At 70.6% G+C, this 81,004-nt stretch carries 66 protein-coding genes and 1 CRISPR repeat array (1 of these 67 only partly in view); of the genes, 25 read left to right on the top strand and 41 right to left on the bottom strand.

What is annotated here, in order from left to right; translation table 11 throughout:
• Positions 1-368: 368 nt before the first annotated feature.
• The 8 genes from BM430_RS03530 to BM430_RS03495 form a co-directional block, all read right to left on the bottom strand.
• Positions 369-1,739, bottom strand: a complete 1,371-nt coding sequence (locus tag BM430_RS03530; RefSeq protein ID WP_093565363.1) for an aminotransferase class I/II-fold pyridoxal phosphate-dependent enzyme — start codon at positions 1,737-1,739, stop codon at positions 369-371.
• Positions 1,736-9,187, bottom strand: a complete 7,452-nt coding sequence (locus tag BM430_RS03525; RefSeq protein WP_093565484.1) for a type I polyketide synthase — start codon at positions 9,185-9,187, stop codon at positions 1,736-1,738. Before BM430_RS03525 ends, BM430_RS03530 begins: the two co-directional genes overlap by 4 nt.
• A 361-nt stretch (positions 9,188-9,548) precedes the next feature.
• The gene (locus BM430_RS03520) at positions 9,549-9,785 is read right to left on the bottom strand and encodes an Lrp/AsnC ligand binding domain-containing protein (protein ID WP_048426071.1); all 237 of its coding nucleotides are present in this window, start codon (positions 9,783-9,785) and stop codon (positions 9,549-9,551) included.
• 113 nt (positions 9,786-9,898) lie between these two features.
• Entirely contained in the window at positions 9,899-11,203 is a 1,305-nt protein-coding gene (locus tag BM430_RS03515; RefSeq protein WP_093565360.1) for a UDP-glucose dehydrogenase family protein, read from the bottom strand.
• A gap of 85 nt (positions 11,204-11,288) precedes the next feature.
• Positions 11,289-13,412 carry a glycosyltransferase family 2 protein gene (locus BM430_RS03510; protein WP_244539300.1) on the bottom strand — a complete coding sequence of 708 codons (2,124 nt, stop codon included), beginning with the start codon at positions 13,410-13,412 and terminating at the stop codon, positions 11,289-11,291.
• Between the two features lie 229 nt (positions 13,413-13,641).
• Positions 13,642-14,768: direct repeats of the CRISPR family, unit length 29 nt; unit sequence CGGTTCATCCCCGCGCCTGCGGGGAACAC.
• A gap of 116 nt (positions 14,769-14,884) precedes the next feature.
• Entirely contained in the window at positions 14,885-15,340 is a 456-nt protein-coding gene (locus BM430_RS03505; RefSeq protein WP_093565357.1) for a DUF1036 domain-containing protein, read from the bottom strand.
• On the bottom strand, positions 15,312-16,631 hold the full coding sequence (locus BM430_RS03500) for a glycerate kinase type-2 family protein (RefSeq protein ID WP_093565352.1): 1,320 nt from the start codon (positions 16,629-16,631) through the stop codon (positions 15,312-15,314). Before BM430_RS03500 ends, BM430_RS03505 begins: the two co-directional genes overlap by 29 nt.
• A gap of 69 nt (positions 16,632-16,700) precedes the next feature.
• A complete protein-coding gene (locus tag BM430_RS03495) occupies positions 16,701-17,666 on the bottom strand; it encodes a DMT family transporter (RefSeq protein WP_093565349.1) in 966 nt (321 codons plus the stop codon).
• Positions 17,667-17,818: 152 nt separating this feature from the next.
• Here BM430_RS03495 and BM430_RS03490 point away from each other — a divergent pair, with 152 nt between their 5' ends.
• From BM430_RS03490 to BM430_RS03470, 5 genes are all read left to right on the top strand, one after another.
• Positions 17,819-18,580 carry an N-formylglutamate amidohydrolase gene (locus tag BM430_RS03490; RefSeq protein WP_093565346.1) on the top strand — a complete coding sequence of 254 codons (762 nt, stop codon included), beginning with the start codon at positions 17,819-17,821 and terminating at the stop codon, positions 18,578-18,580.
• Between the two features lie 54 nt (positions 18,581-18,634).
• Positions 18,635-18,940 carry a DUF1244 domain-containing protein gene (locus BM430_RS03485; protein ID WP_093565343.1) on the top strand — a complete coding sequence of 102 codons (306 nt, stop codon included), beginning with the start codon at positions 18,635-18,637 and terminating at the stop codon, positions 18,938-18,940.
• A gap of 312 nt (positions 18,941-19,252) precedes the next feature.
• Positions 19,253-19,510, top strand: a complete 258-nt coding sequence (locus BM430_RS03480) for a DUF2312 domain-containing protein (RefSeq protein ID WP_236012505.1) — start codon at positions 19,253-19,255, stop codon at positions 19,508-19,510.
• A 526-nt stretch (positions 19,511-20,036) separates the two neighbouring features.
• A complete protein-coding gene (locus BM430_RS03475; RefSeq protein ID WP_093565341.1) occupies positions 20,037-21,275 on the top strand; it encodes a DUF3095 domain-containing protein in 1,239 nt (412 codons plus the stop codon).
• 137 nt (positions 21,276-21,412) lie between these two features.
• Positions 21,413-22,492, top strand: coding sequence for a GcrA family cell cycle regulator (locus tag BM430_RS03470; RefSeq protein WP_093565338.1), 1,080 nt, complete (start codon positions 21,413-21,415; stop codon positions 22,490-22,492).
• Between the two features lie 161 nt (positions 22,493-22,653).
• Here BM430_RS03470 and BM430_RS03465 read toward each other — a convergent pair whose 3' ends face one another.
• On the bottom strand, positions 22,654-23,676 hold the full coding sequence (locus BM430_RS03465; protein WP_093565336.1) for a YncE family protein: 1,023 nt from the start codon (positions 23,674-23,676) through the stop codon (positions 22,654-22,656).
• A gap of 176 nt (positions 23,677-23,852) precedes the next feature.
• Here BM430_RS03465 and BM430_RS03460 point away from each other — a divergent pair, with 176 nt between their 5' ends.
• Complete coding sequence (locus BM430_RS03460; protein ID WP_093565333.1) at positions 23,853-25,154, top strand: OprO/OprP family phosphate-selective porin; 1,302 nt, start codon at positions 23,853-23,855, stop codon at positions 25,152-25,154.
• A 144-nt stretch (positions 25,155-25,298) separates the two neighbouring features.
• On the opposite strand, the gene BM430_RS34515 is transcribed toward BM430_RS03460, so the two are convergent.
• On the bottom strand, positions 25,299-26,627 hold the full coding sequence (locus BM430_RS34515; RefSeq protein ID WP_244539293.1) for a L,D-transpeptidase family protein: 1,329 nt from the start codon (positions 26,625-26,627) through the stop codon (positions 25,299-25,301).
• Positions 26,628-26,874: 247 nt separating this feature from the next.
• Here BM430_RS34515 and BM430_RS03450 point away from each other — a divergent pair, with 247 nt between their 5' ends.
• The 3 genes from BM430_RS03450 to BM430_RS03440 all read left to right on the top strand — a co-directional run bounded on the left by BM430_RS03450 (position 26,875) and on the right by BM430_RS03440 (position 28,124).
• Positions 26,875-27,189 carry a hypothetical protein gene (locus tag BM430_RS03450; protein WP_093565330.1) on the top strand — a complete coding sequence of 105 codons (315 nt, stop codon included), beginning with the start codon at positions 26,875-26,877 and terminating at the stop codon, positions 27,187-27,189.
• Positions 27,190-27,225: 36 nt separating this feature from the next.
• A complete protein-coding gene (speG, locus tag BM430_RS03445; RefSeq protein WP_093565327.1) occupies positions 27,226-27,780 on the top strand; it encodes a spermidine N1-acetyltransferase in 555 nt (184 codons plus the stop codon).
• 98 nt (positions 27,781-27,878) lie between these two features.
• A complete protein-coding gene (locus BM430_RS03440; RefSeq protein WP_093565478.1) occupies positions 27,879-28,124 on the top strand; it encodes a hypothetical protein in 246 nt (81 codons plus the stop codon).
• 9 nt (positions 28,125-28,133) lie between these two features.
• On the opposite strand, the gene BM430_RS03435 is transcribed toward BM430_RS03440, so the two are convergent.
• From BM430_RS03435 to BM430_RS03425, 3 genes are all read right to left on the bottom strand, one after another.
• Positions 28,134-30,506 (bottom strand): PAS domain-containing hybrid sensor histidine kinase/response regulator, encoded by a 2,373-nt coding sequence (locus BM430_RS03435; RefSeq protein WP_093565323.1) that lies wholly within the window; start codon positions 30,504-30,506, stop codon positions 28,134-28,136.
• Between the two features lie 193 nt (positions 30,507-30,699).
• Positions 30,700-31,470, bottom strand: a complete 771-nt coding sequence (locus tag BM430_RS03430; RefSeq protein ID WP_093565320.1) for an NAD kinase — start codon at positions 31,468-31,470, stop codon at positions 30,700-30,702.
• Positions 31,471-31,607: 137 nt separating this feature from the next.
• Positions 31,608-32,576, bottom strand: coding sequence for an MBL fold metallo-hydrolase (locus BM430_RS03425; protein WP_093565318.1), 969 nt, complete (start codon positions 32,574-32,576; stop codon positions 31,608-31,610).
• A 148-nt stretch (positions 32,577-32,724) separates the two neighbouring features.
• On the opposite strand from BM430_RS03425, the gene ggt reads away from it, so the two are divergent.
• Positions 32,725-34,497, top strand: a complete 1,773-nt coding sequence (ggt, locus tag BM430_RS03420) for a gamma-glutamyltransferase (protein ID WP_093565315.1) — start codon at positions 32,725-32,727, stop codon at positions 34,495-34,497.
• A 108-nt stretch (positions 34,498-34,605) separates the two neighbouring features.
• On the opposite strand, the gene BM430_RS03415 is transcribed toward ggt, so the two are convergent.
• From BM430_RS03415 to BM430_RS03390, 6 genes are all read right to left on the bottom strand, one after another.
• The gene (locus tag BM430_RS03415; protein WP_093565312.1) at positions 34,606-35,622 is read right to left on the bottom strand and encodes a 5-oxoprolinase subunit C family protein; all 1,017 of its coding nucleotides are present in this window, start codon (positions 35,620-35,622) and stop codon (positions 34,606-34,608) included.
• The gene (locus BM430_RS03410; RefSeq protein WP_093565474.1) at positions 35,619-36,392 is read right to left on the bottom strand and encodes a 5-oxoprolinase subunit B family protein; all 774 of its coding nucleotides are present in this window, start codon (positions 36,390-36,392) and stop codon (positions 35,619-35,621) included. Before BM430_RS03410 ends, BM430_RS03415 begins: the two co-directional genes overlap by 4 nt.
• Before the next feature lie 17 nt (positions 36,393-36,409).
• A complete protein-coding gene (locus BM430_RS03405; RefSeq protein ID WP_093565307.1) occupies positions 36,410-37,225 on the bottom strand; it encodes a putative hydro-lyase in 816 nt (271 codons plus the stop codon).
• A gap of 69 nt (positions 37,226-37,294) precedes the next feature.
• Positions 37,295-38,221, bottom strand: a complete 927-nt coding sequence (locus tag BM430_RS03400) for a LysR family transcriptional regulator (RefSeq protein WP_093565304.1) — start codon at positions 38,219-38,221, stop codon at positions 37,295-37,297.
• Between the two features lie 143 nt (positions 38,222-38,364).
• The gene (locus tag BM430_RS03395) at positions 38,365-39,603 is read right to left on the bottom strand and encodes a Zn-dependent hydrolase (protein ID WP_093565302.1); all 1,239 of its coding nucleotides are present in this window, start codon (positions 39,601-39,603) and stop codon (positions 38,365-38,367) included.
• A gap of 111 nt (positions 39,604-39,714) precedes the next feature.
• Positions 39,715-40,665: an NAD(P)H-dependent flavin oxidoreductase gene (locus tag BM430_RS03390; protein ID WP_093565300.1), complete on the bottom strand. Its 951-nt coding sequence runs from the start codon at positions 40,663-40,665 to the stop codon at positions 39,715-39,717.
• Positions 40,666-40,813: 148 nt separating this feature from the next.
• Here BM430_RS03390 and BM430_RS03385 point away from each other — a divergent pair, with 148 nt between their 5' ends.
• Positions 40,814-42,034 (top strand): serine hydrolase domain-containing protein, encoded by a 1,221-nt coding sequence (locus BM430_RS03385; RefSeq protein WP_177302915.1) that lies wholly within the window; start codon positions 40,814-40,816, stop codon positions 42,032-42,034.
• 23 nt (positions 42,035-42,057) lie between these two features.
• Here the strand turns inward: BM430_RS03385 and BM430_RS03380 are convergent, their stop codons facing one another.
• Positions 42,058-42,846 carry a DUF2189 domain-containing protein gene (locus BM430_RS03380; protein WP_093565297.1) on the bottom strand — a complete coding sequence of 263 codons (789 nt, stop codon included), beginning with the start codon at positions 42,844-42,846 and terminating at the stop codon, positions 42,058-42,060.
• A 267-nt stretch (positions 42,847-43,113) separates the two neighbouring features.
• Positions 43,114-43,872 (bottom strand): SDR family NAD(P)-dependent oxidoreductase, encoded by a 759-nt coding sequence (locus BM430_RS03375; protein WP_093565294.1) that lies wholly within the window; start codon positions 43,870-43,872, stop codon positions 43,114-43,116.
• A gap of 260 nt (positions 43,873-44,132) precedes the next feature.
• Here BM430_RS03375 and BM430_RS03370 point away from each other — a divergent pair, with 260 nt between their 5' ends.
• From BM430_RS03370 to BM430_RS03350, 5 genes are all read left to right on the top strand, one after another.
• On the top strand, positions 44,133-44,774 hold the full coding sequence (locus BM430_RS03370; RefSeq protein WP_093565292.1) for an MBL fold metallo-hydrolase: 642 nt from the start codon (positions 44,133-44,135) through the stop codon (positions 44,772-44,774).
• 11 nt (positions 44,775-44,785) lie between these two features.
• Positions 44,786-45,748 carry an aldo/keto reductase gene (locus tag BM430_RS03365; protein WP_093565288.1) on the top strand — a complete coding sequence of 321 codons (963 nt, stop codon included), beginning with the start codon at positions 44,786-44,788 and terminating at the stop codon, positions 45,746-45,748.
• A gap of 324 nt (positions 45,749-46,072) precedes the next feature.
• The gene (gyrB, locus tag BM430_RS03360) at positions 46,073-48,508 is read left to right on the top strand and encodes a DNA topoisomerase (ATP-hydrolyzing) subunit B (protein WP_093565286.1); all 2,436 of its coding nucleotides are present in this window, start codon (positions 46,073-46,075) and stop codon (positions 48,506-48,508) included.
• Positions 48,509-48,908: 400 nt separating this feature from the next.
• Entirely contained in the window at positions 48,909-49,886 is a 978-nt protein-coding gene (locus tag BM430_RS03355) for a phosphoribosylaminoimidazolesuccinocarboxamide synthase (protein WP_093565284.1), read from the top strand.
• A gap of 429 nt (positions 49,887-50,315) precedes the next feature.
• Positions 50,316-51,170: a dienelactone hydrolase family protein gene (locus tag BM430_RS03350; RefSeq protein WP_093565283.1), complete on the top strand. Its 855-nt coding sequence runs from the start codon at positions 50,316-50,318 to the stop codon at positions 51,168-51,170.
• Between the two features lies 1 nt (position 51,171).
• Here BM430_RS03350 and BM430_RS03345 read toward each other — a convergent pair whose 3' ends face one another.
• The 3 genes from BM430_RS03345 to BM430_RS03335 form a co-directional block, all read right to left on the bottom strand.
• Positions 51,172-51,480, bottom strand: a complete 309-nt coding sequence (locus BM430_RS03345; protein ID WP_244539292.1) for a phage holin family protein — start codon at positions 51,478-51,480, stop codon at positions 51,172-51,174.
• A 126-nt stretch (positions 51,481-51,606) separates the two neighbouring features.
• Complete coding sequence (locus BM430_RS03340; protein WP_093565281.1) at positions 51,607-52,086, bottom strand: nuclear transport factor 2 family protein; 480 nt, start codon at positions 52,084-52,086, stop codon at positions 51,607-51,609.
• A 145-nt stretch (positions 52,087-52,231) separates the two neighbouring features.
• Positions 52,232-52,510 carry a hypothetical protein gene (locus tag BM430_RS03335; RefSeq protein WP_093565278.1) on the bottom strand — a complete coding sequence of 93 codons (279 nt, stop codon included), beginning with the start codon at positions 52,508-52,510 and terminating at the stop codon, positions 52,232-52,234.
• Positions 52,511-52,722: 212 nt separating this feature from the next.
• Here BM430_RS03335 and BM430_RS03330 point away from each other — a divergent pair, with 212 nt between their 5' ends.
• Complete coding sequence (locus BM430_RS03330; RefSeq protein WP_093565274.1) at positions 52,723-53,346, top strand: acyl-homoserine-lactone synthase; 624 nt, start codon at positions 52,723-52,725, stop codon at positions 53,344-53,346.
• Positions 53,347-53,415: 69 nt separating this feature from the next.
• A complete protein-coding gene (locus BM430_RS03325) occupies positions 53,416-53,721 on the top strand; it encodes a hypothetical protein (protein ID WP_093565271.1) in 306 nt (101 codons plus the stop codon).
• Positions 53,722-53,725: 4 nt separating this feature from the next.
• On the opposite strand, the gene BM430_RS03320 is transcribed toward BM430_RS03325, so the two are convergent.
• Entirely contained in the window at positions 53,726-54,451 is a 726-nt protein-coding gene (locus tag BM430_RS03320) for an ArsR/SmtB family transcription factor (RefSeq protein WP_093565267.1), read from the bottom strand.
• A 742-nt stretch (positions 54,452-55,193) separates the two neighbouring features.
• On the opposite strand from BM430_RS03320, the gene BM430_RS03315 reads away from it, so the two are divergent.
• Positions 55,194-55,910: a cell wall hydrolase gene (locus tag BM430_RS03315; RefSeq protein WP_093565266.1), complete on the top strand. Its 717-nt coding sequence runs from the start codon at positions 55,194-55,196 to the stop codon at positions 55,908-55,910.
• 33 nt (positions 55,911-55,943) lie between these two features.
• Here the strand turns inward: BM430_RS03315 and BM430_RS03310 are convergent, their stop codons facing one another.
• Positions 55,944-56,729: an ABC transporter permease gene (locus BM430_RS03310; protein ID WP_093565265.1), complete on the bottom strand. Its 786-nt coding sequence runs from the start codon at positions 56,727-56,729 to the stop codon at positions 55,944-55,946.
• A gap of 10 nt (positions 56,730-56,739) precedes the next feature.
• A complete protein-coding gene (locus tag BM430_RS03305; protein WP_093565263.1) occupies positions 56,740-57,330 on the bottom strand; it encodes an ABC transporter ATP-binding protein in 591 nt (196 codons plus the stop codon).
• A gap of 174 nt (positions 57,331-57,504) precedes the next feature.
• Here BM430_RS03305 and BM430_RS03300 point away from each other — a divergent pair, with 174 nt between their 5' ends.
• Complete coding sequence (locus tag BM430_RS03300; RefSeq protein ID WP_093565464.1) at positions 57,505-58,896, top strand: MFS transporter; 1,392 nt, start codon at positions 57,505-57,507, stop codon at positions 58,894-58,896.
• Positions 58,897-58,933: 37 nt separating this feature from the next.
• On the opposite strand, the gene BM430_RS34510 is transcribed toward BM430_RS03300, so the two are convergent.
• Positions 58,934-59,419: a hypothetical protein gene (locus tag BM430_RS34510; protein WP_177302914.1), complete on the bottom strand. Its 486-nt coding sequence runs from the start codon at positions 59,417-59,419 to the stop codon at positions 58,934-58,936.
• A gap of 242 nt (positions 59,420-59,661) precedes the next feature.
• Between BM430_RS34510 and BM430_RS03290 the strand changes: the two genes are divergently transcribed.
• Positions 59,662-60,576 (top strand): manganese catalase family protein, encoded by a 915-nt coding sequence (locus BM430_RS03290; protein WP_093565260.1) that lies wholly within the window; start codon positions 59,662-59,664, stop codon positions 60,574-60,576.
• An 18-nt stretch (positions 60,577-60,594) separates the two neighbouring features.
• Here the strand turns inward: BM430_RS03290 and BM430_RS03285 are convergent, their stop codons facing one another.
• The 11 genes from BM430_RS03285 to BM430_RS03235 all read right to left on the bottom strand — a co-directional run bounded on the left by BM430_RS03285 (position 60,595) and on the right by BM430_RS03235 (position 72,356).
• On the bottom strand, positions 60,595-61,944 hold the full coding sequence (locus BM430_RS03285; protein ID WP_093565258.1) for a leucine-rich repeat-containing protein kinase family protein: 1,350 nt from the start codon (positions 61,942-61,944) through the stop codon (positions 60,595-60,597).
• Between the two features lie 136 nt (positions 61,945-62,080).
• The gene (locus BM430_RS03280; RefSeq protein WP_177302913.1) at positions 62,081-62,359 is read right to left on the bottom strand and encodes a hypothetical protein; all 279 of its coding nucleotides are present in this window, start codon (positions 62,357-62,359) and stop codon (positions 62,081-62,083) included.
• Between the two features lie 138 nt (positions 62,360-62,497).
• Positions 62,498-63,391, bottom strand: coding sequence for a methyltransferase domain-containing protein (locus tag BM430_RS34505; RefSeq protein ID WP_093565256.1), 894 nt, complete (start codon positions 63,389-63,391; stop codon positions 62,498-62,500).
• A 139-nt stretch (positions 63,392-63,530) separates the two neighbouring features.
• Positions 63,531-64,934, bottom strand: coding sequence for an amidase (locus BM430_RS03270; protein ID WP_093565252.1), 1,404 nt, complete (start codon positions 64,932-64,934; stop codon positions 63,531-63,533).
• A gap of 133 nt (positions 64,935-65,067) precedes the next feature.
• Complete coding sequence (locus tag BM430_RS03265) at positions 65,068-65,778, bottom strand: ABC transporter ATP-binding protein (RefSeq protein ID WP_177302912.1); 711 nt, start codon at positions 65,776-65,778, stop codon at positions 65,068-65,070.
• Positions 65,768-66,502: an ABC transporter ATP-binding protein gene (locus BM430_RS03260; protein WP_093565249.1), complete on the bottom strand. Its 735-nt coding sequence runs from the start codon at positions 66,500-66,502 to the stop codon at positions 65,768-65,770. Before BM430_RS03260 ends, BM430_RS03265 begins: the two co-directional genes overlap by 11 nt.
• A gap of 3 nt (positions 66,503-66,505) precedes the next feature.
• Entirely contained in the window at positions 66,506-67,573 is a 1,068-nt protein-coding gene (locus tag BM430_RS03255) for a branched-chain amino acid ABC transporter permease (protein WP_093565247.1), read from the bottom strand.
• Between the two features lie 115 nt (positions 67,574-67,688).
• Positions 67,689-68,555, bottom strand: a complete 867-nt coding sequence (locus tag BM430_RS03250) for an ABC transporter permease subunit (protein WP_093565245.1) — start codon at positions 68,553-68,555, stop codon at positions 67,689-67,691.
• A 45-nt stretch (positions 68,556-68,600) separates the two neighbouring features.
• Positions 68,601-69,824, bottom strand: a complete 1,224-nt coding sequence (locus BM430_RS03245; RefSeq protein WP_093565242.1) for an urea ABC transporter substrate-binding protein — start codon at positions 69,822-69,824, stop codon at positions 68,601-68,603.
• 121 nt (positions 69,825-69,945) lie between these two features.
• Complete coding sequence (locus tag BM430_RS03240; RefSeq protein ID WP_093565239.1) at positions 69,946-70,944, bottom strand: acetamidase/formamidase family protein; 999 nt, start codon at positions 70,942-70,944, stop codon at positions 69,946-69,948.
• Positions 70,941-72,356 (bottom strand): amidase, encoded by a 1,416-nt coding sequence (locus tag BM430_RS03235; protein WP_093565233.1) that lies wholly within the window; start codon positions 72,354-72,356, stop codon positions 70,941-70,943. The genes BM430_RS03240 and BM430_RS03235 overlap by 4 nt, the downstream gene beginning before the upstream one ends.
• A gap of 402 nt (positions 72,357-72,758) precedes the next feature.
• Between BM430_RS03235 and BM430_RS03230 the strand changes: the two genes are divergently transcribed.
• From BM430_RS03230 to BM430_RS03210, 4 genes are all read left to right on the top strand, one after another.
• Positions 72,759-73,955, top strand: coding sequence for a transporter substrate-binding domain-containing protein (locus BM430_RS03230; RefSeq protein ID WP_093565229.1), 1,197 nt, complete (start codon positions 72,759-72,761; stop codon positions 73,953-73,955).
• On the top strand, positions 73,952-74,548 hold the full coding sequence (locus tag BM430_RS03225; RefSeq protein ID WP_093565226.1) for an ANTAR domain-containing response regulator: 597 nt from the start codon (positions 73,952-73,954) through the stop codon (positions 74,546-74,548). Before BM430_RS03230 ends, BM430_RS03225 begins: the two co-directional genes overlap by 4 nt.
• Positions 74,549-74,844: 296 nt before the next feature.
• Positions 74,845-75,153 (top strand): hypothetical protein, encoded by a 309-nt coding sequence (locus tag BM430_RS33755; protein ID WP_143131946.1) that lies wholly within the window; start codon positions 74,845-74,847, stop codon positions 75,151-75,153.
• Between the two features lie 1,269 nt (positions 75,154-76,422).
• A complete protein-coding gene (locus tag BM430_RS03210) occupies positions 76,423-77,259 on the top strand; it encodes a site-specific integrase (RefSeq protein WP_244539291.1) in 837 nt (278 codons plus the stop codon).
• A gap of 565 nt (positions 77,260-77,824) precedes the next feature.
• Here BM430_RS03210 and BM430_RS33750 read toward each other — a convergent pair.
• Together BM430_RS33750 and BM430_RS03205 are read right to left on the bottom strand one after the other, a co-directional pair.
• Entirely contained in the window at positions 77,825-80,113 is a 2,289-nt protein-coding gene (locus BM430_RS33750) for a CHAT domain-containing protein (protein WP_143131945.1), read from the bottom strand.
• 167 nt (positions 80,114-80,280) lie between these two features.
• Positions 80,281-81,004, bottom strand: the 3' portion of a protein-coding gene (locus BM430_RS03205) for a GIY-YIG nuclease family protein (RefSeq protein ID WP_093565216.1). Its footprint extends 26 nt past the window's final position; only the last 724 of its 750 coding nucleotides appear in the window; its start codon lies beyond the right edge, outside the window; its stop codon occupies positions 80,281-80,283.

Raw genomic sequence — 81,004 nt, 5'->3', positions numbered from 1 at the left:
GGTCGCGTCCCGCCGCCGCTTGAGGAGCGGCGGGACGCGACCTTCGGTGAGCAAGGAGCTGTAAGCACGGCCAAGGCCAGAGCAGGATGAGGGACCTGGGACCAGGACACTCCGCCACGTCATCGCGCGTCACAGCGCGTCGGGATGTTGGGAGCCTGGTTCTTCGCAAGGAACGCTTGTGCGCACCCCTTGGTGGCCCGCCGTCGTCCTCGTCGCATCAACCGCGGCGGCACGACGGCATCAGAGGCCGGATACATGACTGCTCCTGAACCGACTGGCTCAAACCGATGCTCACAAACCCTTGCGAAACGGGGGCCGTCCATACATGACGATGGAGGGTTGCAACAGCGTCGGAGAGCCGGCTGGCCTCACGCCCGCCGCGACATCAGCCGCTCGACCAGCGAGCCGCCCTGGTTCAGCTCGTCGAGTTCGTCGGCGAGCACCGTCACGGTCTCGCGGATCTGCTCCGGCGTGTGCTCGGAGGTGATGAAGAAGCGCAGGCGCGACGAGCGCTCCGGCACCGCCGGGTGGATGATCGGCTGCACGTTGATGCCGCGCTTGAACAGCCGGTCGGACAGGGTCACGGCCTTGAGCGAGTCGCCGAGGATCACCGGTACCACCGCGAGGCCGAGGCTGAAGCCGGTATCGAGGCCGCGCTCGCGGGCGCAGGCGAGGAACAGCGCGCCGTTGCGGCGAAGCCGCGCCACCCGCTCCGGCTCGCGCCGCATCAGCGCCAGAGAGGCGGTGGCGGCGGCGGCGAGCGGCGGCGACAGGCCGACCGAGTAGACGAATCCGCCCGCGGTGCACTTCAGGAGCTCGATCAGGGCCGCCGCACCGGCGATGTAGCCGCCGCAGGAGGACAGCGTCTTCGACAGCGTGCCCATCCAGATGTCGACGCTGCCGGCGGGCACGTCGCAATGCTCGTGCAGGCCGTGGCCGTCCTGGCCGAGCACGCCGAGGCCGTGGGCGTCGTCGACCATCAGCCAGGCGCCGTAGCGCTCCTTGAGGGCGACCACGCCAGCGAGGTCGGGGGCGTCCCCGTCCATGCTGTACAGGCCCTCGATCACGATCAGCGCCCGGCGGTGCTCGTGGCGCGTCGCGTGCAGCAGCGCTTCGAGGGCCTGGAGGTCGTTATGCGCGAAGCTGCGGCGCTGGGCGCCCGAGAGCTGAGCGCCGGTGACGACCGAGTTGTGGATCAGGGCGTCGTGGTAGATCACGTCGCCGGGTTCCAGCAGGGCCGCGATGGTCGCCACGTTGGTGGCGTGCCCGCTCACCATCACCACGCAGGCCTCGGTGCCGTAATGGGCGGCCAGCGCCTTCTCGAGGGTCAGGTGGCCCGGGCGCTCGCCGGCGACGATCCGGCTCGCCGAGGACGAGGTGCCGTATTCCGCCAGCGCACCTTGCGCCGCCACGTTCACCTCCGGATGGCCGTTGAGCCCGAGGTAATCGTAGGACGAGAAGTTGGTGAAGCTCCGCCCGTCGATCCGCGTCGTCGCGCCCGCCTTGGCGTCGTGGACGCGGAAGAACGGGTTACCGAGGCCGATCAGGTCGGCCGCGGAACGCTGGAGCTTCAGCTCCTTGTAGGCCGGCAGGCTGTCGAAGCTCTGGGCCTGGGCGAGGGCGGGCTTAGGCGTCGGACGGGCCGGCGCCGGACGGACGGGAGCCTTGCCGAGGCGGGCGGCGACGAAGCCCGCCAGGGCCTCGCGCCCGCCCGCACCGTGGGAGGATCCGCTGCTCATGAGGTGATGACCTTGATGTCCTGACTGTTCTGCTCGACCAGCACCTGAAGGGACTGGAGCGTCGCGGCGTCGGCCGCTTCGGCCCCGCCATGGCGCTGCGACAGGCTGAGCACCGCCGCCGCACTGTCGTCGACCGGGGCCGCCACCGACTGGATCAGGGTGTCGGCGAGTTCGGTCACGGTCTGGCCGCTCGACACGCCCGACGGCGGCGCGTCGAGGCCGAAGCGCTCCTGCAGGCTGGCACCGAGCTCGACGCCCATCAGCGAATCGAGGCCGATCTCCGAGAGCTGGCGCACCCGGCTGATGTCGTCCTTCGGCAGGCGCAGGATGCGGGCGATGTCCTCGACGATGGCGTCCGCCACGGTCTTGCGGACGTCGTCGAGGTCGTGGGCACGCAGCAGGCCCGCGATGCTGATCGCCACCTGCCCGCCGGCCTCCGCCTGCTGCTCCGAACCGAGACTGGCGTAGCTCGGCGAGCGCAGGGTGGCGAGGCGCTCGCGCGCCTTGCCCCAGTGCATCGCCGCGATGGCGATCACCGCGTCGTCGGGCGCCGCGCCCTGCACGCCCAGGGCCTCGGCCATCAGGTCCAGGGACTTGCGGGCATCGACCGGGGTCACGCCGACGCGGCCGGCCAGCGTCTCCATCACCGCCTTGTTGCGGGCGAGCACGCCGACGTCGCCGATGGCGCCCCAGGCCACCGCCAGGGCCGGCAGGCCGAGGCGGCGGCGCTGGCGGGCGAGGCCCTCCATGAAGCCGTTGGCGGCGACGTAGGAGCCCTGGCCCGGATTGCCGATGAAGGTCGTGGCCGAGGAGAACAGCACGAAGTAGTCGAGCGCCCGGTCGCGGGTGAGGGCGTCGAGATGGCCGGCGCCGATCACCTTGGGGGCGATCACCGCTTCGAGGGCGGCGGGATCGAGGTTCGCGATCAGGCCGTCCTGCAGCACCATCGCGCCGTGGATGACGCCGGCGAGCTTGGGACCCTTGGCTTCCACGCGGGTGATCAGGCGCTGCACCGCGGCGCGGTCGGTGATGTCGCAGGACTCGACTTGCACCGCGACGCCGCGGGCCTTGAGATCGGCGATCGCCGACAAGGCCGCTTCGCCGGTCGGCGACTTGCGGCCGACCAGCGCGATGTGGCGCGCCCCCCGGTCGGCGAGCCAGCGCGCCGCCTCGATGCCGAAGCCCCCGAGGCCCCCGGTGACGAGGTGGACGCGGTTGGGTGCGACCACGAAGGGCTTCGTCGTCTCGGCCGGGATCGTGCCGGCCTTCGGCGGCGCGATCACGATCTTACCGATGTGACCCGATTGCTGCATCAGCCGGAAGGCGTCCGAGACCTCTTCGGCCGCGAAGGGTTGGTAGGGCAGCGCCTTCAGGCTGCCGTCGGTGAAGAGCGCCATCACCTCGCGGAACAGCCGCTTGCCCTCGTCCGGCTGGAACTGGAGCAGCTGGTCGAGATCGACGCCGAAATACGACAGGTTCCGGCGGAACGGCCGCAGGCCGATATGGGTGTTGGCGACGTAGTCGCGCTTGCCCAGCTCGACGAAGCGCCCGAAGGGCTTGAGCGCGTTGAGGCTGCGCTCCATCGCCTCGCCGAACAGGCTGTTGAGCACCACGTCGACGCCGTCGCCGGTGATGCGGCGGATGTCGTCGACGAAGGCCAGCGAGCGCGAATCGAGCACGTGCTCGGCGCCGAGCGCCTTGACCAGCGCCCGCTTCTCGTTCGAGCCGGCGGTGGCGATGACCCGGGCGCCGCGCATCCGGGCGATCTGGAGCGCGGCGAGGCCGACGCCGCCTGCCCCGCCATGGACCAGCACCCACTCGCCGGCCTTGAGGCGGGCGAGCGTCACGAGGCCGTAATAGGCGGTGAGGAAGGCCACCGGCGTGGTGGCCGCGGCCTCCGGCGAAAGCCCCTGGGGGGCGGCCGCCACGACCATCTCGGGCACCACGATGTGGGTCGAGAAGCCCGACTGGGCGAAGGCCACCACCCGGTCGCCGGGCTTGAACGTGGTCACGCCCGCACCCACCGCCGCGACGCGGCCGGCGCATTCGAGGCCGAGCCGCGGGCCGGCGAAGCCGTCCTCGAGGATCTCTTCCGGCAGCATCGAGAGGGCCCAGAGCACGTCGCGGAAGTTGAGGCCGGTGGCCTCGACCGCGATCTCGATCTGGCCCGCACCGGGGGCGACGCGCTCGGCCGGGCCCCAATGCATCTCGTTGAGGCCGCCCGTGGTGCTGCGCTCGAGCCGCGCGGCCGGGGCCGCGGGACCGGTGCGGCGGGCCGGCCGCGCCCCTTGCGAGAAGCGCACGACCCGGGTGGCGTTGTCATCGACCACGATCTCGGTCTCAGGCGTGCCGGACAGGATCAGGTCGCGCAGGCGCTCGGCGGCGCGCTTCGACGGGATCGCCGTCGAGAGGTCGATGCGGCGCACGTCGAGCGACGCCACCTCGTTGGCGAGCGTCCGGGTGAAGGCCCAGATTCCGGCCTCGACGCCGCAGGCGAGCCCGCCGCGGTCGCGGGTGGCGCCGGGGCAGACGACCCAGAGCCGGGTCGGGCGGCTGCCGAGATGCTCGACGCAGCGCTTGAGCCCGAGGCAGCGCTCGCGCAGCCGCTCGGCCGGCTCGCCGCCGCGGTTGAAGGCCCCGGCGAGGTAGACGACCGTGTCGGGCGTCTCGCGCTCCAGTTCGCGCAGGGACGCCTCGGAATCGAGGATGATCGAGACGTGGACCCCGCTCGCGACCAGAAGGGTCGCCAGCGACGAGGCGGTCTCGGCCGCGAACTCGTCCTCCGAGCCGATCACGAAGGCGAAGGTCTGGCCGGCGGCCGCCTTCGGCCGCGGCGGGGCTTCCGCCAGTAGCAGGAGGTCGTTGCCGTTGCGGGTGACCGCGCGGTCCGCCGCGACCTTGACGAGGCCGACCGCGCTCAGCGAGCGCTGCCAGCCCGCGACGTCGTCGAGGCGCCCGACCGGGACCTCGCCCGCAGTCTCGAACCAGCCGGGGTTGAGGCCGAACACCATGTCGCGGAACAGCGAGGCGCCGGGCTCGACCGCCGCGAACAGCCCGCCGGCGGCGAGCGAGGCCGCGAGCGGGGTGAGCAGGTCGCGGGAGGCGCGATGGAGCACGTCGCTCGCCAGCACCGCGTCGAAGGCGGCGAGGCCAAGGGTCGCCGGATCCTCGACGATCGTGACGCCGGCGGGCAGGGCGAGGCGGGCGCGCTCGGCGAGGCGCCGGTCGGCCTCGAACACCGCCAGGTGCGCCTCGTGCAGGCCGGCGAAGGTCGCGACCTGGGCCGAGAGCGGCCCGAACCCGACCTGGAGCAGGCGCAGGGCCCGGTCGCGCGGGAGCGACGCGGCGCTGTCGGAGAGGAGCCGCATCACCGCGTCGGCGGAGGCCCGCACGGTGGCGCCGCGGAGCGAGAACGCGTCGAGGGCCGCCTGCGGCAGGGACGGGGCGTCCGAGAGCGTGCCGGCGAGGATGCGCGAGACCACGGCACCGAGATCGGCGCAGAGCAGCAGCTCCGCCGACAGCTCGGGATGGTCGGCCGCGATCCAGCGCATGATCTCGTCGGGCGCAGGCAGCGTAACGTCGGCGCGCAGGCGCCAGCGTCCGTCACCCGCCCCCTCCGCCAGGCCGCTGACCTCCAGGGCCAGGAGCTGGTTGACGAGCCAGGGGCGAAGCGCCGCCGGCAGCCGGCGCGAGGCCGCGACGTCGACGACGCCGCCGACCGCGAGGCCGCGGGCGAGCTGGTCGGCGAGCGAGGTCGCCCAGCCTTCGAGCAGCATGTGGCCGGCGCCGAGCGCTGCTTCGCCGGTGGCGGTGACACTGCCAGCCTGCCGGCGCACCAGGGCCGCGATCGCCGGCTGCGGCTCGAGGGCGATCGCCGTGGGCTCGGTGGCGAGCTCGGTGAACTGCCGGATCGCGAAGGCGTCGAGGTCGTTACCCGCCTTCATGCGCAGGGCCTGGAACCGGCCCTCGCGCAAGGTCGCGATCACCTCGCCGGCCTCGTCCACCAGGGTGAAGTCGGCCAGGATGCTGCGCTCGTTGCAGCGCCGGGTGCGGATCACCGCCCGGGCGATCGCCGCGCCGGGGCGCACGAGCCGGATCTCGCCGAAGCGGATCGGCACGTAGGCTCGGCTCGCCGCCTCGCCGAGGAGGTCGGCGAAGAGCAGGATCAGGCCGTGGAAGCAGGAATCGAGGCGCGCCGGCACGAGGCCGTAGCGGGTGCTCGCCTCGGCGGGCGCCAAATCGGAGACGATGGTGGCGTCGTCGAGCCGGACCGAGCGGGCGACCTGGCGGAAGGAGGGACCGAAGCCGAGGCCGGAGGCCCGGGCGCGGGCGTAGAGCGCCTCGCCCTCGACCGTGGTCTCGGAGGGCAGGGCCGCCATGTCGCGACCGGTGAGGCGCGCCGGCGGCGGCGTCTCGCCCTCGACCAGCTTGGCGACGGCGTGGAGCTGCCAGGGCGCCTGGCTCAGGCGCGGCCGGGAGAGGATCTGCACCAGGTTGGCGCCGGGCGAGTACCGGCACAGCACCTCGCGCACCGCGTCCTCGGCGAAGACCATCGGCTGCTGGATCTCGAGGTCGGCGAGCGTCACGCTCTCCGAGCGCACGATCTCGCGGCCGACCGCCAGCGCCATCTCGGCGAAGCCGGCACCGGGGAGGATCGCCTGGCCGTCGATGCGGTGGTCGTCGAGCTCGGGCACGGTCGCGACGTCGAGATGGGCCAGCCATTCCAGCCCGTCCGGACCCTGGCGGGCGCCGATGAGCGGGTGGTAGGGCCGGGCGCTCGCCGGGTTCGTCGCCTCGGTGGTCTCCGGCAGGCGGAAGACCTTGCGCTGCCAGGGGTAGTGCGGCAGCGCCACGCTGCCGGCGGGATCGGTGCCGAAGGCCAGGGCCTCGTCGACCGCGGCACCCGCGGCGAGCGAGGCCGCCAGCGCGCGCCGAAACGGATCGGCGGCGAGCGTCTTCTTCGGCAGCACGCCGACGGTGGCGGCATCGAGGCCGAGGGGCTCGAGGCAGTCGCCGATATGGGGCAGCAGGGTCGGGCGCGGGCCGACCTCGACGAAGATCCGGGCGCCTCCTTGCGCCGCGGCCTGGACCGCCGCGCTGAAGCGCACCGGCTCGCGGATGTTGCGCCACCAGTAGCCGGCGTCGAAGGCGGTGCCGTCGAGCACCTCGCCGGTCACGGTCGAGGCGAGCGGCACGGTGCCGGCGGAGGGCTTGAGCCCGGCGAGGTCGCGCCGCAGCGGCGCCTCGATCGGGTTCATCAGCCGGCCGTGGAAGGCGTAGTCGAGGTCGAGCTTGCGGCCGCGGCGGCGCTTGCGCGCGAGCGCCTTCATGGCGGCGTCGATCGCCGCCACGGGCCCCGCCACCGTCACGGCCTTCGGGCTGTTATAGGCGGCGATGTCGAGCTCGGGATAATCGACGAGGAAGGCCTGCACCTCCTCGACGGGGGCGAGCAGCACCGCCATGGTGCCGAGGCCGCGGGTCGCCTCCTGGTGCTTCGAGCGGTAGAAGATGACCTTCACCGCCTGTTCCAGCGTCAGGATGCCGGCGGCCTCCGCCGCGCCGATCTCGCCGACCGAGTGGCCGACGATCGCCGTGGGCGCGAGGCCCACGGCCTTCAGCGCCGCGGTGGAGGCGGCCTCGATGGCGAAGATCAGCGGCTGCGACACGCTGGTGAGGGCGAGACGCTCCTCCAGGTCGTCGGCGAACAGCGCGTCCTTCAGCGACCAGCCGGCGAGCGGCCGGAACAGGGCGTCGGCCTCGTCGAAGCGGGCGCGGAAGACCGGGTTGAGGGCGTAGGCGTCGCGGCCCATCCCGGCCCACTGGCTGCCGTTGCCCGAATACACGAAGGCGACGCCGCCGGCGCGCTCGACCGCGGTGGCGACGACCGCCGCGGGCGTCTCCTCGCCCTCGGCGACCGCCCGCAGCACCTCGGCGACGTCCGCGGTGCCGAGGTCGCGCAGCGGGATCGCGGCGCGGACCGGCAGGCGCTCGCGGCGATGCGCGGCGGCCGCGGCGACGCGGGCCACTTCCGCCGCATCAGCCCCCTCGAGGCGGGCGGCGTAGTCCTGGGCGAGGTCGGCGAGCGCCGCCTTGGTCTGGGCCGAGACCAGCAGCACCTCCGGCGCCGCAGCCTGTGCGGGGGGCGCGGCCGAGGCGGCGACGGGCGCCGGGTCGGTCAGGATCACGTGCGCGTTGGTGCCGCCGAAGCCGAACGAGTTGACGCCGGCGAAGCGCTCCTTGGCGGTGCGGGGCAGGGGCCGCACCTCGCGGTTGACCGCGAGGTTCAGCTCGTCGAACGGGATCGCCGGGTTGAGCTCGGCGCTGTGAAGCGAGGGCGGCAGCAGGTCGTGCTCGAGCGCGAGGCTCGCCTTGAGCAGGCCGGCGAGGCCGGAGACCGGCTCGGTATGGCCGATATTGGTCTTGATCGAGCCGATCGGCAGGGGCGTCGCGCGGCCGCGGCCGAGCTTGTTGCCGATGGCGCCGGCCTCGATCGGGTCGCCGACCGGGGTGCCGGTGCCGTGGGCCTCCATGAAGGCGATCGCGTCGAGGGCGACGCCGGCCTCGCGGTAGATCTCCTCCAGCAGCGCGCCCTGCGCGTAGCCGGACGGAAGCGAGATGCCGGTGGTGCGCCCGTCGGAATTCACCTTCGAGGCGGCGATCACGCCGCGGACGGTCGCGCCGTTGCGGGCGGCCGCCGCCGCAGATTGCAGCACCAGGACGACGCCGCCCTCGGCGCGCACGTAGCCGTCGGCGCTAGCCGAGAAGGCCTGGCACAGGCCGGTGCGCGACAGCATCGAGGCGTTGGAGAACGACACGAAGTTGAACGGGCTCACCAGCAGGTTGACGCCCGCCACCACCGCCGTGTCGATCCGCCCCGAGGCGATCGCCGCGACCGCGGCGTCGAGGGCGACGAGGGACGACGAGCAGGCGGTGTCGAGGGTGAAGCTCGGCCCCTTCAGGTCGAAGATGTAGGAGATGCGGTTCGAGAGGATCGACAGCGTGTTGCCGGTCGCCGCGTAGGCGTCGCCGGAAGCCGCGTCGAGCACCCGCAGGTTGCCGTAATCGAGCGAGGAGGCGCCCACGAACACGCCGATCGGGCTGCCGGCCACCGCCGACGGGCGCAGGCCCGCGCTCTCCAGCGCCTCCCAGGTCAGTTCCAGCAGCAGGCGCTGCTGCGGGTCCATCTGCTCCGCCTCGCGGGGCGAGATGCCGAACACGGACGGATCGAAGGACCAGGGATCGTCGATGACGCCGGCGGCCCAGGTGTAGCTCTTGCCGCGCTCCTGCGCCCGGGGGTGGCCCATGCGCTCGAGGGACCAGCGGTCCTCCGGGATGCGCGAGACGGCGCACCGTCCCTCGATGAGCATCTGCCAGAGGCTGTCGACGCCGGAGGCGCCCGGAAGCCGGCAGGCCCGACCGATGATCGCGATGTCAGGACGCTGTGTCACGTTCGATTCGCACACGCTCTTTTACGGAGGACCGGAGGCGACGGCGCCGCACCCGGGCATTCAACCCAACCCATAGTATGACGCCCGCGTCGCGCCAACCCCGGAACGGCACGACCCGCCCCGAAGAAGCAAGACTTGGCCCAAGTGTGACATCCCTTCATCAGTCGAAGTCATGTCCCAAGACAAGGCACAATGCCTGCGCAAGCGACACAACACTGTCATCTGAAAGAAATGCCGAGCCTCATGAAGCGTCCGGTTGAGCTTGGCGCGGTCCGGGAGGGGCCGGGACGCGCCCGAACCGTTAGACCCGATGAATCGGGTCGCAATGCGGCAGACCGGCCCGGGACCCGTCCGGGCGCGATCAGAAGGCCTTGAAGGTGATGATGGTGCGGGTATCCTGGATATCCGCGATGGTCTGCACGTGTTCGGCCACGAAGTGCCCGATATCCACCCCGTCATCGACGTGGAACTTCGCCAGCACGTCGTAATGACCGGCGGTGGAATAGATCTCGGACGCGATCTCACGGTCGGCCAGGGCGCTCGCCACGGTATAGGTCTTGCCGAGGCGGCACTTGATCTCGACGAAGAAGGTCTGCATCGGCTGGCTCCCGGCGGGCAGTGGTATCGGAGTAGTCTTGGTCTTGGAAAAATTCTGAGGAGCGCCTCGTCTCCGCGACGGCGGCGGGGCGCCGTCGCAGACATCGCGACCGGTCAGGGCCGTCCGATGCTGGCATAGGCGAAGCCGTGCCGGCGGGCATCCTCGGGCCGGTAGACGTTGCGCAGGTCGACCAGGACGGGCTCGGCCATGGCGGCGTGCAGGCGCTTGAGGTCGAGCGCCCGGAACGCGTCCCACTCGGTCACGATCACGAGAGCGTGCGCCCCCGTCGCGCAGGCATACGGGTCGGCGGCGTAGTCCACGTGGTTCAGCAGGGCCTGCGCCTGCTCCACCCCCTCCGGGTCGTAGGCCGCCACCGTCGCCCCCGCATCCTGCAGGCCCGCGATGATCGCCAGCGACGGCGCGTCGCGCATGTCGTCGGTGTTCGGCTTGAACGTCAGGCCCAGCACCGCGATCCGCTTGCCCCGCACGGATCCGCCGCAGGCCGCCACCACCTTGCGGGCCATGGCGCGCTTCCTCTGGTCGTTGACCGCCACCACCGTCTCGACCAGCCGCACCGGCGAGCCGGCGTCCTGCGCCGTCTTGACCAGCGCCAGCGTGTCCTTCGGGAAGCACGAGCCGCCGTAGCCAGGACCCGCATGCAGGAACTTGCGCCCGATGCGGTTGTCGAGCCCGATGCCGCGGGCGACCTCCTGCACGTCGGCGCCGACCTGCTCGCACAGGTCCGCGATCTCGTTGATGAAGGTGATCTTGGTCGCCAGGAAGGCGTTGGCCGCGTACTTGGTCAGCTCGGCGGTGCGCCGGGACGTCACCAGGATCGGCGCGTGGTTGAGGTAGAGCGGGCGGTAGAGCTCGCCGACCACGGACGCGGCCTGCGGATCGTCGGCGCCGATGACGATGCGGTCGGGGCGCTTGAAGTCGGCGATCGCCGCGCCCTCGCGCAGGAATTCGGGGTTGGAGGCGACCGCGATGGCGATGTCGGGCCTCGCCTCGCGGACGATGCGCTCGACCTCGTCGCCGGTGCCGACCGGTACGGTGGACTTGGTGACGACGACGGTCGGCCCGGTGACGGCGCCGGCGATGTCGCGGGCGGCCTGGTAGACGTAACTGAGGTCGGCAAAGCCGTCGCCGCGGCGCGACGGGGTGCCGACGGCGATGAAGACGGCGTCGGCGCCGGCGACCGCCTGGCCGAGGTCGGTGGTGAAGGAGAGACGGCTCTGGCGCACGTTCTCGGCGACCAGCGCGTCGAGGCCGGGCTCGTAGATCGGGATGCGGCCGTCGTTCAGCGCGGCGATCTTCTCGGGCGCGGTGTCGACGCACACGACGGTGTGGCCGAAATCGGCGAAGCACGCCCCCGACACCAGGCCGACATACCCCGCCCCCACCATCGCAACGCGCATCTCACGTCCTCCCGGCAGCGGCGTGGCCCGGTGCCCGCGGGCATCGCTGTAGCGTTGCAGTGCGAAACGGGCAACGGGCGCGCCCTCACCAAAGGCGGAACAGCGCCTTCGCCCGGGCGAGGTTGGGGTTATAATAGGGATCGTTGCGGAGTTCCGGGCCCCAGCGCTCGGTCATGGTCGCGACCTCGGCCTCGAAGCGGGCGCGCTTCTCCGGCGTGTCCTCCTTGCCACGGCTTTTCGATTCGTGGTGGGTCAGGGCAGCGTGCGGCGTCCAGATCACGCTGTAGCCGGCCTTGCGCACCCGCAGGCACAAATCGATGTCGTTGAAGGCCACCGCGAGGCGCTCGGCATCGAAGCGGCCGACCGCCTCGAACACCTCGCGCCGGATCATCAGGCAGGCGCCGGTCACCGCCGAGACCTCCTGGGCGATCACCATCCGGCCGAAATACCCCGGGTCGTCGGGCCCGATATCCGGGTGGCTGTGGCCGGCCACGCCGCCGACGCCGAGCACCACGCCGCCGTGCTGGAGCGTGCCGTCCGGGTAGGACAGCTTGGCGCCGACCGCCCCCACCGCCGGCTCGACCGCGATCGAGGCCATCTCGGCGAGCCAGCCCGGTTCGCGCACCTCGATGTCGTTGTTGAGGAACAGGAGCAGGGGGCCGCTCGCCGTGGCCGCGCCGTCGTTCGACAGCCCCGAGAAGTTGAAGGGCCCCGGCCGCGACAGCACCCGGACCCGCGGATCGGCGCCCGCTTCCGCGAGCAGCGATAGGGCTGCGGGCTCGGTGCTGCCGTTGTCGACCACCACGACCTCGATGTCGGGATAGTCGGTGCGGGCGAGGAGACCGTCGAGGACGACGCGCAGGAGCTCGGCCCGGTCCTTGGTCGGGATGACGACCGAGACGCGGGGCGCCGGATCGGGCAGGGCGCGCACCAGCCGGTTGAAGCCGAGAGGGCCCCGCTCGACCCGGTGCGGCCAGCCGCGCCGCGCCACCAGCTCCTCGAGCGCCCGCAGCCGCGCCGCCTCGGCCCGCGCCAGGAACGCGTCCGAGAAGGTGCCGGAGCCGATCGCGGTGCGCCAGTGGTAGAGGATCACCGGCAGGTGGCGGACGCGGGCGGGATCGAGCCGGTCGCTCAGGCGCAGGAGCAGGTCGTGGTCCTGGCTGCCCTCGAAGCCGGTCCGCAGGCCTCCCACCGCCTCGACGAGGCTGCGGCGCACCACGGTCAGGTGGTTGAGGTAGTTCTGGCCGTAGAGGAGCTCCGGGTTCCAGTCGCCCTTGAAGTGCGGCTCGAAGCGCCGCCCGTCGGCGTCGATCTTGTCCTCGTCGCTGTAGATCAGGTCGAGGTCCGGCTCGCGCCGGATGGCTTTGGCTACCTCGTAGAGGGCGTGGGCCGGCAGGACGTCGTCGTGGTCCATGAAGGCGATGTAGGCCCCGCGCGCGAGGCCGAGCGCGGTGTTGGTGGCGGCCGCGATGTGGCCGTTCTCGGGCCGGCGCACGACGCGGATGCGGGGCTCCTCGGCGCTCGCCCGGGCAAGCAGGCGCGGCACCGCCGGATCTGTCGAGGCGTCGTCGGCGATGCAGAGTTCCCAGTGCGGGTAGAGCTGCGCGCGAACCGAGCGCAGGGCTTCCTCCAGCACCGTCACACCGGGGTTGTAGACCGGCATCACCACCGAGATCGGCGGCGGATCGCGCCACTCGGCCACCTCGGCGGCGATGCGGGCGCGGTCGGCCTCGCTCAACGTGTCGAAGTGGCGGACCCAGGTGTCGTACCCCGTCAGCCCCGGCGGCACGAGGGCGCGGGCGAGGCGGTGCTGCGAGCGCACCCTCTTGCCGACCGCGCGCCACAACAGGGCCTGGGCGGTCAGGACCGGCCGGCGCAGGGCCGCCCGGCCGACGAGGGCGAGGCGGCTTCGCACCGTGACGGTGAACTCGGCGATGCTCAAGGCCGCCTCGCCGAGCATCGGCGTGAGCGTCAGGGCCGTGGTGCCGGCGGGCAGCCGCCCGAGCCAGGTGAAGCGCCCGTGGCCGAAGGCCCGCTCGGACAGGCCGGTGCCCTGCGGCCCCTCCGGCCCGTCGACGATCGCCGTCAGCTCGACCCGGCTGAAGGCACCGTGATTCTCGTCCTTGAAGGCGATGCTCACCCAGCGCCCGCCGAGCCCGAGATCCGCCACGTCGAGGCGCAGGCCCTGCGCCCCGAAGTCGAGCCGCAGGCGGGAAAAGTCCCGCGCGACCTTGCGCCCGCGTCCGAGGCGGAGCGCGGCCCGCAAGGGGGAGGGGGAAGGGACCTGGGATGGGAAGGGCGTCTGAGCTGTCACCTGTCCTCGTACCTCTGGGGCTGCGCGGACGACGGATCGCATCGACTCGGTCGGGCGCACCGAACATCGCGCATCCGCCGGCCGAACCGATGGCTCAGGTCGAGCGTGCGTCGATCGACCGGCAGGGTCCATCCCCGCGCCTGCGGGGAACACAGCACGGTGGCGAGCTATCACGTTCGCGCCGCGGGTTCATCCCCGCGCCTGCAAGGAACACCTGGCCGTCTCCCTGATGGTCCCGGTCACCGTCGGTTCATCCCCGCGCCTGCGGGGAACACCCCGGATCCACCGACGACGCCCTCCGCAAGGCCGGTTCATCCCCGCGCCTGCGGGGAACACGCCAGGACCGAGCGGTAGAGGCCGAGGGCGATCGGTTCATCCCCGCGCCTGCGGGGAACACCCCGGATCCACCGACGACGCCCTCCGCAAGGCCGGTTCATCCCCGCGCCTGCGGGGAACACGCCAGGACCGAGCGGTAGAGGCCGAGGGCGATCGGTTCATCCCCGCGCCTGCGGGGAACACGCCTGCTGAAGGGGGGCATCTCCCGGGCCCGCCGGTTCATCCCCGCGCCTGCGGGGAACACACGGTGCCGGTACCGGTGCCCAGCGTCAGGGTCGGTTCATCCCCGCGCCTGCGGGGAACACCAAAGAAGGGCGATCATCGTGCGGGTTGCAGCCGGTTCATCCCCGCGCCTGCGGGGAACACAGCGCCAGCGTACCTCGAGCGCCGGACGTCCGCGGTTCATCCCCGCGCCTGCGGGGAACACTGCAACACGTTGCGTGCGAGACTGTCGACAGCCGGTTCATCCCCGCGCCTGCGGGGAACACAGCTCCAGTCACCGCCGCGCCCGCAAGGGCAACGGTTCATCCCCGCGCCTGCGGGGAACACATCGCCACCGTGCTCAACACCGCCTCCAGATCCGGCTCATCCCCGCGCCTGCGGGGAACACCCTGCTACGACGCCGACCGCGCGGGACAGGTTCGGTTCATCCCCGCGCCTGCGGGGAACACATGGTGTGGCGGCCGACGGTGGTGTTGCCGGCCGGTTCATCCCCGCGCCTGCGGGGAACACGAGGAAATCGAAACCGAAAAACCGAAATGAGCCGGTTCATCCCCGCGCCTGCGGGGAACACGTGGCCGCCGACTGAGCCGACGGTAGGTTGGGCGGTTCATCCCCGCGCCTGCGGGGAACACTACCCGGGCTTGGACGAGCTGACCTGATAGCGCGGTTCATCCCCGCGCCTGCGGGGAACACTCCTTCTGGAAGTGATTGATGCGCTTGGCATTTCACGATGTCAAACAGCGCACCGGCGTTCCGCACCCGTTCCAGGGCGTCTCAGCCGGCTCCGAAGCCGCCCGCTCCGCCCCGCGTCACGGCCCCGCGCGGCCCGGATCCGTCAGCTGGATCGTCCAGCTCTTCTGCTCCCCCGTATCGACCTCGAAGAAGCCGTTGCGGTCGTAGCCGCGGGCGAGGCAGTCCTCGACGCCCCGGATGGTGAACTCGCGGTCGCGGGTGCACATCAGGGAGCGGCCGCTCCACTCGCCGCCCCGGTCGTAATCGACCGCGAAGACGTAGTAGTAGCGGGCGGCCAGGGCTCCCTTGAGCAGGGTCTCGCAGCCCTTGGCCGAGAGGTTCCACCAGCCCTCCGTCACCCAGCCGCCGGAATCCCGGTAGCCCAGGGCGATGCCGATGCGGCTGCCGGTCATGTTGCACATCCGCAGGTCAGCCCGCGCCGGCCCGGCGCCCAGGAGGGCGAGGACCAGGGCGGGAAGGACGGCGCGGCGGGGGGAGAGGAAGTCAGCCAACCAGGATGATGCGGAGGTCATTGACGTTGGTGCGGGTGGGCCCGGGCCGGACGAGGTCGCCGAGCCGGTCGAAGAACGGAGTCGAGTCGTTCTCTCCCAAGCTCGCCCGCGCGTCGAGCCCCGCCGCCGCCGCACGGGCGAGCGTCGTCGGGTCGATCATCGCGCCGGCGGGGTCGGTGGCCTCGCCGCGGCCGCCGTCGGTGCCGTCGGTATCGGCCGAGAGGGCGCAGATGCCGGGGGCGCCGTCGAGGGCGAGCGCCAGCGCGAGGGCGTATTCCTGGTTCGGACCGCCCTGGCCCTCGCCGCGGATGGTCACGGTCAATTCGCCGCCGGAGATCAGCGCGGCTCTCCGCCCGGCGGCGGCCATCTCGCGGGCGAGGCCGGCCTGCTGCTGTGCCACCTCCCGGGCCTCGCCCTCGAGATCGGCGCCGAGCAGCACCGGCTCGTAGCCGGCTCCTTGCGCGGCCGCGGCCGCCGCGTTCAGGGCGTCGACCGGGCGGGCGATGATGCGGAACTCGCTGCGGGCGAAGGCGGGGTCGCCGGGCTTCGGGCTCTCGTTGGCGGGGTCGTTCAGCAGCGCCTCGGCGGAGGGCGGCAGCGGGATGCCGCGGCGCAGGCAGATCGCCCTCGCGTCGGCGAGCGTCGTCGGGTCCGGCACCGTCGGGCCGGAGGCGATCACCGCCGGATCGTCCCGCGGCACGTCGGAGATCGCGAGCGTCAGGATCCGGCCGGCGTTGCGGGCGGCCTGCGCGAGGCGCCCGCCCTTGATGCGCGAGAGGTGCTTGCGCACGCAGTTGATCTCGTCGATCGCCGCGCCCGAGCGCAGCAGCGCCCGGGTGATGCCCTGCTTCTCGGAGAGCGTCAGGGCGCCGGCCGGCGCGATCCAGTTGGCCGAGCCGCCGCCGGAGAGGAGCACCAGCACGAGGTCGTCCGGGCCGGCCGCGGCCGCGAGATCCAGCGCCCGTTGCGTCGCCGCGATGCCGGCTTCGTCCGGCACCGGGTGGCCGGCCTCCACCACTTCGATCACCCCCGCCGGCTCGCCGTAGCCGTGGCGGGCCACCGCGAGGCCTTCGATGCGGGCCGGATCGACCCCTTGCGACCGGTAATGCCGCTCGGCGAGCGCCGCCATGCTGGCCCCGGCCTTGCCGGCGCCGAGGATCACCAGCCGCCCGGCCGGCACCGGGGGCAGGTGCGGCACCAGGCAGCCGCGCGGATGGGCGGCCGTCACGCCCGCATCGAGCAGGCGCAGCAGCAGGGCGCGGGTCTCCGGAGAGGGGGTACCTTGAGAACCTGGAGAGGGGACATCGGTCACGGGGCGGTTCCTCGCGTCTCGGTGTGATCACGGTTAGGGCCGGCTTCGTGCCGGCCTCGTTCTCAACTGTCAGAGCTCGGCCGTTCGGGAGGAACGCCGGGGCCGCGCGACCGCGATGCCGGCGAGGATCAGGCCGCCGCCGAGCACCTGGAGCGGGCCGAGGGCCTCGCCGAGGAGGATCCAGGCCAGGATCGCGGCGGCCACCGCCTCCAGAAAAATCACCAGGGAGGAGAAGCCGGCCGGCAGGCGCCCAAGCGCCACCGCGAGCAGGCCCTGGCCGCCGGCATGGCTGACGAGGGCCAGCGCCAGGAGCCCGAAGGCGGCGCTGCCCGAGTGCGGCAGCATCGGCCGGGTCTCGAGCACCGCGACCGCGCCGAGCAGCACCAGGGCGGTGATGCAGGAGGCCACGAAGGTGACGCGGGCGGCGCCCATGCCCAGGGCCCGGGCGCGCTCCACGGTGAGGAAGTAGAGGGCAAAGAAGATCGCGGTGATGACCCCGTCCCGGTCGCCGGCGAGCCGCGCGGGATCGACCTGAACCGATTGCCCGACCAGGCTGGCGCCGCCGATAAGGCAGACGAGGAGGCCGACGAGCGTGCGCCCGGCCGGCCGGCGGCGCAGGCCGATCCAGGCGAACAGAACCACGAAGACCGGCGCGGTGGTGGCGAAGAAGGTGGCGTTGGCGACCGTGGTGCCCAGGATGGCGAGGTGCCAGAACAGGAGGTCGCCCGAGAAGACGAGACCGGCCAGCAGCACCGAGGGCGTGAGGGCGCGGCGCAGGTGCGGCGCCCGCGCCTCCTCCCACCGCATCCAGCCGTAGAGCGCCGGCAGCGCCAGGGCGACGCGCCAGAACGCGCTGGCGAAGGGCCCGACCTCGGGGCTGACGAACCGCACCAGGACCGGCGACAGCCCCATCGCCAGCGCACCCGCGACGAGGGCGGCGCAAGCGGGACCGAGACTGGCCGGGCCGAGATCGGCCGCGGGGCCGGCGGAGGCGGCGAGGCCGGCAGCGAGGTCGGGCCTGGGGGTGCGGGACATCGAGGGGGCCTTCTCGGGCGGCGCGCTTCCGGTGCGGGGGAGTTCCGATCCCCCACTATGGCAAGTCGCGCCCGGCGTCACCGTGCGGAGCGGATGGAGCCTGCCCCGCCATTTGGGTATGGGGGAGGGACCCGACGCGACCGCGATCCCAGATGACAACCCCTGCCACGCCCCCTCCGCCCCAGCCCGTCGAGACGATCCCCGGCGATCCGGCCTGCGGCCTCCTCCTTCTCTGCGACCACGCCTCGAACGCGGTGCCGCCGGACCTCGCCGATCTCGGCGTCGCGCGGCCGCATTTCGAGCGGCACATCGCCTACGACATCGGCGCGGCGGCGGTGACGCGCTCGCTCGCCCGCCGCCTCGGGGCGCCGGCTTTGCTGACCACCTTTTCGCGGCTCATCATCGATCCCAATCGCGGCCGCGGCGACCCGACCCTGGTGATGCGCCTCTCCGACGGGGCGATCGTGCCGGGCAACGCGCGGATCGGGCCTTCGGGCGTCGCCGAGCGGCTCAGGCGCTTCTACGACCCTTACGACCGGGCGATCGACGCGGCGGTGGACGCCGCTCTTGCCGCGGGCGCGCCGCCCGCCATCGTCACCGTGCACAGCTTCACCCCGGCCTGGCGCGGGGTGGCGCGGCCCTGGCACGTCGGCATCCTGTGGGACCGGGACGACCGTCTCGCCGGCCCGCTGATCGCGGGGTTGCGGGCGGATCCGGCCGGGTTCACCGTCGGCGACAACGAGCCCTATGGCGGCGGCCTGCCGGGCGACACGATCGACCGCCACGCCCTGGCGCGGGGCCTACCCAACGCCCTGATCGAGATCCGCCAGGACCTGATCGGCGACGAGGCCGGGGCGGAGGACTGGGCCGCGCGCTTTTCCGCCCTGCTGGGGCCGTTGGTCGCCCGCGCTTGACCGGGCGGGCGCCGGCCCCGACTTCCTGCTTGGACAGGACGTGAGGAATTTCCGATGGACGGCATCGACGAGACCACCCGCACCGAGCTCGAGGCCGCGGTCTTCCGCCGCCTGGTGTCGCACCTCCAGGGGCGCACCGACGTGCAGAACATCGACCTGATGAACCTGGCGGGGTTCTGCCGCAACTGCCTGTCGAACTGGCTCAAGGACGCCGCCGACGCCCGCGGCCTCGCCCTCACCAAGGACCAGAGCCGCGAGCACGTCTACGGCATGCCCTACGACGAGTGGAAGGCGCGCCACCAGAACGAGGCGAGCCCGGAGCAGGCGGCGGCCTTCGCGGCGCGGGCGGAGAAACACTGAGGATCCGCCCGCGCGGGTGCGAGCGGAGAAACACTGAGGATCCGCCCGCGCGGGTGCGAGCGGAGAAACACTGAGGATCCGCCCGCGCGGGTGCGGGCGGAGAAACACTGAAGGCGACGACGCACCGGCGGGATCGGTCCGCCCGGAATCCGGACGCGCAAGAACTCGGTAAGGTTGCGCATCTATCAAGATCCGGGAGGGCGCGCCGCGAAGGCCGCCATCCGTCAGTGGGTTGGGGTGCCTGATGGCCGCGTCCGCCCGCGGCGGCACGACCACCCATCGGACAGGAGACCGTGAATGAACGCGCACAGCATGCCGGACGCCGACGTCGCCTCGTCGGGCGTCGCCGCCGAGGAGCTCAAGCAGTTCATCGAGCGCATCGAGCGCCTGGAGGAGGAGAAGGCCGGCCTCCAGGGCGACATCAAGGACGTGATGCTGGAGCTCAAGGGCCGCGGCTTCGACGTCAAGGCGGTGCGCACCATCCTGCGCCTGCGCAAGAAGGACCATTCGGAGCGCCAGGAGGAAGAGGCGATCCTGGAGCTGTACATGCAGGCGCTGGGGATGGCGTAGGGCCATCCAGCCTTCCTGGGACGAGCGGCGCAGAACTCTTTCTCTGCTGAATCAATCATCTTGATTTTTCACTGACGAATAAGGCGCGGGACTTCTTCTCTCCCCACGGGCGCAGGGCTGTCCGGGGAAAAGAAACGGCGCGGGTTTCCCCTCTCCCCGCGGGCGGGGAGAGGCTTTCGTCCCCCTTGCCGGGGACGAAAGAAGCAGAGGCGCAGCCGGAGCGAGGGTGAGGGGGTATTCCCGGATGAGGCTCCTCCGGCACCACCCCCTCACCCTCGGCTGCGCCTCGCTGCGTCCCCTGAACGGGGACACAGCCCTCTCCCCGCCCGCGGAGAGAGGAGGATTCCCGCGCCATTCTTTTCCCTGGACAGCCCTGCGCCCGCGGGGAGAGGAGAAGACCGCGTCATTCTCTCTCCGCACTGCACTGCGCGACCGGAGAGCGGAAATACGCGCGTCCCCACACGCCTAACCCCGCCACGCCCGCTCTCCGAGGAACTGCCGCCGCATCGCCGGACGTTTGGCACGGATGGAACCGCTCACCCCCTCGGAGCCCGACGGCTTCCGCTACGCCGACCTCATCCCGGCGACCGACTTCCTCAGCATCCTCGACGACGCGCATTACCGGCCCGTCCCGGAGGGCTGGTGGGTCGCGGTCACCGACGTGGTCGATTCGACTGGCGCCATCGCGGCGGGGCGCTACCGGGCGGTGAACTTCGTCGGCGCCGCGGTGATCGCGGCTTTGCGCAATGCGCTCGGGCGGCGCGACGTGCCGTTCGTGTTCGGGGGCGACGGGGCGAGCGTGCTGGTCGCGCCCGAGGAGGAAGAGGCGGCGCGCGGCGCGCTGGCCGCCACGGCGGCGTGGTCGCGCGACGCGATGGGGCTCGCCTTACGCGCCGCCCTGGTGCCCGTCGCGGCGATCCGCGCGGCCGGCCATTCCGTCGAGGTGGCGCGCTACGCGCCTTCGCCGGACGTCGCCTACGCGATGTTCATGGGCGGCGGCCTCGCCTTCGCCGAGCGCGCGCTCAAGCAGGGTCTCCATGCCGTCGCGCCGGCGCCCGCGGGCACGCAACCGGACCTCGCCGGGCTGACCTGCCGGTTCGAGCCGGCGAAAGCCCGCCACGGCCTGATCCTGTCGATCCTGGTGGTCGCCGCCGAGGGCGCCGACCGGACAGCCGCGCGGGCGGCGATCGCCGACGTGGTGCGCCTTGCCGCCGAGGCGCCGGCCGGCGGCCATCCCCTGCCGCCCGGCGCGCCCACCTTGCGCTGGCCGCCGGCCGGCTTCGCCCACGAGGTGCGGGCGCGCGGGCCCCTGTGGGGCTCGCCGGCCCTGCGCCGCCTCCACCTCCTCGGGGCGACGCTCGTCGCGCACCTGATCTTCCGGTTGAGCCTCAGGCTCGGGGGGTTCTCGGCCCCGCGCTACCTCGACGAACTGGTGGCGAACGCCGATTTCCGGAAATACGACGACGGCCTGCGCATGACCGTCGATTGCGGGCCCGATCTCGCGGCGCGGATCGAGGCGCGGCTGGAGGCGGCGGAAGGAGGCGGGCTGGTGCGGTTCGGCCTGCACCGCCAGGCCGCGGCGCTCACCACCTGCATCACCCCGGTGGCGGCCTTGCGCGACCACGTCCACTTCGTCGACGGCGAGGACGGGGGCTACGCCCGCGCCGCGCAGGCGCTGAAGGCCAAGGACGCGAAGGCCAACGACGCGGCACGCCGGGCGACCGGCGCGAATCCGGGCAACGAATCGGCCCGCGCGCCGGTTTGAGGCGGGAGCGTGGCCTGGAAGGGCGCGGGCAGGCGATCGGTCGCAGCCCACCCTTGCGTCAAGAGAAGGGACTTGGTGACCAGACTCACCGTATATCCCGCCTTTCCGAATCGAACTGGAACAGAGCCCCCTTGGAAATGAACGACGCGGTGTGGACGGCTGAGGCGACCGAGAAGGCGGTCGCGCTGTGGATCGATGGACGTGACCCGGCGGAGATCGCCGGCGTGATCGGCACGACGGTCGCCGATGTGATCGGCCGCGTGGCGCAGGCCGCCCTGGCGCGGCAGCAGGCCAAGGCCGCGGAGAAGGCCGCGGCGGCCAAGGCAGCGGCCGCGAAGCCGGCGGCCCCGGCCGCCCCCGCCAGGATCGAGCCGGTCGCCCGGATCGAGCCCGTGAAGGCCGAGCCGGCGCAGGCCGTCGCCAGGGCCGAGCCCGCGAAGACCGAGACGGCCGAGGCTGCCTCTCCCAAGGCTGCCCCCAGGATCCTGCCTTCCCGGATCCTGACCGCGGACGTCGCCCCGGTCGCCGCCAAGCCCGCCCCGGTCAAGGCGGCCCCGGCGAAGCCCGCCCCCGGCAAGCCGGAGGCCGCGCCGGTCGCCAAGCCCGCCGTGAAGGCCGCCGAGAAGCCGGCGCCCGAGAAGCCGACTCTCAAGCAGCCGACCCCCAAGCCGGTGGTGGCGCCGCCGGCCCCCCGCGTCGAGGCGCCGGTGATGAGCGCGCGCGCCCTCGAGGAGGCCACCCGGGCGTTCCTCGCCGCCAACATGGCGCCGTCCCGCAAGGCCGCGCCCGCCGCGAAGGCGGCCCCGGCGGCCCGGCCGGCGGCGGTGGCTCAGCCCGCCCCGCAGCCGCGCGCCGTCGAGGCGCCCGCCCGTCCGGTCGCGCCGAGCGTCCAGGCGGTGCGTGAGGCGGCGCCCGAATTCGCCCCGGCGCCGGCGATGTCCGCCCCCCTGCTGGCCGAGCCGGCCGAGGGCGGCAGCATCGTCGCCCTGCCGGTGTCCCGCCGGGTCCCGGCGGTCGCAGCCGATGGCGGCGACGGGGTGCTGTTTCTCAAGGCGGGCCTGCTCGACTGTACCTTCCCGCTCTGGTCCGACGGCGACGGCACCGCGATCGAGTCGAAGCGCGTCTGCGGCTGCCGGGTGCTCACCGGCAAGCGCTGGTGCCGCACCCACTACGCCACGGTGTTCGAGCCGCCGAAGCGCCCGATGCGGGCGGCCTGACGCGAAGTCCGGACGAGACGTCGTCCGGACTTCGCCAGATCCCCGACCGGGGGCCGGACAAGCCCCCGGGCCAAGGAGAGTTGCAAGATGCAACTCTCCTTGCTTTTCTGCTTTTGCCGCATACCTCCGACGAACCGGCATCCCCTTCGTCGGACAATGCTCTATCCGGGCAGGACCACCATCACGTCCGGCTCGCGCCCGGTGGCGAGAGTGCCCTGGACGCGCCGTCCCTCGAGGTCGACGACCGCGATCCGGTCGTCCTCCAGGGCCGCGAAGGCGAGCGGGCTCGACGGATGGCGGGCGAGCGCCACCGGCGCGGCCCCGAGCGGCACGACCGCCACCTCCTTGAGCGCGGGATCGAGGAGCGACAGGCTCTTCTCGGCGTAGTTCGCCAGGATCAGGTCGCCCTCCGGCCCGCAATCGACCCGCACCACGTCGCCCCGGGTCGGGAGCGTGCGCGTCACCGTCATCGCCTCGGTGGCGAGTGCGGTCAGCGTCGCGCTGCGGCGGTTGGCGACGTAGAGCGTGGCCTCGTCCGGGGAGAGCGCATTGCCCTCCGGCCATAGGCCGGTCGCGGCGAGGCGCGGTCCTTCCGCCGGCGCGAAGGGCCGGACCCGGCTCACGGTGTTCGACAGGATGTTGGCGATGTAGGCCGTCTCGCCGTCCCGCGACAGCGAGAACAGGTGGCCCTTGATGCCGCCGGTCGCCGCCGCCCGGTCCGGCCGCTCGGCCCGGTCCGGCGCGTCGAAGCCCAGCAGCACGTCGCGGTCCTCGCTCAGCACGAACAATCGGTCCTTCGCGTCGAGGCGCAGGCCGTGCAGGCGCCGGAACGGCGCGCACGAGATGGTGCGGGAAAGACTTCGGGCGGCGAGATCGACGACGTAGACCGCGTCGCCCCCGGGCCCCGGCGTGGTCGAGGACTTGGCGCCGTAGAGGCCGACATAAGCGCGGGCCCCGGCCCGGTCGACGGCGAATTCGTGCGGGTATTCTCCCGGCAGCTCGACCCGGCCGGTGCGCCGGCCGCTGGCGAGCTCGTAGAAGCTCAAGGCGTAGTCGCCCTTCTCCATCACCAGGAGGGTGTCGGAGCGGCCGGCCGGCCCGCTCTGGGCTCGGGCGGCGCCCGTCGTCAGCGCGAGGGCGGCGAGGCCGGACAGGCAGGTGCGGCGGTCGATGGCGGGGGGCATGCAGGGTCCTCGGTCGTCGCCGACACAACCCGGAGGTGGCGCGGCGGTTCGCTCCTTGCGTCAAGCGTAGCAGGCATGCCACACCGACCCGCTAATGCACCCGGCCCTGCCGAAGGTCGCAGCGTCGTCATGGAATAACAGGCAGCGTCCCGCGTTGTCGCCGCGAGGATCCGGACATGCCGCACCGCATTTGGCCGAACCGCACTTGCACGCCCTCGCGCCCGTCCTGGCCGCTCGCCGCCCTGCTGCTCGCTCTGCTGAGCCTGCCCGCCGCCGCCGTCGAGGGAATGCCGGGCCCGTTCGGCGAGCGCCTGACCATCGACGAGAAGGGCATCACCCTCAAATTCCCCGACGACGCCGCGACCCTGCGGATCGGCGGGCGCCTGCAGCTCGATTTCGGCACCGGGCGGGTGCAGCAGCGCGGCTTCGGCACGGTGTTCGACACCCCGATCGCCGTGCGCCGCTCCTGGATCGAGAGCTACCTGACGCTCGGCAAGGAGCTGGAGCTCGCCTTCCAGTACGATTTCGCCGAGCCGAACCGGCCGATCAACGACGCGGTCGTCGCCTACAAGGGCTTCAAGGACGTCATCGTGGCGATCGGCAACATGAAGGAGCCGTTCAGCCTCAACCAGCTGATCTCCGACAACAACACCCTGTTCACCGAGCGCTCGCTCGCCGACGCCTTCGCGCCGGCGCGCAATTTCGGCCTCGCCATCGGCACCCACGGCGACCAATGGACCGCGGTGACGAGCGTGTTCGGCGGCAACATCAACAACGCGGCGATCGGCGACCAGGGCATCGCCTCGACCACCCGCGTCACCTACGCGCCGTGGCTCAGCAAGGACGGGTACGAGGTCCTGCATGTCGGGCTGGCCGGGAGCTACCGCTCGCTGCCGAACGACGGCAGCCCGCTCACCCTGTCGAGCCGCTCCGAGGCGTTCCTGTTCGCGCGGCAATTCGTGAATACCGGCAGCATCCGCGACGCGTCGAGCATCGGCCGCGTCGGGCTCGAGGCCGCCTGGCAGACCGGGCCGTTCCGGCTCCAGGCCGAGTACATCCTGACCGAGATCGGCCGCTTCGGAGGCGCGCCGTCCTTCAGCTTCCAGGGCGGCTACATCCAGGCCGGCCTGCTCCTCAACAGCAAGGGCCGGCGCTACACGCTCGCGCCACGCTACGCCACCGAGTACGCGGTGTTCGGGGGCGTGGAGGTCGCGGAGGCGCAGCGGGTCAGCCGCGGCGGCACCGGCGTGTTCGAGCTCGGCCTGCGCTACAGCGCCATCGACCTCGAGGACCGCACCATCCGCGGCGGCATCGAGCAGGACTTCACCGCCGGCCTCAACTGGTACCCGGACCGCAACATCCGCTTCGTGTTCGACTACGTCCGTTCCCACACCTCGCCCTCGCCGGCGAGCCTGAACTTCAACCGGCGGACGGTCGACGCGGACGTGTTCATCGGGCGGGCGCAGCTGTATTGGTGAGATATTTTTCTGTTGTCATTCGACAACCTCACCTGACACCCTCCGCGTCATCCCGGGGCCGCGAAAGCGGAACCCGGGATCCATAACCGCTGAGGGTGCAGGATAAAGCGATTCGCGTCCCGCCTGATCCTGGACCGTCGGCGGTTATGGATCCCGGGTTCCCGGCTGCGCCGGGGCCCGGGATGACGCGGAGGGTGTCGTAGCGACCGGAGAAGGCCCGACAGGTCCCGACGGCAACGCCGCGAATTTCGCCGTCAGGAAGCGCGGCCGCGCCGGCTCGGGCGAGGCCGCGAGGGTGAGGCGGGAGGGCTCCTCCGCCAGCCGCAGGCGCGAGAACGGCGACGGCTCGGTCTCGACCACCGGCAGCGGCACGAAGGCGGCCGCGACCTGGATCGGGTGGAGCGGGGCGGGCGGGCGCCGGCGGGCCGGGATCACCACCACCTCGCGCCCGGCCATCGCCAGGGCCTCGGGCCGGCTGACGTCGCCGAACCCGGCCGGGACGATGAAGGCCGCGAAGGGGCTCGCCGCCGGCGCCCCTTCCGGGGCGTAGGCGGTGGCGTTCGTCACGGGAGCCGCGGCGCCGGTGACGGCGGCGGCATTGAAGGCCGAGGCGCGCTTGAGCAACGCGGTGAAGCTCGGGTGCTGGCCGCCATCGGCGTAGGTGGTGCGGACCGCCTCCACCCCGCCCTCGACCAGGGCCTGGATGCGCGCCTCCTCGTCGGTGCGCCGCGCCGCCGCCAGGGCCTCGACCGCCGGGTCGGGATAGGGGGCGAAGACGTAAGCCCCGCCCTGGACGCCGACCAGCGGCTCGCGGCCCGTCGCCTCGAACCGGTCCGAGCCCTCCTTGAGCTGGCGCCAGAAGGCGATGTGCCGGTCGGTGCGGTGGCGCGCCATGGCGCGGGCGGTCATCCGGAACGGGAAGGCCTGGAACTGGAACGCCGCCTGGCCGCCGGCGAGCGCGTCGCGCACCAGCGCGTAGATCTCGCCGACCTGCCGGTCGGTCATGGCGAAGCAGCCGGCGGACGAGCAGGTGCCGTGCACCATCAGGGCCGAGCCGGTGCCGCCATGGGCCCGGTCGTAGGCGTTGGGATAGCCGACGTCGAAGGAGAGGAAATAGGCCGAGTTCGGGTTCAGCTGCCGCGCGGCGACCGAATAGAAGCCCTCCGGCGCCTGCCGGTCGCCGGTCCGGGTCTTGGGGCCGAGCTGGCCCGACCAGCGGCAGATCGGGAAGGTCTTGAGGTGGACGAAGCGGCCGTCGGCCGCCCGCTTCCACACCTCGATCTCGGATTCCTGCTTGAAGGCCCGCAGCAGCACCGGCGCCGAGGGCGCCATGCCGCGCGAGGCCATCAGGGCGACCGTCGCGGCCGGCACCGGGGCGAGGTGCTTGGGGACCGCGTGGGCGGGCAGGGCGCCCGCGAGGAGCGTCGCCGCGAGGCCGGCCACGCACAGGATCGTCCGTCCCCGCAAGGCCATGTCCCGTCGCTCCCGCCGCCCGCCCGATGCCTGGCACGGCAATGTGGCGGTTTTCGCACTAAGAAACGGCCACCGTCGCGAGCCGGCCACGAAAGACCGTCCGGTTCGCATCGATCCTGGGAATTTTTTCGCTGTGGACGTCCTCGCCGAGCGGTATTCTCAAGGTTTCGTTAATCTCTTGTTCGCTCCTGGCGCGCAGCATCGGCCGTCACGCCCCGCGACGGGGCCCGGATGGACGGAGGCTGCCATGCCCGAGACCGGACGACGCTGGCTGCGGCTGGTGGAGGAGGACGCGCCCGGGGACGACGCGGACGGGCCGCTGCCGGGGGAGGCCGGCCGCCGGCGTCTCGCCGCCCTGCGGGGCCAGCTGCGCAACCAGCTCGCGGCCCTGCGGGAGAACCCGGTCTCCGACGAGGCGCGGGCGACCCCGGAGGGCGCCGAGGCGGCGGCCTCCCTCGACCGGCTGATCGTCGAGGTCACGCGCCTGGCGGAGGGTTGGGACCGCCTCGCGGCGGCCGTCGCCGCCCTGTCCGCGGGTGACGCAGGAGCGCCGGAGGAGTAGGATCGGGGCCTTCCGACCGGCATCTTTCGAACGACCATGGGCCCGACCATCAAGCTGCGACCGCTGGAGCGCGAGGACCTGCTCTTCGTGCACCAGTTGAACAACAACGACAGCATCATGCGCTACTGGTTCGAGGAGGCCTACGAGTCCTTCGCCGAGCTGGCGCAGCTCTACGAGCGCAACATCCACAACCAGACCGAGCGGCGCTTCATCATCGCCACGCCGGAGAACGAGCGCGCCGGCCTGGTCGAGCTGGTGGAGATCAACCACCTGCACCGCTCCTGCGAGTTCCAGATCGCGATCCACCCGTCCTTCCAGGGCCGCGGCTACGCCCTGGGGGCGACCCGGATCGCGATGGACTACGCCTTCAAGGTGCTCAACATCCACAAGCTCTACCTGCACGTCGACAAGGACAACCGCCGCGCCATCGGCATCTACGAGGCCTGCGGCTTCGAGACTGAGGGAACCTTGCGCGACGAGTTCTTCGTCAACGGCAAGTACCGCGACGCGGTGCGGATGTGCATGTTCCAGCCGGCCTACCTCGCCCGGCGCGGCGGCGGCGACGTCAACGAGCCGGTGCTGAAGACCTGAAGAATGCGGGGTCAGGCCTCCTTCGCGACGGGCGGCCTCTGGCGCTCGCCGGTCCGGCTCCCCTATTGAGGGGGCCGACCGGAGCCCCCAGACCCTTGCTGCGCGAAACCTACCACATCGAGATCATCGGCCCCGAGGACGCGCCGGTCCAGCGCGCCTCGATCCGCACCGCGGGCCTCGACGCCGCCCGCGAGCGGGCCCTGCGCCTGTTCCGCCGCGCCCGGATGCCGCAGCGCTCGGGGCCCTCCGCCGAGGCCGTGCGCATCGTCGACGGCGCCGGCACCGAGGTCTTTCGCTGGAGCGTGTGGGACGAGGGGACCGGGCCGGGGCGCTCACGCGGGTAGGCGCGACCCTCACCCCCCCTCCGGCCCCGTCCGCGCGGCCAATTCGTCGATCAGCCCCTGCAGCGAGGCCGGCACCGCGTCGTTCACCCGGTCGGCGTACATGTTGCGCAGGAGGCGGCCGATCTCGTTCAGCGAGACGCTGCCCTTGACGATCACCCGCTCGGTGTCGCGGCCGAGCCGCTCCTTCTCGGCCGGGGTGATGTCCTTGGCGGTGAGCACCACCACCGGCACGTCCGTGCCGTCGGGCCGGGCGCGCAGGCGCGTGAGGAAGGCGAAGCCGTCCATCACCGGCATCATCAGGTCGAGGAGGATCAGGGAGGGCCGGCCCTCGTCGAGGCGCTGGAGGCCGACGGCGCCGTTCTCCGCCTCGCGCACGGTCCAGCCGTCCCGGGACAGGCTGCGGCGCAGGCGCTCGCGGGCATCGGCGTCGTCGTCGACGAGCAGCACCGTGCCGGGGGAATCGGCCGGGCGGTAGCGCTCCATCAGGCCCTTGAGGTGGTCCCAGTCGATCGGCTTGACGAGGTAGTCGGTGGCGCCCAGCGCCCGGCCGAGCCCCTGCTCGGCGACCACCGAGGTCATGATCACCGGGGTCGCGGCGAGGTCCGCGTCGCTGCGGATGGCGTGCAGCACCGACCAGCCGTCCATCCGGGGCATCTCGATGTCGAGCAGGATCGCCCGCGGCTTGAGCGCCCGGGCGAGCGCCAGGCCCGCCCTGCCGTCGCTCGCCGTGCGGACGCGAAACCCCTCGCGCTCGAGGAAGCGGGAGAGCAGGTCCCGCGCCGCCGGGTCGTCGTCGACGAGGAGCACCACGTCGTGGCGCGCGGCTTCCGCCTTCGCCTCGTCGAGCGCCCGCACCTCCTCCGGCGTCGGCTCGTCGTCCTGCGCCGTCAGCAGGGCCGGCAGCCGGATGGTGAAGGTCGCGCCCTCGCCGTAGGTCGAGGTCACGGCGATGTCGCCGCCCATGCGCCGGCAGAAGGCGCGGGTGATGGCGAGGCCCAGGCCGGTGCCGCCGAACTGCCGGGTGGTCGATTCGTCGGCCTGGGCGAAGCGCTCGAACAGGCGCCCGCACTGCTCCGCGGTGAGCCCGATGCCGGTATCGGTCACCGCGAAGGTCAGCCACTCGGCGCCTTCCTCCTCGTCGCGCCGGGCCGAGAGGGTGATGGTGCCGGCCTCCGTGAACTTCGCCGCGTTGCCGAGCAGGTTGACCAGGCACTGGCGCACCTTGCCCTGGTCCTGGCGCATGGCGCCGATCCCGTCGGGCACGTCGAGAACCAGGCGGTTGCGCTTCTTCCCCACCAGCGACTCGGTCGCCGCCACCACGTCGCCGATCATGTCCTTGACGGCGAAATCCTCCGCCGCCACCGTCATCCGGCCGGCCTCGATCTTCGAGATGTCGAGGACGTCGTTGATGAGGCCGAGGAGGTGGCGCGCCGACGATTCGATCTTGCGCAGGTCCGGCAGCAATTCGGCCTGGCCCAGATCCTCCAGCTCCTCCGCCAGCATCTCCGAGTAGCCGATCACCGCCGAGAGCGGGGTGCGCAGCTCATGGCTCATGTTGGCGATGAACTGGCTCTTGGCGCGGTTGGCGGCTTCCGCGGCGTGGCGGGCGCGGTCGATCTCGGCCTCGGCCTCCTTGCGGGCGGTGATGTCGACATGCATGCCGACCCATTCGCGCAAAGCCCCGTCCTCGGCGATGACCGGGGCGGCCCGCACCTCCATGTGGCGCCAGGCGCCGTCGCGCCGGCGCATCCGGTACTCGATCTCGAACGGCGTGCGCGCCTCGACGGCGCGGGACCAGGCATCGGCGGCCTTGGCCCGGTCGTCCGGGTGCACCGCCTCGACCCAGCCCCAGCCCTGGCACTCCTCGTCGCTCTGGCCGGTATAGGCGGTCCAGCGCCACTGCCCGATCGAGAGCTCGCCGTTGGCATCCGCCGACCAGATGATCGCCGCGGCGCTGTCGACGAGGGCGCGGAAGCGGTCCTGGGCGTGGCGCAGGCGCTCCTCGGTGGCGCGCCGGCGGGTGATGTCGGTGTTGGTGCCGTACCAGCGCACGATCCGCCCGGAGGCGTCGCGCCACGGCTGGGCCCGGGACAGGAACCAGCGGAAGACCCCGTCGGCGCCTTTCAGCGGAAACGTGTCCTCCCACGGCTCGCCGGTGGCGAAGGCGCGGCGGAAGCGCGCCTCGACCCGCTCGAGATGGTCCGGGTGGTGGATGGCGCGCCAGCCCCAGCCCTGCATCGAGTCGAAGGTGGTGCCGGTGTAATCGTACCAACGCTGATTGTACCAGACGATGGCGCCGTCGGCCTCGGCGATCCAGGCGAGCTGCGGCAGCGACTCGGCGAGGTTGCGGTAATCGTCCTCCCGCAGAGCACCCTCGCTCATCGGGCGCCCGCCCGGCGGTGCGCACGGAGCGGAGCGGCAGTGGGAAACGGGGGGTGGTCGGGCATCCGGGCGCTCCGTCGGGGCAGGGCCGGCCCCGGCGACGGATCTATGCGGGGACGGGCCGGCTGCCAGTGCGCCGCCTTGCCGTAGGGTCCTGCCGCAGGGTCTCTTCGCAGGATCTCGTGGCAGGATCTCAGCCGAACTGCTCGCGCAGGATGCGCTCGTCCATGCCCTGGCCGGGATCGTGCAGCATCACGAGGTCGGTCGAGCGGTCGAGCTGGGTCTCGACCCGGGCGACGCGGCGGAACTCGGTGTGGTCGGCCACCGCCGCCACGGGGCGGTATTCCGGATCCTTGACCTCGATGCGGATGCGGACGTGGTTGGGCAGGAGCACGCTGCCCTGGCGCCGGGGCCGGAAGGCCGAGATCGGGGTGAGCGCGATGAGCTGGGACGAGATCGGCAGGATCGGCCCGCCGACCGAGAGGTTGTAGGCGGTCGACCCCACCGGGGTCGCCGCCAGCACCCCGTCGGCGATCAGCTCGGGCAGGCGGACCTGGCCGTCGATCGAGATCTTCAGCTTGGCGGTCTGGTGGGTCTGGCGCAGCATGTAGACCTCGTTGACCGCCCGCGCCGTGTGGGTGAGGCCGCCGACATCGGTGGCGATCATCAGGAGCGGATGGACGATGCTGCGCTGGGCCACCTCTAGCCGCTCGATCAGGTCGTCAAGGTGGAACTCGTTCATCAGGAAGCCGACGGTGCCGCGGTTCATGCCGTAGATCGGCTTGCCCGTGCCCATGAAGCGGTGCAGCGCCTGCAGCATCAGCCCGTCGCCGCCGAGCCCCACCACCACGTCCGCCTCCTCGGGCGGCACGTGGTCGTAGCGCTGCATCAGGAGCTCGGCCGCCTCGCGGGCGTCGGGCGTCGGGCTCGCGATGAAGGCGATCTGGTTGAAGCGCCGCGCCATGAGGGGTGTCCCGACCACCTTGAGAGACGGTCCCGCCCAACGCCTCCCGTGACGCGAACGGCCGCCGGGCCGTCGCCGGCCGCGTCGGGAGAGGCATAGCACGCGGGGCCGGCGTCCCGTCCAGCGGTCGGCCGCGCTCAGGCGACGTCCAGCCCCCATTGCAGCGGCACGAACTCGTAAGATCCGCCGGAGCGGGCGATGTGCCCCGCGGCCGGGAAAGGGGCGTGGTAGAACGCCACCGGCAGCCGCTCGTCGGCGATGAGCGCCAGCATCTTGTGGCGGGTGGCGCGGGCTTGGTCGGCATCCATGTCGAACAGGGCCGACCAGTCGGGATGGCGCACGAACAGGGCCGGGTGGTTGGTGATGTCGGAGGCGATCAGCAGCCGCTTCCCCCCGGATTCGAGCCGGAACGAGGTGTGGCCCGGGGTGTGGCCCGGCGTGCCCAGCGCCGTGAGACCCGGCAGCACCTCCTTGTCCCAGGCGTAGCGCTCGACCTTGAGGCCGCTGCCAAACGTCTTCTGCACGGCGCCGACATTCGCTTTCAGGGCCTCCGGCGGGTTCGCCACCCGGCCGTCCTCGGTCCAGAAGCGCCACTCGGGCTCCGGCACCAGGACCTGCGCGTTCGGGAAGGTGGCCGAGCCGTCCTTGCGCTTGAGGCCGAGAATGTGGTCGGGGTGGAAGTGGCTGATCACCACCACGTCGACCGCGCCGGGATCGATCCCGGCGAGCGCCAGCCCGCGCAACGTCCCGCCGGTGCCGGGAGGACCCTGATCGGCGAAGCCCGCATCGACCAGCACCCGCTTGCCCCCGAGGGTGAGGAGGAGCGGCGTGAAGGTGATCGGCAGGGTTTCGGTCGGCAGGAAGGCCTGGCGCAAGGCCGCCTGCACCTCGGGGAGGGGTGCGTTGCGCACGAAGCCCGCGTCGAGGGGGCGCTTCACCCCGCCCTCGTGCAGGGCCGTCACCGTCGCCTCGCCGATTCCGTAGCGGTAGACCCCCGGCAGGTCGCCGGCGGGGGCGGAGCCGCCGCCGGCGAGGCCGGGCGCGCTGGCGAGGATCGGGCCGGCGAGGACGCCTCCGGCCATGAGGGTGCGACGGTTCATCGACATGGAAGGCCTCCCTGAGCGTCTGCCCTCGCAGCTAGAGCGCGGGCCGCGAAAGGGGATAGGGACTCACGCGCACCAGTCACGCGCGATAGGGCGGCGCGCCGCCGTCGTGTACCGTGGCGGCGATTCACCAGCAGGGCAGGGACGCCAGATGGGCCACAGGATCACTTCGGGCCGCAGAACCGCTTCGCGCCACAGGATCGCCTCGGCCGGCATCGGACTTCTCGCCGCGTTCCTCGTCGTGGCGGTGCCGCGCGAGGCCGCGCACGCCGCCTCCCGGGCGCCGGTCGCGGCCGAGCACGGCATGGTGGTGACGGCGCAGCATTACGCGACGCAGGTCGGCGTGGATGTGCTGAAGCGGGGCGGCAACGCCATCGATGCGGCGGTCGCGGTCGGCTACGCCCTGGCGGTGGTCTATCCGGCGGCCGGCAATCTCGGCGGCGGCGGCTTCATGACGATCCAGCGCGCCGACGGCAGCCGGACCTTCCTGGATTTCCGCGAGAAGGCGCCGCTGGCCGCCTCCCGCGACATGTTCCTGGCTAAGGACGGCAACGTCGTCAAGGGTTTGAGCACCAAGAGCTTCCTGGCGGTGGGCGTGCCCGGCACCGTGGCGGGGCTCGAGGACGCGCTGGCGAAGTACGGCACGCGGCCCCGCGCCGAGCTGATCGCCCCGGCGATCCGGCTGGCGGAGGAGGGCTTCACCCTCGACCAGGGCGACGTCGACATGATGGCGACCGCCACGGAGGATTTCGGCAAGGATCCGGCCTCGGCCCGGATCTTCCTCAACCAGGGGCAGCCCTACCGCGTGGGCGACCGGCTCGTGCAGAAGGACCTCGCCGGGACGCTGCGGACGATCGCCGAGCGGGGGAAGGACGGGTTCTACAAGGGCGCGGTCGCCGATGCGCTGACGGCGTCGAGCCGCAAGCATGACGGCCTCATCGTCCAGGCCGACCTCGACCGCTACGCCACCCGCGAATTGGCGCCGATCGAGTGCGACTATCGCGGCTACCGGGTGATCTCGGCCCCGCCGCCCAGCTCCGGCGGGGTGGTGATCTGCGAGATGCTCAACATCCTCGAGGGCTACGACCTCGCCAAGCTCGGCTGGGGCTCGGCGCAGGCCGTCCACTACGAGATCGAGGCGATGCGCCACGCCTATCTCGACCGCAACGCCTATCTGGGCGACCCCGATTTCGTGAAGAACCCGGTCGCGCGGCTGACCGACAAGGCCTATGCAGAAAAAATCCGGGCGGCGATCGACCCGAAGAAGGCCGGCATCTCCGCCGAGCTGAGGCCCGGAACGCCGCCGCACGAGGGCAGCAACACCACCCACTACTCGATCATCGATTCCCAAGGCAACGCCGTCTCGGTGACCTATACCCTCAACGACTGGTTCGGCGTGCGGATCACCGCCGAGGGGACGGGCGTCCTCCTCAACAACGAGATGGACGATTTCACCGCCAAGGTCGGCGTGCCGAACATCTACGGCCTGCTCCAGGGCGAGGCCAACGCCGTCGCCCCCGGCAAGACCCCGCTCAGCTCGATGAGCCCGACCATCGTCACGAAGGACGGCAAGCCGGTCCTCGTGACCGGCACGCCCGGCGGCAGCCGGATCATCACGGTGGTGCTGCACAGCATCCTCAACGTGATCGATTACGGCATGAACATCCAGGAAGCCGCCGACGCGCCGCGCCTGCACAACCAGTGGATGCCCGACGTGACCAATGTCGAGCGCTTCGCCCTGTCGCCGGACACCCGGGCGATCCTGGAGGGGATGGGCCACAAGTTCGGGCAGGCCCAGCCGGCCAACCACCTCGCGGCGATCCTGATCGGCGCGCCGACGCTCGGCGGCCAGCCTGTGGGGGCGTTCCGGTACTACGGGGCCAACGATCCGCGGCGGAATACCGGGAGTGCGCAGGGGTACTGAACGGGTCAGCGAGATGCGCCCGCCGCGGGAGGTCGCTGCCTCCCGCGGCGGACGGGGATGCCGGACGGATCCCGGAAGCAGGTCGATGAGACGAGGACGGGCGCGCGACTACGCGAACCCGTCCACGACGCCGCCGACCAGGTTGAGGCCGAGCAGGAATTCCGCCCCGAAATCCGTGCGCACCACCGGCTCGCGCGCGACGTCGCCGCGCAGGGCGTCGGCCTCCGCGCGCCGCGCGGCGACCGCATCGGCGACCGAGACCGCACCGAAGACGATCTGCGAATTGCCCTGGAGCTGGGCGAGGCGCCCGAGATCGGGGCCGATCACCGTGGCGATCTTCGGGTAGCCGCCGGTCGATTGGCGGTCGGCCATCAGGATGATCGGCAGACCGTTGCCCGGCACCTGGATCGCCCCCTTGGCGACGCCGTCGGACACGATGTCGTGCCCCTTCGCGTGGGTGAGCGGCGTCCCGTCGAGGAAGCAGGCCATGCGGTCGCCCCGGGGCGAGACGGTCCACGAGCGGGTCAGGAAGGCGGCGATCTGGTCGGGCGAGAAGTAGTCGTCCTGCGGACCGAGGATGACGCGGATCCGCGACGCGTCCCGGGCGAGCCACGGCGCGAGCAGGCGCTCGGGCGACCTGGAGCCCGGCCGGGCTCCGGCGACGGGCAGGCGGTCGCCGGCCTGGAGCCCGCGCCCGTCGAGGCCGCCGAGGGCGGAGCGGGTATGGGTCGCCGTCGAGCCGAGGACCGGCGCCACGTCGAGGCGGCCCGCCACGGCGAGGTAGCCCCAGGCGCCCGCCTTGCCGGCCCGGACGGTGAGGGTCTGTCCCGGCTCCAGGGTCAGGGCGCAGGAGGTGGGCAGCGCCTCGCCGTCGAGGGTGGCGCGGAACCCGGCCGAGACCACGGCGACGCTCAGCGGCCCGCCGGATGCGCCGACGGTCAGGCCGCCGGTCGAGATCTCGATCGCCGTGGCGTCGAGGGGATTGCCGACCGCCCGGTTGGCGGTGGCGGCCATCAGCGGGTCCATCGCGCCCGCGGGCGTGATACCGAACCGGAGATAGCCGTGCCGGCCGCCGTCCTGCAGCGTCACCCCCGGCCCGGCGGCCTCGATCGTCAGCACGCTCATCGTGACGCCTCCTCGCGCCGGGCCACCCGCTCCCCGGCCGCCTCCCGGGCGGCGAGGCCGGCATAGGACGCGGCGTCGATCGCCTCGAAGCGGATCTCGTCGCCCGGCCGCACGAAGAAGCTCTCCACCCGCTCGGGCGCGTAGAGCTTGGACGGCGTGGCACCGAGCACGTACCAGCCGGTCGGCATCGGCACGGTCGCCACGGCCGCGAGGCCGCCGCCGACCATCACGGCGTTGGTCGGGTGGGGCGGGCGCGGGCTCGGGCGCCGCTTGACCGCCAGCGGCTCCGGCAGGCCGCCGAGATAGGCGAAGCCCGGCGCGAAGCCGTACATGTAGACCCGGTAGGTCCCCCCTTGATGCAGGGCGGCGACCTGGGCGGGCGTCCGCCCGATCAGCTCGGCGACGGCCGCCAGGTCCTCGCCGTGGGGCGCGTCGTAGCAGCAGGGCAGGACCCAGCGGGCCGGAGCGGCGGCCCGCCGGATGGCCCCGCCGGTCAGGCCGCGGACATGCCCCGCCAGGGTCTCCCGGTCGAGCATCAGCGGGTCGTAGTGGATCATCAGCGAGCGGTAGGTCGGAACCGTCTCGAGGATGCCCGGCAGGCTGTCGGCGGCCAGGGCGTCCTCCAGGGCGAGGACCCGGTCGCTGATCGCCGGATCGACGATCGTGCCGAACTCGGCGACGAGCGCGGCCTCGCCGGCATCGAGGAGACGCGGCGTGCCGTCGTGACGTCGTGTTTCGGTCTGACTCGGTGCTTCGGTCTGACTCGGCATATCGGTCTCGGTCATCGTCAGCCCGTCGCGAAGTCCGTGTTGAGACGATCCGTGACGAGCATGCAGCCGGGCGCGTGGGTGATGGCGAAGTCGGGACGCGCCGCGGCGATCACGGATTGCGGGGTGACGCCGCAGGCCCAGAAGACCGGAATCTCGTCAGGGCCGACAGGCACCGGATCGCCGTAATCGACCCGCTGCAGGTCGTCGATGCCGATCAGGTCCGGCCGCGCGAGATGCACGGGGGCGCCGTGGACCCGGGGGTAGCGTCCCGTGACCTGGACCGCCTCGATGGCCTGGGCGGGGGTCAGCGGCCGCATCGACACCACCATCGGCCCTGAGAACGGCCCGGCGGGCTCGCACGCGATGCTGGTGCGGTACATCGCGACATGCGTGCCGCGCTCGACGTGGCGCAAAGGCAAGCCGGCCTCCAGCATCGCCGCCTCGAACGAGAACGAGCAGCCGATCACGAAGGCCACGAGATCGTCGCGCCAGACGGAGGTCGCGTCCGGCAATTCGTCGACCAGCTCCCCGCCGCGCCAGACGCGGTACATCGGGATGTCGGTCGCGATGTCGAGATCGAGGCCGAGCTCCGGGATGTCGCGGCGGCCCGGCCTGGACTCGCCGATGATCGGGCAGGATTTCGGGTTGCGCTCGGCGAACAGGCGGAAATCGTCGGCGATCCGCTCGGGAAAGACCGCGAGGTTGCCCTGCACGTAGCCGTTGGCCATGCCGGCCGTGCACCCGGTGATCGTACCGCTGCGGCAGGCGAGGCGCACCTGCGTGCCGGTGGCGGATGCCCGGTCGACGGCATCTCGTGTCGGATGGGGGATCATCGCACGTTTGTCTCGCTCAAATTTTCGGCAAGCCTACCCCTTGGGCAGATGATGGCAAATCATGATTCCTCATGGCGGCCCATGATCCCGCTTCATGGCAAACCAGTCCGTTGCCACCGAGCGGGCGATCTCCGCTGCCGCCGCGCTCAACCGGTTGTCGGGGGCATTCTCGTAGGCCGCCACGAAGCCGACGGCGGGGAGGCCGACCGAGGCGTCGAGCACGCGCAGCTGGCCCCGTTCGATCTCGGGCAGGACGGCGTCCGCCGGCATGGCCCCGATCCCCGTTCCCTCGATCGCCATGCGGATGATCGCCGAGAGGGAGGCGCTGGTATAGAGGCGCGGCGGCGGCAGGTCCGCCTGGATCAGCAGGTCGCGCAGCTGCGCGTAGGGCGTCGTGTTGGGCGGGAACGTGATGATCGGATGGCGCGTGAGCTCCGCCAGCCCGATCGGGCCGGTCGCGGTCACGAGGCCGGGGGAGGCGATCCAGGCGGTGGCGAACTGGCCGAGGGACACGTTCACCAGCTTCGGGGTCGTGACCGGGCCGACCAGGAACGCGAGGTCGAGGTCCCGCCGCAGCAGCGCTTCGCGCATGGCCGGGGACACGTCGACCGCGAGATCGATGGCGACGCCCGGATAGGTCCGCCCCATGACGTCGATGAACGCCGTCAGCCAGGTATGGACGATGGTCTCGGACACGCCGAGACGCAGGCTGCCGCTGCGGCTCGCCGGCGCGGTGATGGCGCCGACCATCTCGCCGTGCAGGCGCAGGATGCGCTCGGCATAGCCCATCAGCTCGTGGCCCTTGGGCGTCAGGCTGAGGCTGCGCGGAAGGCGGTTGATGAGCGTGAGCCCGAAGGCGCGCTCCAAAGCCGCGATCCGGTGCGAGACCGCCGGCTGCGTGGTGTTGAGCCGCTTGGCGGCGGCGCTGAAGCTGCCCAAAGCCGCCGTCCAGTAGAAGATCTGGATCGTTCTCAGGTCCGGGACGACATCGGACATGGCTCGGGTTCCGTCGCATCGCATCGCCCCGGGGCGGGGCGCGGCCGCACGGCCGCGGCCGGCCCGGGTCCGGAGCCGGCCGATACAGAGTTCGATCGCCGGTCAAAGGGGCGGTCCGCGATGCGTTCCGCCCCCCGGGCGACTTACCGGTTCGCCCGCGCCAGGGCGGCGTGGAGCAGGAGGTTCACCCCCGGCAGGGTCGGCTCCAAGGCGATGTCCTCGGCCTCGTTGTGGGTGATGCCGTCGCGGCACGGCGTGAAGATCATGCAGGCCGGGGCGACCCGGGCGACGTGGTAGGCGTCGTGGCCGGCCTGGGAGCGCAGGTCCATCGTCGGGACCCCTAGCCGCTCCGCCGTCTCGCGCAGCAGGCCGATCAGCCCGTCGTCGAACGAGAACACCCCGAAGCCCCATTCCTCGGCGACCGAGATCTGGGTGAGCGAGCGGGCGGCGCAGTCGGGCAGGGCGGCGCGCAAGCTGGCCTTCATGGTCTCGAGGGTCTCGAGCTTCGGCGCCCGCATGTCGATGAACAGCTCGGCGTATTCCGACAGGGTGCCGGGGAGGTTCGGCACCAGGTCGAGGCGGGCGGCGGTGGCCTTGGCGTCGGTGTCGGCGTGCGCCCAACCGATGTCGTTGACCGCCACCGCCACCATGGCGGCGCCGACGAGCGCGTTGTGGCGCTCGGACATCGGGGTCGGGCCGGTATGGGCGGTGGCGCCCTCGACGGCGATGCGCATGCCGCAGCTCGGATAGCCGCCCGTCACGATGCCGACCGGCACGCCCGCCCGGTCGAGGGCCGGGCCCTGCTCGATGTGCAATTCGAAATACGCGTCGATGGTGCGCCCGCCGACGGGTTCGGGCCCGCGATAGCCGATGCCGTCGAGGGCGTCGCCGAAGCGGATTCCGTCGCGGTCGCGCCGGTTCTCGACCCAGTCCGGCGTCGCCTGGCCCGACCAGGCCAGCGAGCAGAGCATCGGCGGCGAGAACCGCGCCCCCTCCTCGTTGGTCCAGTTCACCACCTCGATGGCGCGGCGCGTCGCGATCCCGAGATCGTCGAGGGTGCGCAGGATCTCGAGCCCCGCGAGCACGCCGAGAATGCCGTCGAAGCGCCCGCCGGCCCATTGCGTGTCGAGGTGGCTGCCGATCACCACCGGCGGCAGGCCGGGCTCGGTGCCCTCCCGCCGCAACACCATGTTGCCCAGCCCATCGATGGTGAGGGGATAGCCGCCCTCCGCGGCCCAGGTCTTCAGCTGGTCGCGCACCAGCCGGTCGGGCTCGGTCAGGGTCAGGCGCCTCAGGCCCCCGCGCGGCCCGGTGCCGATGCCGGCCGACACCATCAGGGTGTCCCAGAGCCGGTTGCCGTTCACGGAGAGGTTGGTGGTCATCGCGGGTCCTCACGCACCACGTCGGGGGATGTGCGCCCGCCAGGATGCGAGGACCGTGCCCGGCGGACAAGCGCCGGGCGCGGGGGTGGCAGGCACGAGACTGGAGTTGAGTTATCCGATCCTGGCGCGCGCCGCCGCGTATTCCGCCTTCAGCCGGTCGATCACCAATGCGGTCGCCGGCGCGTCGTCGATGGTGCCGACGCCCTGGCCGGCGCCCCAGATGTCGCGCCAGGCCTTGGTGGTGCCCGAGCCGAAATTCATCTTGGTCTTGTCGACCTCCGGCAGCGCGTTGGGGTCGAGGCCGGCGGCGGTCACGCTGGGTTTCAGGTAGTTGCCCGGCACGCCGGTGAAGTAGGGGGTGTAGAGGACGTCGGCGGCACTCGTGCCGACGATCATCTCCTTGTAGGCAGGCGCCGCGTTCGCCTCCTGCGTGGCGATGAAGCGGGTGCCCATATAGGCGAGGTCCGCGCCCATCGCCTGGGCGGCGAGGATCGCGTCGCCGGTGGTGATCGCGCCCGAGAGGATCAGCGGCCCGTCGTAGAAGCGCCGCACCTCGCCGACGAGGGCGAAGGGCGAGAGCGTGCCGGCATGCCCCCCGGCCCCGGCGCAGACCAGGATCAGCCCGTCGACTCCGGCCTCCAGCGCCTTCTCGGCGTGGCGCACCGTCGTGACGTCGTGGAAGACGAGCCCGCCCCAGCCATGCACCGCCGAGACCACCGCGTCGGGCGCGCGCAGCGAGGTGATGATGATCGGCACCTTGTGCTGCCCGCAGACCGTCAGGTCGTGCTCGAGCCGGTCGTTCGAGGCGTGGACGATCTGGTTGACGGCATAAGGAGCGACGATGCGGTCGGGATCCGCCGCCCGGGCCTCGTCGAGCGCCGCGTCGATCCGGGTCAGCCACTCGTCCAGCGCCTCCTTGGGCCGGGCGTTGAGGGCCGGGAACGAGCCGACGATGCCGTTGACGCATTGCGCGATGACGAGCTCAGGCCCCGAGACGATGAACATCGGCGAGGCGATGACCGGCAGGGCGAGGGCGTGGCGGAGGCTGTCGGGCAGGGACATCGGCGGCGTGGCTCCCAGGCTCTCTCTTCGAGAGGTCTCGTTATCTCCCGCATCGCACCGAGGCCTGTGTGCGGTCAACGGGCGGCTTGACGGGGGGCCGCGCCGGTATTCCTGTTCGCGCCTCCCCCTCACCACCAGGAGTCGCCGCGTGCAGGTTGAGATCGGAACCCCGGAGGCGGTCGGCCTCTCGTCGGAGCGGCTGGAGCGGATCGTCCCGTGGATGCGGGGCTACGTCGCGGCCGGCAAGCTGCCGGGCCTGTCGGTGACCGTGGCCCGGCGCGGGCAGGTGGTGTTTTCCCATCAGGAGGGCCTGCGCGACCTCGCCCGCGGCCTGCCGATGGAGCACGACACCATCGTGCGCATCTACTCGATGACGAAGCCGCTGACCTCGGTGGCGATCCTGATGCTGTACGAGGAGGGCCTCTTCCAGCTCGACGACCCCATCACCCGCTTCCTGCCGGAGTTCCGCGACATGCGGGTGCTCGCCGGCGGCAGCCGCGCCAAGCCCGAGACCGTGCCGGCGGAGCGCGACATCACGTTCCGCGATCTCCTCACCCACACCTCGGGCCTCACCTACGGCTTCATGGACGCGACGCTGGTCGATCGGATGTACCGGGAGGAGGGCGTCGACTTCCAGACCGCCGAGACGACGCTCGCTGAGATCGTCGCCCGGGCCGCGCGCCAGCCGCTGCTGGCCCAGCCCGGCGCGGAGTGGAACTACAGCATCGCCACCGACGTGCTCGGCCACCTCGTGGCGATGATCTCCGGCCAGCCCTTCGACGACTTTTTGCGCGAGCGGATCATCCGGCCGCTCGGCATGATCGACACCGACTTCCACGTCCCGGCCGACAAGATCGCCCGCTTCGCCTCGAACTACGCGCTCGGCGAGGGCGGCCGGCTGACCCTGATCGACGACGCCCGCGACGGCCGCTACGCGCGCCCGCGCACCGCGCCGTCGGGCGGCGGCGGCCTCGTCTCGACGGCGGCCGACTATGCCCGGTTCTGCCGCTTCATCCTGGGCGGCGGGGCGCTCGACGGGGTGCGTCTGCTCGGCCGCAAGACCGTGGACCTGATGACCGCCAACCATCTGCGCGGCGACCTCGCCGACATGGGCCAGCCGCGCTTCTCGGAATCGAGCTACAGCGGCATCGGCTTCGGGCTCGGCTTCTCGGTGATGCTCGATCCGGCCAAGGCCCAGATCCTCGGCACCCCGGGCGAGGTCGCCTGGGGCGGGGCGGCCTCGACGGCGTTCTGGATCGACCCCGCCGAGGACCTGTTCGTGATCATGCTGACGCAGCTCATGCCGTCCTCGACCTGGCCGATCCGGCGCGAGCTGCGGGTGCTCACCTACGCGGCGATCACCGAGTGATCGCGAAGATCACCGAATAGCCGTCATCCCACCGCCCGGCGGTAGAGATGCCAGGTGGCGTGGCCGAGCACCGGCAGCACCACCGCGAGGCCGACGAACAGCGACAGCATGCCGATGACGAGCATCCCGGCCACGATGGCGCCCCAGGCGAGCATCGTGCCGGGGTTCTCGCGCATCAGCGCGAGCGAGGTCTCGATCGCGGTGCCGGCCTCCACGTCCTTGTCGATGATGAGCGGGATCGAGACCGCGCTGACCGCCAGCGCCAGGAGCGAGAAGGCGGCGCCCACGAGGTTGCCGGCGAAGATCAGGCCCCAGCCCCGCGGCGTGGTCAGCACGTCGTCGAGGAAGGCGAGCAGCGAGGGCTCGGACACGCTGCCGTAGAGCGACCAGTACAGGCCCATGGCGGCGCAGATCCAGGCGAGGAAGATCAGCGCCAGCACCACGCCGACCGCCATCACCGCCCTGGCCGAGCGGCCGTGCAGCGGCGCGAAGGCGTCGGTCCAGGCGGCGGGCAGGCCCCATTCCCGCCGCCGGCTCAGCTCGTAGAGGCCGAGCGCCGCGAAGGGCCCGATCAGCGCGAAGCCGGCGGCGAGCGGGAACAGGATCGGAATCAGGTTCTGCTCGAAGATCGCCGCCGCGATGAGCACGCCGGCGATCGGATAGATCAGCACCACGAACAGCACGTGGGTCGGCATCGCCAGGAAGTCGTCGACGCCCCGCGACAGGGCGGCCTTGAGGTCCTGGACCCCGATCCGCCGCACGGCGGGGCGGGCGGCGGCGAAGCCGTGGGCAAAGGTGGGCGAACTCGTCATCGCGTTTCCTCCGGAGGGAGGCACCCGCGACGGGTTGGCCGGGCCGCGTGTCGGGCCGTCGTGTCGGCGGTCCTCAGGCGCCCGGTCCGGCCCGCACGGGCGCCGGACAGATCGGTCGCATCGAGACTGGTCTACTCGCACCGGGCGGGAGATTCCCGCCACACGCCGCAAGGGTAACGCGGGGCCGGACCGTCCGCCAAGGGGGTGGCGCGCACGATCGCGCGACGGGATCCGGATTGCGGCGGGACGGCCCCTCGGCAAATCCGATCAGAAGGCGAGGCGGAGCGCACCGCCGTCGACCGGGATCGTCGTGCCGGTGATGTAGCCCGCCGCCTCCGAGGCGAGGAACGCGATCAGGGCGGCGGCCTCGGCGGGCTCGCCGAAGCGCCCGGCGGGAATGTTCTGCGCGATGTAGGCGCGGCGCGCCTCCTCGGTCGGATGCAGGCGATCGAGGATCTGGGGCGAGTTGATCCGGCCCGGGGCGACGCAGTTCACGGTCACGCCGCGGCCGGCGAAGGATGCGGCCGCGGCCTTCGACCAGCTCTCCAGCGCGGCCTTGGCCGGGGTCGCGGCATTGAAGCTCTTGGCGACGACGGCGCCCGAGACGTTGACGATCCGCCCGAAGCCCCGCTCCAGCATGGCCGGGGCCAGCGCTTCCGTCAGCCGGCGGGCGGCGAGGAAGTTCAGGCGAAAACCCTCGTCCCAGGCGGCCTCGTCGTCCCAAACCTCGAGGGGGCGCGAGCCGCCGGCGTTGTTGACGAGAACGTCGACGGACCGTGCAGCCCCGCGCAGGGCATCGGCCAGCCGCTGCGGACCGTCCGGCTCCGCGAGGTCTGCCGTGAGGATCAGGGACGGGGACCCGCCCGCGGCGGCGATGGCGGCGGCCAGCTCCTCGAGCGGGGGTCGCGAGCGGGCCGCCACCACGACCCGCGCCCCTTCCGCCGCGAGGGCCATCGCGGTGGCCCGGCCGATGCCGGTGCTGGCCCCGGTGACGAGGCAGGTCTTGTCGGTCAGGCGCAGGTCCATCGTCGTCTCCGGGGTTTCGGTCTGCCGGGTTCGCCAAGGTCTCCCGGGAGAGAGCCCTTCGTCCCGTCATGGGCCAGGGCGGGATGGCTGCCGTCAACGAGCGGGACAATCGCCGCTTTCACGCCGGGCGGATAGTCGGAGGCGAGGGTTCGCGCATCTGCGAGCCGCCGCGGGGCGTATCGCCATCCAGGCGCCCCGGGGTGCCGCACCGCCCGCTTCCACGCTACAAGGGGCCACCTTCTTCCACCTCAAGGCCGATCATGCCGAGCACGCCCCGCGCCGCGATCATCCCGGTCACGCCGTTCCAGCAGAACTGCACCCTCCTGTGGTGCGAGGCGACGAAGCGGGCCGCCGTGATCGATCCGGGCGGCGACCTCGACCGGATCCAGGCGGCGATCGCCAAGGCCGGCGTCACCATCGAGAAGATCCTGCTCACCCACGGCCACATCGATCACGCCGGCGGCGCGGCCGATCTGCGCGACGCGCTGAACGTGCCGGTCGAGGGGCCGCACGTCGCCGACAAGCCGCTCCTCGACAGCCTGCCGGAGACCGGGGCGGCCTACGGCATCGACGGCGCCAAGGTGATCACCCCCGACCGCTGGCTGAACGAGGGCGACACCGTCACGGTGGGCGAATTGACCTTCGACGTGCTGCACTGCCCCGGCCATTCCCCGGGTAGCGTCGTGCTGGTGAGCCGGGACGCGCGCTTCGCCCAGGTCGGCGACGTGCTGTTCCGCGGCTCGGTCGGCCGCACCGACCTGCCGGGGGGCAACCACGAGGCGCTGATCGCCTCGATCAAGACCAAGCTCCTGCCGCTCGGTGACGACGTCGCCTTCATCCCCGGCCACGGCCCGACTGGCACGATCGGCCAGGAGCGCCTGTCGAACCCGTTCCTTCAGTAGGAGTGCCATCCATGGACGTGCGTCCACTCGGCCGTTCCGGCCTCTCGGTCCCGCCCTTCTGCTTCGGCGGCAACGTCTTCGGCTGGACCGCCGACGAGGCGACCTCCTTCGCGCTCCTCGACCGGCTGCTGGAGACCGGCTTCACCTTCGTCGACACCGCCGACGTCTACTCGCGCTGGGCGCCGGGCCACCAGGGCGGCGAGTCGGAGGCCGTGATCGGGCGCTGGCTCAAGGATCGCGGCGCCCGCGACCGGATGACCATCGCCACGAAGGTCGGCATGGACATGGGAGACGGCCGCAAAGGGCTGAAGGCGTCGTACATCGAGCGGGCGGTGGAGGATTCCCTGCGCCGCCTCCAGACCGACCGGATCGACCTCTACCAGTCCCACGCCGACGATGCCGAGACGCCGCTCGCCGAGACGCTCGCGGCCTACGACCGGCTGATCCGCGCCGGCAAGGTGCGGGCGATCGGCGCCTCGAACTATTCGGCGGCCCGCCTGCGCGAGGCGCTGGCCGTCGCCGGGCGCGAGAACCTTCCCCGCTACGAGTGCCTGCAGCCCGGCTACAGCCTGGCCGACCGGGAGGATTACGAGGCCGAGCTGGAGCCGCTGTGCCGGGAGGAGGGGATCGGCGTGATCTCCTACTTCTCCCTCGCGGCGGGCTTCCTGACCGGCAAGTACCGCCAGTCCGGCGCCGCCGCGGGCCGCGCCCGGGAGGCGCGGGTCTCGGCCTACCTCAACCCGCGGGGCTTCGCCTTCCTCGACCTCCTCGATACGGTCGCGCGCGAGCACGGCGCCACCCCGGCCCAGGTCGCCATCGCCTGGCTCGTGGAGCGGCCCGGGCTGACCGCGCCGATCGCCAGCGCCACCTCGGTGGCGCAGCTCGACGAGGTGCTGGGGGGCGTGCGCCTCGCCCTCGACCCGGCGGCCTCGGCCCGGCTCGAGGAAGCGAGCCGGGGCTCGCTCAAGGGCTGATGCAGGGACTGACGCAAGGACCGACGATGGCCGTTGGCGGATCCTTAACGGGGTGCGGCGAAACGTAACCTCGTCTATCCTCCTGCGGGGTGGACAGGGCTCCCGGCCCACCCCCGGCGGACCCCGAAAAGTGCTGCTTGCGGCGCCGAAAACCGATGCAATTTCAAGGCGGAATGCTTACATCAGGCATGGACCGGACCGCGGCCGCCACGGCCCGGACCCCTTGAGACACGACGAGACAGAAGACGGTGCCGGATCGCGAGACCGGCGCCGGCGCCGGCCGCGCCATCCCGCGACGCGCGCCCGCCCGCACCAGGAACCGACATGGCCGAACCCGCCCGCGATCTGAACCCCGACACCTACGGCGCCGACTCGATCAAGGTCCTCAAGGGCCTCGACGCGGTGCGCAAGCGGCCGGGCATGTATATCGGCGACACCGACGACGGCTCGGGCCTGCACCACATGGTGTACGAGGTCGTCGACAACGCCATCGACGAGGCGCTGGCCGGCCACGCGACCCTCGTCACCGTCACCCTCAACGCGGACGGCTCCTGCACGGTCTCCGACAACGGCCGCGGCATCCCGACCGACATCCATACGGAAGAGGGCGTCTCGGCGGCCGAGGTCATCATGACCCAGCTGCATGCCGGCGGTAAGTTCGACCAGAACTCCTACAAGGTCTCGGGCGGCCTGCACGGCGTCGGCGTCTCGGTGGTGAACGCCCTCTCGACCTGGCTGCGCCTGCGCATCTGGCGCGGCGGCAAGGAGCACGCCATGGAGTTCCGCCACGGCGACGCGGTGGCACCGCTCGCCATCGTCGGCCCGGCCGGCGACCGGCGCGGCACCGAGGTGACGTTCCTGCCCTCGCCCGACACCTTCACGATGATCGAGTTCGACTACGCGACGCTGGAGAAGCGCCTGCGCGAGCTCGCCTTCCTCAATTCCGGCGTGCGCATCGTCCTGACCGACGCCCGCCATGCCGAGCACAAGCGCGACGAGCTCGTCTACGAGGGCGGCGTCGAGGCCTTCGTGCGCTACCTCGACCGGGCGAAGGAGGCGCAGATCGAGGCGCCGATCGTGCTCCGCCAGGAGCGCGACGGCATCGGCGTCGAGGTCGCCCTGTGGTGGAACGACACGTTCCACGAGAACGTGCTGTGCTTCACCAACAACATTCCGCAGCGCGACGGCGGCACCCACCTCGCCGGGTTCCGGGCCGCGCTCACCCGCCAGATCACCGGCTACGCCGAGTCGAGCGGGGTGACCAAGAAGGAGAAGGTCGCGCTCACCGGCGAGGATTGCCGCGAGGGGCTGACCGCGGTGGTCTCGGTGAAGGTGCCCGACCCCAAATTCTCCTCGCAGACCAAGGACAAGCTCGTCTCCTCGGAGGTCCGCCCGGCGGTCGAGGGCGTGATGAACGCGACGCTCGGCACCTGGCTCGAGGAGCACCCGAACGAGGCCCGCGTCATCGCCGCGAAGGTGGCGCTGGCCGCCGCCGCCCGCGAGGCGGCGCGCAAGGCGCGCGACCTCACCACCCGTAAAGGCGCGCTCGACATCGCCTCGCTTCCCGGCAAGCTCGCCGATTGCCAGGAGCGCGACCCCTCGAAATGCGAGATCCTGCTGGTCGAGGGCGATTCGGCCGGTGGCTCGGCCAAGCAGGGCCGCGACCGCACCTTCCAGGCGGTGCTGCCGTTGCGCGGAAAGATCCTCAACGTCGAGCGGGCGCGGCTCGACAAAATGCTGTCGAGCCAGGAGATCGGCACGCTGATCACCGCGCTCGGCACCGGGATCGGCCGGGACGGCACCCACGCCTTCAACCCCGACAAGCTGCGCTATCACCGCATCATCATCATGACCGATGCGGATGTCGACGGCTCGCACATCCGTACCCTGCTGCTGACGTTCTTCTTCCGCCAGATGCCGGAGCTGATCGAGCGCGGCCACCTCTACATCGCCCAGCCACCGCTCTACAAAGCCCAGAAGGGCAAGACCGCGATCTACCTCAAGGACGACCGGGCGCTGGAAGACTATTTGATCGACGGCGGCGTCGACGGGGCGGTGCTCAAGCTCGCCACCGGCACCGAGTTCGGCGGGGCCCAGCTCAAGACGCTCGTCGACGAGGCGCGCGGCGTGCGCCAGGTGCTGCACGGGATGCATTCGCGCTACGACCGCGTCGTGGTCGAGCAGGCGGCGATCGCCGGGGCGCTACGCCCCTCGGTCGCCGGCAACCCGGCCGAGGCCGAGGTGGTGGCCGACGAGATCGCCCGGCGCCTCAACACCATCGCGGACGAGATCGAGCAGGGCTGGGAGGGCGAGGCCAGGGACGGCGGCTACGTGCTGTCGCGGACGCTGCGCGGCGTGCGCCAAGTCGCGGTGCTCGACGAGGCGCTGATCTCCTCGCAGGAGGCGCGCCGCCTCGACGAGCGGGCGGAAACCTTGAGCGAGATCTACGGCGCCCCCGTCACCCTGGTGCGCCGCGGTGACCAGACCTCGCTCTACGGCCCGGTCGCGCTGTTCGAGGGCATGATGGCGCTCGGCCGCAAGGGATTGCAATTGCAGCGCTACAAGGGCCTCGGCGAGATGACCGCCCAGCAGCTCTGGGAGACCACCCTCGACCGCGACGTGCGCTCGCTCCTCCAGGTGAAGATCAAGGACACGACCGACGCCGACGACCTGTTCGTCAAGCTGATGGGCGACGTGGTCGAGCCGCGCCGAGAGTTCATCCAGGAGAACGCGCTGAACGTTGCCAATCTCGACGTGTGATCGCACCCGTGCTCAAGACTTTACATAGTGCCTGTGCGCGGCTTCTTCCTGAGAGACCGTATGGGTTGCTGCGACCAAACTGCAACCCTCCGCGTCATCCCGGGGCCGCGCAGCGGAACCCGGGATCCATAACCGCCGATGGGCCAGGATGAAGCGGAACGCTGACCGCCCTGTCCTGCATCGTCAGCGGTTATGGATCCCGGGTTCTCGCTTACAGCGAGCCCCGGGATGACACGGAGGGTGGCACGTCGGTCGGCCAGATCGAGCGGGCCCGCGAGATGAGGTCGCGGATGGAGGAGCGGTGAACCGCCCGCCCGCCGCTTGATCGCGGACCGGGACCGGCGATAGGCAGGGCCGCGAGAGCGCGCGGGTCTCCGGGGCGCGAATGCGGAGTGTGATCATGCAGGCGGCCGAGCTCGCGCCCTTTTCCGACTACGTCCTGCCGGAGGCGACCCTGCCCGAACTGCCGGGTCACTACCGCGGCAAGGTGCGGGACAATTACGACCTGCCCGACGGACGGCGGATCCTGATCACCAGCGACCGGCTGAGCGCCTTCGACCGGGAATTGGCGGCGATCCCGCTCAAGGGCCAGGTGCTGACCCAGACCGCGCGCTACTGGTTCGAGAAGACGCGGGACATCTGCGACAACCACGTGCTGGCCTATCCCGACCCGAACGTGGTGGTGGGGCGGCGGTTGACCATCCTGCCGGTCGAGATCGTGGTGCGCGGCTACCTCGCCGGCAGCACCGGCACCTCGATCCTGACCCTGTACAAGACCGGCCAGCGCGAGATGTACGGCCACCGGCTGCCGGACGGGATGCGCCCGCACGAGAAGCTGCCGCAGCCGATCATTACGCCCACCACCAAGGCCGGCCACGGCGACCACGATGCCCCGCTCTCGCAGGCCGAGATCCTGGAGCGGGGGCTGCTGACGGGCGACCAGTGGCGCACCCTGTCGGAGGCGGCGCTCGCCCTGTTCGCCCGCGGCCAGGCCCTGGCGGTGGAACGCGGCCTGATCCTCGCCGACACCAAGTACGAGTTCGGCACGGATGCCGACGGGCGGATCGTGCTCGCCGACGAGATCCACACCCCCGACAGCAGCCGCTACTGGTTCGCCAAGAGCTATCCGGAGCATCTCTCCGCCGGCACCCTGCCGGAGAGCTTCGACAAGGACGTGGTCCGCAACTGGGTCGCGGCTCGCTGCGACCCCTACCGCGATCCGGTGCCGGAGATCCCGCCCGAGGTGGTCCTGCGCACCGCCGCCACCTATGTCAGCGCCTTCGAGACCATCACCGGCGAGCCCTTCGTCCTGCCGGACACGAGCGAGCCGCCGCTCGCGCGCATCCGCCGCAACATCGCGGCGTTCCTGGCGCAATGAGCGTTCCGGCGGAGAAGAGCCCGGCCCGCGTCACGGGATGGCGCCGGCCGGGTGACGGATGCCGGCGCATTCCGACAATACAACCCCACCGGCGATACGACGCCAGAAATACAACCAAAAGAACATAGATCCCGCCTACGCAACCAGTGCATGCAGGATCGTTCCACCTCCCACCCGACATGCACGATTGTGCTTGTCGGGCGCGTCCCGGTCCGGTATGACCCCGTCCAGACAGAAAAAAGGCCGCCCTTGCGAGGCGGCCCGAAGTCTAGGGAGGAAACGCCCAAAGAGGGCTGCACCGCCGCGACGCCATCGCGGCGGTACGAAAACGTTTTCTCATGTTGCGGCGCACAAGGCAATCGGTTGCGGCGCACAACGGCCATGCTTGCGACGCATGACCGAGATTTCGTGTGTCTTATCGGAGGACGGATGGCCCGGCCTCGACGTCGCATCCGCACAGCACGCGCCGCCCTTCGGCGCACGATCCCCGCCGCCGCGGCCCTCTTCGCCACGCTGACCGTCGCGCGGGCGGAGCCCGTCGCCGTCACCCTTCCGGGCCCGGGCGGGATCGCGCTCCAGGGCCGGCTCTACCGCCCCACCGGCGCGGGCCCGTTCCCGGCCGTCGTCGCGCTGCACGGCTGCGGCGGCCTGTACGACCGGGCCGGCGCGCTCACCGGGCGACACGCGGACTGGGGCGAGCGCCTGGCCGCCCAGGGCTTCCTGGTGCTGTTTCCCGACAGCTTCGGCTCCCGCGGCCTCGGCCCGCAATGCCGGATCTCCCGGCGCGAGATCCGCCCCGGCCGCGAGCGCGTGGCGGATGCCGAGGCCGCCGGCGCCTGGCTGCGCGGCCGGCCCGACGTGCGGCCTGATGCGGTCTCGCTGCTCGGCTGGTCCAATGGCGGCTCGACGGTGCTGGCGGCGGTCCGGGCCGGCCGGCCCACGCCCTTCGCCCGCGCCGTCGCGTTCTATCCGGGCTGCCGCACCGCCCTGGAGCGGGGCTGGCGCGACCGCACGCCGCTGCTCATTCTGGTCGGCGGCGCCGACGACTGGACCGGCGCCGAGCCCTGCCGCGCCCTGGCGGAGGAGGCGAGAGTCCGGGGCGAGCCGGTCGAGATCACGGTCTATCCGGGCGCGGTCCACGATTTCGACGCGCCTGACTCAGCCGTCCGCGAGCGGCGCGGCCTCGCCTACACGGTCAACCGGGACGGCGTCGCCCATACGGGGACCGATCCGGCGGCACGGGCCGACGCGCTGGCCCGCGTCCCGGCCTATCTCGCGCGGTAGCCTACCGCCGCAGGTCCATCTTCCGCAGACCCCACCACGTGAGCAGGACGGCCGCGAGGGCGAAGGGCGCCGCCCCGATCACCGCGGCGACCGCCTCCGAGCCGATCAAGGCCGCCAGCCCCTTCACCAGGGCCATCAGCAGCAGGAACCCGCTGACGCAGGCGAAGAGCAGGATTGCGCCGCCCCACAGGGTCCAGCCGGAGACGACCCGGACGATCCGGTCGACCTCGTCGGAGAACAGCGTGATCTCCTTGACGGCCAGGGTGCTGGCGAGGCGGACAGCCTCGATCACCAGCCTGATCGTGCTCACCTGCCGGTCGGACCGCACCGCCCACGCTCCCGCTCCGCCGCGACCGGGCATCGGTGCGGCGAGCGGAAACGCCCGAGCTTGGCCGTCGTTCCGGATGTGCTTGCCAGCTCTGTTGGCCGGACCTCCTCAGGCGGGCTTGAGCGGGGTGCTCTGCCGGGCGAGCAGCCGCCACTGGCCCCCGTCCTTCAGCCAGACCTGCAGCACCGCGATGTAGGAGCGGCCGGTCTCGCCGTTGGGCAGGATGTCGGCGCCGTCCCAGACGTGGCGGACCATGGCGTTGTCGCCGACGACCTGGATCCACTGCTCGGAGAAGGTCAGCGACTTGTAGTTGGTCTTGCCGGCGAGGCTGGCGATGAACTGGGGCTTGGTCTCGATCTTGCGGCCGCTGGAATGGCCGTAGCTCATCTGCGGATGGGTGAGGGCGTCGAGCGCCTTGGCGTCGCCCTCCACGATCGCGACGCGCAGGGCCTCGAGCTGGCGGGCCACCGCCTCGCTCCCGTCGGCGGCCCGCGCCGTCCCCGTCCCGGCCGCCAGCGCCGGCAGCGCCAGACCGGCCGTCAGGCCCGCGAGCAGCACCCGCCGCGAGCAGTTCTCCGTCTCCACCATGAGCGTCCTCCCGTGCGCGCGGTCGCCGGCGGGTTGATCCCGCCGGCGCCGTCCGTCCCGAGCTTAGCCCCTGGACCAGGCCCCCGCCACCGGGACGTCGCGAACGGAGGTGCGGATGTCATCCGGGGAGAGGAGCGAGGGCCGGTCAGCGGCGGGACGGGGCCGCGCTCCCGGCGGCATCGGCGCCGCCGGCGCGGGCCGCGTCGAGCTCCCCCTGGCAGGGCGGGCTGACGCTGGCATAGTTCCGGCGCAGGCACGCCTCGATGCGCCGCGTGTTGGGCACGTCGTTGGCGCACAGCGTCATGGCGTCCGTCATGCAGGCCAGGCGCTGCCGCTCGGTCCCTTGCGCACTCGCCCGCCCCACGGGCGCCAGAAGCGCGACGGCCGCCGCCAGGGCGATGGTGCGGGTCAACGGCATCGACATTCGACCTCTCCGGCTCATTCCGGAGGGTCAACACCAAGCCTGGCCTCCGGGTTCGCGCCGCGGTGGATTGCATGGCCGGCAGGGCCGGCCCGCCGCGCCGCGCCGCGCCGCGCCGCGCGGGCTTAGCCCGGGGCGGGGTTCCTAGGGAATTCCCCAGTACGGCCGAGCCGTCAGAGCATGGACAAAGGGTCCGAGACCAGGAGCCCGTGCCCATGATCCACGTCGTCACCGCCGCCAACCAGGACCGCTACGCCGCCGAGATGGAGGAGGTCTGGCGCCTGCGCCACAAGGTCTTCGTCGAGGAGAAGGGGTGGAGCGCCCTGCGCCGCCCGGACGGGCGCGAGATCGACCAGTTCGACACCGCCCACGCCGCCCACTTCCTGGCGATCGAGAACGGCCAGGTGATCGGCTACAGCCGGCTCCTGCCGACGACCCGGCCGCACCTGCTCTCGGACGTGCTGCCGGAGCTGTGCGAGGGCGACCGGCCGGCCGGGCCGCAGATCTGGGAATGGACCCGCCAGGCGGTGGCGCCGAGCCACCGCACCCGCGGCAAGAACCACCCGGTCACCCTCGAGGTGATGACCGGCATCGTCGAGTGGGGCCTGGAGAACGGGGTGACGGGCTTCCTCGCCCAGATGCCGATCCTCTACCTGCTGCACGTCCTCCAGCTGCATTTCCGGGCGGTGCCGCTCGGCGTGCCGGCGGAGATCGACGGCGAGCGCATCATCGCGGTGGAGGCCCGCTTCGACGCCCGCACCCTGCGCAAGCTGCAGGAGATCCGGGGCACCAAGGCCTCGGTCCTGGCCCCCACCGCGCCGACCTACCTGACGGCCTGACCGGCTCCCCGAGATGCCCCCCGACATGCCGCACCGGCGACGGCGCGAGAGACACGAAAGAAAGCAATCATGACCAGCCGCACCCCGCCGACGATCGACGAGATGGCCGACATCCTGCCGCCCCTGGTCCGGGCGCTCAGCGAGATCGTCGGCATGATGGAGGGACTGGTGGACGTGGCCTGCCACGCCACCAACGTCCAGGAGAGCACCGCCGACTCCCTGGCCGATCTCGGCGACACCCTGACCGAGTACGCCCACACCCTCATGCGGGAGGCGACGGAGCGCCGCCGCACCGGCCGCGGCAACGTTCCCCTCGACGGTCCCCCGGCGCCGCGGACGATGCCCGCGGAGGACGACGCCCGGCCGGCGGCGTGACCGGTCAGCCTGCATCGCCGCAGGCGCAAGGCCGCCCGTAGCCGAAGGCCCGGCCCAGGGCGAGGCGTCCGGCGGGCGTCACCGCGACGGCCCGGCTGCCCTCGCTCCGGCGCAGCCAGTCCCGGTCGAGGCAGGTCGCCAGCAGGGCCGCGCCGAGGGCACCGGCGATGTGGGTCCGGCGCTCGCTCCAGTCGAGGCAGGGGCGGCAGAAGACCCGCCGTCCGGAGGACGACGCGGCGAGATCGACGCCGAGGCCGCGCAGGAACTCCCCGCCCGAAGGCGTGAGGGCGCCGCCATCCTCGCCGAGCTCGACCGCGCCGCGCGCCACGAGGGAATCCGCCATCGCGACGGCGAGGCGGCCGGCGAGATGGTCGTAGCAGGTCCGGGCCTCGCGCAGGGCGGCGTCCCGGGGGCCGGGAGACCGGGCGGACGGCCGGGCCGGGGCCGGCGTCGCGCCGGCCGCCACCGCCATCACGCCCTCCAGCATCCGCGCCACCGCCGGGGAGGCGAGGCGGTGGTAGCGGTGGCGCCCCTGGCGCGCGACCGTGAGGAGGCCGGCCTCCGCGAGCTGCGCGAGATGGCCGCTCGCGGTCTGCGGCGTCACGCCGGCGGCGCGGGCGAGCTCCGAGGCGGTCAGCGCCCGCCCGTCCATCAGCACGGCCAGCATGCCGGCGCGGGCCGGATCGCCCACCAGGGCGGCGGTGCGGGCGAGGGCGGAGATGGTCACCATGACGGGCTCCTCACGGAAGGGTCCTCAGGGAGGATCCTCGGGGCGGGCTCCCCGGATTCCTCACCTTCTAGAGCAGGGCGAGGCCCGACGCTTCGGCCCCGGCCGAATCGTGAGGTCGGCCGCTTCGGCCGGGGCCGAAGCACGCGGCGCGGTGGGCGGGCGAGGATCGCCCCGTCCCCACCGGAAACCGCCCGCCATGCCGCTGCTGATTCGCCGCCTCCTCGTCCTCCGCCGCTCATGCGCCCCCGGAAGCGGCCCTCCCGGGGAGGGCGGCCTCGCGCGACACCTGCGTCACCGCCGCGACCGCGCGCGGTTGGCCGGCCTCGACGACAGGTTGCTGCGTGACATGGGACTGCGCCGCGAGGTCTCGGCGGCCGGCCTCGACTTCGTCCCCCTGTCCCCGGCCGATCGGGGCGGAAGAGCAGATCTCGCGACATCGCCGCCGGACTGCCGGAACCAGCGCGGACACGGGCCCGAGGCGTCGTCGCCACACGGCCGCGCTGCCCTCGACTGGCCATGATCGGGCCGTGATCGCGCCGCCGTTCCGAGGCCTCTAGGCCGGGATCGCGATGGTGAGCCGGCGGTGTTTCCCGTTTGCATCACGTCGCTTGTATCTGACCGACGGGCGGGATGATTGGTTTACGAACCGTATCCGTGCCCCGCCTTCGCCACATTCCGCCCCAAGCTTGACCTGGAGCGCGGCCATACCGGCCGTGCCCGGCATTGCACGACAGGGGCCTGCATGACGCGGAACCGGACTTTCCCCATCACCGCCGCCCTGGCGGTTCTCGCCACGGCGCCGCATCTCGGTGCCTGCAGCCTGATGCCGGCCGGGGTCGACACGACGGGTAGCCTTCCGGACCGCAAGCAGCTCGCCGCCGTCACCAGCGCCGACCGGGACTGCCTCGCCCGCGCAATGTACTTCGAGTCCAACCGCTCGAGCGAGGAGGGCCTGCTCGCGGTCGGCACCGTGGTGATGAACCGGCTCGAGGCCCCGGCCTATCCGAACTCGATCTGCGGCGTCGTCGGCCAGAAGCGCCAGTTCGCCACCGGCGTGCTGCACAAGCCGATGCGCGACAAGGAACGCGAGAAGGCCGTGCAGGTCGCCGACGCGATCCTCGCCGGCGAGCGCCACGAGAAGGTCGGCGGCGCGATGTTCTTCCACACCGCCGGCTACACCTTCTCCTATCGCAACATGCATTACGTGGCGCTGGCGGGCGGCAACGCCTTCTACGAGAAGCGCCCGTGGTACGACCGCGAGGGCGCGACCCCGCGCCGGGTCCCGTCCGCCGCGACGCAGCTCGCCCAACTCCAGTCCGGCTCGGCCGGCAGCGCCCGCTGGACCTCGCACCCGGTCCGGGTCGCGCGCAACACCCAGCAGACCCCCCTCGCCGAGCTCGGCCCGGCCCGCAACGTCTGCCGCGTCGCCGCCGCCGAGACCGGCCGCAGCCCGGGCTGAACCCCAAGCGGAACATCACCCCAAAGGGGGGCCTCACGCCAGCCGGTCGAGCCGCAGGCGGTGGCGCGCGTCGGTGAGCCGGCGCGACGCGGCGAGGACCGCCCCCGTCACCCCGAGGCCGCTCGCGCCCGCCAGCAGGAACAGGATCAGGATCTGCGACGCGGCCGCGCCCTGCGGATCCTGCCCGGCGAGGATCTGGCCGGTCATCATCCCCGGCAGCGTGATCAATCCGGCCGCCGCCATCTGGTTGAGCACCGGGATCAGCCCGGCCTGGATCGCGCTGCGCACGAGCGGCGCCAGCGCCTCGTCCCGGGTGGCGCCGAGCGCCAGGCGCGCCTCGATTCCCGCCCGCTCGCGCCGCACGGCGCCCGTGAAGCCGTTGAGCCCGATCGCGATCCCGCTCATCACCGAGCCCAGCACGATCCCGGCGAGCGGGATCAGCGCGTGCGGATCCCACCACGGATGCGGACGCAGGGCCGCAAGGCCGATTGCGACGGCGACCACCGTCGCCCCCGCCGTGACCGCGCCGCCGAGCGCGTAGCGCCACGGCCCCCGCAGGGGCCGCTCCTGCCGGGCACCGATCTCGTAGGCGGCGGCGAGCGCCATCACGGCGACCACCCCGACCACCGGCCCCGGCGCCCCGAGGCCGAACACCGTGCGCAAGACCAGCCCGACCAGGGTGAGCTGCGCCACCAGCCGGCAGGCCGCGACCAGGATCGTGCGGGCGAGCCCGAGCCCGAGCGCCGCCGACAGGGCGGCATTGACGAGGACGAAGCCCGCCCCGAGGGCGAGGTCGAGCGGGGCGGGCGACGGAATCATGCCGGTTCGATCATAGGGGGCGCCCGCCCGCCACCGCGAGCCGGCGGGTCGTCAGGCGCGCCACCTGCGCGGGATCGTGCGAGACGAGGACGACGATCAGGCCGGCGGCGCGGCGGCCTTCGATCACCGCCTCGGCGCCCCGCACGCTCGCGGGGTCGAGGGAGGCGGTCGGCTCGTCGAGGAGCAGCACGCGGGGATGGCCTGCGAGCGCCCGCAGCAGGGCGAGGCGCTGGCGCTCGCCGGTGGAGAGCCGCGCCACCGGCCAGCCAAAGACCTCCGGCGGCAGGAGCAGGACCGCCCGCTCCGCGGCGAGGCGGGCAGGGGCATCGGCGGAGAAGTGCTCGGCCACGCCCTCGGCCCACCAGCCGGGTTCGGCGGCGAGGTAGGTCACCTGCCGGCGCCAGAGCGGGGCGGCCATCGCCTCCCGGTCGATCCCGTCGAGGCTGACCCGGCCCTCGGACGGATCGAAATCGGCGATCATGCGCAAGAGCACGCTCTTGCCCGCCCCCGACGGGCCCGTGACCGCGCAGGCCTCGCCCGCTTCCAGCACGAGGTCGAAGGGCCCGAAACGGTCGCGGCGGAGGGACTCGATGCGGAGCATGGGCGGGGCGGGCGCGGATCTCGTCCGGTGTGCGGGAGAGGCGCGCGGAACGCAACGGCTGCGCTGCGGTTTGAGTGAGCCACGGATGAATCGGGAGGATGCAACGTGGCAGCAGCAGCGGGAACGGCGCGCGACGCCGGCACGGGCGTGGTGCGCAGCGACGTGCCGGCCCGGATGGACCGGCTGCCCTGGAGCCGCTTCCACCTGCTCCTCGTCGTCGCGCTCGGCATCACCTGGGTACTCGACGGGCTCGAGGTCACCATCGTCGGGGCGATCGGCCCGGTCCTGCAGGACCAGCGGGCGCTCGGCCTGACGATCCAGCAGATCGGCGGGGCGGCCTCGTTCTACGTCGTCGGCGCGGTCGTCGGCGCCCTGGTCTTCGGCTGGCTCACCGACCGGTTCGGCCGCCGCCTCGTCTTCTACGCCACGCTGATGATCTATGTCGGCGGCGTCATCGCCAGCGCGCTCGCCTGGGATTTCTGGAGCTTCGCGTTGTTCCGCCTCGTCACCGGCCTCGGCATCGGCGGCGAGTACGCGGCGATCAACTCGGCGATCGACGAGCTGATCCCGGCCAAGTACCGCGGCCGGGTCGACCTCATCGTCAACGGCAGCTTCTGGCTCGGCGCCGCGGCCGGCGCCGGCGCGTCGCTGCTGCTGCTCGATCCCAACCTCTTCGACCCGGATTTCGGCTGGCGCCTCGGCTTCGGCATCGGCGGCGTCCTCGGCCTCGGCATCCTGTTCCTGCGCCGCCACGTGCCGGAGAGCCCGCGCTGGCTCGTCACCCACGGCCGCGAGGAGGAGGCCGAGCGCACGGTGGCGGAGATCGAGCGCACGATCGAGGCCGAGACGGGCCAGAAACTCCCGAAGGCCGAGGGCATCCTCGAGGTGCACCCCAAGAAGAGCTTCGGGTTCGGCGAGATCTTTTCCTCGATGGTGCACAAGCACCGCGGCCGCAGCATCCTGGCGCTCGTGCTGATGATCGCCCAGGCCTTCCTGTTCAACGCGGTGTTCTTCACCTACGGGCTGGTGCTGGCGAAGTTCTACGGCGTGCCGGAGAACCGCGCCGGCGTGTTCCTGGTGCCGCTGGCCATCGGCAACTTCCTGGGGCCGGTGCTGCTCGGTCACTTCTTCGACACGATCGGCCGGCGCCGGATGATCGCCGGCACCTTCGCGCTGAGCGGCCTGCTGCTCATGGCGACGGCGGTGGTCTTCGGCCTCGACCTGTTCACCGCCTGGACCCAGACCTTCGCGTGGATCGCGATCTTCTTCGTCGCCTCGGCGGCGGCCAGTTCGGCCTACCTCACGGCGAGCGAGATCTTTCCGCTGGAGACCCGGGCCCTCGCCATCGCGGTGTTCTACGCGCTGGGCACCGGCGCCGGCGGCGTGATGGCGCCGTGGCTGTTCACCCACCTGATCGAATCCGGCCAGCACTGGGCGCTCGCCGGCGGTTATGCGGGAGCGGCTTTGCTCCTCGTCATCGCCGCGGTGACGGAGTGGAAGCTGGGGGTCGATGCGGAAGGCAAGTCGCTGGAGAGCATCGCCGATCCGTTGTCGAAGGCGGGGTGAAGCGCGCCGCCGGCCCCGCCCGTCCGCGGCGCCGGACTCAGTGCAGGGCCGCCGGCCGCTCCGCTTCCTCGGGCACCGGCACCTCGTCGACGAGCGCCGCGCGGATGCGGACGAGGCGCAGCTCCGCCGCCTCGCGGCCGGCCTCGGCGGTGGCGACGGCCGCACGGGCGGCGACGGCGTCGGCCATCACCTCGGCCAGGCGCTCCTCCAGGCGGCGCAGGCGGGCCCGCTCGGCGGACAGCTTGGCCTCGGCCGCGCCGGCCTGACCCTGGGCCTCGGCGGCGGCCTTCTCGGCCGCGGCGGCGACTTTTTCAGCCTCGGCGGCGGCCTGCCGGGCCTCGGCCGTCTCGTCCGCGGCGGCTTGCAGCGCCTCCTCGACCCGTTCGAGCAGGGTGCCGACCTCGCGGCTGAGCCGATCGGCCCGGGCCTCGGCCGCGGCGGCGCGGGCGGTGGAGGCGCGCACCGTCTCGGTCGCGCGGCGCAGCAGGTTCAGGATGGTGCCGGTATCGATCGGGGTGGCCATAGGGTCCGGGTGCTCGGTGTCCGGGATGCGGGCGCGATTCCCTAGGGGCGCCCGCCGGCGCGCCGCGGTCAAGGCCCATCGCGGCGCTTCCCACACGCGCCGGCTCCCTGAGGCGCGGATGCGCCAGTCCGGACGGCCAGCCCCCTGCGACCGATGCGCCCGGGGAGTATGCGTCGGCGGAACCCATCATGGATCAAAGCGATGCTCCCGGGGACTATCCCCGAGCGAGAAGGTGCCGTGCCATGTTCATGAGGATCGACCGCCTGCAGGCCGAGCTGCCGCAGCCCAAGAGGCCCGACCCGAATGCCGCCGCCGCCCTGCAGGAGCTCCTCGGGGGCAAGTACGGCGAGATGTCGACGCTCGGCAACTACATGTTCCAGAGCTTCAACTTTCGCGACAAGTCGAAGCTGCGGCCGTTCTACAGCCTGGTCTCGAGCATCTTCATGGAGGAGCTCGGCCACGTCGAGCTGGTCTCGACCGGCGTGTCGATGCTCAACAACGGCCCCGGCGACCCGACGCCGGACGTCGACGTGTCGAAGGCCCCGTTCCACGACATGCAGGACGTGCGGCTCGCCGGCAGCTTCCTCAGCAACGGCGGCGGCGCGATGCCGATGAATTCCAATGCCGCGTCGTGGAACATGGACATGGTCACCACGACCGGGAACATCATCATCGACCTCTTGCACAACTTCCACCTCGAATGCGGCGCGCGCATCCACAAGCTGCGCGTCTACGAGACCCTGAAGGATCCGACCGGGCGCGAGGTCTGCGGCTACCTGCTGGTGCGCGGCTCGGTGCACGCCCACGCCTACGCGCTGGCGCTGAAGAAGCTCACCGGCGTCGCCATCGAGCAGATGCTGCCGACGCCCAACATCAACCTCGACCGCATCCCCGAGTGCCAGAAATACCTGCAGGAGGGCAGCCACCGCCGGCTCTACCGCTTCAACTCGCCGGATTACGCCGAGGCCGCCGGCGTGTGGTCGAACGACGAGGTGGCCCTGCCAGGCGATCCGCCGGGCAACCTCGAGGTCGTCGACGGCGCGCCCGAGGGCGGCAAGATCCCGGAGCTCGACGGCAATTACGGCGCCTTCGCGCCGAACTACAAGCCGGAGGAGATCTTCGAGATCGCGAGCAAGCTTTACAAGAAGAGCCGCTGAAGAAGTGTTCGGGGCCGTTCAGGCCGGCCCCAATTCCGCGATGAGAGCGTCGAGGGCGTCCAGCACCTCGGCCATCGCCGGCCGCGCTCCCGGATTGGGCCCGGTGCAGGCCGCGACCAGGGTATCGAAAGCCGGGGAGGCGAGGGGGCCGAGCGCCCGCAGCTCCCCGAGGAGGAGCCCGAAGGCCCGCACGTCGAGCCGCTGCAGGAACGCTCCCTCGGGGCCCGGGACCAGGGCGGAGGCCGCGCCGAGATCGCTCAGCACCGCCGCGCCGTCGCGGCCGTCCCACAGGATGTTGTGGGCGTAGAGGTCGCCGTGGCCGAAGCCGCGCGCGTGCAGGTGGGCGGCGCCGGACGCCACCCCGCGGGCGAGGCGCAAGGCCGCGGAAGCCGTCAGGCGAAGCGCGGGATCGTAGACGTCGCGGCTGCAGCTCTCCAGGCTCGGCGGCCCGGCGAGGACCCGCCACTCCTGCGGCAGCAGCGGCATCAGCAGGCCTTCCGCGCCGTCCGGATGGTCGGCGAGGCGGCCGAGGCCGCCGGTGAGGTGGGGATGCGCCCCCGCCGCCAGGCAGGCCGCCATCTCGCGCTCGGGCAGGCCGTCGCTGGTCATCGCGCCCTTGAACAGCTTCAGGGCGACCGGCCGCGCCTCGACCGCGCCGCCCGGCCGCCACGCCGCCCGCATCACCCGGCCGGAGGCGCCCTCGCCGAGGAGCGGGCCGAGCGCGAGGTCGCGCCAGGCGACCGGTTGCACGGCCGCAGGGGAGGGTGCCGCGCGGTCCTCGAACGGGTTGCCGGCCCAGGACAGCCAGGCGAGGCGCGGCAAGGCCGTCAGGCAGGCGGGCAAAGCCTCGAACCGGTTGGCGGCGATGCGCAGGAGTTCGAGGTTCCGTGCGTCGCCCAAGCTCTCCGGCAGGGTTTGCAGGCGGTTGCCCGCCAGCATCAGCTTCTGCAGACGCGGCCGGGCGCCGAGCGCCGCGGGCAGGGTCGCGATGCGGTTGTCGGTGAGGGTGAGCCAGCGCAGGTCCGGGGGAAGTGATTCCGCCGGCACTTCGGCGATGCCGGACCCGCGAAACCCCACCTGGCTCAAGGAGGCGCAATCGCCGAGGACCGGCGGCAGCCGCGCGAAGCGGTTGCCGGAGCAGAACAGCACCTTGAGCCGGTGAAGGCGGCCGAGATCGGCGGGCAGGGCGGTGAGGTCGTTCTGGCCGAGATCGAGGAATTCGAGCGTGTCGGCGAGGCCGAGGATCTCGGGCGGCATCTCGGAGAGCCGCCCCTCCGGCCCGCCGGGAAGCCGCAGCTCCCGGGCCCCGGCGAGGTCGCCGCGGCGCAGAGCCTCGAGGCGCGCGGTCGTCGCGGGCGGCAGGCTCATGAGAGCGGGCCGAGGGCGGGCAGGTGGGCGGCGCGGAGGGGTGTCGGCATCGTGGTCTCCCGGCGGCGCGTCGGGGCCGCCGGGCGGTGGTCGCCGGGAAACGCGGCCCGATCAAGGGGCCGCGCGCCAGGACGCCTCAGTACGGATAGCCGTAATAGGCGGCGGGCGGCGGCGCCGGGCGGTAGCCGTAGCCATAGCCGTAATCGGCCGGCGGACGGCCGTAGGCGCGCAGGTAGGGGTCGTAGCGCGGCTGCCGGAAATTGCCGTTGTTGACGCCGCCCGAGCGGTCGTTGCCGCGCAGGGCCGCATAGGGCGAGAGCCCGCTGCCGGTATCGTTGTTCTGGGCGAGCGCGGCGCCCGCCGTGCCGAGAACGAGGGCCGCCGCGACGGACACCCGGACCGTGAGAGAGCGCATGAGAGGCCTCCTGATGACGTTCGTGGGCGATATGAACCGAAACCGCGGGCGATCAGCCCAGGTTCCGGCACCGAGGGCGCGGCCTTTCGGCGCCGCGCGGCAGGCGTGCCGGCGGCAGGAGTGCGGGCGGCGGGAGAGTCAGCGGCCGGCCAGCAGCGTCGCGGTCCGGCGCTGCCGCGCGAGGACGCCGCCGAGATAGTCGATCGCCCCGTCCTGCAGCCGGCGCAGCGCCCCCGGCTCTTCCTCGGCGTCGCGCCGCATCGAGACGTAGAACTCGAACCCGCCGACCTCCGTGGCGCCGATCCGGTTCAGCACGAACGGGAACAGGCCGAGCCGCGTCGCCCCCGCCACCAGGTCGAGGAAGGAATCCGGGGTGAACACCCAGCAATGGCACGGCACGTAAGCCCCGGCGGCGAGCGCCGCGGCCGCCTCCGCGTAGGCGTGGGCCAGGGCCGCCTCGCCGGCGAGGCGCGGCGCCGCCGCCGGGTCCTCGCCGGCCCAGATCTGCTCGGGCGCCACCGCCCGCGCCTCGCTCGCATGGGCGAAGAGCTGGCGCGGGCTCGGCCGCGCGAGATCGAGGAAGTCGGCCTCGACGAGCTCCGCCAGGGTGCTCGCGGGCCGCGCGGCGTCGAACATGAAGCGCTTGTCCGGCAGCGACAGGTTGAGCACGCCGCCCGGGCGCAGCACCCCGTGGATGCCGCGCAGCCAGCCGAGGAGGTTCGGCACGTATTGCGCCACCTGCGCGGCGATGGCGACGTCGTAGGGCTCGGGGCCGACGATCGGGGCGAGGGGGCCCGCTCCGGTCCAGGCATGGTCGATCGGCGCCGCGCCGGGCAGCCCGGCGCCGGCGTCGAGGGCGTGGTCGACGGTCGCGATCCGCACGCCCGCGGGCAGGGGCGTCGGGTTGGCCCCGGGCCCGAATTCCAGCCCGCGCGCCTCCGGCAGCGGCATGTCGTGGGTCAGCCGCGCCAGCCGCCGGTCGGCGGCGCGACGGGCGAGGAAGTCGTCGAGGGAGAGGGAGCCGGGTCGCATGGCCCGGTTTGTCGCACATTCGGGCCCGCGCGGCGAGGCGGGTGGAGCGCTCCCCGACCTCGACACCGGCGGGCGAGGGGCGCCCATGCGAGGGCACCGCCCGACCACGCTGCACGCGGCAGGGACGCCTGCCTGCCGTCTACGGCAGGCCCGGCGGGCGGCTTGTGTGCCAGTCCGTCACCTGCTGGACGGCGTGCCCGGCCTGGCAGAGCAGGGCCTCGGACAGGGGGCGCCCGGCCAGCTGGACGCTGAGCGGCAATCCGGCGGCGTCGATGCCGGCCGGCAGCGTGATGGTCGGCGTCCCGGAGAAGTTGAACGGCGCCGTGAAGCGCAGGATGCGCAGCAGGACCTCCGAATCCTGTCCGTACTCGCTCATCCGGGACAGGCTCGGGATCGGCACCGGCATGGTCGGCACCAGGATCAGGTCGACCTCCTCGAAGAGGGCGGCGAGCGCGCCGGTGAAGGCCAGCCGCTCGTGGAAGATGGCGCCGAGCTCCGCGCCGGTGACGCTCCGTCCCTGATCGATGAGGGCCGCGAGGTCCGGACCGTAGGCGTCCCGGTGCAGCGGATAGCTGTCCTGGTGGGCGAGCGCCGTCTCCACCGAGCAGAACGGGATCCAGCCGCGCACCAGCCGGTCGGTCGGCGGAAAGGCGATCTCGCGGATGCGGGCGCCGCACGCGCGCAAGGCCGCCTCGACCGCGTCGAGGGCCGCGACGACCTCCGGGTCGATCCCCTCCGACACGAAGCGGCGGTCGATGCCGACCGTGATCCCGCGGATCGGCCGGCCGACGGCGTCGAGATAGGAATCCACCGGAGCCTGGAGGGCGGTCGGGTCGGCCGGGTCGGCTCCGGCGATCACGCCGAGCATCGCCGCGGCGTCGGCCGCCGAGCGGGCCATCGGGCCGACATGGTCGAGCGACGCCGCCAGCGGGAAGATGCCGTGGCGGCTCACCCGGCCCCAGGTCGGCTTGAGGCCGGTCAGCCCGCAGGTGGCGGAGGGGAACCGGATCGACCCGCCGGTATCCGAGCCGAGGGAGGCGTAGCACAGCCGTGCCGCCGTGGCGGCCCCCGACCCGGTGGACGAGGAGCCGACCCAGTGGTCGCGGCTCCACGGATTGAGCGGACCGGGATTGTCCGGATGGTGGCTGGTATAGGCCCCCTCGGTCATCGACAGCTTGCCGAGGATCACCGCCCCGCCCTGCTCGAGGCGCGCGACCACCGTCGCGTCGGCCGACGGGACGTGGTTCCGGCGCAGGGTCCCGCCGGCCGCCGTCGGCGCGAAGGTCGTGTCGCAGAGATCCTTGACGGCGACGGGCACGCCGTGGAGCGGCCCCCGGCTGATGCCTGAGGCCGTCTCGCGGTCCGCCCGCTCGGCGCGCGCGAGGGCGTGGTCGCGCGTCACCGTGGTGTAGCTGCGATAGCGGCCGTCGAGGGCGGCGATCCTGTCGAGCTGCGCCTGCGTGACCGCGAGCGACGTGACCTCGCGCCGGCGGATCTTTTCGGCGATCGAGAGAAGCGTCTCGTCGTGAAGGGGCGTTGGCATGGCGTCCTCCCGCTCGTTCTCACCGGCATCCGTCGCTTGTCCGCGCCAGTGGTCTCGGTTCTTGGTTGGGATCGCGGATGACAATCATCCGCGCGATCAGGCGCGGAGCGATGGCCCGGAGGCGATCGTCCCGTCAGATCAGCAGGTGCCGGCGCACGGTGTCGGCCGTGAGGGCGTCGCGGCCGAGATCCGCCGTCACCCGGCCCTTCTCCATGACGTAGCAGCGCTCGGCGACCGACAGGATCGTGTCGAGGTTCTGCTCCACGAAGACGATCGTGGTGCCGAGCTCGTCCCGGACCGCGCGCAGGACCCGGCCGATCATCTGGACGATCGAGGGCTGCACGCCTTCCGACGGCTCGTCGAGGAGCATCAGGGTCGGGTTCCCGACCAGGGCCCGCCCGATGGCGAGCTGCTGCTGCTCGCCGCCCGACATCGTGCCGGCGAGCTGCCCGCGGCGCTCGGCCAGCCGCGGGAAGTAGCCGTAGACGAGGTCGGTCAGCTTGCGCCCGGCCGGGCCGCCGATGAGCAGGCCCACAGTGAGGTTCTCGGCGACCGTGAGGCGCGGAAACACGTCGCGTCCCTGCGGGATGTAGCCGACCCCGAGGCGCGCCCTCGCCTCGGCCGGCAACCCGGCGAGGTCCCGCCCGTCGAGCCGGATCGTGCCCTGCGAGGCCCGGATCAGCCCGATCAGGCAGCGCATCGTCGTCGTCTTGCCGACACCGTTGCGCCCGATGATGCTGACGATCTCGCCGCGACCGACGGCGAGATCGACGCCCTGCAGGATCGGCGTGCCGCCGTAATGGGCCCAGAGTCCGGAGACCTGCAGCAGCGCCTCACCGCCCATGCGGCTCCTCCGATTCCTGATGCCCGAGATAGATCTCGGCGACCCGGGGATCCGCCACCACCTCGGCGAGCGCGCCGCGCGCGAAGGTGCGGCCGAGATGGAGGACGGTGACGCGCTGGGCCACCTGCCGGATGAACGCCATGTCGTGCTCCACCACGAGAACGGTCATGCCGCCCCGGTTGAGCGACTGGATCAGCTCGCCGGTGCGATGCGTCTCCTCGGGCGAGAGGCCCGCCGTCGGCTCGTCGAGGAGCAGCAGGGCCGGGTCGAGCGCCAGCGCCATGCCGATCTCCAGCCATTGCTGCTGGCCGTGCGCCAGCAGGCCGGCGGGCTTCGCCGCCTCGGCGGCGAGGCCGAGCAGGGTGAGGAGGCGCTCCTCCTCGCGGGCCAGCGCCGGCCCGGCATGGCGGTGCTGGAGCGCCACGTGGATGTTCTGGCGGACGGGCAGTTCCTTGAACACCCGCGGCGCCTGCATCTTGATGCTCATGCCCCGGTTGACCCGCGCGAAGGGTTTTTCGCGGGTCACGGTCGCGCCCTGGAACCGGATCTCGCCGGCGCTGGGCTGGTAGGTACCGACGATGAGCTTGAACAGGGTGCTCTTGCCCGCGCCGTTCGGGCCGATCAGGCAGTGGATCTCCCCCGCCTCGACGGCGAGGTCGACGTCGGCGACGGCGGTCAGGCCGCCGAAGCGCTTGGTGACGCCCTGCAGCTCCAGGATCGGCATCGCCTAGACCTCGTTCGGGCGGGCGGAGGGCAGCGCGCGCGAGGCCCGGCCCGTCATCGGCTTGCGGCGGAGCAGCTCGACGAGGCCGAGGATCAGGCCCTGCGGCGCCAGCATCACGGTGCCGAGCAGCAGCGCGCCCATGAGCACCAGGGCGAGCTGCTGGCTGTAGACCGTGAGGGTCTGGAAGCCGAACAGGAGCAGGAACGAGCCGACCAGCGTCGCGGTGACGTCGCTGCGTCCGGAGAACGCCACCCAGATGATCGGCATGGCGGCGGCCGGCAGGCCGATGCTCGACGGGGTGATGAACTGGCCCCAGGCGGTGTAGAGCCCGCCGCTCAGGCCGGCGAGCCCGCTGCCGAGGGCGAAGGTGGCGAGCTGGTACTTGCGGGCGTCGTAGCCGAGCAGTTCGGCGCGCTGCGCATCCTCGCGGATCGCCACCAGGGTGTGGCCGAACCGGGAATTGAGCAGCAGGCGCAGCCCGAGATAGACCGCGACGAGCAGCGCCAGGAGGCCGTAATAGAGCAGCGTGCCCTCCAGGACGAGGTCCTCGCCGCCCCAGGGCAGCGTCAGCGGGTCCATGCCCTTCATGCCGTTGAAGCCGTTGAGCCGCGCCGTCCCGATGCGCCATTCCGGCCCGGCGGTCTGGCCGAGGAAGAAGGCGAGGACCAGGGTGGCCGACAGCGTCACGATGCCGAAGAACACCCCGCCGACGCCGCCCCAGATCATGAAGTAGCCGAGCACCAGGGCCGCCAGCATCGCCAGCGCCACGGCCAGCGCGAGGGCCGCGAAGGTCGCGCCGCCCCCGCCGAGATTGATCGCGAGCACCCCGTAGCCGTAGCCGCCGATGCCGAAGAAGAAGGTCTGCCCGAAGGACAGCATCCCGCCGTAGCCCCACATCAGGCCGAGGCCCAGCGCCATGAACAGCCAGATCAGGAAGTAGGCGAAGTTGCCGACGTCGTAGGAATCGGCGAAGGCCGGGTAGACGAGGGCGGCCGCGAGCACGGCGGCGGCGGCGCCCCAGAAGGCCTTGCCGCGCCCGAAGGTCTGCGGTCCGTTGAGGAGGTGCAGCATCGCGGCTCCCGATCACCAGGGCATCTGTCGACGAATGGGCGACCGGTTCGTCGAAGGTATGCAGGACATTCAAAGACTAGAACGCTTTACAGCGGCGGCGCGATCGCGAAGCGCTCTAGCCGGCGCGCCGGACCAGGAGGCTCGACAGCCCCTCCGGCAGGACGCGGATGATGAGGATGACGGCGACCAGCATGCCGATCTGGCCGATGATCTGGCCGTAGGCGGCGTTGAGCCCCATGCGGATGGCCGCCAGGAGGACGCCGGCCGGGGCGGTACCGAGCAGGACGTTGGCCCCGCCCACCACCACGGTGACGAAGCTCTCGACCACGAAGGTCGCCCCCATGGTGGGGATCAGCGTCATCGTGGGGGCGTAGAGCGCGCCGCAGAACCCGGCGAGGGCCGCGCCGAACCCGAAGCTGATCGCGTAGACCCGGCCGACCCGCACCCCGAGCGCCCGCGCCATGTCGGCGTTCTGCATCGTTGCCCGGGCATGGACCCCGAAGCGGGTGCGCATGAACACCACGTAGATCGCGCCCAGCACCGCGAGCGCGCCGCCGAACAGGACGAGGCGATAGGTCGAGAAGGTGTAGGGGCCGACCGCGAAGCTACCCGGCGGGGTGCCGATCCCCGGCATCGACGAGCCGAGCACGAGGAGCAGCCCCTGGGTGACGATCAGGCTCAGGCCCCAGGTCGCGAGCAGCGAGTCGAGGGGGCGGCGGTAGAGCTTGCGCACGATGGCGATCTCGACCGCGACGCCGACGAGGCCCGCCACGGCGGTGGCGCAGGCCTGGGCCAGCGGCAGCGGCACGCCCGCATGGGCGAGCGCCACCGTGACGTAGGCGCCGCACATGATGAATTCGCCATGCGCCATGTTGATGACGCCCATCATGCCGAAGACGATCGCCAGACCCGCCGCCGACAGGATCAGGAACGCGAACACGTCGGCGAACTGGTAGAAGAGCGAGAACAGTTCCGCGATCACGCCGTTTCCCTCAAGTCCGGGCCTCAGGAATGGCGGCGAATGCCGTTACTTTTTCGGCAGATTGTCCGGCGTGTATTGTTCCTTGTCGTTCTTCTTGGTGAGGTCGCAGCCGATCTCGCCGAGCCAGTAGGGCTGGATCGTGCCGTAATCCTTGTCGACCGTGACCTCGTGCTTCGGCCCGACCGAGACGAGGCGCATGTGGTGCGAGGTGTGCTGGCTCTTGGGGTCGATGCAGACTTGGCCCTCGGGCGCCTCGATGCAAGCGTCGCCCGCGGCCATCACCTTGCGCAGGTCGTCGAGCTTCAGCGACTTCGCCCGCTCGGCCAGCATCCGGTACATGAAGAGGCCGGCATAGGCGTTGTAGCCCATGTCGTTGATGTAGGTCTCGTTCGGGAACTTGGCCTTCCACCGCGCCTTGAAATCGTTGGCCGCGGGCGTATCGAGCTCCTCGAACCAGTTCGCCGTGGCGTGCATGTTGTTGAGGGCCGGCGGAGCGAAGCGCTTGTGCTCGAAGCCGAGCATGATCTTGATCGAGGAGCCCATCGGCAGGTTGAGCTTGGCGGCGGCGGCCTGCTCGAAGAACGAATCCTGCGCCGCCCCGACATTGATCGTCAGCAGCCAGTCGGGCTTGGCCTTCTGGATGTTCTGGATCGTCTGGGCGAACTGCGACACGCCGAGCGGAATGAATTCCTCGCCGACGACCTCGCCGCCGAGCTTCTTCATCAGCGTGCGGTTCCACTCGGCCGAGATCTGGCCGAAATTGTAGTCCGCGGCGATGACGTAGACCTTCTTGCCGAACTTCTCGACCATCCAGGGGATCAGGGTCGAGAATTGCTGCTCGGGCACCGCCCCCATGCTGACCATGTTGGCGTCGCAGACGCCGCCCTCGTACTGGTTGGTATAGAAGTACGGGACCTTGGTGCGGTTGACGACGGGCCGCAGGGCCTCGCGCGAGGCGGAGGTGATGCCGCCGAACAAGACGTCCACCTTGTCGCGGTTGAGCAGCCTTCGCCCGAATTCCTGATAGCGGGCGTTGTCGCCCTGCGGGTCGAGGTGGATCAGCTCCAGCGGGCGGCCGAGCACGCCGCCCGCCTTGTTGATCTCCTCGACGGCGAGCTGCGCGCCGTGGAGCTTCGGCAGGCCGATCACCGCGAGGTCGCCGGAGATGTCCTCCAGGAGCCCGACCTTGATCGGGTCGGCGGCCTGGACCGGCCCGGCCAGCAGCAGCAGGGCGGCCGTGCCGGTGCGAAGGGAGCGAAGGAGCGACATGCGCGGTCGGGCCTCTCTGAGAGGGGAATGAAGGGAGGTCTCGGCTTTGATGGGCTCGGGCCTGGGCCTCTCCGGGTCGCTCCCGGGACCGGCCGCGACCGCGCCGGTCGCCGGCCTGAGGTCAGGGCGTCAGGTAGCGTTTCAGGATCGAGGCCCCCATCGTGAATTTGGGGTCGACCATGTTGCCCAGGCGCATCCGCCCGGCCTGGCTCAGGAGCATGTAGGCGTCGATCTCGTCGAAGCCGTATTCGTGGCTCATCCAGCGCACGAGCTCGCGATAGGCGATGCGGGCGGCGTCCTCCAGCGGGCGGGCGCTGCCGATGGTCATGATGAAGTCCCGCGTCTCCAGCCGCGGCCAGGGGAAGCTCCACCCCTTGATCAGGTCGATCTGGAGCGTCGCGGTCGCGCGCTGCTCGATCGCGACGCCCGACAATTCGCCGTCGCCCTGGGTGGCATGGCAATCGCCGACATAGAGGTAGCCGCCCGGGGTATGGACCGGCAGGTAGATGACGGCGCCGGGCGCGACGTCCGGCAGGTCCATGTTGCCGCCGTGATAGTCGGGCTGGAGCGAGGAGATCGCCTCGATCTCCGGCGACACCCCGATGGTGCCGATGAACGGCTCGTAGGGCAGGGTGATCGTGTCGCTCCAGCGCACGCCGTCGCGGTCGACGTGCATCTTGCGCACCCGCTCGGGCAGGGGCGGGTTGAGGAGGTTGCCGTTGCCCACCAGGCCGCCGAATTCCGGCATGATGCAGGTGGTGCCGGCGGGCTGCGCGCCCCGCGTCTCCACATCGTGGATGTAGACGGCGAGGCAGTCGCCCTTCTCGGCGCCCTCGACGACGATCGGGCCGCTCTGCGGGTTCAGGTAAGGGAAGTTCAGGAGCTGGGTCGGGCGGTCGCTCTCGCGGGTGATGACGCCGCCGAAGGCGTCCTCGGTCTCCACCGCCACCACGTCGCCGGGCGCGATGGTGAGGGTGGGCTTGGCGTAGGGGCCGTAGACGTAGTGGAAGCCGCCTTGCGCCGCCACGGTCAGGGCGTGGCGGGCTCCAGCCCGGCCCCCGCCCACGCCCCGGCGGGCCATGATCGACGTGCCGAGCCAGGCGCCGAGATCCTGCGTCATGTCGCGCTCCTTGAGAGGGCCGGGTGGCGACGGTGCCAGTCGGTGGCCGACTGGAAGGCGTGGCCGGCCCGCACCAGGGCGGCCTCGCCGAAATGCGGGCCTACGAGCTGGAAGGCCACCGGCGCACCCGCCGTGGTGAAGCCGCCCGGCAGGGTGATGGTGGGGCTGCCGGTCATGTCGAACGGGCAGGTGAAGCGCAGAAGGCCGTTCATCAGGGCGGCATCCTCGCCGAGCGTCGCCATCGTGGCGAGCGTCGGGCCGGCGAAGGCCTGGACCGGCACCGCCAGCAGGTCGACCTCCTCGAACAGCGCCCGCACGCGGCCGCGGAACGCCTCCCGCCGCAGGATGATCTTCTGGTAGTCCAGGCCGGATTGCGCCCGCCCGAGCTCGATGAGCCCGGCCAGGGCCGGACCGTACTCGTCCTTGCGCGCCGGATAGGTCGCCTCGTGCGCCACCGCGGTCTCGATCCCGCAGAGCGGGAACCAGTCGCGGATGACGTCGTCCGGATCGGGGAAGCGGACCGGAACGATTTTGGCGCCGAGCCCGGTGAGCACGTCGATCGCCGCCTGCGTCACCGCATGGGCGACCGGGTCGACGTCGCGGGCGATCCAGTCGGCGTCGACGCCGAGGCGCAGCCCCGCGACGCCGCCCTCGAGGGCGGCGGCGAAATCCGGCACCGGCAGCGGAACCGCGGTCGGATCGTCGGGGTCGGCGCCCGCGATCACGCCCAGGATCGCGCCGCAATCGGCGGCGCTGCGGGCCATCGGGCCGATATGGTCGAGGGTGGCGGCGAGCTCGAACACGCCGTAGCGGCTGACCCGGCCCCAGGTCGGCTTGAGGCCGGTGACGCCGTTGGCGGCCGAGGGAAAGCGGATCGAGCCGCCGGTATCCGAGCCGAGGGAGCCGTAGCACAGGCCGGCGGCCGTCGCGACGCCCGAGCCGCTCGACGACGCCCCGGACCAGAACTCCGCTCCCCAGGGGTTGCGCGGCGGCGTGATCGCAGGATGGTGGTCGGCATAGGCGCCCTCCGTGAGCTGGAGCTTGCCCAGGATGACGGCACCGGCGGCGCGCAGGCGCTTGACCACCGTCGCGTCCTCGCCCGGCCGGTTGTCGCGATGGATCGTCATCCCGGCGGCGGTGGGGGCGTCGGTCGTCCAGCACAGGTCCTTCACCGCGATGGGCACGCCGTGGAGCGGCCCGCGGGTACGACCCGATTCCAGTTCCGCGTCGGCGGTGCGGGCGGCCGCGAGCGCGCTCTCGGCCGTGACGCAGGCGTAAGCCCCGAGCTGCCGGTCGAGGCGCCGGATGCGGTCGAGCTGGGCTTGTGTCGCCTCGACGGACGAGACCTGCCGCGCGGCGATCCGCCGGCTGATCTCGAGAAGCTCGCAGTCATGCAGGTCTGCGTCGGACACGGCGTCTCTCCCCCTCGGTACACGGCGGTCGCGTCCCGGCCCGCGGCCCGCGCGAGGGCAGCCGCTCAGGCCAACGACGAAAGCCACCCGGGGCCGATGAGAGGCCTCGAATGGCAGCATTGCCGTTGTATCATGTCAGGCACGAGCAGGATCGAACCGGAAAGACTGTTCGACGACGCTTCCCTCAGACGATGCTGGCTGAAGAAAGACTTTCCGGTTGCGAGATCAAAGCTGGCACGAAGATCATGTCGCCAAGGCAGGCGGCCTGTCAATCGGGGTACGACGGCTTTTTTCATCGGCCGTCTTCCGCCGCATCTTGACGCCGGTCCGGGCCGGGGACGAGGCTTCCGGCAGAGCCCAGGCTCGTCCCCGCCATCTCGTCGCTGCCGTCTCGTCGCTGCCATGCCCGCACGCCGTTCCAGCCGGCCCGCCATCCCCGTCGGCGTCGTCTTCTCCCAGACCGGTCCCTACGCCATGATGGGCCGGGAGATGCTGTGCGGCGCGATGCTGGCGATCGAGGAGATCGCGCAGGATCCGGCCTTCGACTTCCGGTTCGTCCCGGTGGTGCGGGACCCGGGTGGCCGGGTCAGCGCCTATCACGACGCCTGCGACGCTCTCATCCGGCACGAGGGCGTCGATCACGTGATCGGCTGCTACACCTCGGCCTCCCGCAAGGAGGTCCTGCCGCTGTTCGAGCGGACCGAGCGCCTGCTGTGGCATCCGGCCCGGTACGAGGGCTTCGAGTGCAGCGACCAGATCATCTATGTCGGAGCCTCCCCGAACCACAACGTGGTGCCGCTCGCCCGCTACATGATCGAGTCGCTGGCCGACGAGGTGTTCTGCGTCGGCTCGAACTACGTGTGGACCTGGGAGACCAACCGGGTCATGCGCGAGATCGTCGGCGCCGCGGGCGGCCGCATCCTGGCCGAGCGGCTGCTCGATCTCGGCGGGACGGGCGTCGCCCACATGGTGGACGAGATCATGGCCCGCCGGCCGCCGGTCGTGTTCAACACCCTGGTGGGCGAGTCGAGCTACCGCTTCGTCCAGGCCCTGCACGCGGCGCTCGCCCGCGCCGGCGCCGCGATCCCGATGCTGAGCTGCAGCCTGTGCGAGCCGGAGCTCCGGCGCATCGGGCCGGAGGCGTCCGTCGGCTGCATCACCTCGTCGGCCTATTTCGAGAGCCTCGACCGCCCGGAGAACCACGCCTTCGTGGCGCGCTGGAAGGCGCGGTTCGGCGCCGGGAGCAGCCCCTCGGTGGACGGGCAGGCGACCTACGTGGCCGCGATGCTGCTCGCGCGCGCGGTGCGGCGCGCCGGGACGACCGAGGCGGCGGCCGTGCGCCAGGCGGCGGCCGGGCACGTCTTCGAGGCGCCCCAGGGGCCGGTCTGGATCGATCCCAGCAACAACCATTGCTTCGCCACCCCGCGGCTGGCACGATCCATGCCCGGGAACAGCTTCGAGATCTTCTGGGAAGCACCCGCACCGATGGCGCCCGACCCCTATCTCTCGACCCTCAACCTGGCGGGCCTCGCGGGCCGCCGGCCTCCGCGCGAGGAGATGACCATGCCGCGGCCCCGTCATCTGCGCGTGGTCAAATGAGCCGCCCGGCCGTCCCGACCGTCCGCGGATGCCGCGTCCGCCTGCTCGTCGGGGACGAGCGCGATGCCGTCCTGCTGCACCGGCAACTCCTCCGGATGGGCGCGCGGCTGGTCGAGAGCGGCGAGGCGGACGTGGCCATCGTCGACATCGACCGCGATCCGGGCCAGGTCGCCGAGGCCGGGCCGGCGGGCCTCGATCGGCGCTGCGACGCCCCGGTCGTCGCGCTGGTCGGAACGGAGACGCCGAGCCGCCTGCGCGGGATGCTCGACCGCGACCCGGCCGCCTTCCTGGTCAAGCCGCTGCGATCGACGGGCCTCTACACGGCCCTCGTCCTGGCCCTGCACACGGGACAGCGGCGGCGCCAGACCGACGAGCGGATCGCGCAGCTCGAAGACCGGATCCGCTCGCGGCGCGTCGTGGTCGGCGCCGTCATCGGCATGATGAACCGCCATGCCATGAGCGAGGCCGAAGCCTTCGCGTTCCTGCGCCGCCGCGCCATGACCCGGCGGATGACGATCGAGGAGATCAGCGCGGAGATGGCGGGCCAGGGGACCGGCGGGAATGCTGCCCGGACGGCGCGCTCCGCTCCTTGACACAGGATCGGGATCGACGGCTGCGGGACTGATACGATTTCCGGATGGTCAGTTCGGACATCGTATCGCCAGCCCGCGCGGTGGAGCCTCCGGCTCCACACACGTGAGCGAGGCCGATGTCCGCATCGCGAAAGCGATTGCGCAGCAACCGCCGAGCGATCAATCGGAAATCGCATGAGTGCACCTCACGAGATTCCCGCCGCGCTCACGGCGCCACACTGCGTGACGACGGCGATCGGGAGTCTTGTGAGAGACACTGAACCGGCCGGCCGCGGCAGCCTCATGCGCCGAGTCGAATGGGCGGCATCGATCTACTTGCGGGGAAGCCGAACGTCATCACGCAGCCGGGCCAGTTCCTGGGCCACGGCCTCGCGAGGATCAGCGGGGAGGAGCCCGGTGACAGTCAGCAGGATTCGACGCCGAGCCGCTTCGAGACATTCCGCTGCGTACCGCCTGTCTCCCCTCAGATACAAGCTGGCAACACTCTTATCCTGGAAGCTGACGACGACGAAGAACTCATCCTCGGTGATTTCCTGAAGCTCGACGCTCAGGATATTCGTGCCACCGCCCGCCATCACTGCCGATCGCCTCACCGCAAGACATGAGCATAGTCGTTGCCACTGGACGCAGGCACCCCCAAACGGGTGATACCCCGTGTTTCGACTACTGATGCACCAGCTGCGAGAGGGTGAGCGCCTTCCGCCTCGACGGCGCGGACGCGGAAGACGGCCCCGGTGCGGTGGGGGAGGCTTGATGGCGGCGGGTGGCCAGATACCCGAGCGTTCCGCAAACCGCACTCCGCGCCCCGGAAAAAAATCGAAGCTTTTCTCCAGCCCTGAGCGCCTTGCTCAATGTGGTCAATCCGATCATACGAGCCGTCAGACGGGTTTCAAGGCGTCCTCGAACCATGCCGCTCTATCGATTCAGGTTGAGCATCTTTGGTCAACTTCTCGACGAAGTCGGCTCTCTCAACCTTGCAGACGGAGACGCTGCGTTGGGAAAGGCCCATCAGCTCGCCAGGGCGCTTCTCACTCTCGCCGACAGCAGCGTGCCGTGGACGGAAGCGGAGGTGGTGGTGGAATGCGGAGACGGCCGTGACCCGATCACCGTGCCGATAGGGGCCCTCGCCGCATCCGAGGCGGGGCCCGGCACTCATTAGAGCGGTTGCCGCTCAGTGAGTAGCGGCGAGGGGCTGGTGGCCCGTACACCCGTCGCGGCGCGATGACCGGAGCGGCTCATCTGGCCTACATGCGGGACGAGTCGGCGCCGAGTTTGCGCCCAGGCGACACGCTGATCCTCGACAACGTATCGGATCACAACGACGATTGCTCGAGTGCAGGGCGTTTCCGCCGGTACAGTCCGACCCACCGCAAACAGCCCCCGGCGTCCCGAAGACCCTCTCGGAAGCTTGCCCATGAGTCCTGCCCGCATCCAGATTCAGGTCGCTCACGGTCTGTTCCAAGAGGGTTTAAGGTCTCTCCAGACTACGCGTGGATCACCCGCCCATACGCGTCGAGCACGCTCTCGTGCATCATCTCCGAGAGCGTCGGGTGCGGGAAGACCGTGTGCATCAGCTCTTCCTCGGTGGTGATTAATCATTGAAAATCATCATCTTAGGGTAGGCTGCCGCGGTTGAGCCTGAGTGACGAGAAAAGATCGCTGAGCACGCTTGGCACGAATTTGTCACAGCGAGTGCAGCAATGGCTTCGTTTCGAAAGCGTCAGGGTAGTTGGCAGGTTCAGGTCCGAAGGAAGGGAGCGCCGTTGGTTACCCGGACGTTCGCCTCCAAATCAGATGCTCAAGCGTGGGCGAGGCAGATCGAGACCGAGGCGGATCGAAGGGGACTGCCTACTGACCGCAAAGCCTTGGATCGGATGACCGTGGGCGACATCCTCGCGCGCTATAGAGACACCGTCACTCCGACTAAGAGGGGAGCAGTCCGGGAGGGGATGGCGATACGGGTGCTCCTGAAGCACGGACTGGCGAAGGTGCCTTTGAGCAGCCTGACAGTGGCCAAGGTAGCGGCTCACCGGGATCTCAGGCTGAAGACCGTGAAGCCAGCGAGCATAAATCGGGAACTGGCACTCTACAGCCACGCCTTCGAGGTAGCCCGGAAGGTGTGGGACATACCGATTTCCGAGAACCCGTTCGCACTCGTCACCAAACCCAAGGTGGCCGATGAACGCTCAAGGCGGTTGGAGACGGGGGAATGGGAGATGCTGCGCGAGGCGTGCCGTCGATCCCGTAACCCACACCTGCTGCCGATGGTCGAGTTCGGGCTTGAGACGGCTATGAGGCGAGGGGAGGTGCTGCGACTTCGGTGGAGGGACATCGATTGGACTCGGCGTACCCTGCACATCCCGAAGGCCAAAAACGGTCATCCCCGGACCATTCCACTTACGAGTCGGGCCTTGAGCCTGCTACGGGAGCTGAAACCGGCCGACATGACACCGGACGCGCTGGTGTTCCCGACAACCGAGGATGCCGTGAAGATGGCTTGGCGTAGGGCTATGGGACGCGTCTCGCTGCCGGACTTCCGGTACCACGACCTGAGACACGAGGCCGTCAGCCGGTTCTTCGAAATGGGCCTGAGCATCCCTGAGGTGGCACTCATAAGTGGACACAGAGATACTCGTATGCTGATGAGATACACGCACCTGAGACCAGAAACCATCGCCGATAAGTTACGAGACATAAGCCGCTCAACGTAAATCAAAGCGATAGAATTCGCATCTAGAACCCTCTTCACCTTCAATACCGGTATGAATGTGCCTGAGGTAGCGATGGTAAGCGGGCATCGATCCCCGGCCATGCTGTTTCGATACACGCACCCGAAGCCCGAGCACGTCGCTGCCAAGCTGGCGATGCGGGATGCACGTCACCTGAAAGGAGGTAGCAGCGCAGGTGATTCTGAAACATCGGCTGATGACGCCTAAGGCCCCGCAACCAGCGAGGTAGCCACTCCCCCGGCCCTCTGGGGTATGAACGTCAAGCTGGCGAGCTTCAACCGGAAACAGGCACTCTTGGCGCCACGCCTTCGAGGGTACGCGGAGGATGTGCGACGTGCAGCTACCTAAGAACCCCTTAGGCCCTAGCGACCAAGCCGAAGGTAGCTGATGGCCGTACAAGGCGATTGGAGCCAGGAACCCCCATCGAACGAGGTGGGCGAGACAGCAGACATGGGGCAATTATAGCCCAGATATAAACGCAAGGAGGTGAGCGAGTCGTAATGAACCAACGCTCACCCACCCACATCGCGCAAATCAACAACCTAATCTATTGATCGCTTGAATTCTGACGATCGATATTATTAATATATTTCTCAGCTTCTGTTCGATATTGTATCACAACTGTTTCCGGCCTTCCCAGATGGAGGTAACTGATTATATCTGAGTTCGCAATGGCTTTATATATTTCATTATCTAATCGATTGGGTTGAGTGGAAATGCCAATCAGATATTCCCGAATATCTGAGAAAACATCATCTCTGGGCGTGTCTACAATCCTACTCACTTGATAATGCGAATCCATATTCATTGGTATTACTTTCGTATTTTCCAGATGCCTCAAGATGTCCGTCGTGAGTTGACGGCGAAGCATTCCCGACACGATTTCCAACCAAGTAAGTGAGCGTCCGAGCATTTTGAGTGCTGCCGGAATATAATCAGTCACTCGATAAAGCAATCTTGCTGTAAAAATAGCCGCATGAGAAGCATTCAGCGGGAAAACAGAACCAAGAACCGAGCGAGATCCAAGGGCGAGAAATCCATTAGCTACGGTCGCATGGTTTCTATCGGCCGCATGAGTATCACATGCACTTAAGATAACGATAGGCGGCACGCGCTTCAAATCTCCTCGCAATCTCCAAACATCTATCGGTTCCTTGTTTAGCCAAATAACTCCAGGCTGATCTTGCCTATGAGATCCATGTCCATCAAAAACCATGATCATTCCATTAAATGCATTCAACGCATCTATAAATTCGTTTCTGGTCTTCACATTGACACGTGTTAATCTAAGTTTATTGCGCCATTGCTTGCCGAATTGCTCAAAGGCTAAGTCGAACGGCTTGCCAACGATGTCGTCATTAGCGAGACCTCCAATTACGAGCACATCCAGCAAGTCATCAGGCTCAAGAAACATAGTTTGAACTGCTGCCGCTGTCCCTACAAATGCATTGCCAGGGGTTACTGGTAACCGTGCTACATTATAACGAAGTCCTAGGGGAAATCCCTTTATATTAAGCCATTCGACATGGGCATCTGATATAATACGAACACCGTTTTTTGATCGTTGAAGCAGATCATAGAATTCTGTGGGAAATGCGTCACTCAAAGCACGCTGCACGTCACGGAATAGTTCGGATCTTTTCTGTATTTGAGACTTCTCAGCTCGATAATGTTGTGCGAATTGCCTGACTATCCCTTTTGTTCTATTAATTCTGTTTGGCAATCGAACTACTGCGCTTATTTCAGATGCCGCTAAACAAGCTACAATTTCGTTTCCAAATCGAACCTCACTAGCTCTCATTATTAATAAGGGATTAAATTGTACATTATCCTTATTTTTGGTTTCTAACAAATCTATCCCAAAGATAGCTTCTACTTGAGCCTTTGATGACGTAGAGAAATTGTAACTCGACTGTCTTTCGATCATACGAATCGCACTGAGAATTCTCTTTCGTGTTTTGATATCTAATTCTGATTTACCGCCCTTAAACGACCGGAGATCGTATGTCGCAGGGCAGTATAAATTCAAATCAATGGATTGGGGAAATGCCCTATTGATCTGTCGAGGCTTCTCTGCGTCTCTAATATCCAAAACCGTATGCGTAGTACGCACAATCTGTTCGACGTATTTCTTTTCATCGCGAGTATATCGAAATGGCTCAACACTCCAGATTGCATATCCTGCTGCTCTAAGTGTTATTACATTAGGAGCAATGGTTCCATGTCCTTGTATTTCGTATTCAAGGCTCAGTTCAGGCATTTCTACCCACGACGAGATAGCATTCCTTGCTTCCGCAGCGCCAGATACCTTGCCTCTATCCTCCAGTATTGAGCAAACATTCAACAGGCGGTCACGCAGACTCTCAAATGAAAGTTCTGAATAAGATATATGCCCTCCTTTAGAGGCTATCACAGTTAATGGTGCAGGGCACGCATCTATCCAATATCTGTAATCATCGATTGACTCCTCGGGCCCTAGCATTACGATTGTAAATGCCAAAAACTCAGGTATCATTTGCGACTTAAGTGTTCTTGGGGACTGACCAAGCCAACGTATCGGGTTAACACCGCTGATACGCTTCAACACTCTATACGGCACTTGGTCGGGTGTGAGTTCAAGTATATCTGACGGAAACTGTTGTATAAATTCAAGCAGATGCGCGTTCTCACACAAACTGGGGGCGAAACCCTGAAAGGGCGTAGCATCCTCTGGTTTCCAGTCTGGCACACTGATAAGAAATATTATTGAAGTGTCAAGTTCGGGTAGCATGGGCATGGCTCTGACTGTAAGAATCATTTGGATAAGATGCGCGTTGTGACGCTTACGCGATTCCACGCGCTTTTTCAAATCGGCGCTTGCATATTATTAATACAATGTCTCACATTAGAGTCGTTACACGTGCCCCTGAGTGACGAACGTTATCAAATCGAAATGCTAATTAGTAATATCTTTTGTAATAAAATGCCTATATGCAGGTGTTAAAATAGCAGAAAACAACAATTTCAACTTGGGATGCTAAGCTGGGCGTCTTGCCATTCCTTGAGGGTCTGCCCGGTGCTGACGAGGCGCCACGCCGTCCTTTCATTCGTGTTACGATTTGCAACAACCGCGGCTGCTGCGCTTGCACTCGTGAAGGTCACTGCTACTCGGAACCGAAGGAGCTGCGATACTGGCACGAGCACAAGGCGGCCTTCGGCGATGAGCTGGTCACGTAGCGACGAGTAACCCTTGCTAGCGAAGTCGCTTTTCGCGGTGGCTGTCGAACCTTCAAGGACGGTCACCTCTCCATCCACCTCAACTGCCATAGCCTTGTAGCCGAGCTTGTCACTCGCGAAGACCAATTCCAAAGGCGACCCAGACGCCTGCTCAGCCTCCTTGCTCGGCGTTGCAGGGGCAGTGACGCGTCCCTTGGGCCGGAGGAAATCGAAGCCCACCACCGGCAGAATCACCTCCACCTGAGCAATGAAGAACTCCATATCCGAGATATCGCTCTCGGGGAGGGCCTTGCGTCCGGGCTCGTTGCCGATGGCGAGGTTGGCTCGGTCGGCACCCTTCGTCAGTTCCACGAATCGGTGCTCGAGGTAGCGGACGTGGGACTTGGTTAGGTTGGCATCCTTGGACGTGACGACGCAGACCCGGCTCCAAAAATCCTTAGAAGCGTCCTTGGCATGGGACTTGATGCGGTCGATGAAGCTGTCACTCTCTCCGACGTAAACCCGAACCCTG

It is taken from the genome of Methylobacterium sp. 174MFSha1.1 (assembly GCF_900116815.1).
In the GTDB taxonomy this organism is placed as follows: Bacteria; Pseudomonadota; Alphaproteobacteria; order Rhizobiales; family Beijerinckiaceae; genus Methylobacterium.
The sequence above is the reverse complement of the archived record's forward strand: the minus strand, read 5'-3'. Positions and strand labels throughout refer to the sequence as shown.

What these genes read in the sequence shown, in the direction of transcription:
- BM430_RS03530 (WP_093565363.1), bottom strand. Translation starts at nt 1,739, where the DNA reads ATGAGCAGCGGATCCTCCCACGGTGCGGGCGGGCGCGAGGCCCTGGCG.
- BM430_RS03520 (WP_048426071.1), bottom strand. Translation starts at nt 9,785, where the DNA reads ATGCAGACCTTCTTCGTCGAGATCAAGTGCCGCCTCGGCAAGACCTAT.
- BM430_RS03515 (WP_093565360.1), bottom strand. Translation starts at nt 11,203, where the DNA reads ATGCGCGTTGCGATGGTGGGGGCGGGGTATGTCGGCCTGGTGTCGGGG.
- BM430_RS03505 (WP_093565357.1), bottom strand. Translation starts at nt 15,340, where the DNA reads ATGACCTCCGCATCATCCTGGTTGGCTGACTTCCTCTCCCCCCGCCGC.
- BM430_RS03495 (WP_093565349.1), bottom strand. Translation starts at nt 17,666, where the DNA reads ATGTCCCGCACCCCCAGGCCCGACCTCGCTGCCGGCCTCGCCGCCTCC.
- BM430_RS03490 (WP_093565346.1), top strand. Translation starts at nt 17,819, where the DNA reads ATGACAACCCCTGCCACGCCCCCTCCGCCCCAGCCCGTCGAGACGATC.
- BM430_RS03485 (WP_093565343.1), top strand. Translation starts at nt 18,635, where the DNA reads ATGGACGGCATCGACGAGACCACCCGCACCGAGCTCGAGGCCGCGGTC.
- BM430_RS03480 (WP_236012505.1), top strand. Translation starts at nt 19,253, where the DNA reads ATGCCGGACGCCGACGTCGCCTCGTCGGGCGTCGCCGCCGAGGAGCTC.
- BM430_RS03475 (WP_093565341.1), top strand. Translation starts at nt 20,037, where the DNA reads ATGGAACCGCTCACCCCCTCGGAGCCCGACGGCTTCCGCTACGCCGAC.
- BM430_RS03470 (WP_093565338.1), top strand. Translation starts at nt 21,413, where the DNA reads ATGAACGACGCGGTGTGGACGGCTGAGGCGACCGAGAAGGCGGTCGCG.
- BM430_RS03465 (WP_093565336.1), bottom strand. Translation starts at nt 23,676, where the DNA reads ATGCCCCCCGCCATCGACCGCCGCACCTGCCTGTCCGGCCTCGCCGCC.
- BM430_RS03460 (WP_093565333.1), top strand. Translation starts at nt 23,853, where the DNA reads ATGCCGCACCGCATTTGGCCGAACCGCACTTGCACGCCCTCGCGCCCG.
- BM430_RS34515 (WP_244539293.1), bottom strand. Translation starts at nt 26,627, where the DNA reads ATGGCCTTGCGGGGACGGACGATCCTGTGCGTGGCCGGCCTCGCGGCG.
- BM430_RS03450 (WP_093565330.1), top strand. Translation starts at nt 26,875, where the DNA reads ATGCCCGAGACCGGACGACGCTGGCTGCGGCTGGTGGAGGAGGACGCG.
- speG (WP_093565327.1), top strand. Translation starts at nt 27,226, where the DNA reads ATGGGCCCGACCATCAAGCTGCGACCGCTGGAGCGCGAGGACCTGCTC.
- BM430_RS03435 (WP_093565323.1), bottom strand. Translation starts at nt 30,506, where the DNA reads ATGAGCGAGGGTGCTCTGCGGGAGGACGATTACCGCAACCTCGCCGAG.
- BM430_RS03430 (WP_093565320.1), bottom strand. Translation starts at nt 31,470, where the DNA reads ATGGCGCGGCGCTTCAACCAGATCGCCTTCATCGCGAGCCCGACGCCC.
- BM430_RS03425 (WP_093565318.1), bottom strand. Translation starts at nt 32,576, where the DNA reads ATGTCGATGAACCGTCGCACCCTCATGGCCGGAGGCGTCCTCGCCGGC.
- ggt (WP_093565315.1), top strand. Translation starts at nt 32,725, where the DNA reads ATGGGCCACAGGATCACTTCGGGCCGCAGAACCGCTTCGCGCCACAGG.
- BM430_RS03415 (WP_093565312.1), bottom strand. Translation starts at nt 35,622, where the DNA reads ATGAGCGTGCTGACGATCGAGGCCGCCGGGCCGGGGGTGACGCTGCAG.
- BM430_RS03410 (WP_093565474.1), bottom strand. Translation starts at nt 36,392, where the DNA reads ATGCCGAGTCAGACCGAAGCACCGAGTCAGACCGAAACACGACGTCAC.
- BM430_RS03405 (WP_093565307.1), bottom strand. Translation starts at nt 37,225, where the DNA reads ATGATCCCCCATCCGACACGAGATGCCGTCGACCGGGCATCCGCCACC.
- BM430_RS03400 (WP_093565304.1), bottom strand. Translation starts at nt 38,221, where the DNA reads ATGTCCGATGTCGTCCCGGACCTGAGAACGATCCAGATCTTCTACTGG.
- BM430_RS03395 (WP_093565302.1), bottom strand. Translation starts at nt 39,603, where the DNA reads ATGACCACCAACCTCTCCGTGAACGGCAACCGGCTCTGGGACACCCTG.
- BM430_RS03390 (WP_093565300.1), bottom strand. Translation starts at nt 40,665, where the DNA reads ATGTCCCTGCCCGACAGCCTCCGCCACGCCCTCGCCCTGCCGGTCATC.
- BM430_RS03380 (WP_093565297.1), bottom strand. Translation starts at nt 42,846, where the DNA reads ATGACGAGTTCGCCCACCTTTGCCCACGGCTTCGCCGCCGCCCGCCCC.
- BM430_RS03375 (WP_093565294.1), bottom strand. Translation starts at nt 43,872, where the DNA reads ATGGACCTGCGCCTGACCGACAAGACCTGCCTCGTCACCGGGGCCAGC.
- BM430_RS03370 (WP_093565292.1), top strand. Translation starts at nt 44,133, where the DNA reads ATGCCGAGCACGCCCCGCGCCGCGATCATCCCGGTCACGCCGTTCCAG.
- BM430_RS03365 (WP_093565288.1), top strand. Translation starts at nt 44,786, where the DNA reads ATGGACGTGCGTCCACTCGGCCGTTCCGGCCTCTCGGTCCCGCCCTTC.
- gyrB (WP_093565286.1), top strand. Translation starts at nt 46,073, where the DNA reads ATGGCCGAACCCGCCCGCGATCTGAACCCCGACACCTACGGCGCCGAC.
- BM430_RS03355 (WP_093565284.1), top strand. Translation starts at nt 48,909, where the DNA reads ATGCAGGCGGCCGAGCTCGCGCCCTTTTCCGACTACGTCCTGCCGGAG.
- BM430_RS03350 (WP_093565283.1), top strand. Translation starts at nt 50,316, where the DNA reads ATGGCCCGGCCTCGACGTCGCATCCGCACAGCACGCGCCGCCCTTCGG.
- BM430_RS03340 (WP_093565281.1), bottom strand. Translation starts at nt 52,086, where the DNA reads ATGGTGGAGACGGAGAACTGCTCGCGGCGGGTGCTGCTCGCGGGCCTG.
- BM430_RS03335 (WP_093565278.1), bottom strand. Translation starts at nt 52,510, where the DNA reads ATGTCGATGCCGTTGACCCGCACCATCGCCCTGGCGGCGGCCGTCGCG.
- BM430_RS03330 (WP_093565274.1), top strand. Translation starts at nt 52,723, where the DNA reads ATGATCCACGTCGTCACCGCCGCCAACCAGGACCGCTACGCCGCCGAG.
- BM430_RS03325 (WP_093565271.1), top strand. Translation starts at nt 53,416, where the DNA reads ATGACCAGCCGCACCCCGCCGACGATCGACGAGATGGCCGACATCCTG.
- BM430_RS03320 (WP_093565267.1), bottom strand. Translation starts at nt 54,451, where the DNA reads ATGGTGACCATCTCCGCCCTCGCCCGCACCGCCGCCCTGGTGGGCGAT.
- BM430_RS03315 (WP_093565266.1), top strand. Translation starts at nt 55,194, where the DNA reads ATGACGCGGAACCGGACTTTCCCCATCACCGCCGCCCTGGCGGTTCTC.
- BM430_RS03310 (WP_093565265.1), bottom strand. Translation starts at nt 56,729, where the DNA reads ATGATTCCGTCGCCCGCCCCGCTCGACCTCGCCCTCGGGGCGGGCTTC.
- BM430_RS03305 (WP_093565263.1), bottom strand. Translation starts at nt 57,330, where the DNA reads ATGCTCCGCATCGAGTCCCTCCGCCGCGACCGTTTCGGGCCCTTCGAC.
- BM430_RS03300 (WP_093565464.1), top strand. Translation starts at nt 57,505, where the DNA reads ATGGACCGGCTGCCCTGGAGCCGCTTCCACCTGCTCCTCGTCGTCGCG.
- BM430_RS34510 (WP_177302914.1), bottom strand. Translation starts at nt 59,419, where the DNA reads ATGGCCACCCCGATCGATACCGGCACCATCCTGAACCTGCTGCGCCGC.
- BM430_RS03290 (WP_093565260.1), top strand. Translation starts at nt 59,662, where the DNA reads ATGTTCATGAGGATCGACCGCCTGCAGGCCGAGCTGCCGCAGCCCAAG.
- BM430_RS03285 (WP_093565258.1), bottom strand. Translation starts at nt 61,944, where the DNA reads ATGAGCCTGCCGCCCGCGACGACCGCGCGCCTCGAGGCTCTGCGCCGC.
- BM430_RS03280 (WP_177302913.1), bottom strand. Translation starts at nt 62,359, where the DNA reads ATGCGCTCTCTCACGGTCCGGGTGTCCGTCGCGGCGGCCCTCGTTCTC.
- BM430_RS34505 (WP_093565256.1), bottom strand. Translation starts at nt 63,391, where the DNA reads ATGCGACCCGGCTCCCTCTCCCTCGACGACTTCCTCGCCCGTCGCGCC.
- BM430_RS03270 (WP_093565252.1), bottom strand. Translation starts at nt 64,934, where the DNA reads ATGCCAACGCCCCTTCACGACGAGACGCTTCTCTCGATCGCCGAAAAG.
- BM430_RS03265 (WP_177302912.1), bottom strand. Translation starts at nt 65,778, where the DNA reads ATGGGCGGTGAGGCGCTGCTGCAGGTCTCCGGACTCTGGGCCCATTAC.
- BM430_RS03260 (WP_093565249.1), bottom strand. Translation starts at nt 66,502, where the DNA reads ATGCCGATCCTGGAGCTGCAGGGCGTCACCAAGCGCTTCGGCGGCCTG.
- BM430_RS03255 (WP_093565247.1), bottom strand. Translation starts at nt 67,573, where the DNA reads ATGCTGCACCTCCTCAACGGACCGCAGACCTTCGGGCGCGGCAAGGCC.
- BM430_RS03245 (WP_093565242.1), bottom strand. Translation starts at nt 69,824, where the DNA reads ATGTCGCTCCTTCGCTCCCTTCGCACCGGCACGGCCGCCCTGCTGCTG.
- BM430_RS03240 (WP_093565239.1), bottom strand. Translation starts at nt 70,944, where the DNA reads ATGACGCAGGATCTCGGCGCCTGGCTCGGCACGTCGATCATGGCCCGC.
- BM430_RS03230 (WP_093565229.1), top strand. Translation starts at nt 72,759, where the DNA reads ATGCCCGCACGCCGTTCCAGCCGGCCCGCCATCCCCGTCGGCGTCGTC.
- BM430_RS03225 (WP_093565226.1), top strand. Translation starts at nt 73,952, where the DNA reads ATGAGCCGCCCGGCCGTCCCGACCGTCCGCGGATGCCGCGTCCGCCTG.
- BM430_RS33755 (WP_143131946.1), top strand. Translation starts at nt 74,845, where the DNA reads ATGGGCGGCATCGATCTACTTGCGGGGAAGCCGAACGTCATCACGCAG.
- BM430_RS03210 (WP_244539291.1), top strand. Translation starts at nt 76,423, where the DNA reads ATGACCGTGGGCGACATCCTCGCGCGCTATAGAGACACCGTCACTCCG.